This is a genomic window from Oribacterium sp. C9, from assembly GCF_002007235.1.
GTDB lineage: Bacteria > Bacillota > Clostridia > Lachnospirales > Lachnospiraceae > Oribacterium.
In genome coordinates, this window is the sequence record NZ_MUHW01000009.1 from 1 (window position 1) to 115,343 (window position 115,343).

General features: G+C 45.2%; 92 protein-coding genes, 3 tRNA genes, 1 pseudogene and 1 riboswitch (1 of these 97 running past the window's edge). Of the genes and pseudogenes, 87 read left to right on the forward strand and 9 right to left on the reverse strand.

What is annotated here, in order from left to right; genetic code table 11:
• Positions 1-26: 26 nt before the first annotated feature.
• The gene (locus BXO88_RS16305) at positions 27-212 is read right to left on the reverse strand and encodes a hypothetical protein (RefSeq protein WP_139355536.1); all 186 of its coding nucleotides are present in this window, start codon (positions 210-212) and stop codon (positions 27-29) included.
• Between the two features lie 227 nt (positions 213-439).
• Between BXO88_RS16305 and BXO88_RS06960 the strand changes: the two genes are divergently transcribed.
• The 9 genes from BXO88_RS06960 (at position 440) to BXO88_RS07000 (ending at position 13,809) form a co-directional block, all read left to right on the forward strand.
• The gene (locus BXO88_RS06960; protein ID WP_078037035.1) at positions 440-1,375 is read left to right on the forward strand and encodes a transporter substrate-binding domain-containing protein; all 936 of its coding nucleotides are present in this window, start codon (positions 440-442) and stop codon (positions 1,373-1,375) included.
• Positions 1,376-1,608: 233 nt separating this feature from the next.
• The gene (locus BXO88_RS06965; RefSeq protein ID WP_049932364.1) at positions 1,609-2,388 is read left to right on the forward strand and encodes an amino acid ABC transporter permease; all 780 of its coding nucleotides are present in this window, start codon (positions 1,609-1,611) and stop codon (positions 2,386-2,388) included.
• Positions 2,375-3,130, forward strand: a complete 756-nt coding sequence (locus BXO88_RS06970; RefSeq protein ID WP_078037036.1) for an amino acid ABC transporter ATP-binding protein — start codon at positions 2,375-2,377, stop codon at positions 3,128-3,130. Before BXO88_RS06965 ends, BXO88_RS06970 begins: the two co-directional genes overlap by 14 nt.
• A 110-nt stretch (positions 3,131-3,240) precedes the next feature.
• On the forward strand, positions 3,241-4,677 hold the full coding sequence (locus tag BXO88_RS06975; RefSeq protein WP_078037123.1) for a M20 family metallopeptidase: 1,437 nt from the start codon (positions 3,241-3,243) through the stop codon (positions 4,675-4,677).
• Positions 4,678-4,758: 81 nt separating this feature from the next.
• On the forward strand, positions 4,759-6,684 hold the full coding sequence (locus BXO88_RS06980; protein WP_078037037.1) for a YgiQ family radical SAM protein: 1,926 nt from the start codon (positions 4,759-4,761) through the stop codon (positions 6,682-6,684).
• Positions 6,685-7,013: 329 nt separating this feature from the next.
• Positions 7,014-8,186, forward strand: coding sequence for a D-alanyl-D-alanine carboxypeptidase family protein (locus BXO88_RS06985; RefSeq protein WP_078037038.1), 1,173 nt, complete (start codon positions 7,014-7,016; stop codon positions 8,184-8,186).
• Between the two features lie 146 nt (positions 8,187-8,332).
• The gene (locus BXO88_RS16850; protein ID WP_078037039.1) at positions 8,333-10,063 is read left to right on the forward strand and encodes an ATP-binding cassette domain-containing protein; all 1,731 of its coding nucleotides are present in this window, start codon (positions 8,333-8,335) and stop codon (positions 10,061-10,063) included.
• 113 nt (positions 10,064-10,176) lie between these two features.
• Positions 10,177-11,112 carry an ABC transporter permease gene (locus tag BXO88_RS06995; protein ID WP_078037040.1) on the forward strand — a complete coding sequence of 312 codons (936 nt, stop codon included), beginning with the start codon at positions 10,177-10,179 and terminating at the stop codon, positions 11,110-11,112.
• 138 nt (positions 11,113-11,250) lie between these two features.
• On the forward strand, positions 11,251-13,809 hold the full coding sequence (locus tag BXO88_RS07000) for a response regulator (protein WP_078037041.1): 2,559 nt from the start codon (positions 11,251-11,253) through the stop codon (positions 13,807-13,809).
• A gap of 291 nt (positions 13,810-14,100) precedes the next feature.
• On the opposite strand, the gene BXO88_RS07005 is transcribed toward BXO88_RS07000, so the two are convergent.
• Positions 14,101-15,111, reverse strand: coding sequence for a LacI family DNA-binding transcriptional regulator (locus tag BXO88_RS07005; RefSeq protein WP_078037042.1), 1,011 nt, complete (start codon positions 15,109-15,111; stop codon positions 14,101-14,103).
• A 334-nt stretch (positions 15,112-15,445) separates the two neighbouring features.
• Between BXO88_RS07005 and BXO88_RS07010 the strand changes: the two genes are divergently transcribed.
• Complete coding sequence (locus BXO88_RS07010) at positions 15,446-16,081, forward strand: Maf family protein (protein ID WP_078037043.1); 636 nt, start codon at positions 15,446-15,448, stop codon at positions 16,079-16,081.
• Positions 16,082-16,201: 120 nt separating this feature from the next.
• Complete coding sequence (locus BXO88_RS07015; RefSeq protein WP_242945171.1) at positions 16,202-17,590, forward strand: MATE family efflux transporter; 1,389 nt, start codon at positions 16,202-16,204, stop codon at positions 17,588-17,590.
• Positions 17,591-17,757: 167 nt separating this feature from the next.
• On the opposite strand, the gene BXO88_RS07020 is transcribed toward BXO88_RS07015, so the two are convergent.
• Both BXO88_RS07020 and BXO88_RS07025 read right to left on the reverse strand, forming a co-directional pair.
• Complete coding sequence (locus BXO88_RS07020) at positions 17,758-19,218, reverse strand: sensor histidine kinase (RefSeq protein ID WP_078037044.1); 1,461 nt, start codon at positions 19,216-19,218, stop codon at positions 17,758-17,760.
• A 6-nt stretch (positions 19,219-19,224) separates the two neighbouring features.
• A complete protein-coding gene (locus tag BXO88_RS07025; protein ID WP_078037045.1) occupies positions 19,225-19,896 on the reverse strand; it encodes a response regulator transcription factor in 672 nt (223 codons plus the stop codon).
• Between the two features lie 317 nt (positions 19,897-20,213).
• Here BXO88_RS07025 and BXO88_RS07030 point away from each other — a divergent pair, with 317 nt between their 5' ends.
• The 27 genes from BXO88_RS07030 to BXO88_RS07160 all read left to right on the forward strand — a co-directional run bounded on the left by BXO88_RS07030 (position 20,214) and on the right by BXO88_RS07160 (position 53,158).
• Positions 20,214-21,314 carry an S-layer homology domain-containing protein gene (locus BXO88_RS07030; protein ID WP_078037046.1) on the forward strand — a complete coding sequence of 367 codons (1,101 nt, stop codon included), beginning with the start codon at positions 20,214-20,216 and terminating at the stop codon, positions 21,312-21,314.
• Positions 21,315-21,338: 24 nt separating this feature from the next.
• Complete coding sequence (locus BXO88_RS07035; RefSeq protein ID WP_078037047.1) at positions 21,339-23,141, forward strand: efflux RND transporter periplasmic adaptor subunit; 1,803 nt, start codon at positions 21,339-21,341, stop codon at positions 23,139-23,141.
• Between the two features lie 491 nt (positions 23,142-23,632).
• Positions 23,633-24,292, forward strand: coding sequence for an ABC transporter ATP-binding protein (locus BXO88_RS07040; protein WP_078037125.1), 660 nt, complete (start codon positions 23,633-23,635; stop codon positions 24,290-24,292).
• Complete coding sequence (locus BXO88_RS07045) at positions 24,276-25,466, forward strand: ABC transporter permease (RefSeq protein ID WP_168171643.1); 1,191 nt, start codon at positions 24,276-24,278, stop codon at positions 25,464-25,466. Before BXO88_RS07040 ends, BXO88_RS07045 begins: the two co-directional genes overlap by 17 nt.
• A gap of 282 nt (positions 25,467-25,748) precedes the next feature.
• Entirely contained in the window at positions 25,749-27,344 is a 1,596-nt protein-coding gene (locus BXO88_RS07050; RefSeq protein WP_078037048.1) for a CTP synthase, read from the forward strand.
• Between the two features lie 211 nt (positions 27,345-27,555).
• Complete coding sequence (locus tag BXO88_RS16495; protein ID WP_168171644.1) at positions 27,556-28,680, forward strand: putative manganese transporter; 1,125 nt, start codon at positions 27,556-27,558, stop codon at positions 28,678-28,680.
• Between the two features lie 324 nt (positions 28,681-29,004).
• Positions 29,005-30,276 (forward strand): bacterial transcriptional activator domain-containing protein, encoded by a 1,272-nt coding sequence (locus BXO88_RS07060; protein WP_078037049.1) that lies wholly within the window; start codon positions 29,005-29,007, stop codon positions 30,274-30,276.
• A 124-nt stretch (positions 30,277-30,400) separates the two neighbouring features.
• Positions 30,401-31,780, forward strand: coding sequence for a sodium-dependent transporter (locus BXO88_RS07065; protein WP_078037050.1), 1,380 nt, complete (start codon positions 30,401-30,403; stop codon positions 31,778-31,780).
• A 158-nt stretch (positions 31,781-31,938) separates the two neighbouring features.
• Positions 31,939-32,307 carry a ribosome maturation factor RimP gene (gene rimP / locus BXO88_RS07070; RefSeq protein ID WP_078037051.1) on the forward strand — a complete coding sequence of 123 codons (369 nt, stop codon included), beginning with the start codon at positions 31,939-31,941 and terminating at the stop codon, positions 32,305-32,307.
• A 5-nt stretch (positions 32,308-32,312) separates the two neighbouring features.
• On the forward strand, positions 32,313-33,497 hold the full coding sequence (gene nusA, locus BXO88_RS07075) for a transcription termination factor NusA (RefSeq protein ID WP_078037052.1): 1,185 nt from the start codon (positions 32,313-32,315) through the stop codon (positions 33,495-33,497).
• Between the two features lie 5 nt (positions 33,498-33,502).
• Positions 33,503-33,769 (forward strand): RNase P modulator RnpM, encoded by a 267-nt coding sequence (rnpM, locus tag BXO88_RS07080; protein ID WP_036607642.1) that lies wholly within the window; start codon positions 33,503-33,505, stop codon positions 33,767-33,769.
• A complete protein-coding gene (locus tag BXO88_RS07085) occupies positions 33,759-34,082 on the forward strand; it encodes a L7Ae/L30e/S12e/Gadd45 family ribosomal protein (protein ID WP_078037053.1) in 324 nt (107 codons plus the stop codon). The genes rnpM and BXO88_RS07085 overlap by 11 nt, the downstream gene beginning before the upstream one ends.
• Positions 34,072-36,816 (forward strand): translation initiation factor IF-2, encoded by a 2,745-nt coding sequence (gene infB / locus BXO88_RS07090; RefSeq protein ID WP_078037054.1) that lies wholly within the window; start codon positions 34,072-34,074, stop codon positions 36,814-36,816. The genes BXO88_RS07085 and infB overlap by 11 nt, the downstream gene beginning before the upstream one ends.
• Complete coding sequence (rbfA, locus tag BXO88_RS07095; RefSeq protein WP_078037055.1) at positions 36,813-37,229, forward strand: 30S ribosome-binding factor RbfA; 417 nt, start codon at positions 36,813-36,815, stop codon at positions 37,227-37,229. The genes infB and rbfA overlap by 4 nt, the downstream gene beginning before the upstream one ends.
• Positions 37,230-37,301: 72 nt before the next feature.
• Positions 37,302-38,285, forward strand: coding sequence for a DHH family phosphoesterase (locus tag BXO88_RS07100; RefSeq protein ID WP_078037127.1), 984 nt, complete (start codon positions 37,302-37,304; stop codon positions 38,283-38,285).
• 8 nt (positions 38,286-38,293) lie between these two features.
• Positions 38,294-39,886 carry a bifunctional riboflavin kinase/FAD synthetase gene (locus BXO88_RS07105; protein ID WP_078037056.1) on the forward strand — a complete coding sequence of 531 codons (1,593 nt, stop codon included), beginning with the start codon at positions 38,294-38,296 and terminating at the stop codon, positions 39,884-39,886.
• 158 nt (positions 39,887-40,044) lie between these two features.
• A complete protein-coding gene (gene rpsO, locus BXO88_RS07110; RefSeq protein ID WP_031550722.1) occupies positions 40,045-40,311 on the forward strand; it encodes a 30S ribosomal protein S15 in 267 nt (88 codons plus the stop codon).
• A gap of 385 nt (positions 40,312-40,696) precedes the next feature.
• Positions 40,697-42,790: a polyribonucleotide nucleotidyltransferase gene (locus BXO88_RS07115; RefSeq protein ID WP_078037057.1), complete on the forward strand. Its 2,094-nt coding sequence runs from the start codon at positions 40,697-40,699 to the stop codon at positions 42,788-42,790.
• A 159-nt stretch (positions 42,791-42,949) separates the two neighbouring features.
• Positions 42,950-44,398: a glutamate--tRNA ligase gene (gltX, locus tag BXO88_RS07120; RefSeq protein WP_078037058.1), complete on the forward strand. Its 1,449-nt coding sequence runs from the start codon at positions 42,950-42,952 to the stop codon at positions 44,396-44,398.
• Between the two features lie 175 nt (positions 44,399-44,573).
• Positions 44,574-44,798 (forward strand): hypothetical protein, encoded by a 225-nt coding sequence (locus BXO88_RS07125; protein WP_078037059.1) that lies wholly within the window; start codon positions 44,574-44,576, stop codon positions 44,796-44,798.
• Between the two features lie 310 nt (positions 44,799-45,108).
• The gene (gene hflK / locus BXO88_RS07130; protein WP_242945172.1) at positions 45,109-46,203 is read left to right on the forward strand and encodes an FtsH protease activity modulator HflK; all 1,095 of its coding nucleotides are present in this window, start codon (positions 45,109-45,111) and stop codon (positions 46,201-46,203) included.
• Positions 46,203-47,093 (forward strand): protease modulator HflC, encoded by an 891-nt coding sequence (hflC, locus tag BXO88_RS07135; RefSeq protein ID WP_078037060.1) that lies wholly within the window; start codon positions 46,203-46,205, stop codon positions 47,091-47,093. The genes hflK and hflC overlap by 1 nt, the downstream gene beginning before the upstream one ends.
• A gap of 58 nt (positions 47,094-47,151) precedes the next feature.
• Positions 47,152-48,966, forward strand: coding sequence for an ATP-dependent helicase (locus tag BXO88_RS07140; protein ID WP_078037061.1), 1,815 nt, complete (start codon positions 47,152-47,154; stop codon positions 48,964-48,966).
• 26 nt (positions 48,967-48,992) lie between these two features.
• The gene (locus tag BXO88_RS07145; protein WP_078037062.1) at positions 48,993-49,664 is read left to right on the forward strand and encodes a response regulator transcription factor; all 672 of its coding nucleotides are present in this window, start codon (positions 48,993-48,995) and stop codon (positions 49,662-49,664) included.
• Positions 49,665-49,668: 4 nt separating this feature from the next.
• Positions 49,669-51,252 carry a sensor histidine kinase gene (locus BXO88_RS07150; protein ID WP_242945173.1) on the forward strand — a complete coding sequence of 528 codons (1,584 nt, stop codon included), beginning with the start codon at positions 49,669-49,671 and terminating at the stop codon, positions 51,250-51,252.
• A gap of 200 nt (positions 51,253-51,452) precedes the next feature.
• Positions 51,453-51,683 (forward strand): hypothetical protein, encoded by a 231-nt coding sequence (locus BXO88_RS07155; protein WP_206099972.1) that lies wholly within the window; start codon positions 51,453-51,455, stop codon positions 51,681-51,683.
• A gap of 5 nt (positions 51,684-51,688) precedes the next feature.
• Positions 51,689-53,158 carry a hypothetical protein gene (locus BXO88_RS07160; protein WP_139355539.1) on the forward strand — a complete coding sequence of 490 codons (1,470 nt, stop codon included), beginning with the start codon at positions 51,689-51,691 and terminating at the stop codon, positions 53,156-53,158.
• 87 nt (positions 53,159-53,245) lie between these two features.
• Here the strand turns inward: BXO88_RS07160 and BXO88_RS07165 are convergent, their stop codons facing one another.
• A complete protein-coding gene (locus BXO88_RS07165; RefSeq protein ID WP_078037064.1) occupies positions 53,246-53,893 on the reverse strand; it encodes a hypothetical protein in 648 nt (215 codons plus the stop codon).
• A 273-nt stretch (positions 53,894-54,166) separates the two neighbouring features.
• Positions 54,167-54,281, forward strand: a riboswitch (FMN riboswitch).
• Between the two features lie 211 nt (positions 54,282-54,492).
• On the opposite strand from BXO88_RS07165, the gene BXO88_RS07170 reads away from it, so the two are divergent.
• The 7 genes from BXO88_RS07170 to BXO88_RS07200 all read left to right on the forward strand — a co-directional run bounded on the left by BXO88_RS07170 (position 54,493) and on the right by BXO88_RS07200 (position 61,248).
• Positions 54,493-55,116 (forward strand): ECF transporter S component, encoded by a 624-nt coding sequence (locus BXO88_RS07170; protein ID WP_078037065.1) that lies wholly within the window; start codon positions 54,493-54,495, stop codon positions 55,114-55,116.
• Positions 55,117-55,179: 63 nt separating this feature from the next.
• Complete coding sequence (locus tag BXO88_RS07175) at positions 55,180-55,980, forward strand: creatininase family protein (protein WP_078037066.1); 801 nt, start codon at positions 55,180-55,182, stop codon at positions 55,978-55,980.
• 99 nt (positions 55,981-56,079) lie between these two features.
• Positions 56,080-56,154, forward strand: a tRNA-Pro gene (locus BXO88_RS07180).
• Positions 56,155-56,295: 141 nt separating this feature from the next.
• Positions 56,296-56,370, forward strand: a tRNA-Pro gene (locus BXO88_RS07185).
• A gap of 185 nt (positions 56,371-56,555) precedes the next feature.
• A tRNA-Pro gene (locus BXO88_RS07190) sits at positions 56,556-56,630 on the forward strand.
• 269 nt (positions 56,631-56,899) lie between these two features.
• The gene (locus tag BXO88_RS07195) at positions 56,900-58,057 is read left to right on the forward strand and encodes an exonuclease SbcCD subunit D (RefSeq protein WP_078037067.1); all 1,158 of its coding nucleotides are present in this window, start codon (positions 56,900-56,902) and stop codon (positions 58,055-58,057) included.
• Entirely contained in the window at positions 58,054-61,248 is a 3,195-nt protein-coding gene (locus BXO88_RS07200; protein ID WP_139355540.1) for an AAA family ATPase, read from the forward strand. The genes BXO88_RS07195 and BXO88_RS07200 overlap by 4 nt, the downstream gene beginning before the upstream one ends.
• Positions 61,249-61,333: 85 nt before the next feature.
• Here BXO88_RS07200 and BXO88_RS07205 read toward each other — a convergent pair whose 3' ends face one another.
• On the reverse strand, positions 61,334-61,819 hold the full coding sequence (locus BXO88_RS07205) for a hypothetical protein (RefSeq protein WP_078037069.1): 486 nt from the start codon (positions 61,817-61,819) through the stop codon (positions 61,334-61,336).
• 317 nt (positions 61,820-62,136) lie between these two features.
• Between BXO88_RS07205 and BXO88_RS16500 the strand changes: the two genes are divergently transcribed.
• Positions 62,137-62,307 (forward strand): hypothetical protein, encoded by a 171-nt coding sequence (locus BXO88_RS16500; RefSeq protein ID WP_168171645.1) that lies wholly within the window; start codon positions 62,137-62,139, stop codon positions 62,305-62,307.
• A 91-nt stretch (positions 62,308-62,398) separates the two neighbouring features.
• Here BXO88_RS16500 and deoC read toward each other — a convergent pair whose 3' ends face one another.
• On the reverse strand, positions 62,399-63,037 hold the full coding sequence (gene deoC / locus BXO88_RS07210; RefSeq protein WP_078037070.1) for a deoxyribose-phosphate aldolase: 639 nt from the start codon (positions 63,035-63,037) through the stop codon (positions 62,399-62,401).
• 205 nt (positions 63,038-63,242) lie between these two features.
• On the opposite strand from deoC, the gene BXO88_RS07215 reads away from it, so the two are divergent.
• From BXO88_RS07215 to BXO88_RS07295, 17 genes are all read left to right on the forward strand, one after another.
• The gene (locus BXO88_RS07215) at positions 63,243-63,926 is read left to right on the forward strand and encodes a TIGR00266 family protein (RefSeq protein WP_078037071.1); all 684 of its coding nucleotides are present in this window, start codon (positions 63,243-63,245) and stop codon (positions 63,924-63,926) included.
• Between the two features lie 112 nt (positions 63,927-64,038).
• Positions 64,039-64,227 carry a putative motility protein gene (locus BXO88_RS07220; RefSeq protein WP_078037072.1) on the forward strand — a complete coding sequence of 63 codons (189 nt, stop codon included), beginning with the start codon at positions 64,039-64,041 and terminating at the stop codon, positions 64,225-64,227.
• A 344-nt stretch (positions 64,228-64,571) separates the two neighbouring features.
• A complete protein-coding gene (locus BXO88_RS07225) occupies positions 64,572-65,666 on the forward strand; it encodes an FIST N-terminal domain-containing protein (RefSeq protein WP_078037073.1) in 1,095 nt (364 codons plus the stop codon).
• Between the two features lie 15 nt (positions 65,667-65,681).
• Positions 65,682-66,641: a methyl-accepting chemotaxis protein gene (locus BXO88_RS07230; RefSeq protein WP_078037074.1), complete on the forward strand. Its 960-nt coding sequence runs from the start codon at positions 65,682-65,684 to the stop codon at positions 66,639-66,641.
• 194 nt (positions 66,642-66,835) lie between these two features.
• Entirely contained in the window at positions 66,836-68,494 is a 1,659-nt protein-coding gene (locus tag BXO88_RS07235; RefSeq protein WP_078037075.1) for an RsiV family protein, read from the forward strand.
• A 189-nt stretch (positions 68,495-68,683) separates the two neighbouring features.
• Entirely contained in the window at positions 68,684-69,493 is an 810-nt protein-coding gene (locus tag BXO88_RS07240) for a DUF7402 domain-containing protein (RefSeq protein WP_078037076.1), read from the forward strand.
• A complete protein-coding gene (locus BXO88_RS07245) occupies positions 69,477-71,612 on the forward strand; it encodes a heparinase II/III domain-containing protein (RefSeq protein ID WP_078037077.1) in 2,136 nt (711 codons plus the stop codon). Before BXO88_RS07240 ends, BXO88_RS07245 begins: the two co-directional genes overlap by 17 nt.
• Before the next feature lie 111 nt (positions 71,613-71,723).
• The gene (locus tag BXO88_RS07250; protein ID WP_078037078.1) at positions 71,724-73,226 is read left to right on the forward strand and encodes a hypothetical protein; all 1,503 of its coding nucleotides are present in this window, start codon (positions 71,724-71,726) and stop codon (positions 73,224-73,226) included.
• Positions 73,227-73,486: 260 nt separating this feature from the next.
• Positions 73,487-75,304: a glycoside hydrolase family 13 protein gene (locus BXO88_RS07255; RefSeq protein WP_206099973.1), complete on the forward strand. Its 1,818-nt coding sequence runs from the start codon at positions 73,487-73,489 to the stop codon at positions 75,302-75,304.
• A gap of 747 nt (positions 75,305-76,051) precedes the next feature.
• Positions 76,052-76,789: a sensor histidine kinase gene (locus BXO88_RS16505; protein ID WP_168171646.1), complete on the forward strand. Its 738-nt coding sequence runs from the start codon at positions 76,052-76,054 to the stop codon at positions 76,787-76,789.
• Positions 76,790-76,812: 23 nt separating this feature from the next.
• Positions 76,813-77,595, forward strand: a complete 783-nt coding sequence (locus BXO88_RS07265; RefSeq protein ID WP_078037081.1) for a LytR/AlgR family response regulator transcription factor — start codon at positions 76,813-76,815, stop codon at positions 77,593-77,595.
• A gap of 305 nt (positions 77,596-77,900) precedes the next feature.
• Positions 77,901-79,556 (forward strand): amidohydrolase, encoded by a 1,656-nt coding sequence (locus BXO88_RS07270; RefSeq protein WP_168171647.1) that lies wholly within the window; start codon positions 77,901-77,903, stop codon positions 79,554-79,556.
• 82 nt (positions 79,557-79,638) lie between these two features.
• The gene (locus BXO88_RS07275) at positions 79,639-81,273 is read left to right on the forward strand and encodes an amidohydrolase (protein WP_168171648.1); all 1,635 of its coding nucleotides are present in this window, start codon (positions 79,639-79,641) and stop codon (positions 81,271-81,273) included.
• A 61-nt stretch (positions 81,274-81,334) separates the two neighbouring features.
• Positions 81,335-83,002, forward strand: coding sequence for an amidohydrolase (locus tag BXO88_RS07280; RefSeq protein ID WP_078037084.1), 1,668 nt, complete (start codon positions 81,335-81,337; stop codon positions 83,000-83,002).
• Positions 83,003-83,122: 120 nt separating this feature from the next.
• Positions 83,123-84,103, forward strand: a complete 981-nt coding sequence (locus BXO88_RS07285; protein WP_078037085.1) for a DUF3089 domain-containing protein — start codon at positions 83,123-83,125, stop codon at positions 84,101-84,103.
• 25 nt (positions 84,104-84,128) lie between these two features.
• A complete protein-coding gene (locus tag BXO88_RS07290; protein WP_078037086.1) occupies positions 84,129-84,752 on the forward strand; it encodes a histidine phosphatase family protein in 624 nt (207 codons plus the stop codon).
• Positions 84,753-84,772: 20 nt separating this feature from the next.
• Complete coding sequence (locus tag BXO88_RS07295) at positions 84,773-85,843, forward strand: DUF3089 domain-containing protein (protein WP_078037087.1); 1,071 nt, start codon at positions 84,773-84,775, stop codon at positions 85,841-85,843.
• Between the two features lie 117 nt (positions 85,844-85,960).
• Here the strand turns inward: BXO88_RS07295 and BXO88_RS07300 are convergent, their stop codons facing one another.
• Both BXO88_RS07300 and BXO88_RS07305 read right to left on the reverse strand, forming a co-directional pair.
• Positions 85,961-87,250, reverse strand: coding sequence for a response regulator (locus tag BXO88_RS07300; protein ID WP_078037088.1), 1,290 nt, complete (start codon positions 87,248-87,250; stop codon positions 85,961-85,963).
• Between the two features lie 85 nt (positions 87,251-87,335).
• Entirely contained in the window at positions 87,336-89,210 is a 1,875-nt protein-coding gene (locus BXO88_RS07305; protein WP_078037089.1) for a sensor histidine kinase, read from the reverse strand.
• 326 nt (positions 89,211-89,536) lie between these two features.
• Here BXO88_RS07305 and BXO88_RS07310 point away from each other — a divergent pair, with 326 nt between their 5' ends.
• The 24 genes and pseudogenes from BXO88_RS07310 to BXO88_RS07420 form a co-directional block, all read left to right on the forward strand.
• On the forward strand, positions 89,537-90,901 hold the full coding sequence (locus tag BXO88_RS07310) for an ABC transporter substrate-binding protein (RefSeq protein ID WP_078037090.1): 1,365 nt from the start codon (positions 89,537-89,539) through the stop codon (positions 90,899-90,901).
• Between the two features lie 171 nt (positions 90,902-91,072).
• Positions 91,073-92,005, forward strand: coding sequence for a carbohydrate ABC transporter permease (locus BXO88_RS07315; protein WP_078037091.1), 933 nt, complete (start codon positions 91,073-91,075; stop codon positions 92,003-92,005).
• A gap of 267 nt (positions 92,006-92,272) precedes the next feature.
• On the forward strand, positions 92,273-93,109 hold the full coding sequence (locus BXO88_RS07320) for a carbohydrate ABC transporter permease (RefSeq protein ID WP_078037092.1): 837 nt from the start codon (positions 92,273-92,275) through the stop codon (positions 93,107-93,109).
• Positions 93,110-93,191: 82 nt separating this feature from the next.
• Positions 93,192-94,394 carry a glycoside hydrolase family 88 protein gene (locus BXO88_RS07325; RefSeq protein ID WP_078037131.1) on the forward strand — a complete coding sequence of 401 codons (1,203 nt, stop codon included), beginning with the start codon at positions 93,192-93,194 and terminating at the stop codon, positions 94,392-94,394.
• Between the two features lie 30 nt (positions 94,395-94,424).
• The gene (gene uidA / locus BXO88_RS07330) at positions 94,425-96,227 is read left to right on the forward strand and encodes a beta-glucuronidase (RefSeq protein WP_078037093.1); all 1,803 of its coding nucleotides are present in this window, start codon (positions 94,425-94,427) and stop codon (positions 96,225-96,227) included.
• A gap of 20 nt (positions 96,228-96,247) precedes the next feature.
• A complete protein-coding gene (locus BXO88_RS07335; RefSeq protein WP_078037094.1) occupies positions 96,248-98,134 on the forward strand; it encodes a DUF2264 domain-containing protein in 1,887 nt (628 codons plus the stop codon).
• Positions 98,135-98,157: 23 nt separating this feature from the next.
• A complete protein-coding gene (locus BXO88_RS07340; RefSeq protein ID WP_078037095.1) occupies positions 98,158-98,646 on the forward strand; it encodes a DNA-deoxyinosine glycosylase in 489 nt (162 codons plus the stop codon).
• Positions 98,647-98,819: 173 nt separating this feature from the next.
• Entirely contained in the window at positions 98,820-98,957 is a 138-nt protein-coding gene (locus BXO88_RS16310) for an amino acid ABC transporter substrate-binding protein (protein ID WP_139355541.1), read from the forward strand.
• Positions 98,954-99,670, forward strand: a pseudogene (locus BXO88_RS17145) (amino acid ABC transporter ATP-binding protein); the annotation flags it as partial. The gene BXO88_RS16310 and the pseudogene BXO88_RS17145, both read left to right, overlap by 4 nt.
• Before the next feature lie 389 nt (positions 99,671-100,059).
• Entirely contained in the window at positions 100,060-100,965 is a 906-nt protein-coding gene (locus BXO88_RS07350) for a hypothetical protein (protein ID WP_078037097.1), read from the forward strand.
• Positions 100,966-101,182: 217 nt separating this feature from the next.
• The gene (locus BXO88_RS07355) at positions 101,183-102,022 is read left to right on the forward strand and encodes an amino acid ABC transporter permease (RefSeq protein ID WP_078037098.1); all 840 of its coding nucleotides are present in this window, start codon (positions 101,183-101,185) and stop codon (positions 102,020-102,022) included.
• A 4-nt stretch (positions 102,023-102,026) separates the two neighbouring features.
• Positions 102,027-102,785: an amino acid ABC transporter ATP-binding protein gene (locus BXO88_RS07360; protein WP_078037099.1), complete on the forward strand. Its 759-nt coding sequence runs from the start codon at positions 102,027-102,029 to the stop codon at positions 102,783-102,785.
• Positions 102,786-102,878: 93 nt separating this feature from the next.
• On the forward strand, positions 102,879-104,150 hold the full coding sequence (locus BXO88_RS07365) for a glutathione S-transferase C-terminal domain-containing protein (protein ID WP_078037100.1): 1,272 nt from the start codon (positions 102,879-102,881) through the stop codon (positions 104,148-104,150).
• The gene (locus BXO88_RS07370; RefSeq protein ID WP_078037101.1) at positions 104,140-105,282 is read left to right on the forward strand and encodes a M20/M25/M40 family metallo-hydrolase; all 1,143 of its coding nucleotides are present in this window, start codon (positions 104,140-104,142) and stop codon (positions 105,280-105,282) included. Before BXO88_RS07365 ends, BXO88_RS07370 begins: the two co-directional genes overlap by 11 nt.
• A gap of 16 nt (positions 105,283-105,298) precedes the next feature.
• Positions 105,299-105,799 carry a GNAT family N-acetyltransferase gene (locus tag BXO88_RS07375; RefSeq protein ID WP_242945174.1) on the forward strand — a complete coding sequence of 167 codons (501 nt, stop codon included), beginning with the start codon at positions 105,299-105,301 and terminating at the stop codon, positions 105,797-105,799.
• A gap of 218 nt (positions 105,800-106,017) precedes the next feature.
• Positions 106,018-106,911: a transporter substrate-binding domain-containing protein gene (locus tag BXO88_RS07380; protein ID WP_078037102.1), complete on the forward strand. Its 894-nt coding sequence runs from the start codon at positions 106,018-106,020 to the stop codon at positions 106,909-106,911.
• Between the two features lie 170 nt (positions 106,912-107,081).
• A complete protein-coding gene (cysK, locus tag BXO88_RS07385; RefSeq protein ID WP_078037103.1) occupies positions 107,082-108,011 on the forward strand; it encodes a cysteine synthase A in 930 nt (309 codons plus the stop codon).
• 104 nt (positions 108,012-108,115) lie between these two features.
• A complete protein-coding gene (locus BXO88_RS07390) occupies positions 108,116-109,030 on the forward strand; it encodes a transporter substrate-binding domain-containing protein (protein WP_078037104.1) in 915 nt (304 codons plus the stop codon).
• A gap of 187 nt (positions 109,031-109,217) precedes the next feature.
• Complete coding sequence (locus BXO88_RS07395) at positions 109,218-110,255, forward strand: glutathione S-transferase family protein (RefSeq protein ID WP_078037105.1); 1,038 nt, start codon at positions 109,218-109,220, stop codon at positions 110,253-110,255.
• Positions 110,256-110,373: 118 nt separating this feature from the next.
• Positions 110,374-111,366, forward strand: a complete 993-nt coding sequence (locus BXO88_RS07400) for a glutathione S-transferase family protein (RefSeq protein ID WP_078037106.1) — start codon at positions 110,374-110,376, stop codon at positions 111,364-111,366.
• A gap of 205 nt (positions 111,367-111,571) precedes the next feature.
• Positions 111,572-112,507 carry a cysteine synthase A gene (cysK, locus tag BXO88_RS07405; protein WP_078037107.1) on the forward strand — a complete coding sequence of 312 codons (936 nt, stop codon included), beginning with the start codon at positions 111,572-111,574 and terminating at the stop codon, positions 112,505-112,507.
• Between the two features lie 49 nt (positions 112,508-112,556).
• Positions 112,557-113,732 (forward strand): MalY/PatB family protein, encoded by a 1,176-nt coding sequence (locus BXO88_RS07410; protein WP_078037108.1) that lies wholly within the window; start codon positions 112,557-112,559, stop codon positions 113,730-113,732.
• Entirely contained in the window at positions 113,713-114,876 is a 1,164-nt protein-coding gene (locus BXO88_RS07415) for a trans-sulfuration enzyme family protein (RefSeq protein WP_078037109.1), read from the forward strand. Before BXO88_RS07410 ends, BXO88_RS07415 begins: the two co-directional genes overlap by 20 nt.
• Before the next feature lie 125 nt (positions 114,877-115,001).
• Positions 115,002-115,343, forward strand: the beginning of a protein-coding gene (locus tag BXO88_RS07420; RefSeq protein ID WP_078037110.1) for a LysR family transcriptional regulator. 564 nt of this gene lie beyond the right edge of the window; 342 of the gene's 906 nt are visible here — the first part of the coding sequence; its start codon is at positions 115,002-115,004; the stop codon falls past the right edge of the window.

The following is a 115,343-nucleotide window of genomic DNA, read 5'->3' on the forward strand; positions in this document are numbered from 1 at the left end:
CTGGCGGTAGGGAACTTTTTGATTTTTTACTGTCCGCTTGACGGGTAGCATACCACATTCTCTCTGGCAGCTGCACTTTTTTTCGCGATAAAGTCATCAAGTGACTCCATGAACGCCGGGCTTGCACGGGCGGACATGGAGGCATTTGATGACCAACGCGGAATCGACCATCTCCGATGGGAGATTACGATAAAGCCATCAAGTGACTCCATGAACACCGGGCTTGCACGAGCGGGTCAATTTGCATAAATCTACACTATAAATCTGATTTTATGCATCCGAATTTGCATATTATTCAATATTTTTGAATTTTCTGTATAAAAATACTTGATTTATCCGGAATAAGGTATATAATCTAAAAACATAGTAAACAAGTGAAGTTATACAACTTTTTTTCACCATAACTATATCGAATGTATCTCGATTGGAGGAGGATATTATGAAGAAGACTTTCAGCGTACTTATGGCAACAGTACTTGCCGCTGCTACACTTGCAGCATGCGGTTCATCAAAGGCTCCTGAGACAGCAGCTGCTACAACAGCCGCAGCAGCAACAGAAGCAGGAGACGCAGCAAAGGACACTACAGCAGCTGCTGAAAATAAAGAGGCAGCAGCAGAGTTCACAACCATCACACCTGGTAAGCTCACTATCGGAACATCACCTGACTTCGCACCATACGAGTTCTATCACATCAACAACGGAAATCCTGAGCTCGTTGGTTTCGATATCTCACTTGCCCAGAAGATCGCTGACGAACTTGGTCTCGAGCTTCAGGTAGTTCCTATCGATTTCGACGGTATCCTCATGGAGCTTCAGAACGGAAACATTGACCTCGGTATCTCTGGTTTCTCACCAAGCCCTGAGCGTGCACAGACCTTTGACTTTTCTGATATCTACTACACAGGCGGACAGGCTTTCGTGATCCGTAAGGCTGATGCAGACAAGTACAAGGATTATGCAGCATTTGACAAGCTTCCTGTAGGTGCACAGACAGGCTCTATCCAGATGGGTCTTGCAGAGAAGAACACTCCTAACGCCAACATCATCGGACTTGCAAAGGTTACTGATATCGTTTCAGAGATGGTTTCAGGAAAGCTTGAAGGCGCATTCATCGAGAAGGCAGTAGCAGAGCAGTACATCAAGAACTATCCTGAGCTTCAGATCGCATGGGATGTTGAGTACGATACAGAGGGTTCAGCCATCGCTCTTAAGAAGGGCAGTGACCTTGCTCCAGCAGTAAACAAGGTCATCAGTGAAGTTCTTGCAGACGGTACTATGGATGAGTACATCGCAACTGCACAGGAGCTTGCATCTGATTCCGAGAATGTCTTCGAGGGTCAGCTTGATGCAAACGGTCAGGTAGCTGCAAACTAATTCTGAGCATTCTTAATTAAATCTTTTTCTCCGGGCTTTGACCCGGAGATTTTTTGAGTTTATTGTTGCATCTGTTTTTCTGTAAATCCTGCAATATCACAGTTTTTTCTATCTTGCGTTTACAGGAGGCTTATAATAAACTCTGTGTAGCCGAAAAATGACTTCGGACCATCCTTTTACACCTGAAGTTATATGGCTTTATATTTGTAATTTGAAAGGCAGGAATATTTTTTATGACCATCAGTTGGGGTAATATTGAAAAGATACTCACCTATGGCAACATGTTCCAGCAGGGTCTCATAGTTACTGTCCTGTTGGCACTTTGCACAGTTTTCTTCGGTTTCTTCTTGGCTTTCGGACTTGCACTCATGCTTCTGTCCGATGTGAGACCCTTCAGATATCTCGAGAAGGTAAAGACCGATGACATTAACAAAAAGAAGAGAAACGACTTTATCGCGAAGTTCAACCCGGTGAAGCTCATCGCCAACTGCTACGTGCAGTTCGTAAGATGTACTCCTATGCTGGTTCAGATATTCCTTGTCTACTATATAGTATTCGGATTTATCACACTTCCCAAGTTCACATTCTTCGGCTTCATTCAGTTCGAAAGATTCTTCCCGGCAGCTGTTGCCCTCGCACTTAATTCCGGCGGATACATGAGTGCAGTCATCAGAGGCGGTATCGAAGGTGTCGACAACGGGCAGACCGAGGCAGCAAGATCTCTTGGTATGAGCAAGGCACAGACTATGTACCACATCATCCTTCCGCAGGCTATCAAGAACATCCTTCCTGCAGTTGCCAACGAATTCGTTACCATCATCAAGGAGTCTTCAATCTGCTATACCATCGGTGTACAGGACATCATGTTCAATGTTAAGAGCGTTCAGTCAGCGACCTTCATCATCGCAGAGCCTCTCCTCATGGCAACATTCCTTTACTTCTGCCTGTGCTTCCCGACATCAAAGATCATCGAGTATGTAGAGAGGAGGATGCGTCAAAGTGACAACAGATAATACAGCACTTATCAAGGTAAGAGACCTTAAGAAACATTATAATTACGGAGCCATCAAGGCCCTCGACGGTATAAACATTGACATCAACAAGGGAGACGTTATGGTAGTCATCGGACCATCAGGTTCCGGTAAGTCTACCTTCCTCCGCAGCTTAAACCTTTTGGAGGAGCCTACAGACGGAAGTATCGTTTTCGATGGCAGAGACATCGTAAATGAAAAGATCAATCTGGATGAGTTCCGTGAGAGAATGGGAATGGTATTCCAGCACTTCAATCTTTTCCCTCACAAGACCATACTTGAAAACCTGACCCTTGCCCCTCAGATCGTAAAGGGAAAAAGCAAGGAAGAGGCAGAGAAGAAGGCACTTGAGCTTCTCGACAGAGTAGGCCTCAAGGACAGAGCTTCCGCTTATCCTGTTCAGCTTTCAGGCGGACAGAAGCAGAGAGTTGCCATCGTAAGAGCACTCTGCATGGATCCTGAAGTCATGCTTTTTGATGAGCCTACTTCAGCTCTTGACCCTGAAATGGTAGGAGAGGTTCTGGAAGTTATGAAGGAGCTCGCCAAAGATGGTATGACCATGGTATGCGTTACCCATGAGATGGGCTTTGCCCGTGAAGTCGGAAACCGTGTAGTATTCATGGCTGACGGAAACATCATCGAAGAGGGTACACCCGAAAAGATATTCGATCATCCTGAAAGTCCGAGACTCAAGGACTTCCTCGGCAAGGTTCTCGAAGCATAAATAGACAAAGAGGCTGAGGCCTCCGTAAACCCGAGATGCATCATAAATGTATCTCGGGTTTTGTTAAAAATACATTAAAAGGTCAAACTATGACCGGAAAGAAGGACATCATGACTGAACTTAAAAAGCAGGTAGTAAACTTCATTGATCAGAACAAAGGGATCTTCACTGAATTATCAGACAAGATCTGGGCGAATCCCGAACTCAGCCTCAAGGAATATAAATCTGCAGCTCTTTATGAAAAGGTTCTGGAGGAGAACGGTTTTAAGGTAGAGAAAAATTTCGACAACATTGAGACAGCATTCACCGGCACCTACGGTTCAGGTCATCCTGTAATCGGAATTCTCGGAGAGTACGATGCTCTTTCCGGTTTAAGCCAGGAACGCAATGCTCTTTCACATACACCTCTTGTAGAAGGCGGAGCAGGTCACGGCTGCGGTCACAACATGCTGGGCACAGGAGCTCTCGCGGCTGCCTTCGGAATCAAGCATTATCTGGAAACAAGCGGTCATGAAGGAACAGTCATCTTCTATGGATGTCCGGGAGAAGAGGGCGGCGCCGCAAAGGCCTTTATGGCGAGAGACGGTGTCTGGAAGGACCTTGATGCAGCTCTTACATGGCATCCTGAAGATGTCAATGAGATAAAGACCGGAACCAATAACTCCACAATTCAGATACTCTATGATTTCCACGGTGTATCAGCTCATGCAGCCGGAGATCCCGAACACGGAAGATCAGCCCTCGATGCTGTAGAACTCATGAATACAGGTGTCCAGTACCTGAGAGAGCACATGACTTCTGACTGCCGTGTGCATTATGCCATAACAAATGCAGGAGGAGTTTCGCCTAACGTGGTTCAGGATCATGCCTCTGTTCTTTATATGGTACGTGCAGGAAAAGTGAAAAATTGTGTTGAACTTTTAAAACGTGTCGATAAAATAGCTGAGGGCGCTTCCCTTATGACTGAGACCAGCTTCGACAGGACCTTTATCGACGGAACTGCGGATCTTGTTCCAAACTTTACACTGGAAAAGGTTCTCTATGAAAACTTCAGCGAGCTTGGTGTTCCTGAATACACAGAAGAGGAGTTCGAGTTCGCAAAGAAGCTAAGCGCAACCTGTCCTGAGAATCCCGCACCGGGCTTTGCATCAAAATATGATGATGAGATAAGGGAATATACCGAAAAAGAGAGCCAGCACGGAACAACAGGAATCAACAACTTCCTGATTCCGCTCTATCACAGTACTGCTTTTCAGGCAGGCTCAACAGATGTGGGTGACGTTTCATGGGAGACTCCTACAGGACAGATTCATGTGGCAGGTTTCGTAAACGGTGCACCGGGTCACAGCTGGCAGAATGTTTCCTGCGGAGGATCGAGCATCGGCCACAAGGCACTTATTCATGCGGGAAAGGTGCTGGCATGTGCTGCATTGGACCTCTATGAGGATCCTGATATACTGAAGGAAGCAAGAGAAGAATTTGAAAAACGAACCGCTTCAGGCTATGTCTGTCCTATAGAGAAGGATGCGAAGCCCATAGCGCTGTAAATCTGAATTGAGGATAAAAGACCAGCCTCGCCTATGTGGGATGCTGGGCGGCATCCTCAATTCCAAAGAATTGAGGATCATATGTACGAAGGTTTTTTACCAATTAATAAAGAGGATATGCTGGAGAGAGGCTGGACACAGCCTGATTTTGTCTATGTCTCCGGTGACGCATACGTGGATCATTCAAGCTTCGGTCCGGCCATCATTTCGAGAGTGCTGGAGGCTCACGGCTACAAGGTAGCCATGCTGCCGCAGCCTGACTGGAACAATCCTGAATCCGTAACGGAATTCGGAGAGCCACGCCTTGGTTTCCTTGTTTCTTCGGGAAACATGGACTCCATGGTGAACCACTATACGGTTGCGAAAAAGCATCGTAAGACCGATGCTTATACTCCGGGAGGAGTCATGGGAAAACGTCCAGACAGAGCCACAACCGTATACTGCAATCTCATTCGAAAGACTTATAAGCATACACCCATCATCATAGGAGGTATCGAAGCCAGTCTAAGAAGACTTTCTCACTATGATTACTGGTCCGACAGCATTCGCCGCTCTGTACTTTTGGACAGTGGTGCAGATCTCATTTCCTATGGAATGGGAGAGCACAGTATCGTAGAGATCGCCGACGCCCTGAACTCGGGACTTGCAGTCAAGGACATCACCTGGATCCCTGGAACTGTTTATAAGACCCGTTCTGAGGCAGACATCTATGACGCGGTGAGACTTCCGGATTTTGAAGAGATAAAGGCAAGTAAGAAAAAGTATGCTGAAAGCTTCGCCATCCAATACAGAAACACCGACCCTATAAGCGCGAAGCGGGTCTATGAGTGTTATGACGGAGCCATGTTCGTGGTTCAGAACCCGCCTTCACTTCCCCTCACCGAGATGGAAATGGATGATGTCTATTCCCTGCCTTTCATGAGGGCATGGCATCCGATTTACGATAAGGACGGAGGCATCCCTGCCTTTGGTGAGATAAAGGAAAGTATCACTCAGGCAAGAGGCTGCTTCGGAGAATGTAATTTCTGCGCCATCACCATGCATCAGGGACGTATAGTCCAGGCCCGTTCCCATGAAAGCGTACTGAAGGAGGCAAAGGACATAACTCAGGATCCTGAATTCAAGGGCTACATCTTTGACGTGGGTGGTCCTACTGCGGAATTCAGAGGTCCTGCCTGCGGTAAGCAGCTGACTCACGGTGCCTGCATTAACAAAAAATGTCTCTGGCCGGAGCCATGCAAGAACCTGAAGGTTGATCACTCCGACTATGTAAAGCTGCTTCGTGAAGTACGATCGCTGCCGGGAGTAAAGAAGGTATTTGTACGTTCAGGCTTCCGTTTTGACTACCTTATGGCGGATTCCAACAAGGAATTCCTGAGAGAGATCTGCAAATATCACGTTTCAGGACAGATGCGAGTGGCACCGGAGCATGTTTCCGACAATGTTCTGAAGGAGATGGGTAAACCCGGAGTTTCTGTCTATAACTCCTTCGTAAAGGAATTTGAGAAGATAAACAAGGAGATGGGACTTAACCAGTACATCGTTCCTTACCTTATGTCCAGCCATCCGGGTTCAAGACTCAAGGATGCCATCACTCTTGCAGAGTACATAAGAGATATGGGATACATTCCCGATCAGGTACAGGATTTCTATCCAACCCCTGGTACAGTGTCCACAGCCATGTACTATACAGGTTTAAATCCTCTCACCATGGAAGAGGTGTATGTTCCGAAAAATCCTCATGAGAAGGCGATGCAACGTGCCCTTATCCAGTATCGTAGACCTGAGAACTATGAGCTTGTCAAAGAGGCGCTTCTCAAGGAACATCGTGAGGACCTTATAGGCTTCGGACCTGAATGTCTCATTCGCCCGAGAAAACCTCAGGAGGAATCATCCGGCGGAAAGCGTACTGAAAGGAGCCGTAATATCAGCGGTAAACCTTCTAAAGGAAGACATGAAGACCGAAAAACTTCACGAGGCGGCAACAGGAAAAAAATCATAAGGTAAAAACACCTTAGGAGAGCATGACACAGTCGTGCTCTCTTTTTTTGACCAAAACATCAAATGAACCGTGGGCTTTCACGGGATGATGTTTGACATTCAGTACATCAATCCGATATACCGCAGGATGTTTGTATCACTGATTAATTTTGACCTTTAAATCGAAATGATTTGTTAAGGTATGAAGCGTCATTCCCATGCTAAAATGTAGACACTTATGATGGGATGAGTATGGAGTTTATGTGCATCAATGTACTATCCATGGCATCCGGATATTTTTAGAGAGGATCAGAGCTCAACCCGGAGCATTTCCCCGGGAAAAGCTTATTTACATTATGAAAAATCATTCCAAGTTCATCAAACGAACAGCCGCTGAAATTCTTATAGCCGTTATGGCAACTGTCAATGTCTCCACCATTACACTTGCAGATACCAGATCAATCACTGTAGAAATCTCGGATTACGGTCCTGTTGGCGCCCCGGCAAATTCAGGCGAGAGCAGTTCTCAGCTCATACCGGAAACCAAGGCCGATGATAAAGCGGACTCTACTGTAAGTTCAAACACGGCGTCAGATACAGCTTCATCTGCCGAAAGCTCTGCCGCTTCAACAGAAGCTGCAGAAGCCTCACAGTCTGCCTCCACATCGTCTGAATCTGCCGCTTCAACTGATACTACATCCTCTGCCGTATCGGCAGTTCAGAATTCCGTTAAGAACTTCCTGAAAACAAATCTTACAGCCACACCGGAGGTAAATGCCAACTTTGCTATCCTTGTTGATTCTGATTCAAATCTCATAGTTGCTGATAAAAACGGGGAGACCAGGATGAATCCAGCATCCATGACAAAGGTCATGACTCTTCTCGTTGCATGCGAGCATCTCACAGACCTCTCTGAAAAAGTTGAGATCACTCAGGATATCGTAGATTACGTTCAGAAAGAGGGCGCTTCAAACTGTGGTTTCAAGGCCGGAGAGAAGGTTACCGTTCAGGATCTTCTCTATGGTCTCATACTTCCTTCCGGAGCCGATGCAGCCCTTGCCCTTGTACGTCACATAGCAGGTTCAGAGGAACAATTTGTAAATCTTATGAACCAAAAGGCACAGGAGCTTGGTATTTCCGCAACAACACATTATACTAATTGTACAGGGCTTTATGGTGCCGATCATTACACCACCGCAAAGGACATGGCGCTGGTTATGAAGTATGCTGCCGCTGACCCATATGCAAGTGCAGTTCTTGCAACGAGAAATTACACGACGAAAGCCAGCAACAAGCACAGCAACGGCATAACATTTTCAAATCTTTTCCTGAAACGTATAGACGGACAGGAATCCGGCGGTGAAGCATTGATGGCAAAGACCGGTTACATTTCGAAAGCAGGCAACTGTGCGGTTTCTTATTTCACAGCTCCGAGCGGACATCATTATATCTGTGTGACCGGAAAGACTCAGGGTGCATGGAATGTAGTATATGCACATGCCGAGCTTTACAAGAAATACGGAAAATAAATGATACTGATGCTTTATGTAGTGACAGCTTTTAAGATAAGCTGCCAATGCTTAAGGCGCATCACTTAATAAAAATGTATTCCAACCTAAGAACCCTTTGCAAATAATGATAAAATGGGATGTCATTCCCATTTATGGAGGAAAAGATGGCTGGGATTTTGGGCGAGCTTGTTGGTCCTGCAAAACTAGTTGCTATAACTATAGGGGAGATTCCCGAACAGTTTAAGGTTGATGGCGAACTAAATATAGGCCGGCGGCGTTTCTTTAAATTCAAGAATGAAACCAAAATATATCTGGAATACCCTCTCCTTGCAAAAGATCAGGCAAAACTGATTCATTTACTGGGAGAGTGGCACTATATAAATCTGACTGACCAGAACACAACCACTATAGATGATGAAGAACTCCCTTTTAAGGGTGACAGGATCCTGAAAAACGGAGATATCATCAGGATAAAGCGAGGGGAAGATACTCTGATCTTTGTCTTTCTCATCAGGTTCTCCGGTGAACTTGAATGGAAACGTGTATATCTTGACAGAGATCAAAAGATCTATCACATCTACAGTCATGCGAGTGAATATAAAAAGAAACCGGAAAACTCAGCTGAGAACGATTCTGAATCCTCTGAGGAAACTCAGGAAAACGCCGAAGGAGAAGAAAGTGCAGACTCTGATCCTGGCGCTCATCATGCGATACTCAGATATACAGACGGTTACTGGCAGGTAGAGGACACCAACACCACAAGGGGTGTCTACGTAAACCAGAACAAAATAGACGGGTTTAAACTTCTGAACCTGTTTGACGTTATAAACATTGGCAGCACCCACTTCGTTTTCTACGGAGACTATATAGCTTATAATCTGGAAACCTTCAGAGACAATGATCTGGAGATACACATCCGGGAAAGATCTGTACGTGGATTTTTTAAACGTCAGATCCTGCTGAAGGATATCAATCTACGGATAGAGCCAGGAAATATGGTGCTTATCCTGGGTGGCTCCGGAGCCGGTAAGACAACCTTTATCAATGCCGTGACCGGCTATGAAAAGGCCGATGCCGCCATCCGTCAGGGCGATGTGGACGTTTATGGTGACTACGAAAAAATGAAATACAGGATAGGTATGGTGCCTCAGCAGGATCTGCTTCGCGGCGATGATACCGTGATCATGACTCTTTCCAATGCTGCAGAGATGCGTATGCCTACTAGTGCTGACAGTGCCGAGAGAAAAGAAAGGGTGAATGAGCTTCTCCGTCTTTTCGGTCTGGAAAATGTGAGAAGTGAGCTTGTTGACAAGCTTTCCGGAGGTCAGAGAAAACGTCTGTCCATCGCTACAGAGTTTGTAGCGAATCCAAGTATATTTATTCTGGATGAGCCTGATTCAGGTCTTGACGGTGTTATGGCGAGAGATCTGATGAAGCAGCTTAGAGACATCGCCGATCAGAACAAGATAGTTATGGTCATCACACATACCCCGGACAGAGTCATTGACCTGTTCGATAAGGTCATCGTTCTCGCAAAGGACAGCAATCAGACAGGACAGCTGGCTTTTTACGGTACCGTTGAAGAAGCAAAAAAATTCTTCAACAGAGAGACCATGGAGGATATCATCCTTACTGTAAACAGCGAAGGTGAGGGCGGCGAAGGTCAGGCAGATATTTATATACGAAAATTCGCCAGATTACGGGAAGAGGTACCTTTTACTCCTCCTGATACGATAGAAAACGGAGTCGGAGTTAAAACCTCCGATGGAAAGCCCCTTGAAGCAGAGGATGTGACCTCCGAAGCAGAGGTTGAAAATGAACCGGCTATCTCTAAAGAAGATATACTGAACGGGGATCTCCTTTCCGATGAGACCGTAGAGATAGATCTGGGCTGAGAAGCAGTCACAGCTCTTTCCGGAAGAGCACATTGCGATACACTTAACAGAGGATTACCCAGAAACACAGACTTTATCCCCTTAATCATACGAAGCAGTGAGGCAGCAGAAATATGGGAGACCTACGTAACAATCTTCATACAGGGCGATGGATCCAATCCAAAATATACTTCGGTAAGCTCTGGCGTATATTTATGAACGAGCGTGACTGGAAAGGGCTGCCTTTGTCCGCCGCCATCGCTTTACTTGTGGCCTCTGTCATGGGAACCAGTCTCTTCACCAATATGGAGAGACTCAAGGCAGGATCCTTTGCCATGGTGTGCGTATGCATATGGAACGGCTTTTTCAATTCCATCCAGATGGTGTGCCGCGAAAGAGCCATCATTAAAAGAGAGCACAGGGCAGGACTCCACATAACGGCATATATCGGAGCCCACATGATGTATCAGGCTATAATGTGCCTTCTGCAAGTGGTCATATCCATCTCCATATACAAATGGTACGGGATCACCTTTCCGGCGGAGAGCGTTGTTACCGGAAACTTCGTACTGGATTTCGGCATCACACTCTGGGTCATAACCTATTCCGCCGACATGATGGCACTTATGATATCCTGCATAGTTAAGACCACAACTGCAGCCATGACGGTGATGCCTTTTATGCTCATCATACAACTTATTTTTGCAGGTATCATTTTTACCTTTTCTTCCGGTCCTGCAGTCATTCTTGAAAAAATGACCATTAGCCATTGGGGAACAGTAGCCATTTGTTCTATCGCAGATTACAACGATCTCACTTCCCACGCACTGTTCTCTGCTCTTTATCAGTTCAGAAGTGTTCCTGAGATACAGTCGATAGTCGACTACATCCAGAGAACTGAAATCCGCTACAAAATGGATGTACTGGCTGCCAGATCCATGCAGAACTCTCTGTACGAAGGCAGTGTATCCAACGTCCTTCAATGCTGGGGAGTCATACTTCTCATAGGTGCTGTCAGCATAACTATCGGAACTCTCTGTCTTGAACTGATAGACCTCGATAAAAGATAAACAACTATACAGCTCAGTATCAGTTCTTAAATCACAGACTGATACTGAGTTTTTTACATAAAACAATAATTTTTTCTTGTCACTTTATTCCTTATATGATATAAATTTTTCCCCGATATGATATAAGAGGGCATAAGTATGTCCCATACAAGCTGTCCTGTATCTGAAATAATAAGATCAATGAACGGAATATATATGACGAACTTTATAAATGCGCTGAAAAGATTTAACCATTACGGCTATGATCAGGCAGATTATGACATAAGCCGCTACAAAATGCTGTGCCAGGCCTATGATAAATGTGTACTTTTTACCAATGTATTTCACATCATCATGGGTGTTTTCACAGTGCTCAGCTGCTTCAGACTCATACGGATCGAGATGCTCCCCGAGTACCTTGGTTTCTTTACCATACTTTCCATGATAAGAGTCTATTATCATTTCTGTCATGACACTTCTGCCCGTCATTATGCCGGAGTATGCCGCCTGTCCATTTCATTACTTCTGTTTTTCGGTTTAGTGGAATCGCTGTCAGACACCAGAGTTGTGGCCACTGCCATGCTGGCTCTTTTCATCGTAACAGCAACCGTCTTTGCAGACTCCATGCTGACATACATTGTATTATGCTTTATAAACGTGGGCTTACTGATTTTTTCATCCGCAATGTTTAAATCCGAATTTCTGGCTGCCGGAGATATGGTAAACGGCATAACTTTCGGAGTAGTCGCCGTAGCCATACATTATATAGTGCAGAGAGAGCGTCTGGAGTATCATGTCACCTCGGCACAGCTTCAGAAGCTCAGGGAAGAACAGCTTGAAAATGAGCTTTCTGTTATCAAAGCCTCAAACGATGCAAAATCCCTGTTCCTGTCCAAGATGTCTCATGAGATACGTACTCCCATAAATGCCATCCTCGGTATGAATGAGATGATCATGCGCGAGTACGACGAAGATCAGTTAAACGAATACACCGCCAATATCCAGAGCTCTGGAGAAACACTTCTCACCATAATCAACGATATCCTGGACTTCTCAAAGATAGAAGCAAAGAAGATGGAGATAATACCTGTGCGGTATGAGCTCAGTACTCTCGTCAATGACATTGTCACTATGATAAAGGTCCGTGCCCAGAAAAAGGATATAGATATAATCGTCCATGTTTCACCGGACATACCGAATTATCTCTACGGTGACGATATCAGGATAAAGCAGTGTATACTTAATATCCTCACAAATGCCGTTAAGTATACAGACAGAGGGTCTGTAACTCTGGAAATAACCGGTAGAAAGACTTCTCCCGAAGAGGTCTATATTCGCTTTAAGTCCATAGACACAGGAATAGGCATGAAGAAGGAGGATCTTCAGAAGCTCTATTCACCTTTTGAACGCATAGAAGAGAACAGAAACCGTACTATAGAGGGTACCGGTCTCGGCATGAATATCGTCAAGAACCTTCTCTCACTTATGGATGCCGGTCTTGAAGTAAGCAGCGTTTACGGAGAGGGAAGCACTGTCGAATTCGAGATAAGACAGGTGATAGTGAAAGACGTGCCTATCGGTGATTTCACAGCCACCTACAAGGAAAGTCTCAAAAACAAAGACATCCGGCACACCAGCTTTATTTCCCCAAATGGAAGAATACTGGTGATCGATGACAATTCTCTAAACCTTACAGTTATCACAGGTCTCCTTAAGGAAACAAGACTTCAGGTGGATACTGCCAGCAGCGGACTCGACGGTCTCAAAAAGGTCTGCGAGAACAATTATGACTGTGTATTCGTAGACCACCTTATGCCTCACATGGACGGCATCGAAACTCTTCAAAAAATGAGGGAAAGTGCGGAGAACAAAAATCAGGCTATCCCGTATATCGCTCTTACTGCCAATGCTATAAACGGAGCAAGAGAGGAGTACCTGGCAGCCGGTTTCGACGATTATCTTTCGAAGCCTGTTAACTCTGAGCTCTTAGAAAAGATGCTCATAAAGTATCTGCCTGAAGATAAGGTCATACTGCCTGGTAATGCGGGTTTTGATGAATCTCTGTCCAAACCGAGAAAGCTGCAGGGCCGCAGGATAGAATCAGATGGTTCGGAGCAGCCACAGCTTGTGGGGAACCTCAATTCTCTTAAGGGGATCGACCTGAAGGCTGCACTCGACAACACCGGCAGCACAGAGCTTTTGCGTACCGTGATCACAGAATACAGGGAACATATTCCTGAAAATGCCGATAAGATCGAGAGTTTATTCAGGGAACAGAACTGGAGCGACTATACCATAACGGTTCACGCTCTAAAAAGCACCTCCAGAGTCATCGGCGCCATGGAGCTTTCAGAGCTTTGTCAGAAGCTGGAGACCGCCGGAAAAACTCAGGACACAGATACCATTAATTCTCTCACAGAAACTATGCTGAAACTGTACAGAAGTTATATTGAGAATCTGAGTTTTCCTGAGGAACTTGAGACGGAGGGTGATGGAACGGCAGAAAGTACGCTGAAAACAAAGGATCTTTCCGATGTACTGAAGAGAGCCAGAGCATGCCTGGAGGATTATGATTATGATGCTGCAGAATCTGTGCTGAAGGAGCTGGATGACTCAGAGCTTACAGAGGATATAAAAGAGAAATTACAGAATATCCGGGATGCTCTTTCGAATCTTGATGCCGAAATAGGGATAGAGATAATCGATTCGATACTGTGATTATCTCTATATTTTAAAAAATATTAAATTCCGCGGGACAGCACCGGCCCACTCGATTGAAAGTACATCCTGCTTGCCATGTTCGTACCTTGCACACTTCGTGTGCCCGGATACGTACACGTCTTCGCAGTCTGTTCTTTCAACTCGCAAGCCTTGGTGCATATCCTCGCGGAATTTTCTATAATTTACTGACTGATCCTTAGATACAGGCTATATTTTTACCTCTTTTCTAATTATTAAAATACCTCCGTCTGAAAATTCTCTTCTCAGACGGAGGTATTTTTATCAGATTTACAATGTTGACTCCGACCAGTTCACTGAACACTTCAGGGTCTGGTGAATCATTTCCTCATTGGTTTCTTCGATCTGATCGATGAGTATCTCAGCAGCCTTTTGTCCCTCTTCATATGCAGGCTGAATTATGGTGCTGATCTTCGGATAGGAGAACTCCGCCCACTCGACATTATCGAAGCCTATGATCCCGAGCTTCTCCGGTATCTTGTCCTTTAGCGGCTGTAAGGCTCTGTAAACCTCGGGAAGCGCCCAACAGTTCGGTACGTATACCAGTGTCGGCCGCTCTGAATCCATATGAGCTCTGACAAATCTCTCAACCTCTTCTTTATCTATAGCGCCTTCTTTTATTTCAAGATTTTCGAAACTCAGCCCATTCTTACTTATACAATCCGTGAATCCGGAAGAACGCTCGATACGGGTACTCAGCCTTGACGGGTCCGCACCGATCATCAGGAAATTTTTGTATCCCTTTTGTATCAGGTTCTCTATGGCCCGATAGGTGGCAGAATAGTTGTCTGTCTTAACCCAGTAGGCATCGTCCTCATACACCTTACTGTCAAAATAAACGAAGGGCTTGTTCTCACCCAGAATTATCTGCGAAGTCTCATGAAAGCCTGTAGTGGGCTGTATGATAAATCCGTCTGCACCGAGAGTCAGCATGCGGCTTACATAGCTTGACTCCATCTCCGGATCATATGCTGAATTTCCTATCAGCGTCTGATACCCGCGCTTTCTGGCTGTATCCTCTATTCCTTTGACTATCTTATTGGAGAAGGTATTGGTGATGTCACCGATGATAACACCTACAAGATTCGTCTTTTTCTGATTCAGTGTTCTGGCGGCAATGTTCGGACGATAATTTGTCTTCTGAATTATCTCCTGAATTTTTCCTCTGGTCTCAGGAGACATCTTGTCAGTCTTCCCGTTCAGAAAAAACGATACTGTGGTCTTCGATACCCCCGCCATCTCCGCTATATCTTTAATAGTGATCTTTCCGTCACGTCCCATATAACTCTCCGAATTTTTGATATAAGTGTCATAAGTCTATCTATCCCTTATGCTTGCACAAAAGTGGCAGAGCAGTTCCCATGCAGACTCATTAACCGGTTAACCCGTTGATTTTCCTGGTCGTGATAATTTTAATTTTCCTGCATGTTCTTGTCAATAATACCGTCAATAAGCATATGGAATAAACTGTTCGCTTTATATATAATTATCTCTGTATCCACTGAAAGCACTTACATTTTACACAAAAACAGGATTGTACTCAGATATATACACATATTTTTTTAAGAAAAGAATATAATGCCAAACTATGCGTTAAATTTCGAAAGGATACTTTATGAACATAGATCGTTTTATTCTGGCATCTGGTTCTCCCAGAAGAAAGGAACTTCTTCAGCAGATCGGCATAACACCGGAGATCATTCCAAGCAGCATAGAAGAAGTAGTAACTTCTACCGTACCGGAAGAGGTGGTAATGTCTCTCTCGAAGCAGAAGGCTTCTGATATTGCAGAAAAGATCGCGATAGAAGAGGGAACCTCAGCTGTCATCCTTGGGGCTGACACTGTGGTCTCCATAGATGGGAAGATACTGGGAAAGCCTCATTCGCATGAAGAAGCTGCAGATATGATCAGAAACCTTCAGGGACGCACTCATCAGGTCTACACAGGTGTAACTGTCATCATAGTCTCAGCAGAAGCCTCAAACAAAAAGGAGCAGGACAAAGATAAACATCCTGAATCCTTCGGAACTATAGTTGAGAACTTTTCGATTCAGACGGATGTTCATGTATACCCTATGACCGAATCAGAGATACTTGCCTATGCAGATTCCGAGGAACCTATGGATAAAGCCGGTGCCTACGGTATCCAGGGAAGCTTCGCAAAATACGTAAAGGGCATTGACGGAGACTACAACAATGTTGTGGGACTTCCGGTAGCTGAGGTCTATCAGCGGATCAAAAACTATATTTGAATCAATCCGGCTTATTAATATCGCAAGATGTGCATCGGTATACTAATCCGCACCGATGATGAAACTTTTCACCTGGGCAGGGTATAGTCTTTGTCCTCATCAAAACAAGGAGAATAACCGGTGTATCACTATCTTTTTCGATTAAACCGTTTATATGATAAAGCAAAAATCAAATGGGACGATCTGGAATTTTCGGATATTGACCTGAAAAAGCTGCTCATCCCTCTCATGATCGAGAACCTCCTTACCGCTTTTATGGGTATGGCAGATTCCATGATGGTCACAAGAGTCGGCAGTGAGGCCATTTCCGCGGTTTCCCTGACGGATTCTATCAACACTCTGGTCATCCAGATGTTTTCCGCCATCGCAGCCGGAGGCACCATCATATGCTCTCAGTATATCGGCTCCGGAAACACTAAAAAGGCTAACAGCGCGGCTCAGCAGATCATTCTTTCTGTCATGACCATTTCTCTTTCGGTAATGCTTATCTCCGAAGTCTTCAACGCAGGCATACTTCGTCTGGTATTCGGACAGGTGGCAGATGGCGTTATGGAAAACTCCAAGGTATATTTCCGATATACTGCCGCATCCTTCCCTTTCATAGCACTTTATCAGGTGGGCGCAGCATTTTACAGAGCAGGTGGAAACAGTAAATTTCCTATGAAGGTTTCTATCATCTCAAACATAATGAACATAATAGGAAACTTCGTATTTATATTCATTTTTAACTGGAGCGTTTTCGGAGCGGCACTGTCAACTCTTATATCCCGTATGTTCTCGGCCATCGTACTGATGATCGCACTGAGACGTCCGGAACAGCCCATAGTTCTCAGACATTATTTTATAAAGCCTGACTTCGAAATGATAAAACGTATACTCTTCATCGGTATACCGTCAGGAATCGAGAACAGTATGTTCCAGTTCGGAAAGCTGGCTATCCAGTCCTCTGTGTCAACTCTGGGAACCACAGCCATAGCTGCTCAGGCAATGACCATCATTTTCGAGAACCTGAACGGTATAGCCGCTATCGCTGTTGGAACCGGTCTCATGACAGTGACGGGACAGACTCTTGGTGCCGGAAAGAGAGAAGAGGCAAAGTACTACATAGTAAAGCACGTCAGAATAGGAGATTATGTCATCGTAGCTTCGTGTCTCCTTACATTTGCACTTTGTAAGCCTGTCATGTGGCTCGCAGGCATGGAACCCGCCAGTGCCGACATGTGTTTCGATATGATGATTTATGTCACCATACTCAAATGTCTAATCTGGGTCCCGAGCTTCATCATTCCTTACGGACTGAGAGCCGCAGGCGATGTAAGCTACACCATGGTGGTCTCCTCCATGTCCATGTGGTGCACAAGAGTAGCCCTTACCACCTTCCTCATCCGCGTCATGGGCTTCGGTCCCATCGCAGTATGGTACGGCATGTCGCTTGACTGGCTGGTACGAGGACTTTTCTACATTCACAGATTCAAAGGAAAGAAGTGGATGAAACATCAGCTCATTTGATTTACATAGATAAGTGTGAAAATACGAAACGAGAAACTATCAGATACAGACTTTTGACACTAAGTTAATGATATATGATCTTCAGAACTGCACATATAAAGCAGCTTAAAATAAGACCCGGCATCGGAGTAAAATCTCCTTTGCCGGGTCTTATTTTATAAATGTCATCAAGCCAGCGGCAGCTCAACCTTGAAGGTATTGATACCGTTTTTGGATTCCGCCCATATACGTCCCTTATGGTCCTTTACTATATTCTCAGCTATGGAAAGTCCGAGACCATAGGAATGATTCATGGCTCTGGCCTCGTCTATGCGGTAGAATCGCTTGAAAATATTCTTCAGATCATCATCAGAGATCTGCTCACCGGGATCCGCAACACTCAGGAGGCACTTGTGAGAGCCTGACTTTTTAAGCGTCACCTCAACAGTTCCATTAGGAAAACTGTATTTCTGAGCATTATCCAGAAGTATCTCTATGACCTGTTTTATATACTGGGGAGCACCCTTTATGCTGATTCCTTCCTCAACATCCTCTGTGAGCATCAGCCCCTTTTCAAAGAACATGACTTCAAAGGTCATGACCTCGTTTGATACCATACGGGACATGTCGATGATCTGCTCAGGAGCCTTCTGTATAGCTCCGTTATCTACTCTCGCAAGCTGCAGAAGACTTTCCACCAGTCCCCTCATCTGATGGGACATGGTAAGGATATTGTCGGCGAACTGCATTTTTTTCTCCTCACTGAAATCCCTGGACTTAAGCATTTCCGCATCTGTGAGTATAACAGCGAGCGGTGTCTTCAGTTCATGGGACGCATCGGAAACGAACTGTCTCTGCCGGATCCATGCATCCTCTACAGGCTTTACGGACCACCTGGCAAAAAACATGGCGATCACCAGGAATACCGTGAAGCTCAGAAGTCCGCTGAAAAAGCAGTTACGGGTCAGGTTTTTTATGGTCGCAACCTCTGAAGAAACGTCCGCAAAAACGATTATACGATTGCTTTTTCCGTCCCAGTCTTCTTCCTTAATGTTGGACGGGTCGAAATCCTCTTTACCCCCGGGTCTGTCATCTGCGGCACTTTCCGATACCGTACCCGCTTCCTCAGATTCAGCCTTTTCTGCACTCGCGTCCGTATCGGTCTTAGCCTCTGGGTCAGGATTTACCGGAAGTTTTTTTTCAGGTATTATACCCGGAATGTTTATCCCGGGAGCATTACGGACAGGGGCCGGAACCGCACGATAATATCTGAGATTATACTCTGTGAGATCCCCGAGCCTTTCCTTTCGGGAAAGAACTTCACTCACCAGAGAATTGATGGTCTCTTCATCTGTAAGATCATAAAAATCACCATCGGTTGCAATGATGTTCCCATCCGTATCTACCTCAACTCTGAAAAACGGAAGCTGAACATCGGTGGTTTCATTCATTCCCCGCCTTTCGGGACGGCGATTCTGATTCATGCCGAGAGGCATACCTGATACCCCGACTATCATTTTGACGCTATCCGAATATATACGTCGATGAGTAAGACTTATCAAAAGTCCAAATATCGCCACCAGCATGATGGTAACTATGACCATGGTTATGATAACGAAACGTATCCTCAGTTTTCTTATCATCTCCATATGAGATCAGCCCTCCAGCTCCAGATGATATCCGAGACGCCTTGCAGCAACGATGTTGACATCAGACCCGATGGACTTCAGCTTCTTTCTGAGGAAACCCACGTACACCTCCACATGATTCTCCACCGCATCCGAGTCGTAACCCCAGACCTTACTGAGTATGGTTTCCTTGGACAGATTCTTGTCCTTTGACTGCATGAGCATCCTCATGACTTCAAATTCCTTTGCGCTCAATCTTAATTCAGATTCGCCGCATATCAGACTTCCCGATCCGAGCTCCAGTGAAGTGTTACCGAATTTCAGTTCATCCACCTCTGTGCCCTGACGTCTCAAGAGAGCCGTAACACATGCAAGAAGCTCACGGCTGTCAAAAGGCTTGGTGAGATAGTAGTCCGCTCCCGAATTCAGCCCCTCAACTCTGTCCATGAGTTCAGACTTCGCAGTAAGCATAAGTATAGGGGTACTGAGATGAAGCTGACGGAGCTTTTTTGCCACCTGATAGCCATTCATCTTCGGCATCATGACATCCAGGATCAGAAGGTCATAGACACCGGTCTCTGCGTAATCAACACCTGACTCCCCGTCATATACGGCATCCGCCTCATAGCCCTTTTCCTCAAGAAGGGTCTTTATAGAATCAGCCAAAAGCTTTTCATCTTCAACAATAAGTATTTTCATTCCTGCCTCCATTTTCTCTTTTCAGTATAACTGAATACAATAAAAAATGATAACGCAGAAAGTTGAAAAGATGCTGAAAAGCCTCCATAATTGTATCAATACCGTGGTTTCCGGTTCCCGACAGTTCTGCGAGTCCCAGGTTATGTGAACATTTTGTGAAAACTTGTTTTCTGAAAGTTTCCTGAAAACTTTTTCAGCTTCGTTTCAGTTTTCATGGTTACAATGCCTCTAGTTCAGTTTTACGAGGCAGGGTGTCTCGTTTTAATCCCATGTTTATGGGGACTCATGGAAACATTCCCAACCGAAAAGGAGTAAAAATGAATAGAAGATTTATGTACGGCACACTTGCTGCGGTAACCGGCATAGTTAGTATCGTTTCATATACACCGTTAACAGCATTTGCCTCTACAACTTTGAATCAGAGGAAAAACGCACTTATAAGCGCAAAGATCATAGAGAACTTTGATGTGGTTTTAAACGAACAGACTGTCACCAGGGCAGAATTCGCAAAGATGCTCGTCATGGCATCCACATATCACACCATGGTGGCTTCGGAGTCCAATGTCTCCGTATTTTCAGATGTGCTTTCAAACTCCCAGTATGCTTCATATATACGTATAGCAGCAGAACAGGGCTGGCTCAGCGCATACCTGGGCGGTCTGTTCAAACCCGAGCAGGGCATCAAGATGGCAGAAGCCGAGAAAGCCTGCCTCTCACTGCTGGGATATACAAATGAGGTTTTTTCAGGAAATCTCGTCAACAACCGTCATGCCAAATCAACAGCCATCGGTCTCATTGAGAATGTACCAAAGGGTGTCAATGAATACCTTACTTATGAGGATTGCGTGAACCTTCTCTATAACCTCATGAAGACGAACACCTATGCCAATGAAACCGCCATTAAGACAGACAACACAATCTATGGAAAGATTTTCGGATATGAGCTTACTGACAACGACGATCTGAATCTTCTCAGTACTCTGGAGGCAAATCTCAAAGGTCCATATCTTCTTAAGCAGGATAACAGCATTTCCACTATCATTCCTTTCAATAAGAAGGCAGGAAGCTACACCCTTAACGGTGAATCTTCAACATATGATGCCATCGAGGATGCTGCGTCCAACTCGGATCCGGTAGTTGTTTACTACAACTCATCAACGAAGTCCGTTTATGCATATTCATCTTCAGGAACCAAAATGGGAACCATCACCGGCACTATCGACAATATTTACTATAGTTCAACAAACCTTATGACACCTACCTCTGTTGAGATCGGCGGTGTTGAATATCCTATCGGAAATGATGATGTTGCTTATGCATTCTCAGTTTACGGAAGTCTGGGCAAGAACGAAAAGGTAACTGTAGTCTGGTCTCTCGATTCCGAAGGAAAACAGGAAATCACAGCAGTAGCAAAATAAACTAAAAGGATTTGGGAACATCATATGAAACTTAAATTACCATCAAAAAAGCTGGTTATCGGTGCTTTAGTCCTGATAGCAGTTGCGGGAGGAGCTTACTTTTATCTGAATAAGAAAAAGGCTGTAGTGAGTTCAGATTCAGACCTGAAAACCGGAACCGTTACGAGACAGACCATCCAGTCCTCATTATCAAGCTCCGGTACCATATCCCCGAAGGACAGCTACAAGATCACTTCCATGGTAGACGGAACCATCATTTCAGCAGACTTCAAGGAAGGTGATGTGGTGGAAGAGGGGCAGGTACTCTATCAGATAGATTCATCCTCTATCAATTCAAAGCTCAACTCTGCCAACAGTACACTTGAGCGTTCGGAGAGCAGCTATTCAAGAGCTGTGAACAATTATGACAAAGCTTCCTCCGACTTCAGCGGCAACACCGTAAAGTCGAAGTACACCGGACATATAAAGACTCTCAATATCTCCATCGGAGATCAGGTAAGTGCAAACACTGAAATCGCTGAGATATATGATGATTCATCCATGAAGCTGGATGTTCCTTTTCTTTCAGTGGAAGCTTCTCTGATTCCTGTTGGAACTGCAGCCACTGTTGTTATAGAAGATACTCTCGAAGAGATAATAGGTATCGTTACCTCAGTTGATTCCATGGAAACAACTCTTTCCGGCGGACAGCTCGTGAGATATGTGACTATAGAGGTCTCAAATCCCGGTGGTCTCACCACCGATATGTCTGCAACAGCCAGCATTAACGGCATGAATTCATCAGGCGACGGTATCTTTAAGGCCGCACGAGACTTCACCATAAAGGCAGACAACCTCACCTCCTCTGTAACAGTAGAGCAGCTCCTGGTAAGCGAAGGCGATTATGTCACAGCAGGACAGCCGCTTTTCCTGGCTGATGCCGATGACATAGAGGATATCCTATACAACTACAAGGACAAGGTAGACAGCGCGAAATCCTCAGTTGAAAGTGCCAGGTCAAGTCTTGATTCCACTACGGAAACCTTTGACCACTATACAATTACAGCTCCTATTTCAGGTACTGTAGTCACAAAGAGCGTAAATGTAGGTGAGAATGTCCAGAACGGTTCTTCCGCCACATCTCTCGCAGTTATTTATGATCTTACTGAAGTCACCTTCGACATGAACATAGATGAGCTTGATATATCCAATGTCAAGGTCGGTCAGTCTGTTGACGTCACCGCTGATGCCTTCGAAGGCGAAACATTTAAGGGAACAGTCACAAAGATCTCCATGGAGGGAACCTCCTCAAATGGTGTCACATATTATCCTGTCACCGTCACCATGTCAGAGTTCGGCGGACTTCTTCCCGGCATGAATGTTGAAGGAGTTATCATTCTCGATCAAACAGAAAATGCACTTGCTATCCCTGTAGATGCCCTTCAGCGAGGAAACAAGGTTTATGTAAAGAACAAGGCAGGAGAGACCTACGATGATGCCTCATCAGTTAAGTCCTCAGACAAATCCGGAATGACGGGTTCCTTCTCCAACGTACCTGACGGCTTCCATGCGGTTTCTGTAGAAACAGGTCTAACATCCGATGATTATGTAGAGATCCTTTCTGGAGACCTGGAAGAGGGAGATGAGGTTTATGTTTCCCAGTCTACAGTAAGTTCAGGCGAATTCGGCATGATGATGGGCGGTCCCGGCGGTGGATTCGGCGGATCAGGTGCTCCGGGTGGAGCAGGCGGTGGATTCGGCGGATCCGGAGGCGGCAACAGAAGTGGCGGATACAGTGGAGGAAATCGTAGCAGCGGTGGAAGCCGAAGCGGAGGACCTCCAATGTAGATCCTGAGGAAACCACCTCAAGAGAGGCAAGTGCCTGTCATTACCGATTAGTCAAACAACCAGCATCTCACAGCATCGCTGTGAGATGTTTTAAAAAAGACAGCTTTTTAGAGATTAGTTTGAAATCAAACTTTCAAGCTAAATTGATGGGTGATATACGAACTCGGGTGATCCCGATTCGTACATGATTCATGGAGGTAATAATGAAAAAACAAATGGCTGAACAGTCCGAGTCTCAAAGCCATGAGGACACAATTGCAAAGGTTTCATCCGACGATTCTTCCGCTTCGGTCAATGCTTTTCAGGATTCTGATTCCGAAGAGGAAGAGCCTGATGAATATGCCGAAAACCACGATGAGATAGCGAAGCTTAAGGCAGCTCAAAAAGCCTCCCGGAACAGCGGAGAAAAAAGTCAGACTCTGTACATCCCCAAGGAGCATATAGGTGAACTGCCACTTCTGGAGCTTCATGACATATATAAGATATACAAGATGGGTTCCGAAGAGGTTCATGCCAACGACGGAATCTCCATCAATATATATACCGGCGAGTTCGTCGCTATAGTGGGAAAGTCCGGTTCCGGTAAATCAACTCTCATGAACATAATCGGAGCTCTGGACGTTCCAACCAGCGGAAAATATCTCATCCATGGTCAGGATACTTCCTCCATGAGTGATGATGAGCTGGCAACCATCAGAAATAAAAAGATAGGATTTATTTTCCAGCAATATAATCTGCTTCCGAGGGACAATCTTCTGGATAATGTCTGTCTCCCGCTTCTCTATGCGGGTGTACCAAAGGCAGAGCAGAAGGAGCGTGCCATGAGGCAGCTCGAGCGTGTAGGACTCGCAGACAAATGGATGCAGAAGCCAGCTCAGCTTTCCGGAGGTCAGCAGCAGAGAGTATCCATCGCAAGAGCACTTGCAGGAGATCCTGAGCTCATACTTGCGGATGAACCTACAGGAGCTCTGGATTCGAAAACTTCAAGACAGGTGCTGGGCTTCCTGAAAGACATTAACAAAGACGGCAATACCGTCGTCATGATCACACACGATAACTCCATCGCTCTTGAGGCAAAGAGAATAGTGCGTATCTCCGACGGTAAAGTAGTATATGACGGAACAGCGGAGGACTATGCTAAACTCATTTAATCTGGCTCTAAAGAGCATATGGTCAAATAAGATGCGTTCGTTCCTGACGATGCTGGGAATTATCATCGGTGTGGCTGCCGTTATCATCCTTGTAGGCATCGTCAACGGTGAAATGTCCTACATGACATCCAGCTTTGCATCCATGGGAACAAACCGTATTACCGTAAATGTAACAAACTTAAGCTCTCGTTCAGTATCGGTGGATCAGATGTACGATTTTTATTCCGATAACGAAGAGTATTTCACCTATCTTTCCCCTACTGTTTCAGTAAATGCAACAGTTAAGGTCGGAAATGAGAATTCTGATCAGACGTCCATAACAGGAGTCTCCGAGGACTATCTGGATATCATGGACTATGATCTGGAAAAGGGAAGATTCATCCAGTATGCAGACATCGCTGCGAGACAGAAGGTGGCAGTCATCGGTCTTTATGTGGCTCAGACCTATTACGAGACTGCTGAAAAAGCCATAGGTCAGCGTATCAGCGTAAATGGAACCAAATATCAGATCGTCGGCGTCGTGGAGCGTCAGACCTCCTCAAGCGATGAGATGAGTGAGGGCGGAAGCGATGACTTCCTCTATATTCCTTACACAGCAGCTGTTAAGCTGACACGTAACGGAACAATCAACAACTACACCTTTACTCTTAGAGACAGCTACGTCGAAAAGGCATCCACTGTCACCTCTGTTATCGAGGATTTCCTCTACAGCATCTTTAAAAATGATGATCTTTACAGAGTAACGGCCATGAGTGAGCTCCTCGACTCCATGAATGATATGATAGCCCAGATGTCACTTATGCTCGGTGGTATAGCAGGAATCTCACTTCTCGTAGCCGGTGTCGGTGTTATGAACATAATGCTGGTATCCGTAACAGAGCGAACCAGAGAAATAGGTATCAGAAAGGCACTTGGGGCGAAGAAATCCACTATTCTTATGCAGTTCGTGATCGAGGCAGCCGTAACCAGTTCCATGGGCGGTGTGATAGGCATCGTTATAGGCTGTATAGGGACCACCATGGCAGGAAAGATAATGAATATCGATGCACAGCCATCCTTCGGCTGGATCATCGCATCCTTCACCATCTCCATGAGTATAGGTCTGATTTTCGGATACATGCCTGCGAGAAGCGCGGCGACACTCAATCCTATCGATGCCCTTCGTTCGGATTGATATAACGATCTTTTATGTGACAGGTAATTAAATTCAACTGAGTTATTCTGTGAAATATGATAAAATCACTACATACATTTTTGTGAATTTTCTGTTTGCATATTTCATGGGGCAGTGTTATCATTCCTTTTGTTTTTTTAAAGTCAGGAATATGAGGTGACGAAGGAGTCACAAGGACAATTCAAAGTGTCCTTGCCTTCGTCACCTTTTTTTTATTGTATAAAGCCCGACGCGCGAATCAATCCGTAAGGCTTTATACAATTACTCAAGAAAGGGGAGTATATGATCAAGTACGTATTTGTAACAGGTGGAGTAGTTTCCGGTCTCGGAAAGGGAATCACAGCCGCATCTCTGGGAAGACTTCTGAAGGCAAGAGGTTACAAGGTAACCATGCAGAAGTTCGATCCATACATAAACATTGACCCGGGCACCATGAACCCTATACAGCATGGTGAGGTTTTTGTAACAGATGACGGAACTGAGACAGACCTTGATCTCGGACACTATGAGCGATTCATCGACGAATCTCTGGACCGCCGTTCCAATGTTACATCCGGAAAAGTGTACTGGTCAGTACTCAACAAGGAACGTCACGGAGAATATGAAGGTCACACTGTTCAGGTCATCCCCCACATCACAAACGAGATAAAGTCTGATTTCTACAGATCAGATGATCCGGATGAGGACCGTATCGCAATCATCGAAGTGGGCGGAACAGTAGGAGATATCGAGTCACAGCCATTCCTTGAGGCTATCCGTCAGTTCCAGCATGAAGTAGGTCATGAAAATGCCATCATGATCCACGTAACTCTGATCCCTTATCTCCATGCTTCCGAGGAGCTGAAGACAAAGCCGACTCAGATGAGTGTAAGAGAGCTTCAGCGTCTGGGACTTCAGACAGACATCCTGGTTTGCCGTACAGAGCGTCCCATCCCTCAGGATATCAAGGACAAGATAGCCATGTTCTGTAACCTGCCTGCAAACCATGTTCTTCAGAACACAAACGCCGAGTTCATTTATGAGGTACCTCTTCTTATGGAGCACGAGCACCTCGCTCAGTCAGTATGCGAATGTCTCCACCTCCCATGTCCTGAGCCGGACCTTACCGAGTGGAAGTCCATGGTAGAAAATCTCCGCCATCCGGAAAAGGAAGTTGTCATTGCCCTCGTAGGTAAGTACACACAGCTTCATGATGCATATTTAAGTGTTGCGGAGTCACTGAAGCATGGCGGAGTGGCAAACCACGCAAAGGTAAACATTCGCTGGGTTGACTCAGAGGAGGTAGAAAAGGTTGGTGCCGCCACACTTCTTCAGGGAGTAGACGGAATCCTTGTTCCGGGCGGATTCGGTCAGCGCGGAATCGAAGGCATGATCATGGCTGCACAGTACGCAAGAGAGAACAGGATCCCGTACCTCGGAATCTGTCTCGGAATGCAGATCTCCATCATCGAATTCTCAAGAAATGTTCTCGGATGGAAGGATGCAAATTCAACCGAATTCGATCCTAACACAACACATCCTGTTATCGACCTTATGCCGGAGCAGAAGACTGTAACAGATCTCGGCGGAACCATGCGTCTCGGAGCTTATCCATGTGAGCTTCGTGAAGGTACAAAGGCACATGCAGTTTACGGAAAGACTTCCATCTCTGAGCGTCACAGACACAGATATGAGGTTAACAACGACTTCCGTAAGGATCTGGAAGAGGCAGGCATGGAGCTTGTAGGACAGTCACCGGACGGTCATATCGTTGAGATAGTAGAGCTTAAGGATCATCCTTATTTCCTCGCTACCCAGGCTCATCCTGAGTTCAAGTCCAGGCCTAACAACGCACATCCACTGTTCAAGGGATTGATCGAGGCTGCGCTTAAGAAATAAACCGGTCATTTCACCACTTTTGTGCACGCACAAGTGGAGGACAGACTTATGACACTTATATCATATTAATACATGTTCATGTGATTATGTACGTGTTGACAGGTATGGTATTCTATAATACGACTCACGAAACGTTTAGAAGAGGCTCCTGAGGAACCTCTTCTTTTCATTTGCATTTTGATATAAATTTATAGTAAGGAGGACTTTACTCATGGAAATGATTACAGATGCATTTATGGATGCGTTGATCGATACCATAAAGCTCGTTCCGTTCCTGCTTGTGACCTACATGGCGATGGAATATCTGGAACATAAGACCGAAAAAAGCACCACATCCATGCTTGAAAAGGCAGGACGTTTCGGCCCGCTCATCGGAGGCGCTGCAGGTGTGCTTCCTCAATGCGGTTTCTCAGCTGCCGCTTCAAGTCTCTTCGCCGGAGGTGTCATCTCTGTAGGAACCCTCATCGCAGTATTTCTTTCAACTTCAGATGAGATGCTTCCTATATTCATATCCGAGCAGGTGGCCCCAAAGACCATCATCGCCATACTGGCAACCAAGATGATACTTGGCATCATCAGCGGTTTCACTCTGGATATCTTCATGCATCACGGAAAGCATACTCCTGCACCGGAAAAGCATATTCACGATCTCTGTGAGCACGACCACTGTGCATGCGACGATGATGAAGATGAGGATGAGTATGATGACAATGCTGATGACCACGACCACGATGAACATCATGCACAGTTCGAAGCCGAAGATAAGCATACTCATCACTCCGAGGCGCACCATGAAGCCACAGAAGAAATTCATAAGGCTCATCACATAGAATCGGAAGAGATGGAACATCATGATCATAAACATGAGCACCATGATCATCATGGGCATGAACATTCCCATGAGCATCACGGACATCACCACCATCACAAGGGCGGCATAGCAGGAATCCTTCAGCCTGCATTCCATCATACCTTCCAGATAACTGTATTTATTTTCCTCATCACCTTTGTGATAACACTGCTTGTTGAGGGAATAGGACGTGAAGCCATAGGTGCATTCCTTTCAGGAAAGCCTGTTGTCGGTGTTTTCCTTTCCGGAATCATAGGTCTCATCCCTAACTGTGCGGCTTCAGTAAGTATCACCGAGCTTTATCTCATGGGTATGCTCGATGCAGGTCAGATGATGGCCGGTCTGATGGTTGGTGCAGGAGTCGGTCTTCTCGTTCTTTTCCGTACAAACTATCATCCTAATGAGAATCTCCGTATCGCCGTTATGCTTTATGCTATCGGAGTTTTCTGGGGACTCGTCATCCAGTTCCTGGGAGTGACATTCTGAAAAATCAAAAAAGACCTGTGTATGTGAGTCGTTGATCACATACAGAAACCCGGTCATCAATATATGCTTACAAACCTTAAAAACCTGTAATCCACGTTGTGAAACCGCATGTGGATTACAGGCTTTTACTATTATGTTATTTAATTAGAATTGTGCTTAAATTTTTTTGATTTTTGTTTACTTTTCACCCGATTGCGTCTAAGATAAAATAAATAAATGTCTCGAGGTTATGGCAGGTTTTCTGTATAAATTTGCCATGTAGCATCAGCCCTTTGCGAAGCAAAATATAAATGGGCTGAAATTCCCAAAGGCAAGGGGTTAAAAATGAGTGAGAGTGAAAATCGTATTGAAGTTCGTATGCTGGGCGGTTTTTCCATTACGGTAAACGGTCAGTATATGGGGCTCGGTCAGAACAACAAGGCAAACTTTCTCAAACTGATCCAGATCATCCTTTTAAATCACAAAAAAGGCATATCCAAAAGAGAGCTTATCGATGGAGTATTTGGATACAAGGATCTCCTTGATGAAAACAACAGTTTGAACAACCTTCTTCATCAGGCCAGAACCCAGCTTAAGAAGAGCGGAGTACCCGGAAAGCGTTATATCGAAGGAAAGAAAGGTATATATTTCCCGGAAAAACCCGAAGGCTATGAATTAAGTCTCGACGTAAAGACCTACATGGATGATTGCCGAAAGGCCGGAGAGACCGAGGATCCGGCATCAAAAGCAGCTTTATATGAGCATGCATTTGAATTGTATCGCGGCGAGCTTCTTCCCGAGTTCTCTACAGACAACTGGGTCATCGTTGAATCAGTGAAGCTTAAACACCTCTATGATGAACTGGTGATGTTCCTCGGAGAGTATTATCGCAACAAGGGCGATTATGACAGTCTCTACAAGTTATATAATCGTGCCAGCCAGATATATCCTGATGCAGGATGGCAGATAAACGTGATTGATGCTCTGATCCTCCGTAAGGAATACAAGGAGGCATATGAGCTCTATAACAAGACTGCACGTTATTACCTTGATGATCTCGAAGTACCTCTTCCTGATGATCTCATCAGATGCTACGAACGCATCTATGACGATATCAAGGTAGTATCCGATGATATCGAAGAGATTCAGGCAGGAATCCTCGAAAGAGACGCAGCCTTAAAGAATAACAAGGGCGACAGCAGAAGCCTCGGATCCTACTATTGTGCATTCTCGAGCTTTATCGATGTCTACAACGTACTCCGCAGAAACCTTGTACGACGTGGAAATTCCATTTTCATGATGCTCTGCACACTCGTAGACTACGAAGGAAAGCCTATTCAGAATCAGGAGAAGCTCGCAGCCCGCTCAGAAGCTTTGAAGAACGCTCTTTATGAAGAGCTTCGTCAGGGTGATGTTTACACCAAGTACAGCTCCAGCCAGTACCTTCTTCTTCTTATCGGAACAAAGAAGGAAGACTGTGGAATCATCTACCACAGAATTTCGAAAAAGCTGAAGGAGCTTGCAGGTTCAAGAGCTGAATTAAAGTACAGGATCGTTTCTCTGGCAGAGATCCCATCCATTCTTGAGAGCGGCACCGGCTCACACAAGGCAGACTGATAAATTTACTATTAAAATATTTAAGAGCTTGCAGTTTTTTGCAAGCTCTTTTATCATTGTGGAGACTGTAATAGTGCAAAGCGTTAAAAAGTCAAATTAATTAAATTCTCACTTAAGGAGTCTTATGAGTAACAAACGTGAAAGCTTTAAATCCAGAATAGGATTCATTCTGGTAAGCGCAGGCTGCGCCATAGGTATAGGAAACGTATGGAAGTTCCCTTACCTTGTCGGTCAGAACGGAGGAGGAATCTTCGTACTGTTCTACCTTATTTTCCTGATCATCATGGGTGTACCGGTTCTCACCATGGAACTTGCAGTAGGCCGTGCATCACGGAAGAGTGCGGTACTTGCATATAAAAAACTTGAGCCCAAGGGCAGTAAATGGCATATACACGGCTGGTTTGCCGTAGCCGGTGCCTACCTTCTCATGATGTACTACACCACAGTATCCGGATGGATGATATCGTACTTTTTTAAATTCGCCTCCGGAACCTTTGATAAAGTATCCATGGATAATGTTGATTCCGTTTTCTTCGATATGCTTGCTAACCCGGCTGAGATGATGATATGTATGGCAGTCACTGTTATCGTAGGATTTCTGGTATGTTCCTTCGGTATACAGAGAGGACTCGAAAAGGTCACAACTACTATGATGAGCGCACTTCTGGTACTTATAGTAGTCCTTGCAGTGCGAAGCGTTTCACTTCCAAATGCTAAAGCCGGAGTTGAGTTCTATCTGATCCCAAGCTTGGACAGAGTATACGAAGCGGGAAGCGGCAACCTCCTTAAGGGCTTCGGTTCAGTCATTTCCGCAGCCATGAATCAGGCATTCTTTACATTGAGCCTCGGAGTAGCCTGCATGGAGATCTTCGGATCCTACATGTCTGAGAATTTTTCACTTGTGGGAGAGTCAGTAAGAATTTGTGCACTCGATACATTTGTAGCCATCATATCAGGTCTTATCATTTTCCCTGCATGCTTTAGCTTCAATGTACAGCCGGATTCAGGTCCAAGCCTCATCTTCATGACCCTTCCGAAGGTTTTCATGAGCATGCCTGCGGGAAGACTCTGGGGAACTCTTTTCTTCATGTTTATGTCCTTCGCGAGCTTCAGTACAGTCATAACTGTTTTTGAAAACCTTCTCGCAACCTCCATCGACAACTTCGGAGTCACACGAAAGAAAGCGGTACTTGTGAACTGTATCTACATCCTCATCGCCAGCATTCCATGTGTACTCGGTTACAATATCTGGTCACATGTTCACCTTATCGGTGCAAGAGACATTCTGGACTCAGAGGACTTTATAGTCTCAAACATACTTCTTCCTGCAGGTTCACTCACATACCTTCTGTTCTGTGTCACTAAATGGGGCTGGGGCTTCGACAGGTACATGGAAGAGTGTAACAAGGGTGAAGGTATGAAACTGCGACCTTCAGTGAAGCCATACCTCCTGTATGTACTTCCTGTACTTATCTTCATTATCCTGATACAGGGACTGGTATAAACATTCATATGCATTGGCATATGGATTCCAACAGCAAATCTGAAAAAAGTCTTGATTTTACTATATTCCTATGTTATTGTTATTCAGTATTTATTGACTAGTTGAAAGGAGCAGGCGAAAACGCCCGCTCCTTTTGCTTAGGTTTAGAGGAAATTTTTATGCAGACAAATGGCTATACCGAAAGAGTTAAAAAGTATCTCGACGAAATATGTCCGAAGGACGGATACGAAGTAGACAGTGTGACTTTCACACAGGAAAACAATGAATGGTACTTAAGAGCATTCATATATCGAGCAGATGGTGTCGATATGACTGTAGACGACTGTGCAAAGGTTTCCCGAAAGCTGTCTAAATGGCTTGACAAGGAAGATTTTATTCCAGAGCAATATATGTTAGAGGTATGTTCACTCGGCTTTAAGGATCATCCCGGAAACGCCGATGTAGAACCTTACGATGTGGATGCAGAGGCCTCGGCAGAAGAGTCCACAGACAATGAATCAGAAGATATTATCACCGGGAGGGGTTAAAACAAATGAATACAGAACTTAGCGAAGCACTCGATCTACTGGAGAAGGAAAAAGGAATTTCAAAGCAGTCTTTGATCGAAGCGATAGAGCTTTCACTCCAGACAGCCTGCAAGAACCACTTTGGTTCTTCCGACAACATAAGAGTAAGTGTTGATCCTGTCACATGTGAGTTCTCAGTAATCGCTGACAAGACAGTAGTTGAAGAAGTACTTGATAAGAACACCGAGATCTCTCTTGCAGATGCAAGAATGATCGACCCGGGATATACGCTCGGTTCCATCGTGCCTGTAAAGGTTGATTCCAAGACCTTCGGACGTATCGCTACACAGAACGCAAAGGGCGTTATCGTTCAGCGTATCCGTGAGGAAGAGCGTAAGGTACTTTACAACGAGTACTACTCCATGGAAAAGGAAGTTGTCACAGGTACTATCGACAGAAACACAGGCAGATCCATCATCGTTAATCTCGGCAAGGTAGACGGTTACCTTTCAGAGAACGAACAGATCAAGGATGAGAAGCTTGAGACCAACGACAGAGTAAAGATTTATGTAGTTGAAGTAAGAGATACTCCTCGCGGACCACGTGTTATGGTATCCAGAACTCATCCTGAGCTTGTAAAGCGTCTCTTCGAAGAGGAAGTATCCGAGGTAAGAGACGGCATCGTAGAGATCAAGGCTATCTCTCGTGAGGCCGGTTCCAGAACCAAGATGGCAGTTATGTCAAACGATCCTAACGTTGATCCTGTAGGTGCATGCGTAGGTCTCAACGGGTCACGTGTAAACACTGTGGTCGAGGAGCTTCGCGGAGAAAAGATCGATATCATCAACTACGATGAGAATCCTGCATACCTTATCGAGAATGCACTTTCACCTGCAAAGGTTATCGCAGTTATCGCAGATCAGGATAACAAGGAGGCCATGGTCATCGTACCTGATGCCCAGCTCAGCCTCGCCATCGGTAAGGAAGGTCAGAATGCACGTCTTGCTGCAAAGCTCACAAGCTACAAGATCGATATCAAGTCTGAGTCACAGGCTCAGGAGCAGGGCATCTTCGATGAGATGGGTATCGACTATCAGAGTGAAGAGTCAGAGGATATGGATGACTCGGAGCTTATGGAGACAGCAGAGGACATGGAAGATACAACCGGTGAGACATTTGCAGATGCAGATGACGAAAACGGAGAGATGTGAACGGTATGAAAAAGATACCGGAGAGAACGTGCATTGGCTGCGGTCAGAAAAAGGAAAAACCAAACCTGATACGTATCGTTCATGCACTTGACGATACCTTCAGCATAGATCCAACCGGACGAAAAAACGGTCGCGGCGCTTACATTTGCAATGACATTTCATGCCTTGACAAAGCTATAAAGCGTAAGGCCCTGGATCGAGCTTTCAAGGTTTCCGTTTCTGAAGAGACCGCACAGGCACTCAGAGAGGAACTGATACAGCTTGGTAGATGAAAGAATATACGGTCTGCTCGGATTATGCCAGAGAGCAGGCAAACTGAAAAGCGGCGAGTTCTCAGTTGAGAAATCACTGAAAGGACATAAATCCTTTCTAGTGATCGTTCCGGAGGACGCGTCCGATAACACAAAAAAGAAATTCAGAAACATGACGACATACCGTGATGTTCCATATTTCGAATTAGGCACAAAAGAGAAGCTGGGGATGCAGCTCGGGAAATCCGAAAGGTCTTCACTCAGCATAGAAGATGAAGGATTCGCTAAGGCGATGATCAAATATATTGACGGAGGTAATGTGAATGTCAGATGAGAATCAGAGAGAAAATGGAATAAACAGCAAGGATGAAAAGAAGGGTGAAGCTCCTAAGAAAAAGAAGCTTGCTGTAGTTTTCCATTCGCAGAACTCCGCAAATCATAAAAATCATCCTCTTGGAGGAAAGCTTTCAACCGCTAAGGAGCAGGGTGCGAGAAAGACTCAGCAGTCTTCCGAGCAGAAGGCTCAGAGCGAGAAGCCAAAGAAGACCAGCCCTAACGGAAGACCACTTCCACCGGGAACAGCCCGTGTAACTCCACTCCGCGAGCTTAACGAACTCCAGAAGCGTCAGGCTGAGGAGGAAGCAAAGAGAGAGGCTGAGCGCAAGGCTCAGGAGGAAGAGCAGAGAAGAAAGGCCGCTGAGGAAGCAAAGAGAGAGGCTGAGCGCAAGGCTCAGGAAGAAGAGCAAAGAAGAAAGGCCGCTGAAGAAGCAAAGCCTGCTTCAGCAAGTTCTGATCGTCCTCAGAGAACCGGAGACAGACCTCGTTTCGACAGAAGCGGAGACAGAAACGATCATCAGTCAAAGCCTGCATTCGCTCAGAGAAACGACCGTAACGGGGACCGTCCTCAGGGCGGATTCCGTAAGGATGGTGCTCGTCCTCAGGCAGGAACAGGTCGTCCTGCTGACAGAAACGGTACTCAGAGACCGGGTCAGAGAGGCACAGGCTTCGGCGGACAGAGACGTCCTCAGGAGAGCTCTGCAGTTGCCGCTGTAGACATTTCCTCAAAGCCATCAACTGCAAGAAACGCCCACAAGCCTGGTGACAAGAATTTCGGAAACAAGAATTTCGATAACGAGAAGGCTGAGGCAGCAAAGAGAAATCGTAACAATCGTAAGCAGAACAAGTACACTGCAGAGCAGTCTTACGAGAGAGACGATGAGATGGCAGCACGCAAGAAGAAGACCGGTAAGGGCGCATTCATCAAGCCTGAAGTAGTTAAACCGGTTGAAGAGGAGATCAAGTCCATCACTATCCCTGAGGTTATCACCATCAAGGATCTGGCTGACAAGATGAAGATCAAGCCTGCAGACATCATCAAGAAGCTCTTCATGAAGGGTCAGATGGTAACACTCAACACTGAGCTTTCATATGAGGAAGCAGAAAACATCGCTGTTGATTACGATATCCTCTGTGAGCAGGAAGAGAAGATCGACGTTATAGCAGAGCTCGTTAAGGATGACATCGAAGATACAGATGAGGACATGGTTTCAAGACCTCCTGTTGTCTGCGTAATGGGTCACGTTGACCACGGTAAAACATCTATCCTTGACGCTATCAGAAATACAAACGTAACCGCAAAGGAAGCCGGCGGTATCACACAGTCTATCGGTGCCTACCAGGTATCTGTAAAGGTTAACGATGAAGATCGTGTCATCACCTTCCTTGATACACCGGGACACGAGGCATTCACAGCCATGCGTATGCGTGGTGCACAGTCAACTGATATCGCAGTTCTCGTAGTTGCTGCAGATGACGGTGTCATGCCTCAGACAGTAGAAGCCATCAACCATGCAAAGGCTGCCAACACTCCTATCATTGTTGCTATCAACAAGATCGATAAGGAGGGTGCTAACCCTGACCGTGTTAAGCAGGAGCTCATGAAGTATGATCTCGTTCCTGAGGATTACGGCGGAGACACAATCTGCGTACCTGTATCAGCAAAGAAGAACATCGGTATCGAAGATCTTCTCGAGAACGTAGTTCTCGAAGCTGACGTTATGGAGCTCAAGGCTAACCAGAACCGTTCAGCTTACGGTGTAGTTATCGAGGCCGAGCTTGATAAGGGACGTGGTTCCGTAGCGAGACTTCTCATCCAGAAGGGTACTCTTCATCAGGGTGATGTAGTTGCTGTAGGTTCAGCTTACGGTAAGGTACGTGCCATGACAGATGACAAGGGCAGACGTATCAAGAAGGCAGGTCCTTCACAGCCATGTGAGATCCTCGGACTTAATGCAGTTCCTAATGCCGGCGAGATCTTCCAGGTTAAGGACAGCGAGAAGGAAGCTAAGGCTTACGCTGCAGCTTTCGTAACAGAGAGCAAGCAGAAGAAGGTAGAGGAGTCCAAGAAGAAGGTTTCTCTCGATGCTCTCTTTGATCAGATCAAGGCAGGCGAGATCAAGGAACTTCCTATCGTCATCAAGGCTGATGTACAGGGTTCAGTTGAGGCCGTTAAGGATTCTCTTGAGAAGATCAAGAACGACGAGGTTGCCGTTAAGGTCATCCACGCCGGTGTTGGTGCAATCAGTGAGTCTGATGTTGTTCTCGCAAGTGCTTCCAATGCTATCGTTATCGGTTTCGATGTTAAGCCGGACGCAACAGCAAAGGAGATCGCAGAGCGTGAGAACGTTGACGTAAGACTTTACAATATTATCTATAAGGCTATCGAAGATATCGAAGATGCTATGAAGGGCATGCTCGCTCCTGTATATGAGGAGAAGGTTATCGGTCATGCCGAGATCCGTCAGATCTTCAAGGCATCAGGTGTCGGAAATATCGCCGGATGTATGGTCAAGGATGGTCTCGTACAGAGAGGTGCAAAGGCACGTATCATGCGCGGACTTAAGCAGGATCAGATTTTCGAAGGCGAGATTGCTTCCGTAAAGCGTTTCAAGGACGATGTAAAGGAAGTAAAGGCAGGCTACGAGTGTGGTCTTGTATTTGACGGCTTCAACGAAATCGAAGTAGATGATTATGTTGAAGTATATGTAATGGAAGAGGTTAAGCGTTGAAAAAAAATTCTGTAAAAAACACCAGGATAAATGCTGAGGTCATGCGTGAGCTTTCGGTGGCTATACGCAACCTCAAGGATCCTCGTATTTCACCTATGGTATCTGTTACAGGTGCGGAGGTTACTCCGGACCTCCAGTACTGTAAGGTATATATCTCAGTTCTGGGAAGCGAGGAATCTCTCGCAAAGACTATGGCAGGACTTAAGGCAGCCAGCGGATTTCTGAGAAGAGAACTGGCTCAGACCGTAAATCTTCGTCACACACCTGAGCTTCAGTTTGTTGAAGATCATTCCATCGAGTATGGCGCCCGTATGGATGCTCTCATCAACAAGGTGGCAAAGGAAGATGCTGAAAAGCATGTGAACACTGAGGAGGATTCTCAGGCCGAGAACGACTCCGAAGAAGAGAATTAAGCAGTTTCTTTTACAGGCAGAGATGCGAGTTTGCGTCTTCTGCCTGTAATGTGTATAGAGAAAGGATTTTTCATGAACGAATTTCAGCAGTTGATCGAGGCTGCGGACAGTATCTGTATAGTGGGACATACCAATCCCGACGGAGACTGTCTGGGCTCGACTCTCGGAACTAAAAACTATATAAAGAACCGTTATCCGGATAAAAAGGTCAATGTTTATCTCCAGGCGGCCAATGAAAAATTCCGTTTCATGCCCGGATTCTCAGACATCATCCATGTTCCTTCAGACAGGAAGTATGACCTCTGCATAATGTGTGACTGCAATGGTTATGACAGACTGGGGGACTACAAGACATTAGCCGAAAATGCTTCTGTTCTTTATGTTGCAGATCATCACATACCCGGAAACCAGAAATTCGAGCATGGAACCATCATACCGGAAGCCTCCAGTGCATGTGAGGTAGTATTCGATCTTCTGGACAGAGACTATATTACGAAGGAAGTGGCAGAATGTCTCTACCTCGGCATAGTACATGATACAGGAGTCTTCAAGTACACCTGTACATCTCCGCATACCATGGAGATTGCCGGTTTCCTCATGTCAAAGGGTATCGATTTCAGTTACATCATCGATGATACCTTCTTCACAAAAACATATCCTCAGCAGCAGGTTCTGGGTCGTGTTCTCATGGAGAGCCTCATGGTCATGGATCGTCGCTGTCTCGCCGGATGGCTCACCTGTAAGGAAATGAAGTTCTACAATGTGACATCAAAGGACATCGACGGTATAGTCAGCGTGATGAGAGAAACAAGAGGTATCGACTGTGCGGTCTTCATCTACGAAATGACCAACCAGAACTTCAAGGTAAGTCTCCGAAGCAACAACTATATGCTTGATGTGGCAAGGGTTGCCGCTCATTTCGGCGGCGGCGGTCACAAGATGGCTGCGGGCTGCACATTACAGGGATCATATCACGATGTAATCAACAACATCACAAAGGAGCTGGCACTTCAGATGGATGCTCCTGACTTCATATCAAACAGGACAGACTCTTAAGGTAATCAATGGACGGAATTATAGTAGTTAAGAAGGAAAAGGATTGGACAAGCTTTGATGTCACAAAGAAGCTCCGTTCGATCCTTCATGAGAAAAAAATAGGCCATACAGGTACTCTGGATCCTATGGCCGAAGGCGTTTTGGTAGTCTGCGCAGGTATGGCCACAAAACTCGTTGATGCCATAGCAGGCACCATCAAGGTCTACGAAGCAGAGATGAAGCTCGGCGTAACCACTGACACAGAAGACACTACAGGCACCATACTTTCAGAGAAGCCTGTAGACGTTTCAGAGGCGGAAGTACGTGCCGCCATCGAAAGCTTCATCGGAACCTACGATCAGATCCCTCCTATGTACAGCGCAAAAAAGATCAACGGACAAAAGCTCTATGATCTGGCGAGACAGGGAAAGACAGTTGAACGTAAGCCAAACCGCATCACCATACACAATATAAAGATAAATGAAATAAAGCTTCCATATGTAAAGATGGAGGTGACCTGCTCCAAGGGAACCTATATCAGAACACTTTGCAAGGATATCGGAGAAAAGCTCGGCACAGGCGCAGCCATGTCAGCACTTCTTCGCACCAGAGTCGGTCAGTACGGAATAGAAGAGAGCTTCACTCTCGGTGAGATAGCGGAAGTGGCAGAGAAGGGTGAGCTTTTCTCCATTATGAAGCCGCCTATCTTCATACCGGAACCTACAGTGGTCTCCTTCGGAAAGTTCGACGGAAGCCACAGAGGTCATCAGCTCATATTCGAGAACATGTTCAGAATAGCAGAAGAAAAGCATCTCAAAACAGCAGTGCTGACGTTCTCACAGAATCCTGAAAATCTTTTCACAGGTATCAAGAAAACAGCCATATCATCCAGTGACGAACATCTCACCAGACTTCGTAATCTCGGTTTTGACTATGTTTTCTCATATCCCGTGAACAGCGACACCATGAAGGTTCCGGCTGAAAATTTCCTGCGAGACGTGCTTATCGAGGGTATGCATGCCGAGGATATCGTTGTGGGAACCGACTGCAGTTTCGGTCACAAGGCACAGGGTAATGCTGAGATGCTCACATCCCTTCAGGGTAAATACGGCTACACGGCACATATCATAAAGAAGCGGGAAGTATTGGACGAAAACGGAAACCCCCGCGAGATCTCAAGCACCTATATCCGAGAGGAGATTCAGAAGGGCAATGTCAAGCTCGCAGCGGAACTTCTGGGACGACACGTTTCTTTAAGCGGAACAGTCGTATATGGAAAGCAGATAGGTTCAACCATTCTCGGCTTCCCGACAGCAAATCTTCTTCCGAAGGAAGGAAAGACCATTCCTAAGGCAGGCGTTTACGTAAGCCGTGTACTGGTAGGACAGGACCTCTACAGAGGCATGACCAATGTAGGCACAAATCCTACCGTATCTGATGGCAATCCTGTGGACGTCGAAACCTTTATCATAGGTTTCAACGGTGATATCTACGGAAAGAAGATAAGAGTAGAGTTCATGGACAGACTCAGGGATCAGGAAAAATTCCCATCCCTTGAGGAGCTGAAAAAGCAGCTCGAAAAGGATGTGGAGAGGGCTGCACATTATCCTATGGAGCTTTGATTTTATCAAATATTTATTCTTATACATTGACAAGAATATAGGTTTTTGTTAAATTACATGAGTATGCGCGTTGGCGTGGTTTTACGGAACTCCTTCCGGGAACTCCGTTAACGTAAGTTTATCGCGATTTTCGCGACAGTTTTTTAGGAGGAATTAACATGATTTCAAAAGAGAAGAAGGCAGAGCTCATCGCACAGTACGGTCGTAAGCCAGGAGACACAGGTTCACCAGAGGTTCAGGTTGCTATCCTTACAACAAGAATCAACGAGCTTACTGAGCACCTTAAGAAGAACCCTAAGGATCACCACTCAAGAAGAGGACTTCTTATGATGGTTGGTCAGAGAAGAGGACTTCTTCAGTACCTTGCTAAGACAGACCTTGAGGGATACAGATCACTCATCGAGAAGCTCGGTATCAGAAAGTAATTTTGATAGTAGAGGGCGGAGATATCATCTCTGCCCTTTCTTTTAATTTTATAAAAAAAGCTGTCGACCTCCCTTAAAGAATTTGTTAAAATCTCTATGGTTAGGCAATGACTGGTATCGAAGAAATTCATATCGGCTTTTGTCCGATCGACATGCTATATAAATATTCATATATGACAGGAGAGAAATCCGAGATCACTGATGAGATCCCGGTCGAAGGATACCGGACATCCAAGTAAAGATCAGAGCTATCCTATGCTGTATTCCTTTGCTGATGGTCAGACGGAAGCATTAAAAGCAACTGTACTTTCAGCAGAAGATAGCTAAACGGGCAGGATCCTATCAGTGCTTTTGGACCTCCCTGTTCATATATCAGGAGGTAAAAATGTATAAGAGTTATTCTATGGAACTCGCCGGCAGAACACTCACCGTTGATATCGGTCGTGTTTGTGCTCAGGCAAACGGTGCAGCACTCATGCACTACGGCGATACAACTGTTCTTTCAACATGTACCGCTTCAGCCGCTCCAAGAGACGGCATCGATTTCTTCCCACTCCAGATCGAGTACGAGGAAAAGATGTACGCCGTTGGTAAATTCCCGGGCGGATTCAAGAAGAGAGAGGGACGTGCAAGCGATAGCGCCATACTTACATCACGTGTTATCGATCGTCCTATGAGACCTCTTTTCCCTAAGGATTTCCGTAACGACTGTCTCGTAGACAACCTCGTTATGTCAGTAGATCAGGATTGTTCACCAGAGCTTCTCGCTATGCTCGGTTCTTCCCTTGCTACAGCTATTTCTGATGTACCTTGGGATGGTCCATGTGCTTCTACACAGGTTGGTATGATCGACGGAGAGCTGATCATCAACCCTACAAATGCAGAGAAGGCTGTTTCTGACCTTGCTCTTACAGTTGCTTCAACTCGTGATAAGGTTATCATGATCGAGGCAGGTGCAAACTGCATTTCAGACGAAAAGATGATCGAGGCCATCTACAAGGCTGACGAAGTAAACAAGCAGATCATCGGATTCTTCGATTCCATCATCGCAGAGTGCGGAAAGCAGAAGATGGAGTACGTAAGTGCTGCAGTTCCTGAGGAGCTCTTCGAGAAGATCAAGACTATCGTTACTCCTGAAGAGATGGAGAACGCAGTATTTACAGATGACAAGCAGCAGAGAGACGCAAACATCGCTGAGGTTACAAAAAAGCTTGAAGAGGCTCTCGCAGAGGATGAGGAAGCACTCGCTATCCTTCCTGATGCTGTTTATCAGTATGAAAAGAAAACTGTACGTAAGATGATCCTCAAGGATCACAAGAGACCGGACGGACGTAAGATCGATGAGATCAGACCTCTCGAGGCTGAAGTTGATCTCATCCCGAGAGTTCATGGTTCTGCCATGTTCAAGCGTGGACAGACACAGATCCTCGATATCGTAACACTTGCTCCTCTTTCCGAGGTTCAGAAGGTTGAGGAGCTCAACGAGTACATCACAGAGAAGCGTTATTTACATCAGTACAACTTCCCTGGCTACTCAGTAGGTGAGGCCAAGGCAAGCCGTGGACCGGGACGTCGTGAGATCGGTCACGGAGCTCTTGCAGAGAGAGCACTTCTCCCTGTACTTCCTTCAGTAGAGGAGTTCCCATACGCTATTCGTGCCGTATCCGAGACTATGGAGTCTAACGGATCAACATCCATGGGTTCAACCTGTGCATCATGCCTTTCACTTATGGCAGCCGGCGTACCTATCAAGGAGCCTGTAGCAGGTATCAGCTGTGGTCTCGTAACAGGTGACACAGATGATGATTACCTCGTACTTACGGATATCCAGGGTCTCGAGGACTTCTTCGGAGATATGGATTTCAAGGTAACCGGAACTCACGAGGGTATCACTGCTATCCAGATGGATATCAAGATCCACGGTCTTACAAAGGAGATCGTAACAGAGGCTATCAAGAGAGCTCACGAAGCACGTCTCTTCATCATGGATGGCGTTATGCATGACGCTATCGCAGAGCCTCGTAAGGAGCTTTCACCATACGCTCCTAAGATCATCACCATCCAGATCGATCCTGAGAAGATCGGTGATGTTATCGGTAAGCAGGGCAAGACAATCAACGGCATCATCGATGAGACCGGTGCCAAGATCGACATCGACGATTCAGGTATGGTTTCTATTTCAGGAATCGACCTTGCAGCTCTTGAGAAGGCTAAGAAGATCATTGAGTCTATCGTCAATGATATCGAGCCGGGTCAGGTCCTCACAGGTAAGGTTGTACGCATCATGAACTTCGGTGCATTCGTGCAGTTAAGCCCTAACAAGGACGGTATGGTTCACATCTCAAAGCTTGCCGACGGAAGAGTAGAGAAGGTTGAGGATGTTGTAAACATCGGTGACGAGGTTACTGTAAAGGTACAGGAAATCGACAAGATGGGCAGAATCAATCTTACTATGAGACCTCAGGATCTCAAGGACTGATCTTCGGAACACTTTGCTGTTCAGGCTAAGCTTGGCTGAAGTTTTTTCCACAAAAGGATTTTTGAACCTGACATAATCTGATCAGGTTCGTACTAAATGTCGAAATCATTCGCGAAGGGACTGGCGACAGTCCCTTCTTTACATAGATAGGAGAACAAAATGAAAATAAGAACACGATACGCTCCGTCACCAACCGGAAGAATGCATGTTGGTAATCTCAGAACCGCTTTATATGCTTATCTTATTTCAAAGCATGAGGACGGAGATTTTCTTTTAAGAATCGAAGACACAGATCAGGAGCGTCTTGTGGAGGGTGCCGTAGATCTCATTAACAGAACTCTCGATGATACAGGTCTCATTCCTGATGAGTCTCCAGACAAGCCGGGCAACTGCGGACCATATGTTCAGTCTGAGCGAGTTAACTCAGGTGTGTACATGCAGTACGCAAAGCAGCTCGTTGAGGAAGGAAAGGCATATTACTGCTTCTGTACAAAGGAGCGCCTCGAGACTCTCAAGACAACTGTGAACGGCGAAGAGATCATGCACTACGATAAGCATTGTCTCGGCCTTTCAAAGGAAGAGATCGAAGAGAACTTAAAGGCCGGAAAGCCATACGTTATCCGTCAGAACAACCCTACAGAGGGAACCACAACTTTCCATGACGAGCTTTACGGAGATGTAACAGTAGACAACTCTGAGCTTGATGACATGGTACTTATCAAGTCAGACGGATTCCCGACCTACAATTTTGCCAATGTTATAGACGATCATCTCATGGGCATCACCCATGTTGTCCGCGGAAACGAGTATCTGAGCTCCAGCCCTAAGTACAATCGTCTCTATGACGCTTACGGATGGGAGATTCCTAAGTATGTACATTGTCCGCTCATCACAGATGAAAACCATAAGAAGCTTTCAAAGCGTTCAGGTCATTCATCATTTGAGGATCTCATCGATCAGGGCTTTGTAGCCGAAGCTGTTGTTAACTTCGTAGCTCTTCTCGGATGGTCACCTGACGACAACGAAGAGATCATGTCTCTTTCTGATCTTATCCGTAAGTTCGATTACACACGTATCTCAAAGAGCCCTGCTGTTTTCGATATGGGCAAGCTTCGCTGGATGAACGGCGAGTATATCAAGGCTATGGACTTCGACAAGTTCTATGAGAGAGCACTCCCTTTCATAAAGGAGACAATCAGTAAGCCTCTTGACTATAAGCACATCGCCAACATGGTCAAGACCCGTATCGAGATCTTCCCTGATATCAATGATATGATCTCATTCTTCGAGGAAGTTCCTGAGTATGACAACTCACTCTATGTTAACAAGAAGTCAAAGACAAACCTTGAGAACTCCCTTGAGCTCTTAAAGGATGTACTTCCACTCCTCAAGGAGCAGGAGGACTACTCAAATGACGCACTTTTCGCACTCCTTTCAGAGTACGGCACAAAGAAGGAGCTTAAGACAGGCTTCGTAATGTGGCCTATCCGTATCGCACTTTCAGGTCGTCAGATGACACCTGCCGGTGCAACAGAGATCATGGAGGTTCTCGGCAAGGAAGAGTCCATCAAGAGACTTGAAGCCGGAATCGCAAAGCTGGAAGGCTAAATAATCAAAGCAATCAGTTGTTTAAATGATATGATCAAAAGCAGCTGATTGCTTTTTCTTTTTTTATAAAATTTCATTATTTTTTATCATATTTTTAGAAAACAACTGATATTTTTACGTTAATTCTTTAACAGGCCGCGTTTGGATGGTAAAATGTACCAAGGAAGTAATTTTCATGAGAAAGGAAGTGTACATTATGCCTATCACAACCGGAAGTTTTATGGAGTATCTGATCATCCTAATAGGTCCATTCGGAATATTAACTCTGTTTGCAACCCTTATGATGTACAACTTCACCCAGAGTAAGGGCATAGTTGTACATGCGGTATATTCTCTGTTTATGGTCATAGACATCTTTACCATAGCAAGTGCCGCCCGTTTCTTTTTCAATCTGCACTAGAGCGACCTTCTGCAAAATAGATCTTCCCATCCCCCGGGGAAGATAAATACGACGATATCCGAAGCCACACCGAACAGGTGTGGCTTTAATCATATGTACAATCGTGAAAAAGAAGTAATTTAAGAGCTTCCCCGACATCGCAGAATTAATTATTTTTTTACGAAAATCTTGTGTTTAAATTACCGCTATTCTTAATAGATTTTAAGTATGCTATCATGTCATAAATGGAATAAGTCTGGCTGTGACTTATGCTCACGTAAAAGGGAGACAGACTACATTACATATTTTATAGCTATAGAAGGAGTAGTTAATGAGAAATAAAAAAGATATGAACGGGCCTCAGCCTGATATGCCTCATTTTGAGATGCCCGATCCTGAAAAAGCCAAAGCCCGTTTTGGAAAAGTCATTAAGGTCATAGTAGCCGGCGGCGTTCTGGCAGCCGGATTGTTCGTAGTAAATTCAGGACTCTACAGGGTATCGGAGCAGGAACAGGCCGTAGTTACACGCCTTGGTAAAGTACAGGATGTAAAAACCGCCGGCATGTACTTTAAAGTTCCTCTTATCGACACAGTTCAGAAGGTCAGAACCACAACCTATGGTATCCCTATCGGTTATGTGGCAAATGAGAGCTACGGAGAAAACGGCTATGCAGAGAATATCCCCGAGCAGTCACTCATGATCACTTCTGATTTCAATTTCGTTAATACGGATTTCTATATCGAGTACAGGGTCTCAGATCCTGTCAGCTATCTTTATAATTCAAGAAATCCTGAGGATATACTCGAGAACCTTGCACAGGCAGCCATCAGAACAGTAGTATCCAACTACAACGTAGACGATGTCATGACCACCAGCAAGAACAAGGTTCAGTCAGACGTACGTGACTCTCTGATAAGTGCCCTTACAAAGGCGGATATAGGTCTGGAGGTTGTCAATGTCTCCATCCAGGACGTTGAGCCGCCAACCAAGGAAGTCATGTCAGCATTCAAGGCTGTTGAAAATGCAAAGCAGGGATCAGAGACCTCCATAAACAATGCAAACAAATATAAGTCAGAGCAGCTTCCGGCCGCAGAAGCAAACGCAGACAAGATCGTAAAAGCCGCAGAGGCGACAAAGGAAGCCCGTATAGCTGAAGCTCAGGGTCAGGTGGCACGTTTTAATGCCATGTACGACCAGTACAGGATAAACCCGCTCATCACTAAGCAGCGTATGTTCTATGAGGCTATGGAGGATATACTTCCTGATCTTAAGGTCATCATCGATGACGGAGGAACTCAGACCATGCTTCCTCTTGAGAGCTTCGTAAGCGAGCGTACAAGCTACAATGCAGCCGGTATACCGGTGCCTTCCTCAATTACCGGAAACGAAGAGGACTATGAAACAACCGAGGAGGACGCAAACTAATGAAAAAGACATTTACACTGATCAGAGTTGTAGCTGTTGTTGCATTGATCTTTTTACTGATGATCTCCAGTTCATTTTTTTACACCGTGGCTCCAAACGAGTACGGTGTAGTCATGCATCTCGGACGTATCACCAGAGTCTCATCTGAGGCAGGATTTTACAGCAAGCTTCCTTTCTTCGAGACTGTGAGATTTATACCTAAGGATCTTCAGATCTATGATATACAGCCTTCTGACGTTATAACAAAGGACAAAAAGTCCATGATCGCAGATGATTTCATCCTCTGGAAGGTAACTGATCCTGTAAAGTTCACACAGACACTGAATGCTTCCACCAGAAGTGCCGAGGATCGTGTCGGAGTAGCCGTTTACAATGCCACAAAGAACATCCTTTCATCCATGTCTCAGGACGAAGTCATTGCCGCAAGAGGCGAGCAGCTCACCAAGCTCATCACAGAGGATTCAAACTCCGATATAGGAGGATACGGGATCACCATCTATGAGGCAAAGATAAAGGCTCTGGACCTCCCGGACGACAACAAGGATGCCGTATATGAGCGTATGATCTCCGAGCGACAGAACATCGCCGCATCCTACAAGGCTCAGGGTGACAGCCAGGCGCAGAAGATAAGGAACGACACAAACCGTCAGGTCACCATCATGGAGGCAGAAGCGAAGAAGCAGGCTGCCATCACAGAGGCGGAGGGTGAAGCCGAGTACATGAAGACTCTTTCCGAGGCTTATAACACAACAGATAAGGCGGATTTCTACAACTACATCCGCTCTCTCGACGCCCTGAAGAATTCCATGAAGGGAAGAGGCGACAAGACCATCATCCTCGACAAGGATTCCGAGATAGCAAAGATACTGTACGGAACAGGACTTCACTGATATATGGTCTGAATTCAGACTATATGAAACTGACAAAGCTCATGGTACACTTAGTGCCATGAGCTTTTCTAATGAACAAATAACAGCAATAAATCATATCTACGGTCCGGCTTTGGTGCTTGCCGGCCCCGGTTCAGGAAAGACCACAGTCATAACTCACAGGATAATGCACCTTCTTTCTATAGGTGTCCCCCCGGACAAGATTCTCGTCATAACATTTACCAGAGATGCCGCCATGGAGATGGAGGCAAGATTCAAAAAACTTCTGCCTGAATCCGTAAATCAGGTCAGCTTCGGCACATTTCATTCCATATTTTTCTATATACTGCGTCTACGCTATGATCTTTCCTTCAAAAATATAATCACAGACAGGAATAAGACCTTACTGCTTCGGGAACTGACAGCAAGAGAACACATAGACAGTTCCTACGATACAGACTTCTTCAGACTGCTTCTTTCCGAGATCTCAAAATACAAATCCATGGGTGAGAACGGCTCCTCCTTTAAATCAAAGCTTATCGACAATGATAAATTCCATCGCATCATAGCCTCCTATCAAAGTGAGCTGAAAGAGCAGAGACTGCTTGATTTCGACGATATGCTGCTTCTGTGTCATGAGCTTTTTCTGAAAGAGCCTGATGAACTGAAGCTTTGGCAGAATAAGTACAGCTTTATACTGGTAGACGAGTTTCAGGATATAAATCCGGTACAGTACAGCATAGTCCGTATGCTGGCAGAGCCGGAGAACAACCTCTTTATAGTAGGAGATGATGACCAGTCCATATACCGTTTCAGAGGGGCTGAGCCCTCCATCATGCTGGGCTTTGAAAAGGATTATCCTGCCACAAGGCGAATACTTCTCTCCAACAACTATCGCTCAAGATCAGAGATCGTTAATTTCGCAAAGAAAATGATAGCCCATAACCGTGAGCGATTTCCAAAGGATATCAAAGCAATAAACGGTCATGGAGGAACAACTCTCTATTACAAAGCAGGAACTCCGAAGGCGGAATATGCCCAGGTCATAAGAAATATCCTTAAGGAACTGAGCTCAGGAATCCCTTTTAGTGAGATCGCAATCCTGTTCAGAACAGAAATGATGGTTCAGCCCCTTGCGGCGGAGCTCACCAGACATCAGATTCCCTTCTGTTTAAAGAACAAAGTCAAAAATATCTATGAATGCAGTCAGGCACTTGACATTATCTCTTATCTGAAGCTATCGGAGAATATGGGCACAAGGGCGGATTTTCTCCGAATCATGAACAAGCCACTTCGATACATTTCCAGAAAGGCTTTAGATGGAAGAGAGATGAGCTTTGATAAACTGAAAAGCTACTATAGCCGCTCAACCGGGATGCAGCGGATCATAGACACCATGCTGCATGACCTTAAGACTTTAAAAAAGCTGCCGACCTACGCCGCCATCATTTACATCAGAAAAAAGATCGGTTATGAGGATCATCTTTATGCCTGTCAGAAAGAAAACCATGTAAACCCCGAAAAGCTGCGTGATATAATGGACGAAATAGAAGAAAGTTCCAGGGCCTTTCCCGACAAGAAAAAGTGGCTTCAATATGTGGCTTCCTACGGCAATGAACTTAGGAATACAAGACAGGAGCAACATGACGGGATACGACTTATGACTTTCCACGGCAGTAAAGGGCTTGAGTTTGATATCGTGCATCTGATTGATATAAACGAAGGCATCGTTCCAAGCAGCAGAGCCATCTCTCCTGCGGATCTGGAGGAGGAGCGGCGTGCCTTTTATGTGGCATTAACAAGAGCCCGGAGAGAATTTCACATTTACTTCACAGAACAAAGATATAGTAAGCATTGTAGTCCAAGCAGATTCATTTACGAAGGGCTGAAGTGAATACAACAGAAATAAGAGGTACAGTTATGGAACGATTAAAAGTACTCGTTGTTGATGATGAAGAACGTATGCGGAAGCTTATTTCCGATTTTTTAAAAATAAAAGATTTTGATGTAATAGAAGCCGGTGACGGTGACGAAGCCGTGGACAAATTCTTCTCGGACAAAGACATCGCACTCATCATCCTTGACGTAATGATGCCGAAGATGAACGGCTGGGATGTGCTGAAGACCATACGAGAGCACAGTAAGGTACCTGTCATCATGCTCACCGCCCGCTCCGAGGAGCAGGACGAGCTCAAGGGCTTTGAGTACGGCGCTGATGAATACATTTCCAAGCCTTTCTCGCCAAAGATCCTTGTAGCGAGAGTTGAAGCCATACTTCGCCGTTCGGGAATGAACCAGGAGGATGTCGTAAACATCGGAGGCATAGAGGTGGATAAATCTGCCCACTCTGTAAAGATCGACGGGGCAGAGGTGGAGCTCAGTTTCAAGGAATACGAGCTTCTTGTATATTTCATAGAGAACAAGGGCATAGCACTTTCCCGTGAGAAGATCCTGAATAATGTCTGGAACTATGACTATTTCGGTGATGCCAGAACCATTGACACCCATGTGAAGAAGCTCAGAGCAAAGATGGGCTCAAAGGGAGACTACATAAAGACAGTCTGGGGCATGGGCTACAAATTTGAAGCATAAAGATATGAAAAACCCACACATGAAGCAACCTTCGATACTGAAAAAAAGCATAAAATGGCGATATACCTGTATCTTTATCTGTATCATCGCCGCCATACTTGCAGCCATACTTCTGGTGAACACATTTCTTTTAGAGCGATATTATACGAAAGAGAAAATAGCTACACTGGAGATCGCGTACGAGACATTGGACCATATGATAGATACCGCCTCCAAAAATGATCAGTCTGTGTCAACACTTTTTCCGCTGAACTACGATACAGCGGATCCCAGCACTGAGACCCAGGGAACCAGCTACCTGAAGACCCTGTCAGAGACCTACAATATCAATGTTCTGATCCTCGATACCAGAACCGACACTATTTTCTCCACCTTCGGAGACCTGAACTTTCAGTCCAGGAAGCTGAACCAGTATATATTCGGAAACAGAACTCACTCAACAGCAGAAATAGTGAAATGCTTTAACAACTATTCCATAGAGAAGACCTCCGATAACATTTCCAAGAATACCTATCTGGAAAGCTGGGGATACTTCTCGGACAACACTACCTGCTTCATCATGTCCATGCCGGTTTCCAGCCTTCGTGAGTCTGTGAGCTTCTTTAACAGATTCCTCCTGTTCATAGGCATCTTCGCCATGATGGGAGGCTCCATCATCGTTTATTTCATGAGCCGTGAGATAACAAAGCCCATAAACCAGCTTGCGAGACTCAGTGAGAAGATATCCGCGCAGGACTTCAGTGCCAGATATACCGGTGATTCCGTCGACGAGATAGGCGTCCTCGGCAATTCCATGAACACACTGTCAGAACGTCTGCAAAATTCCATTGCCGAACTGAAGACCGCAAACAACGAACTGCAATCGGATATAGAGAATAAAACTAAATATGCGGAACGTCAGCAGGAATTCGTTGCCAATGTTTCCCACGAACTTAAGACCCCCATCGCTCTGATACAGGGATATGCGGAAGGTCTCAATGAAGGTCTAGCGGACGATCCTGAATCGAGAGCCTATTACTGCGGTGTCATCGTGGATGAGGCAAAAAGAATGAATACTCTCGTACACGAGCTCATGAACCTTAGCTCCATAGAGCAGGGCAAGGATCTTCCTGATTTTGCACTCTTCGATATCTCAAATGTAGTAAAGGGCGTCATCACTAAATCCGACATACTCATTAGACAGCAGGATGCCCATGTGGAGGTCGATATCCCCGAGGGCACCATGGTGTGGGCAGATGAGTTCAAGATAGAGCAGATCATCACGAATTATCTGAACAACGCCCTGCATCATCTTGAGGAGCCGAATAATATCAGTATCTACTCACAGAGAGAGCCCAACAACATCGTCTCCATACATGTGACGAACACAGGAAAACCTATCCCTGAGGAGGATCTCCAGAAGATATGGGAGAAGTTCTTCAAGGTGGACAAGGCTCACACCAGAAGCTATGGCGGAAGCGGATTAGGGCTCAGTATAGTAAAGGCCATCGTTTCAGCACATCATCAGAAATGTGGTGCGAAAAACACCCGTACCGGAGTGGATTTCTGGTTCACACTGGAGAGGGAGAACAAGCAGCGAATACGATAATCTTTTATGGGTCATAATTTATACCGTTATCCTTTGTAAGGCATGGCAATTGACTTTCCGGATATGGTGTTTTAGATTATTATAATTGAGTGCAGACTCGAGATGTCCTTTCATACCATATTCCTGATAGAGACGGTCTTGCTTTCTGCCCATATTGCGAGGGCTAAACATTGTCCCTCAACTTAATTTTGGAGGTAATTATGATCAATCCGGCAGACATGCTCAAAATCGGGGGCATACTTAGAAAATTCCAGAATAACCACCCGAAGGTAGTGGCATTTTTAAATCACGAGCTCTCTTCAAACATTCCTGTAGGTTCTGTTATCGAAATGACTGTTACAAAACCTGACGAGGCTCCTGTCACAACAAATTTCAGGGTTTTGCAGGATGACTTAGACATGGTTGACACACTTAAGAAGATGCAGAAATAAAACACATGAATTTATCCAATTTATTAAAAGATCCCATCGACATCCCTTTACTGTTTATATACGTAGTCGGGGTGCTCATCATGGTTTACAGTGCCATGCAGTTCGTGCATGGCTTTTTGTATAAGAAAAAGCCTTACATCCGTTCCGGTGTGAAAACCTTCATCATCGCGGTCGTTCTGCTGGCTCCGAGACTTCTGTACCAGCACATCCGAATAGACGGCTCGGACTACCTGAAGGAGGTCAGGTCCTCTCTCAAATCCGTTTCATCAGTCTTCGATACTGCAGGTGCGGCAGACAACTCCAATCTGCAGGCTCAGCTCGAAGCACTTTCAGAGCGGCTTTCAGATGCCGGATACTCTGTGGAGCTCACTTCCTCTGTGGGAAATGATAAAGACGGCAGTTTCACTGTACGAAATCTCAGTGCGGCAAAATCGGCATCCGATGCCGATTCTGACATCATTCTTATCAGCACTTCACTCGATTCAGACGGAACTGAAGCAGGCTTTACGGATGATGCCGCCAATATCTCCGTGCTGGAATCAGTGGCGAAGAAATCACAGAAAACAAACACCGCTGCCGAGATCAGATTTCTTGTCCTCACTGATGGAAGAGGCGGGCAGGATGGCGCATATACCTATATTGACTCTCTTACAGAATCTGAAAAAGAACGGTTAATAGGAAATATTTCCTTTGATCTTACCGGACTTTCCGATTACACCGGTTTTGAAACATCTACTTCAAACGGAGTTGACAATCCACTTTCTGTTATTATCGGTTCTTCATTGAAACGTATGACCGGTCAGAAGGCAAACATAATGCAGAATAAGGAAAGCTTAGATACAGCCTTTCAAGTGAAGGGGGTATCTGGAGTACTTCTCAAACAGGCATATGTGGAAAAGGCGGATGCCGCCAAAGCTCTTGATAAACTGAATGAGGATGAGATAGCAGATGCTGCCGCCATCATCTCTGATGCTGTTAATGAGCTTATAAGATCACAGAATTCAGGAGCTGCAGCTTCCCTGAGAACACTTAGTTCTGATGAAAAGGTCCGTTACAGCTCCGGTTCATTCCGAAAGGACAGGGATTCCTTCATGTGCGGCGCTTCCTTAAAGGAAATCTCCGAGAACTTCGGAACACCCCTTAAGGCCACGGGCATTACGGATGCCTACGGAAATGAAACCTATGAAGGGCATCTCTATTTACTGACCTTTGATTCACCTGTACCGGTTATTTTCCATGTCAGTGCTTCCGGTCTCGAAAGAGTGACTATCGATACCGGCTCCATCTCTTCAACAAAGGATGAACTGACTCAGATTCTGAAAAATCTGTTCGGTGAGCCTGAAGATACGTCCGGTATTATCCTCTGGAAGGACGAGAAGGCGAATGCTTCATACTGTATCGGAGATTCCGGAAGCCCGGATGCTGTAAGCAGCATGACAACCGGAGGATACAGTTTTTATATCACTTCAAACTGATTCCATGAATTGAAAACTCCTGACAGTTGGTCAGGCAACTTAGCCTAAACCAACTGACAGGAGTTATTTTTAACCGTATTTTCAGATTTAACCAAAAATCCCTGTAGGAGAGGAGCCCAGCAATACGCAAAAGCCCACCTCAGAGCTTGTGTAATCCTGAGAAACAGTATATGCACTGCTCGAACCTGCTTCAACAACTGGTGTTGTCAAGCTCTGAGCGGCAGTTGCCGATGAAGATGCTGCCACAGCCTGAGCGGTGACATACGCGGATGCTGAACTGCCGGATGACTGTATATAGGTATCGATAGTTCCAACAGCATCTATCACAGGTGCTGATGTCGTATTTACTGAACCGACTGTCACATCAGCCGCATTACCTGCATCAATAGCAGATGCAGCAGTGATAACAGGAGCCGAAACTGTACTTACTGTGATGGATGAGACATTTACAGCATTAGAGCCGGCATCGGCAGCTGATGAGCCCTGACCGCCATCTGGAAGAACATTCACAGCTGTCACCACCGGTGTTGCAGCAGTACTCACGTTGTTGTATGACGACGCAGTGGCATTTACATAGTTCCCCGCTGCTGAAGTCTGCGAAACCAAGGTGGTCTCTGATGTTCCCGGTAATGTGGAAACCTCTACTACCGACGCTAAAGAAACGGTACCTGATGCAAGGACCATAAATCCGCTCATCAGCATGATTCTCAAAACTTTATTTATATCTTTTCTCATGGTAATCCTTTATTTCCTGATTCATCATCCGATAAAAACACGGATCCTCCGGCTAAAAGTTGTCTTAGGATCGTCAAATACCGGAAAGTTATGTGCTTCGCACCTCTACGATTATTATATTCCATAAATTCCCCCGTAAAATTTACATTTATTCTACGATTGGTGTCGATTTATGAGGTATCTGTCACCCGTCATGACACTTATCTCAAAAAATGGATATGGAGTCATTGACAGTCTCTCTGCCACGTGATAGTCTAGGCTTAGAAAAAGAAATAAGTTCTTCGGGGCAGGGTGCGATTCCCTACCGGCGGTATAGTCCGCGAGCCTTTGTGCATGAACCGGTGTGATTCCGGTACCGACAGTAAAGTCTGGATGAGAGAAGAAACGTGACGACGCGATCATTTATCTCAGTACCCGAACAGGTACTGAGATTTTTTATTTTATATAAATGCCGACGCATAATCGAAAAGGTAACCTTTCACGATAAGTCATCTATCTCTAAGAGCTTGTTTCCTCAGATCAATACCGGAAATGTCAGCCTTGGCCTTTGGAGTCTTTCGGGTCCATGCAGACATTTCAATTAAAAGGAGGACAACATCATGTCAAATAAGTTAAATGTTCAGAAACTGGTTTACACAGGACTTCTTACAGCCCTTGCGGGAGTGCTCATGTCTTTCGAGTTCAGCATTCCTTTCTTCCCGCCTTTTTACAAGATAGACTTCAGTGATGTTCCCAGTGTGATCGCACTTTTCACCATGGGACCTTTATCCGGTCTTTTCGTTGAGATCGCAAAGCTTGTAATCAAGCTCATCACCGTCGGAACAAACAGCATGTATGTTGGTGAGGTTTCCAACATTCTCGGCGCATTCCTTTTCATCTTCCCATTATGGTTCCTTTACAGGAAGACCGGTAAGACAGATAAGGGCATCGCTATCGCACTGATCGCCAACATTTTCATCCGTACAGCATGGATGTGCTTCTGCAATGCTTTCATCACACTTCCTATGTATGCAGCGGCTATGGGCTTAAGCGTTGATGATGTTGTGGTTATGGTAGCTAATGTGAATCCGTTCATCAAGAACCTCCCAACATTCATCATTCTCGCGACTATTCCTTTCAACCTTATCAAGTTAAGCCTTGTTTATACTCTTTCATATATTCTTTTCACAAGACTCAGAGTTTCTGTTCCGGGCTTTCGATCAATGAAGACAACTAACGCATAAATAACAGTTTTTAAAAGGCGAATGTTTCCATCAGTGAGACATTCGCCTTATTCAGGAGTAGCTATGATCAAAAATTACAGAGATTTAACAAGAAAAGAAATGGAGGCTGTCGATAAGGAGAGTACCATCGTTATGATTCCTCTTGGAGCTATCGAACAGCATGGTTCGCAGGCTCCCCTCGGCACCGACGCCATGATAGCAGAAGCCATGCCGGGATATGTTAAGAGGGAACTTGAAGCAATGGATCCCGATTTTCCAATGCTTGTTTTCCCTGCCATTCCTATCGGTCTGTCCATAGAGCACCTAAGTTTCACAGGCTCCATATCCTTTAAGCCTGACACCTACTACCATATGCTCTATGACATTGCAGAATCTATACACAATCACGGTTTTAAAAAGCTTGTTTTCCTGATCTGTCATGGAGGAAACCGTCCTATGGCGGATATCCTGTCAAGGCAGCTCCGACACGATTTCGGGATGTTCGTATTTGTACTTGCTTCAGGCGCCTTCCTTGATCCGGAGGTTCAGGCAACCATAAGTCCTGATAATCACTGGGACTTCCATGGGGGAGAGATGGAAACATCCATGATCATGGCCATCCATCCTGAAACCGTTAAGCTAGAGCTTTCTGAAACAGGTTATAAGGACGGAGGATACAAGGGAAAGAAGATACTGAACTTCTCCGGTGATGCCGCCATAAGCTGGATGGGCTCGGATCTCAGAACAAAGGATGGAAAGCCTATAGGAATAGGCGGTGATCCAAGAGGTGCTACAGCAGAGAAGGGTGAGATTATCTTCAAACGATCTGCTGAAAAGCTTGCAGCTGCTCTGATAGAGGTGAGAGACTGGGATATAAATGCTTAATGCAGAATCCTAAAAATCAAAAAAGTATAAAAAACCATTGCCAATAGACATATATTTTTGTATTATTACTAGGTCGCTTGTTATGAGCGACTTAGATATCGGGGTGTGGCTCAGTTTGGCTAGAGCGCTTGGTTAGGGACCAAGAGATCGTGGGTTCAAATCCCGTCACTCCGATGATTTAAAAAGGCGAAGATTCATGTTTCCGTCGATACGGCATGGATTTTCGTCTTTTCTCTTATTTTTCAAAAAAGTGTTGACAATACCTATTAATTTTTGTAATATACAACGGTCGCTTGAAGCGAGCGACAAAAAGCTCGGGGTGTGGCTCAGTTTGGCTAGAGCACCTGGTTTGGGACCAGGGGGTCGCAGGTTCGAATCCTGTCACCCCGACGATTTGTAAAGAACAGGAATCCTTGTTTTTCAAGGGTTCCTGTTTTTTTATTTTTCGTTATAGTGGTGCCAGGTGATGCCAGACTTTTTCATACAATGCCGACAAAAAAGCAAATTTGTTGTTGACAAATACCGATATCGAATTATATAATATCAAAGCTGTCTGAAACGGGCAGCAAAAAGCTCGGGGTGTGGCTCAGTTTGGCTAGAGCACCTGGTTTGGGACCAGGGGGTCGCAGGTTCGAATCCTGTCACCCCGACGATTTGTAAAGAACGGGAATCCTTGTTTTTCAAGGTTTCCCGCTTTTTTTATTTCTAATTTTGGTGGTGCCGGGTGGTGCCAAACTTTTTTACATAACTCCAACAAAATAACATTTATAGTTTTAGATGCACCGATTCAGAATAAAATCAAAAGTCAAAAGTCAAAGCGCGTATTTCCTCATGCTATAATGGTAAAAGCGTGACCCTGATAAGCCGATCATTCGGCACCGGTTTTAGGATGCCGGCTAACGGGCACAGAAGGAGTACCATGACTTTTTACCATTTATCAGACCTGCATCTCGGGCTCAAGCTCATCAATCACTCTCTGCAGGAAGATCAGAAATATATCCTCGACAAGATAATCGAATATGCAAAAAAGGATAAGCCGGATGCAATAGTCATCGCAGGAGACATTTACGACAAGGCCATCCCTTCGGCAGAAGCAGTGGAGCTGTTTGACGACTTTATCTCAGGTCTGACAGCCGCAGCGCCTCAGTCGGAAATCATGCTCATCAGCGGAAATCACGACAGCGCTCCACGTCTCGATGTTTTCAGGAATATCCTGAAACGCCAGAAGATACATATGATAGGAAACCCGCCTGAGAAGCCGGAGGATCACATAGAAAAAGTGACTCTGCAGGACAGCTACGGTCCGGTCAATTTCTACCTTCTTCCCTTCGTAAAGCCCTCCATGGTGAAGGCCATAGTCGGTACAGACAAGAACGGAAACAACCTTTCCTATAACGATACGCTTCACAAGCTTTTGGAAAGAGAGGATGTCAATGTCAATGAGCGCAACATCCTCGTGAGCCACCAGTTCTATCTGCCCACAGGGAAGGATGCGTCTGAGATAGAACGTATGGGCTCAGAGATATGCACCGTCGGAAACATTGACCAGATCTACTCTGATGTTCTCGAACCCTTTGATTACGCAGCTCTCGGACATATTCATAAGCCAATGAAGGTGGGAAGCGAATTCTACCGTTACTGCGGAACACCTCTTGCATGCTCTGTTCAGGAAGCAGGACAGGAAAAGGGCATCATCAGGGTGCGTCTCGATGAAAAGGGGCAAAGAAGCACTGAAGTTCTGCCTCTGGTACCGATACGCCAGGTGATGGTCATAAAGGGCAGTCTCACCGAAGTTCTGTCAAAGGGCTGCGATGATTTCGTAACCGTCATACTAACTGACAAGGTGGATCTGGATGTTCTCGATATGCAGGACAGACTTCGCTACGCCTTTCCAAATCTTCTGGAGATACGCAGAGAGACTCTTAGAAAAAGTGATTACAAGCTTCATTTCAGCGAAGAGAAAGCCCTCGATCCATATGAGCTGTGCTGTTCGTTTCTGGATGACATGGATTCGGATGAGCAGTCACTCTTACGAGATGTCATAAATACTGTCAAGGAAGGAGGAGATGCACTTTGAGACCTATATCTTTAACAATGCAGGCCTTCGGTTCATACGGACATAAAACCACTGTGGATTTCACCGTGACCAGACAGAATCTTTTCCTCGTAACGGGAGACACTGGTGCCGGAAAGACCACCATTTTCGACGCAATAGTCTTTGCACTTTATGGAGAGGCCAGCTCCGTCAGCAACAAAAAGGACGGAACGGAGCTACAGAGTCAGTATGTGGATTTCGATGTGGAGCCCTTCGTGGAGCTCACCTTCACAGAATCGGAGGGCGGAGAAGAAGCGAGCTATACCGTGCGTCGTGTGCCCAGACATTTGCGTCCGGCGAAAAGGAAAGGCGCAAAGGATCAGAGCATCAGCGAGTCTGTTTCCCTCATCATGCCTGACGGTACGGAATACCCGCAGAAGGAAACGGATTCAAAGCTAGAAGAGGTAGTAGGTCTCACCAAGGGGCAGTTCATGCAGGTTGCCATGATTGCCCAAGGAGAATTCATGGAACTACTTCGGGCCAGATCCGATGAAAAAAAGATAATATTCCGAAAGCTCTTTGCCACTGAGTTGTATCAGAAAATAGTGGATGAGCTTTTCACCAGAAGAAAGGGAAAGCTCGAAGAGATTTCAAGGATACGCACAACATGTCAGGCAAATGCAAAGCTCGTTAGTGTTCCTGACTCTTTGCCTGTATCCGCAGAGCTCTCCGAACTGAAGGAAGGTATCACTTCATCCGAAAGATTAAATGTTTCTGAAATGGAAAGGTTCCTTGAGCTTTTGAAGGAGCTTTGTGAGCTTCTCGCAGAAAAGCATGAAGCCATTCAGAAATCCTATGATGTTCTTTCTTCCGAACGCGATAAAATACGAGATGCCCTGACAGAGGGACAGACCGTTTCCGTATCGTTCTCACAGCTTGAGGAAGCTTCGGCAGCTCTTTTGGAGTGCGAGGCTGAGAAAGCTCAGATCGAAGAGTCAAAAAATCTTATTTCTCTCATAAAAGGAGCCTACGAAATAAAGGCGGAATTTACCCGCGTATGTGATCAGGAAAGAGTTATTTCAGATACAGAAAAGACTCTGGCGGAGCTTGATGCCAAACTGCCGAAGCTTGATGAAGCAGTGGCTGCTTCATCAAAGGCAGAAGCGGAGGCTCTGGAGAAGGCTTCAAAAGAGACCAGGAATCATGCCAAGGTCGATGAGAAGGTCAAAAAGGCTCTGGAGTTATTTCACAATATAGCCCTGGCAGAGGAGGCTCTGACGGAAGCCGGGAAGACCTGCACGGAAGCTGAAAAATCCCACGAACAGGCAAAGAAAGCCCTGGCAGAGCTCGAGCAGAAGGAATCCTCATGGCGCACAGCAGAAACCCTTCTTTCTGACACACCTCAGAAAAAAGCCATATGGGAAAGTAAAAACAGGGAGCTTCAGGCTCTTCACTCAGATCATGAAGAGCTTATAAAAACTTCCTCAGAGGTTGATGCGCAGCGCTCAAATGTGGAAGCTGCAAGGATAAACTACGGAAAAGCCAGAGAGAAATATAATCTGCATAACGAGGAATATATCACGAAGCAGAACAGTTTTCTCGATGCTCAGGCGGGATTTATCGCGAGAGAAAAGCTTAAACCCGGAAGTCCCTGTCCTGTCTGCGGTTCTCTAGAGCACCCTTCTCCATGCCGCCTGTCGGATGAGCACAGGGAGCTCACCAGAGAAATCATCGATGCTCTCTCAAGGGACAATGACAAACTGAGAGAAGCCATGGAAAAGGCATCCACAGAAGCAGCCACAGCAGAAAACTCCCTTAAGGAAAAGAATGTAATATTTGAAGCCGCAAAGGAAAAGCTTCTTAAAAAGATAAAGGAGCTTTTTCCTGAGATTTCCGTTGAGACTTCCGTTGAGGCTGCCATGGAAAAGCTGGAGCTTTGGGAGCAGGATTTCAGCAGAGAAGGGGAGGAGCTTTCCACTCAGCTTAAAACTCTGGAAGAAACCAGAAAAAATCTTTCTGATGCTTCCGCTTTGAAGCCCCGACTGCAGGCAAAAGCAGATGATGCTTTAAATATGCTGACAGAAAGTAAAACTGATATCGCCGCAAAGAAGCAGGCACTTGATAGTTTTACATCACAAAAGGAGTTTGATACAGAGGATGCCGCAAAGGAAACTCTTTCTGCGGCAGAGCTCACAAAAGACAGGGCAGAAGCATTGGCAAAAGAAGCAAAAACAGCAGCAGAAAATGCCCGTGCCGAAAAAGAAGGTACCTCAGCTCGTATAGAGCAGCTGCGTGAAGACCTTCCAAAGCAGCAGACTGAGCTAAGCACACGTATCGAAGGATATCGAAAGCTCATGGCAGAAAAAAAGCTCAGTGAGGAAGAGTGGAAGTCAACGACAGAAAGCCACCCTCAGTCCGAGGCAGAACGGCTTCAAACCGTGATCGACGCCTTCAACAGGAAAAGGGCGGCGGCAGAGGCTCAGATAAAAAACGCCAGGGCTGCCATCGGTGATAAGGTAAAGCCGGATCTCGAAGCATTGAAGCTTGCATACGACCAACAGGAAGAAAAGCTCAAGGCAGAAAAGACATCTCTTGATGCACTGAATGACGATCTCAAGATAAACAGAAAAGCCTATGATGCTCTGGCTCCGAAAATGGAAGAGAGATCATCAGTCATGAAGGAATTCAACCGAATCGACAGCCTCTATAATCGTCTGGGAGGAAAGGTTACCGGGGGACGCATGGATATCGAGACATTCGTCCAGAGATATTATCTCGAAAGAATACTTTACGCTGCCAATGCAAGATTTCAGGATATGTCCGCAGGTCAGTACGAGCTTCGTATGACTGACGATGAGCAGGCAGGAGCCGGAAAGAACCGCGGTCTCGACCTCATGGTATATTCAACAGTTACCGGAAAGGTTCGTGAGATCAGGACTCTCTCAGGTGGGGAATCCTTTATGGCGGCGCTTTCCCTTGCACTCGGCATGGCAGATCAGATACAGGAAAGCTCTGCGGCCATAAATCTGGATGTGATGTTCATAGATGAAGGTTTTGGTTCACTGGATGATCATTCCAGGGATCAGGCCATCAAGGTTCTTCAACAGATGGCAAGCGGCTCCAAACTGATCGGTATCATTTCCCATGTCTCAGAACTCAAGCAGGAGATAGATGACCAGCTGCAGGTTTCAAAGGACGAAAACGGAAGCCACATCAGGTGGCAGATAAGCTGAGAGTTTAATTTCAAAAAAGCTGTACCATCCGGCAAAACCGGACAGTACAGCTTTTTATATATAACTCCCCCTATAAGTTTAAAAGCTAATTGTAACCAACACCCATTATGAATTCCCGGACTGTTTCCACATTTTCATTGCCTGTTCTTCCATAAAGGAGGGTGTTGTCAACAGCACATAGATGGTGATAATCCTTTCTTCCTGTCAGCTTATATATCAGGAAGTTGTCGCCGGAATAGTTTACATTGGCTGAGCTGACATAGGTATCTTCAAGTGTCTTTCTAAATATATCGAACTCATTGTCAGCAGTATAAGTATCATCAAATACGTAGAACTGACAGACCATTCTTCCGTCACTGCTGCTGGCACGAAGTGCACTGATAAGCCCATGAACTCCGGTATACTCCGCAGTATCATCCTTCACATCAAATCCCGCAGACTCAGCTGCCGAGATGAATTTCTGATTATCTATAACGTTTTTTCTGAATTCGATCTGACTTACTACTCCGCATCCGACTGCAATCAGAACGGCAAACAAGTATACACAAATAAAAGCCCCTCTAAATCTCATAACACCCTTTTCCTCCTTGAAAAACCCTACCTCCTAGAACACGACAGGTTATGGTTAAAAGACTTTACTTTCCCTAAGATTTTTTTCAATAAAACAAAGCATCCATTCTTTAAATGTCTACATCTAATATACGCTTTTTTTTATCACAAAAGTGTCACAATTCGTAAGAATTATTATAAAATCACATAAATTTTTGCACTATTTTGTTTCGCAAATTAGACATAATGCGTTATAATATCTTTAAAGAGGGGAATGCCGATATATGTGGAGATCTGTCCGATAATCCATATCGATCAGCAGGAAAGAGTTGGAATAGTATGAATATAATAAGTAACAGAACACTTCATCAGAAAATATTTGAAAAGGATCAAAAAAGCAGAAACGGAACCGTATCCTGTAAGAGACCTGTTTTTGACACAGCTATCATAATTAATTTCGATGATCACACCAGGAAAAAACTTTTCTATGTAAAGGTGGAAGCTCTTTAAAAATGATTTAACTGAAAAAGCCGGCGTTGTTTAACGTCGGCTTTTTCATATAACAGCTATTCACGGTCTGTATCTTATTTTTATATCATCTTCATTTCACTATTCTTACACCGCTTGAAGCGCCGAGCCTGTCTGCACCGGCTGCGATAAGCTCCTCTGCGAACTTCTTTGTATGAATTCCACCGCTTGCCTTTATCTTCAGGCGGTCACCCACAGTCTTTTTCATGAGACTCACGTCGGAAACATTGGCACCTGCTGTTGAAAAGCCTGTAGAAGTCTTTACAAAATGAGCTCCTGCCTCCTCGGCAAGCTCACACGCCTTCACCTTTTCCTCGTCCGTAAGGAGACAGGTCTCGATGATAACCTTCACTATAGCAGGCTTAGAAGCCTCGACCACGGCTCTTATATCATCTCTCACCAGATCATAGTTTCCATCCTTTATACCGCCTACATTGATGACCATATCAACTTCACCGGCGCCTCTTTTGACAGCTTCTGATGCTTCAAATGCCTTTGCCGAAGTGATCATGGCTCCCAGCGGAAAGCCTACCACAACGCAGGCGGTAACATCTGAACCCTTCAGCTCCGAAACGACCGTATCGATATGACAGGTATTGACACAAACCGAATGAAATCCGTATTCCTTTGCCTCTTTGCAAAGAGTTTTTACCTGCTCGGTTGTGGCATCCGCCTTTAATATAGTGTGATCTATCATCTTTGCTAAATCCATGTTAAACCTCCAAAAAAACTATCGTCTGCAAGTATCTGATAACTGTACCGGATCCTTCTCACTGTACATCAGTTTAAACTTATCCCGAAAAGCATAATTTTAAGACACAATACCCCATTTGTAATGTTCATTTTCAGGGGCGTCCTGTATAATTGTATTTGATATTTTTTGTTCGTTCAATCTAATCATGAAAGGAGTAAAAAAAATGAGATATTCTATCGAAGGAGAACCTTTTCCAGTCGTTATATGCGACCTTGAAGCCGGAGAGGAGATGATCACCGAATCCGGAGCCATGTCATGGATGAGCAACAACATGAATATGGCAACTCAGGGTGGCGGACTCGGAAAGATGTTTGGTCGTATGGTTTCAGGAGAGACCATCTTCCTGAACCGCTACACTGCAACCGGAGGACCCGGCATGATCGCATTTGCTTCCAGCTTTCCGGGTTCCATCAGAGCCTATGAGATAGGTGGCGGCAAGGAGATCATCGCTCAGAAGCGTGCTTTTCTCGCTGCCACAAGCGGAGTTGAGCTTTCAATAGCTTTCCAGAAGAAGGTGGGCAGTGGATTCTTCGGAGGTGAAGGTTTCATCATGCAGAAGCTCTCCGGAAACGGAATGGCATTCCTTGAGTTCGACGGATATGTAAAGGAATACACTCTTCAGCCGGGACAGCAGATGATCATAGATACAGGTTACCTTGCAGCCATGGAAAACACCTGCTCCATCGATATCCAAATGATCAAGGGTGTAAAGAACGTGCTCTTCGGCGGCGAAGGACTTTTCAATACCGTGCTCACAGGTCCGGGCAGGATCTGGATCCAGTCAATGCCTATCCCTCAGCTGGCATCAACACTGGTACCATACCTTCCGATCGGTAAAAATAATTAACTGCCATAAGTGGTCAGTTTCAACCCGCGAATCATAACATGATATAAATTTGCAAATCGGCTTATATTTTTAATTTTCCCGCCGATAGAAGCGTCACAAGGAGGTGACTGCGATGGACATTATTTCAAATATTTCTACGGTTGCGTCCAATTTTTCCATGCATAAAGTGGCCACTGCCATCGGTACCGCCATACTCGGAAAGGTATTGGATCAGGCCGAAGAAGGAGGAGAGGATATGCTGAAGCTTTTAGAGCAGTCCGCGAATCCTGATTTAGGAGCAAACTTTGATGCCATTGCATAGGAGATTTGTTGTTTCGGGGATTATTTTTATGAGGCAGAGTTCACTGCCTTAACGAGAAATATTCTACCGAAAAGGGGCAGGCGTTCACAGGGATCGTGAGCGCCTGTCTTTTTTATTTCCAACCGACAATTTTTCCTTATTTTTGGAGATTTTCGTGAATTTTTTTCAAAATAGGTATTATTTTTATTTGAATCTGCCGATAGAACATATGTGATTTACAGTGAGAGTGTCGTCAAAACTCCTTGTATAACATATTATTTGACGACCTGATGCGTGAAGATAATTAATGAATGACGCCATGAGGTCTTTTGCCCATCCCGTCATTCATTTCTCAGGAGGTTTCTATGCAAAGTAAAGTAGGCTACAGTTCACATCATGATGCCAGGTCCGCAGTTGATGAAGCAACTCGTGAAATTAGTAATCCTATCGGTCTTATCATCATGACTGATCATGATCGCCTTGCCGAGATTTCGACACTCCTAAAGAGAAAGTATCCCAAAGCACAGTCCATCGGTGTCAGCGGGATCAACTATTTCAATACACAGTACTCCGATCATAACCTCGTAGTAGCAGCTATCACCGGAGATGCCGTTCTGGACGTTGGAGTCATGAGAAATCTTTCAACCTGCCCGGCAGCAGACATTTCCATCCTCAAGGACAGTATACGTGTCGTTAACGGAAACAGGGATAACACTGTTCTCATCGAATACTGTACCAATGACGAGGAACGTCTCACCACGACGCTCAATATAGCATTGGGCGAGACCGGGATCCATGTAGTCGGAGGAACGGAATTTGGTTATCCTGCTGATGCAACTCCGGCTGTCACAGTAAACGGACAGCTATATCCTGACGCCTGTGCCTATATGCTCCTTAAGAATACAAACGGCGGAGTAAGGGTTTATTCCGAGATAGCATATGGTGCCATGGATGGTCATCCTATGCACAAGGTAACCAGGGTAAACCTCAAGGATAAGCAGGTTTACGAGGTAGATCACAGACCTGTTGCCAATGTCTACAGCAACGAAATGCAGGTACCTGTTGATAAGGTTGTAGACAGCGTTCTCGAACACCCCTTCGGTCGTATCGTAGGAGATCAGGTATTTATCGCATCCCAAAAGGAATTGAAGGACGGAAACTCACTTACATTCTTTAAGAGACTTAACGTGAACGATGCCGTATCCATTCTCAAGTTAAATGATTATGACACCATCAACAAGGAGACAGTAAGAGAGATTCTTTCTGAGGTTCACAAACCTTCACTGCTTATATCTGTTAACTGTATCTACAGATATCTTCTTTATACCGGCAATGGCTTCTTCGGCACGCTCCTTCAGAATATGGCTTCTTTGGGACCGCATATCGGCAATATAGGCGGCGGCGAACAGATAGATAATCAGCACGTAAATCAGACCATGGTCGTTGCTGTATTTGATTGATAAGGAGGATGTACGATGTTTGCTTTAGGAAAAAATAATCAGAGCTCAAACTATACGGTTTCTTCAAACACATCCTTCAAAACAGACGAGCTGGAGGGATTGAGATCCATAGGTGATTACGCACTTAAGCAGAAGATTCTTCTTCAGAACGAAGAAACAAAAACCTCTGATGATCTTTTGGGTATTCAGAATTCTTTCGACATAGTACGGCAGAAATCCGATGAGATCTCCGAATCCGTGAACTCTTTCCAGACACAGTTTTCGAGAGTACAGGAAATCGTTGACCGCTTCGACAGTATCATCAACAAGATGGCGGAGACAGTCAAGGAATCTCACAGCAGTATGGACATGGTCAGAGAGAAGTCCAACGACGTTTATGAGACCATTTCTGCAGTTGAACAGGTATTCGAAGAATTCCAGAAGAGCTTCGCAGAAATCTCCAAGAACGTAGGCGCCATCAACAGGATCGCCAGCCAGACAAACCTCCTCGCTATCAATGCTTCCATCGAGGCTGCAAGAGCGGGACAGGCCGGAAAGGGCTTCGCTGTAGTTGCTACGGAAGTCAACAAGCTCTCGAAAAACATTCAGGAGATCGTCGGTTCCATCGACAGGAGTATGAACGATCTTAATTCCAACAACTTGAAGCTGAAGGATGCCATCATTAACACAAGGGCTGCGATCGACGAATCTCAGACTCAGGTAAATGAAACTGATGCGGTTGTAGACAGTATCAATGCTGTTTCCGATGACATCGCAAACGGAAACAAGGAAATGCTTCAGGTATTTGATGATTGTAACCAGAATATAGACATCGTCGCAAACAACGTTCGTGATTCCGGTGTTTATTACGACAAGGTTGAAGCTGACATTCAGACCATGATGACCAACATCACCAAGAAGGGCTTCGTCTTTGAGGATCTGAACAATGCTCTCGAACAGATCGAGCCTTTGGTTGACAGAATGCAAGGCAGATGATAAAGCGGATGCACCCTAACATCCACTCTTTCATAAATATTTATACCCCTTCTTTAATAGCCCGTAGCTAAGCTGCGGGCTATGTCCTCGTAGAGGATTTTTCTTCTTTTGTAAACATTTCTAAAGTAATTTCTAAATCACTTCAAGTTCTTTTGATGATATAGTTTTATCGTTAGTATAGGAGGATGGAAAATATGAGAAAACATTTGAGAAGGATGGCAATCGCCTCGTGTATAGCCCTGCTTATTTCCGGATGCGGAGTTCAGAACATACCGGGGATACCGGAGACTACACAGTCAGGAACCGAGGCCGAAGAATCGACTGCTGCAGAGACAGAATCTTCGGAAGAAAACAAAACTCCCGTTTCTTCCGAAAAAATCGAGCAGCTGAGCTTTGAATGTAAACCAAATTACGATTATGTGTACAAGGATCCGAAAGCAGAGTCAGACTCAAAGCTTATCGCTATAGGACATTATCCTTCGATCAGACTGGGATTCTACGAAGATGGTGATTTCAAGGAATATGATGATATATATGAAAAACTGTCTGCCAGTCTTTTGGACTATACGAGAGCTAAGGAAAAAGAGTTCAAATCCTTTGTGACAGAATGCCGTGAGGTCGCTGAGGAAGATGAGCGGTTTAAAGATAACTCGGAGAACTCCTATGATCACTATTACGCTGTAGATATGGATGCGACCGTTACCCGTTCAGATTCTGTAGTCTTCAGTATATTTGACACTACATACCTCGAGATGAACGGTCCTCATCCAAACACAACATTTGACAGTTATAACATCGATTCCCAGACAGGAAAGCTCCTTAAGATATCTGATGTTGTAACTGACAAGGATGCTTTCATCGATGCCGTTGACAAAAAGCTTCACGAAGATTATCCGGATCTGGATAATGAACTGTTCGATCCTGATCTGAAGGGTACTCTCAGTGACATGTATGATGAAAAGGACGGTCTCACCCTCACCTTCAATCTGACATACGACTCACTTGTTGTATCATTTGCAGCATACGAGCTGGCATCTTATGCTGTAGGTCCCAAGGAGTCTGTGCTCAGCTTCAAGGAATATGGAGACCTGATAGACGAGAGATTCACGAAAACAGCAGATAACTTTGCATTTGCAGTAAGCACCAGAACACCTTACAGCTTTGAAGCAGATGATGGTTCTGTAAAGACACTTACTGTTGACTACGAACCTTCTCAGGGCGAGTACATGGATGACTGCTATGACATCACCATAACTCTCGATGGAAAAGAATTTACCGATACTATCCAGTACACCTATGGTATCTATCCTTACCTCATGTATCAGGACAAAAAGCTCTTCCTCTTTGTTCGAAGCAAATCGGATAATGACTATGAGTTTACCAGCATCTATGATCTGAACGGCGATAAAGCCTTTAAGGTAGAGGATAGCATGGATGGTTCATTCTATTCCACGATTCCTGTCGATCCGGACGATTTCATCATGTACACAAGGTCGGCTCTTTTAAGCACCTACACCATTTTCCGTCATTATGAGCTTGATTCAGACGGAAGACCTCTGCCAAAGACCGAGGAGTGGTGGATACAGACTGACATCGAGCTTAAGCTCAAGAAGCCTCTGACACTTAGTATCATGGATGATCTCACAAGAGACGGAATCGATAACGGTAAGGATGAAAAGCTTCCTGAAGGAGCTGTCCTTAAGCCAAAGCGCACCAACGGCTACAGCTGGGTAGACGCAGAAACAGAAGACGGCAGATTCGCCCGTATCTATGTAGAAAATTCCGACTGGCCACAGACTGTGGACGGAACTGATATAGAGCAGATTTTTGACGGAATAATCTTTGCCGGTTAAAATACTGCATAATTCTATCCATGACTTCCGGCTCTGAACAAAGCCTTCCCATCAGAGCAACATAATAATTAACATTATTTAGAAAAAATTTTACATGGTATAAAAAAACTGCCCATTTTATGATGATATAAGTGTCATATAACAGGGCAGTTTTTTTGCCCTGTATTTCTATATATTCTGGAGGTTGCTTTGAAGATTTCGATATACAACGACTGGGACCATATACCTAAATATGCAGAGGAAGGAGCCGAAGAGGTGACTCTTTCTTTTGATGGTGAATACAGAAAGGGAGATGTGATCCATATTTCAGATCTTGAACCTGACAGGTTCTATGTTTTTAAACTCGATGCCGTACTGGCTCCTTCTGTGGTATATGTCACAAAAGACGAGTTGCTTTATCCTGTTCCGTTTTATGAAAAGAGGGAGAATCTGAATCCTCTTACTTTCTTCGGAAACCGCCATGTGGTAAGCATCCGAAGAGCAGAGTCTTATGAAGTCATGACATACAGAAATCTCTCGGAGAACAGCTTCGATCCCCATGATGATATAGGTGTATATCCTCATGCCAGTGCAAACATCGAAACCCGAGGTGAATCAGTCTTTGCTGCCGCCAATGCTATTAACGGAAACATTGCCCACGGTTCCCACGGAGAGTGGCCCTATGAGTCCTGGGGTATCAACTGCCGTGCGGATGCAGAATTCCGTCTTGATTTCGGGCGTCCCGTAAATATCAGGGAGATATGGATCTATGAACGCTGTGATTTCCCTCACGACAACTGGTGGACAGAGGGAACCCTCAGCTTCTCAACCGGAGAAAGGAAGATACTTCATCTGGAAAAGCGAGAGGATGGAAGTGCACAGAAATACATGCTCTCGGAGGATAATGTGACCTGGCTCACTCTGGGCGAGCTTATAAAGGCTCAGGATCCGAGTCCTTTCCCGGCACTTACACAGATAAAGGTTTTTGGAACTGAGGCAAATTATGAGATCTTTAAATGAAACTTTAAATTCAGGCGATAAAGGAGCTTTTTCCGGATTTAACCCTTTAAATCTTCCTGATATCAATGACCGTTCCTTCTGGGATGGGCTGCCTGATGATTACCGTAAGGAACGATTGAAGCTGGCGGAAGAAGCCGCAGAAAAAAGCTGGCCCGAGATACTGATGTCTGACTACCTGAGATTTTCTCATGATGGTAACAGAACCTATTTTGAGGATAAGTTCTTTACACGCAGAAGGATACTTACTGCTCTCGTTATGGGGGAGTGCATAGAAAATAAAGGCAGATTCCTGACAAAAATAATAGACGGAATCTATCTGATACTTGGTGAGACAACCTGGTGTCTTCCCGCCCACAACAGCTATATAAGAGATACCAGGCAGTTCACTATACCTGACACCTCAAGACCTGTGGTTGACCTCTTTGCCGGGGAAACATCAGCTATTCTTTCCGTGGCAGAGTCTCTGCTTCGCCCGGTACTCTTATCCGAGAGCCCTTTTATATGTACTGCTATAGATAACGCTCTTCACGAAAGAGTTATATCTCCATATCTCAGATTTCATTTCTGGTGGATGGGTAACGGTCTCGAGCCTATGTGTAACTGGACTCCCTGGATAACACAGAATGTGCTGTTAACGGCTTTTACAAGACCTGCAGCAGTATCTTCTTTAAAACAAATCATCCCGAAGGATGAAAGTGCATCTATAAACGAACAGTTTGATGAGACATCGTCCAATCCATCTTTTTACAGCAACCTAAGGATGTCATCCGGGGAAATAGCTGTGAAGCTACGGGATAGAAACGGAAGAGTCGAGCCACCTGACTGGCGGACAGAGCATTGGCATCCAAGTCATGAAGAACTGTCACAAATTTATGAATCAGCCGTGAAATCAGTTCATCATTTCCTTTCGGAATATGCGGAGGACGGATGCTGTGATGAAGGAGCCCAGTATTACAGTCACGCGGGGCTCTGTCTTTTCGGATGCCTAAGCATACTGAAAAGTATTTCACAAAAGTCGAAGATGCTTCATGCAACGGAAAGTGAATCTCCTTTAGAGTATAGCTCTTTGGAAAAAGACGAGACTTTGATCCATAATATCGCCACGTACATCATGAAGGTTCATGTGGGCGGTGAACTTTATATAAATTTTGCAGACTGTTCGCCCAAAGCAGGAAGACGGGGTGCAAGAGAATATCTCTTTGGAGCATTTGTTCATGATACTGCTATGATGGATTTTGCTGCAACGGATTACAGATCTGAATCCTGGGAGGAACGTCTGAATCCTTCGGAAGAGAACCTCTGGTATCACGTTCTGAACGCTCAGTGCCATGGAGCGATGATGGCGCAGGATAAAGACTGTTTGGAGCATAACGATGCCTGGTTTCCAAGCACCGGACTCATGGTGACCCGTGACTCCCATTATGTCCTTGCGGTAAAGGCCGGTGACAACGGAGACTCCCACAATCACAACGATGTAGGAAGCTTTATACTTTATAAAGACAATAAGCCATTCATCATAGATCTCGGTGTAGGAAGTTATACTCAGAAAACCTTTTCCAAGGATCGTTATGATATATGGACCATGCAGTCACAATACCACAATCTTCCAAGCTTTTATGACAGCGAGGGGACACTCCTGATGGAGCATGCGGGAGAGGAGTATGCTGCTGTAAATGTTGTATGTCAGCAGAATGAATCTGAGGCGTCGATTTCCATGGAGCTTCAGGAGGCATATCCGGGGCTTGATGGAAAACTTGAGCGTTCTGTGATTTTTAATAAGGACTCCTGTGGCAAAAACCATCCGTCTACTGATGAAGAATATGAATGCAGTACAGTGGTGCTGAGAGATCATTACGATGGAAAACTGAATTTCGTGGAAAATTTAATTTGCTACGAAAAGCCGGTAGTAGAGAATATTTGTGAAAAAATCGTCGATAATAAACATGTAATACATATCGGTAACATCGGGAAGATCTGTGCCTTTGGCTTTTCTGATATCTCAATAGAAGAACTGCCAATAACTGATCCTCGTCTCGGTGAAACCTGGAAACATTCCTGCTACAGGATAAGGCTCATGGCATCAGAAAAAAACATATGCCTGTATTTTCAGGATATATAATTTGGTGTTGTTGAAAAAAGTCGAAAAAATCGTATAATTAAATTTATAATATGCTGCACATTAGACTTTTTTAGCCTTAGGCAAACCTTTCAAATTAAAAAAGAGAATATGATGAGTTTTTTTGATAAAAAGAACAGTGATAATACAACCACCAAAACCAGCGGAGGCAAAGCCGTAAGCGGAAATAATCAGGAGTACACCATGGAGCTCTGTTCATTGGAGCGCCGACTTTTATGTTCACTTGGCCCTAATTCATCTATAAGCACAAAAGATAATGAGCCTAACAAAACATTGATCATGTCTGTCACCTCAATGAACGGAAAAGATGCCACGGTGACAGATTTCTTATCTTGTGAATACACCTCACCTGATAATAAAAAAGAAATCGAAAAGATGATGGCAATTTTGTCAAGTGATCTTCAGAAGTCCAGAAATAAAGGGACAAAGTATTTTGTTGTTCCCGAGACAGGGCTTGACCTGTACGCCTACATCAAGAGCAGGCCTGACATCGAGATCGACATGGATGATCTTGCAAATGAGATTCTGAACAGTAATGACAAAAAGCTTAGAACAGACTTTGTCAAGCACATTCAGGAGGGTAAAAAGGTCAATATTTTCATTGCCTTAAATAACCTATACAACAAGGTTGCATACGATATGCTTAAGAATGCTTACTCGATGTATTCCAGTGTGCATTTTTATGAGATCGATCCGGACACCACCGGAGGTGATATTACCTGGCAGAACAGTACCATTGAATCCTATCTTTCACTTTACCGAAATGTCATGAATATCGGTGTCGGCATCGTAGGTCAGGAACCATCCTATACTCTTTCTTTGTTGCAGACCGAAGATAAGAGTGTTATTTCTCAGGTTGCATCTCTTACCATGTCTCCGCTAAATGCCAGAGAAGAACTATTGAATGCTCAGGCTATAGGACATGCCCGTGATATGCTAAAAGTAGGTCAGAGGAGATCACTCAGTACTGAAGTTATTGAAAAAGCCATTAAGGATATGGCCAAGGAAGCTGCTCTATATAAATATGATGAATACAGATATCATGAGTTTGAAACCATGGCCATAAATTCAAAGCATATCGAGAATGGATTATGCATAGTAAAGCTTCCTTTTAATGATTCTAATTTGATACAGAATTACTTCATAGAAGCTCATACAGGACTTTTAACTATCATTCAGGATAAGGAACTGTACTACTACGGAAAATCGGAAACAATTTTCCTGTTAACAGATGAATATGGCTGGTCATTAACTCAAGATGGATTTGCTCATAAGGATTTTGATAATCGAAAAGCAATTTATGAACTGTCTGATATGACAACAAAGAGAGAGTTCATAAAAGCCCTCAATGCTACGATTGAAAACAGAAGCAGCCTGAGACAGGCCTATGACTCCATAAGTAATATTTCAAAGAGATACAATGATAGCATGGGAATAGACATGGAAGGTCAGTTCAAGCTCCTTAAATATGTGGAAGCATTAAAGGATGATGAAGCCAAGTTGAAATCCGTGCGAAGAATCATAACAGAAACACTTACTCCACGTTCACCATTTAACCCGTTTGGCGAACTTTTCAATCATAATTTCTTTAATTAATAATATATCTCGTCTGATTTATGGCAAAAGCGTCAAACGTCAGGCGAGATGTTTATATGTCAACAATTCGCACATATAAGAACAGCGCCGGTGTAGTTCAAACTGCACCGGCTATTTTGTCATTTTTTGTGATCCCTTCCCGGTACAACTATATGTTTTCTTTTTGACGAATACGGAAAGCTTTTTTCAAAAGTGCTTCCGATATCGGAATTTAGAATTTAAAATAAATATGAAAATGCTCTATACAAGAGGTATTTGATATGAAGCATAGAACAACAGCTATCTTGACTACTTTGGCTTTGACCCTTTCTCCTATTTTAGGCGCCTGCGGAAGCCTTTCGGTTCCCGTGGCTGAAAGCCGGTCAGACATCAGCACGGGGGATAGACCAATGACTAATGAGGATCTTAAGTGGTGGCAGGATACCATCGCCTATGAAATCTATGTAAAAAGCTTTAAGGACTCTGATGGTGACGGCTATGGAGATATCAACGGGATCATCTCTGAGCTTGACCATCTGAAGAGATTGGGAGTCGGCGCCATCTGGCTTACTCCCTGTTATGTATCGCCACAGGCCGATAACGGATATGATATCGCCGACTACTACAATATAGACCCTTCCTATGGAACAATGGAGGATATGGATCGACTGATTGAAGAAGCAGGAAAGCTGAACATTCGCATCATCATGGATCTGGTCTTCAATCATACCTCGGATCAGAATGAATGGTTTCTGGAATCCGCTTCCAGTAAGGATAACTCAAAGAGCGACTGGTACGTATGGGCAGATCCGAGGGAAGACGGAAGTGCTCCAACCAACTGGAGAAGCTTCTTCGGAGGTTCCTCATGGGAATACTGTGAGTCCCGCGGTCAGTATTATCTTCACACCTTCCTGAAGGAACAGCCGGATCTCAACTGGGAGAACCCCGAAGTTCGAAAAGCTCTTTGTGACGTGGCAAACTTCTGGGTCAAAAAGGGAGTCGGGGGCTTCCGCATGGATGCCATCACCTATATAAAGAAACCCGCAGAATTTAAGGATGGTACACCGGATGCCGGTGACGGTCTCGTAGGCATCCACTCCATGACTGCAAACACAGCCGGAATTCTCGATTATCTTAACGAATTTAAGCATACCGTACAGGACGGCACCGATATCTTCACGGTAGGAGAGGCCAACGGTGTTTCCTCAAAGGATCTTCCAGACTGGGTAGGTGAAAACGGTGTGTTTGATATGGTATTTGAGTTTGGGTTTGTAGACATCGATCTGCCTGATGAAAGTAACTGGTGCGCCACCAGGGCCTGGACTCTTCCTGATTTTAAATCCATCTTCACCGCCAGCGAAAAAACCACCTCTCAGCCGGAGATCAATGGCTGGTACCCCATGTTTCTGGAGAACCATGACCAGCCAAGGTCCATAAGCCACTTCCTCCCCGAAGGAGCTGACCGTGTTTCCGGTGGCAAAGCATTGGGCACACTTCTCCTGACCATGCGCGGCACTCCGTTTTTGATGGAAGGAGAGGAGCTTGGGTATGTCAATGTTTCCTGGCCGTCCATTGATGACTACAACGATATATCTACAAAGAACCACTATAAGTTTGCTATCGAGGAAGGCTATTCCGAAGAAGAGGCTCTGGCCGGAGTTCATCGTTTCGCCAGAGACAGTGCAAGAACTCCCATGCAGTGGGACAGTTCAGAAAACGCCGGCTTCACCGAAGGTAAGCCATGGCTTCCGGTTTATGATGACTATAAAACAGTGAATGTAGACTCAGAGATGGCAGATCCTGATTCAGTGCTTAACTGGTATATAAAGCTTTCGGAATTACGCAGTGCTCACAGAGAACTTGTTGACGGACGCTATGAGGAGCTCTTTCACGATGACGAAAAGATCTTTGCCTACATAAGAGAGAACGCTTCCCGAAAAGCCATCGTACTGATCAACTTCTCCACGGAATCTGCATCCTTCGACACCTCTGTGGTGGAAAACGCAGAGCTTCTTATCAGTACCAACGATAAAAGTCAGAAAGGAACGCTGGCTCCGCTTGAAGCTGTGATATATGAAGAAGTGATAGTCAGTTTATGATGTAATGAATTATATGGCAGGGAAAAAATGATTGGAAATAACACCTTCGATAAGTTAAGGGTTCAAACACATAATAGTTTGTCAGCAGATCATAAAACGTCTCTTAGGTGGACGTTTGTAATCATGTGCCTATCATCACTGTTTTGTATAGGTTTGCTGATAAAAAGCGGTATTTTCAGGGATAGTTCTTCCAGCACGTTCAGAATCGCTTCTATATTCTGCATCATTTTTTTAACATTGCTATCAGGATATCTGATTGAAAAAAAAGATACTTCAGGAGTGATGCGTTATTATATGCTGTTTCTCCTTAATTTGTATGTCGCAGTATTCTTTAATGCTCTTGTGGGCTGTGTCTACGGGATTCCATACCATACACACCTTATATCCATATTAACAGCCGCGTCTTACTTTTTTTCGATACTTCTTTTTATGACAATATGGCTCTATCAAAAACAGTTTATAGAGGATTCAGTCATTACACGCGTTGTTACAGTATTCATTTTCACGGGAGTTTTAATCTATACCGGAGCCATAATCCTGAATTTTTATACACCGGTTCTTTATTATGTCACGGAGTCCGGTATTTATTCCGACAGATTAGAGGAGCATTTAAGTATCATCATAGATTTATTCTGTCTAACGTCATTGTGTGCGGCTACGCTTCTTTCTAAATTAAGCAGAACTCAAAAACTTTCATTTTTATGCTGCATTTTATCCCCTGTTCTTTTTTCTGTAATGTCTTTGAATATGGAGAATTCAATCGGTAATTACACAATTTTGGGTATGATGATACTCGTCGTGATGCTGCCTATCTGTCTTTTATTTTTCAATGCCAATGATGAACTTGAAAAGGAGGTTTTAAGGCGTGAAAAAGAACAGATAGAACTTCAGGTTTCTGCCATGATCTCACAAATGCAGCCTCATTTCCTTTATAATTCCCTGTCAGTGATCTCGGCACTATGCGAAAAGGATCCTGCCCTTGCATCGAAGGCTACTGATGCATTTTCTGATTATCTTCGTGAAAACATCAATTTCGCAAATAAAAGCGATCCCATTTCGTTTTCCGAAGAATTAAGCCACATAAAAGTCTATGTATGGCTGGAGAAGCTACGCTTTCCAAACAAGCTGAATATTGAATATGACATAAAAGCCACATCATTTCCTGTTCCGGCACTGTCGGTACAGCCACTGGTAGAAAACGCCATAAAACATGGAATCTGTAAAACCAGAAGTGGCGGAACGGTCAAGATCAGTTCGTTTGAAACGGATGAAAATTATAATGTTACGGTTTCTGACAATGGTGCAGGATTTGATGTTACTAAAACTGCTGATGACGGCAGGCATCATTTAGGTATAGAGAATACACGGTACCGAATAAGTGAAATGGTGGATGGTCATCTCGATATCATAAGCTCCCCGGGTAATGGAACCACTGTAACCATAAGAATCCCTAAACGAAAGCAGAATAGTAATAGATGTAAATAAAACGCTTAAGAAAGAGGAAAGATATGAGAGTGTTGGCTGTAGAAGATGAAGTCATACTACTGGGGCAATTGACTAACAGACTTCATGAGGTATTACCGGAATCGGAAATCGTGGCTTTTGATAATCCCGATGATGCTCTTGCCGCTATAAATCAGTCTGCGATCAATATCGCTTTTTTGGATATTGCCATCGGGTATATGACTGGAGTGGATCTGGCGAAACGTATCAAAACCGTATATCCTCAATGCGATATAGTATTTTGCACCGGGTACAGCGATTATGCTCCTCAGGCTTTTGAACTTGGCGCAAGCGACTATCTTATGAAGCCTGTCACGGTGGAAAAAATAGAACATGCTTTATCACAGCTTCGTCATACTCCCATATACAAAATGGCGAAGCAGGGATTATACATTCAATGCTTCGGTGATTTTGAAGTCTTTTATGACGGAGAGCCTGTGACTACTTTTACAAAACGTGCAAAAGAATTATTCGCGTATCTGGTAAACAAAGAAGGTATTCTCTGTCCCACTTCTGAGATCTGTAACATTATATTCCGTGGGAGCTCCGATTCTTATCTTCGTGTTGCGAAGAAGGACCTTAAGACGACCCTTCGCGAAATCGGTAAGGAAACTGTTCTGGTCAGCGGCTGGGGTGTAATGGGAATAAACAGAAAACAAGTACAGTGCGACTACTTTGATTATCTGGATGGAAAACCGGGAGCCTTAAATCTGTATAAGGGATCTTATATGTCCCAATATGACTGGGCCCGGAAGAAAAAACTGACAGATAAGGTTAATTTAAAATAATACAATGTATTTATGGCTGCACTGCGAAAGAAATTCAAATACTGATATTGGTGCTTTGCGCGTTAAATGAGGCACGATGGTGCAAAGTAGAATAAATAATTAAACATTTTTATAATGACTTTCAGGAAGGGATCGGAATAAAATCCGGCCCTTTTTAATTGTCGAAAATTTCCTGTTTTAACGGACTTTTAACGCTTTTTTTAAGTAGAATGATGAAAACAATTATAGATCCTAATGGTCGGATATATTTTCCGGCCCAAAACTATGTATCTGATAGTTTAGTCTTTGTATTTAAGGAGAGAAACATGAAAGCAGATAAGATCATAAGGAACGCGAAAATCTTCACATCTGACAAGGATAATCCTAAGGCAACCGCCCTTGTGGTAAAGGACGGAAAATTCGTCTATGTGGGTTCGGAATCAGGTCTTTCAGAGTATGAAGGCGATGTTACAGATCTCGAAGGCAGATTCATCATGCCCGGAATCATTGACAGCCATGTTCATATAACCATTCCTGTGGGTTTTGAGTACGCAGAAATCGATGAACGTCTTGAACCAAACGGCAAGCAGGAGGCATTTGACCTGATGGCGAAATATATCAAAGAGAATCCCGGTCAGAAACGTTACAGATTCCTCATGGAGAAAAGATTCCTGAATGGAGAGGATATCGTAAAAGAAGAGCTGGATGCTATATGTCCGGATGCCGAGCTTCAGATTCAGGAAGGAGAGGGACACAGCATCTGGGTCAACTCAAAGATCCTTGAGAGACACGGTATTACAGACGATACTCCTGATCCCATACCGGGACTTGCCTTTTATGTGCGTAAGGATGGACATGTTACCGGAAATATGTATGAAGGCGCAACAGAAGTCCGCATCATTCTCGACAACGGAATGGAACTTAGCGATGAACAGGTCGACGCAGCTCTTCAACGCTGGATAGATTTCTCAGTCGAATTCGGAGTTTCCGCAGTATTTGATGCGGGACTTCCGGGAGATATGAAATTCCATGAGAAGGTCTATAAGCGACTGTGTGAGCTGGACAAGCAGGGAAAACTGCCAGTTTATGTTGACGGAAGCCTTGTAGTCAATGCTGAAAAGGATGCTGAGGAAGGTCTCAGGGAACTTAAGCGCATACAGCGTGAGTACAACACTGAACACCTTAAGGTTCATACCATGAAGATATTTATGGATGGTACCCAGAAGATCCATACCGCGGCTATGGTTACACCTTATGCGGATATCCACACCCTGGGCTCAACAGCCTTCACTGCTGAGGGAATAGCGAAGCTTTTAAAGGAGCTTAATGAGGCAGATCTGGATCTTCACCTTCACACAGTCGGAGAGCGTGCATCACGCACAGTTCTTGATGGCGTGGAGCTGGCAAGAAAAGAGATGGGAGATGACCTGCATGTGAGAGTCACCTGTGCTCATCTTGAGATTCAGGATGATGCGGATCTTGATCGTTTTGCGAAACTCGGCGTATTCGCAAACTTCACTCCGCATTGGCATGCCGGAGATACCAGTGTCAGTGCTACCTGGCTCGGTGAGGAACGTTCCAGAAAGCAGTTCCGCTGCAAAACGCTCTGGGACAGCGGTGCGCTGGTGGCATGGTCAAGCGACAACATCACCTTCGGAGACTTTATGACCTGGAACCCGTATCTTGGCATGGAAGTCGGAATGACGCGTTTAATCACTGAAAAGACCAGAAATTACGAGTATACCAGATTCCCTGAGGTATTCCCTCCTGAGAACCAGAAGATGAATATCGAAGAGATGCTGCTTGGATTTACCATAAACGGAGCAAAACAGCTTGGTATCGAAGCTAAAAAAGGCTCGATAACCGTCGGCAAGGATGCAGACTTCCTTGTATTTGACAAGGATCTGCTTACAGCTGAAAAAGAAGGTTTCAGCTATAACAAGCCGAAGGACGTATATTTTGGAGGTAAGAAGGTAAATTAATAATAGTTTTTTCAGTCGGGCAGCCGTAGTGCCGGTTGCCCGACTTATTCAAAAAAGTAATAGCGGAAGGATGGTTATTCTAATGAAACATACTCTTATTCTTGGCAACATTATCACCATGGACGAAAAGAGACCCTTTGCCAAAGCGGCACTCGTCAAGAATGGTGTGTTTGCTTATATCGGCGATTCGGAGGAGGCAAAGCGGCTGGCAGTCCCGGATACGCAGGTACTGGATTACGGTGATAACTACATCTACCCGGGCTTCCTTGAATCCCACTGTCACAGCTATCTGGCCGGTGACCGCGCGATCGGTCAGGCAAACCTCTCGCAGGTTGTACCGACTGACTATACGAAATATCGCGAGATCATTAGAGATTTCATCGAAAAGAACCCGCAGCGCACGTTTTACCAGGCTGCGGGCTGGGTCGAGAATGATGAATATGTCACTAAGGCGTATCTGGATGAGATATGTGCCGATAAGATACTGCTCATGCAGACCGGTGGCGGACACTCCATGCTGCTTAACTCCATGGCGTTGAAATGGGCCGGCATTGATGCAGCCTACGCGAAGAAAATGGGCTATGACCTGGTGCATGTGGACGAAAGCGGCGAACCGGACGGTTACATCTGTGAGGCACCTGTGTTTGAACTGTACCCCAAGCTTCCCACCACCCTCGAGAATGCCAAGGACTATCTGCTTGCCTGGCAGGACATGGCCCTTGCAAGCGGCTACACCGCAGTGGCCGACGCCGGCGTGGAGGTCACCAATCCCATCGCTGTCAGGGCTTTCTACGAGTTGGAACAGGAAAATAAGCTGAAGCTGCGTACCTATGCTTACCTGATGGTTCCGGACAATCCCGAAGACCCGAAGGCGGAGGTGGCCCGCATAGCCAAAGACCGGGCTATGTACAGCGGCGAATACTTCCATGTCATTGGCGTCAAGACATTTCTTGACGGCGTGACCGAAGCGCATACGGGCTGGCAGAATCAGGATTATGCCGATCAGCCCGGTTATCACGGCAACGAGAGATTCAACAATCATGACAAGATGGTGGAACTGATAGCTGAAGCAGACAAGGAGGGACTGTCTGTTCACGTCCATTCCGAAGGAGGCGGCGCGACGCACTTCATGCTGGACTGCATCGAGGACGCAGAAAAAATCACCGGCGACATGGATCAGCGAAACGTTTTGGCCCATCTGCACTTTGTGACGGATGAGGATATCCGCCGCATGGCTGGAACAGGGTCTGTTCCGGCAGTCCCGCCGCTCTGGACGGCGGCGATTCCGGGCTTCTATGACATCGAAGTCAAGTATGTCGGTGCGGAATTAGCCAGCCAATCCTATCCGATCAAATCCTTCTTTGATGCGGGCGCATATCCGGTCTTTCATTCTGACTACCCGGTTTCTCCGTCATTCAGCATTCCAAACAGCATTTACATGGCGGAAACCCGCGCACTTCCTAAGGGGATGTTCGATGGCGCTGACACCCGGAACAATATAAAGGAAGCGATCACCCGTGAGCAGTCTCTTCGCGCCCTGACCATCAATGTTGCTCATGCATGGCACCAGGAGCATCGCCTGGGTTCAATCGAGTTCGGCAAGATCGCCAACATGACGGTATATGACTGTGACTTCCTGCATGATGACATTGAAAAAGTAGCCCAGGCAAATCTTATCGCTACCATTGTTGACGGTGAGGAAGTCTATAAAGCGTAAGTTTAGCTTGCGAATCTATTTCCGGCATATCAAATCAATAACGAAAGGAAAGAGAGCATCCATGAAAGCAGACAAGATCATCAAAAATGCAAAAATATTCACCTCGGACAACAACAATCCACAAGCTTCTGTCCTTGTGGTGAAGGATGGACAATTCGTCTATGTAGGAGATGAGACCGGGCTTTCGGAGTTTGAAGGTGAAGTCACAGACCTCGGCGGAAAGTTCATCATGCCCGGCATTATTGACAGCCATGTCCATGTGACCACCGGCGTCGGGTTTGAATACACAGATCTGGGTGTTCCCGTAATGTGTTCCACTAAAAAGAATTGTCTTGAATATATGGCAGACTATATCAGGAACAATCCGGGACTAAAGCGTTACAGATTCATGATGGAGCGTTCTTGTCTTAATGGAGAGGAGCTCTCAAAGGAAGATCTCGATGCTATATGCCCGGACGCAGAGATCGTGGTCCTGGAGGGTGAAGTACACAGCAACTGGGTGAACTCCAAAGTCCTTGAGGCCCATGGTATCACAGATGACACGCCGGATCCTGTGCCGGGACTCGCTTATTTTGTGCGAAAGGACGGGCATGTGACCGGAAACTCATATGAAACCGCGAGTTGGCCAATTCTCTTCGATGGCGTAAATGACCTGACTGATGAGCAGATAAGCGCAGCTATCTCACGCTGGCTTGACTCCTCCGTAAAGTATGGTGTGAGCTGTGTATTTGATGCCGGTTTTCCGGAGCATAACGAGGTCAATGAGCGAATCTACAAATATCTTCGTGAGCTGGACAAACAAGGATTGCTGCCTGTATATGTCGACGGATGTTATGTGCTCACCCAGCCGCGGAAAATGAAGGAGGCTCTGGAGGGCGTGAAGCGTTTCAGGGATGAGTTTGACACAGAACACATGAAGGTTCACACTCTGAAGATTTTTATGGACGGCACACTGAAAATCGAGACCGCAGCTATGGTCACTCCTTACGTGGATACCGGCGCACTGGGAGCTTCAGCGTTTAATGCTGAGCAAGTCGCCGGGATTCTTAAAGAGCTTAATGATGCCGGTCTGGAGCTTCATGTACATACCGTTGGAGAGGCTTCATCCCGCGTTGTATTGGACGGTGTGGAGCTTGCAAAAAAGGAGCTGGGAGACAAGTATCGTGTGAAAGTCACCTGTGCCCATCTGTGGGTTCAGGATGACGCAGATCTTTCCCGCTTTGCAAAACTGGGTGTAACTGCCAATTTTACGCCATGGTGGCACAGCGGCAACGTAGGCGGCAATCCTGCCGGGTACTGGCCTGAGTTTATCGGAGAAAAGCGCGGACATTCCATGTTCCGCTGCAAGACTATCTGGGACACCGGAGCGTTAGTGACATGGTCAAGCGATGAGGTTTTTTACGGAGATTTCAGGAACTGGAGCCCCTACCTTGCAATGGAAGTCGGAATGACACGCTGGATAAATGAGAAGACCAGATTTGAAGAGGAAAGCAGAACCGTTACGGCGTTTCCACCATTAAGTGAGAGAATGAACATTGAAGAAATGCTCCTTGGTTATACCATCAACGGAGCTAAACAGCTTGGCATCGAGGCAAAAAAGGGCTCTATCGAGGCCGGCAAAGATGCTGATTTCCTTGTATTCGACAAAGATCTCCTTACAGCGGAACATGAGGGATTCAGCTACAACAACCCGAGTGAAGTTTACTTCGAAGGTAAAAGCATGGCTTAAAAATCAACACATCTTCCGGCAGAAGGGTAAAGAAGAATACGGATAGCTCTGAACGTTTTTCAGGAACAGATATCACGAAATAAATGGATTCATGAAAACATTGATAAGAGAGGAGTAAAAATGAACAACATGTCATCAGAAACAACAGGTGCTGCACCCGACTATTCCAAGGCGGAATGCTGGTACAAGATTCCGGAAATCACCAGGGAAGTTGACACCTTCTACATTTATGCGACGGAGTACATCATGGGAAGCTTTGAGGAAGGCGCTCCCGATTATGCGACCCTCGACAATGCTGAGATGCGGCTTGGGGTAAAGAATGAGTACAGGGATCACGCATCAACCTTCGCAGATGCTACCAACGTGTTTGTGCCCTACTATCGCCAGTCCGGCTTACGATTCGCTGGGGAAGTATTTAAGAATACCGGAACCGCAGATGGGGCTTTTATCGGCATGCCCATGGACGATATAATCGCTGCTCTCGACTACTACTTCGAGCACTTTAACAGTGGCCGGCCCTTCATAATCGCGGGTCACAGTCAGGGCTCGGCAATGCTTTTAATGCTTCTTCAGACATACTTTAAAGAGCATTCCGATTACTATGCACGCATGGTGGCATCCTACGCCATCGGCTACTCCGTCACAGACGAATACCTTGCAGCCAACCCGCACCTTAAGTTTGCCACAGGCGAGAGTGATACGGGGGTCATCATCGCCTATAACACCGAGGGTCCCAAGAACGTGGAGACCAACGCCCATAACATCGTCGTACTGCCCAACACGAGGAGCATTAACCCCCTCAACTGGAAGCTTGATGAAACCTATGCCCCTGCCAGCATGAACCTGGGTTCTATCATGGAGAATGAGAAAACAGGCGAGTCAGAGATCATGAATATCGGTGCGGATGCACAGATAAACCTGTCCCGGGGTGTAGTCGTGACAAATGCTCAGCTTACACCTACCTCCGCGGAAATCGCCAAAGCCGGTGCCGAGTTCTTCGGTCCGGATGGCCGCCACGCCTACGACTACATGTACTACTACAACAATATAAAGGACAATGTAGCAAAACGTGTCACAGCGTACCTGAATAACAGAACCTGAATTGATGATTCAAGGGTGTAAAAGAATGCGTATTTATATTGTTCGTCATGGAGAAACGGATGCAAATAAAAAAGGTTATGCCCAGGGATGGACTGATGACCCGTTAAATGAAAACGGGCATATTCTTGCCGAAATCACGGGGCGTGGCATGAAAGGCATCCATTTTGATTTTTGCATATCAAGTCCCTTGCAAAGAGCAAGGGAAACAGCGGAGATCATACTCAGAGAATCCGAAAACAGAGTTTCTGTTTCATTTGATGACCGTATTAAAGAAATGAACTTTGGAAGCTTTGAGGGAATGAGTATCAGAAAAGAAAATGTGGTCAGCTTTCTGAGGAAACCGGTCCTTGATTACAGGTTTCCTGATGGCGAAAGCATCAAAGATGTAATGGAAAGAACACAGGCGTTTCTAAAAGACCTTATATCTAAAGATGATGATAAGACTTATCTGGTATCGACACATGGATGCGCACTGAGAGCCATGCTCAATTTCCTGTATGAAGATCCATATGATTTTTGGCATGGACATGTACCGTTTAATTGCTGTGTGAATATCCTTGATGTTAAGGATGGCGCTGCAACGCTTATTGCGGAAGACAAACTCTACTACGATCGAGAGCTGGCAATCGATCGTTATACTGGCAGCTAAGGAATGAAAGGAGACGATAGATGAAAAAGAAGATTATAGCATTGGTAAGCTCCGGTCTTATGGCTTTATGTCTGGCGGGCTGTAACTCTCAGTTATCAGTGCCAGAAATTACGATACCGGCAACGGAAACTGAAACTGACTCCGGTGAGAGCAATACTGATGCGCCGGACTATTCTCAGGAGGATTATTGGGTACAGATTCCGGAGATCACCAAGGATGTCGATACGTTCTATATTTACTCGACGGTGTACGTTGAGTCGAGTTTTGAAGAGGGTGCACCTGATTATGCTTCCCTCGACAACCCCGAGATGATCGTTGGTGCATTAGGCGAATACGTGACAAATGCAAGTGTGTACGAAGATTCCACAAATGTTTTTGTGCCATTTTATCGTCAGGCCGGTATGCGCTACGCAGGGGAAGTCTCCAAGAAGACCGGAAACATTGACGCAGCACTCTCCGGTATATCCTACGATGATATAAAGGCAGCTCTCGATTACTACTTTGAGAATTATAATGCCGGCCGTCCATTCATAATCGCAGGGCATAGTCAGGGTTCATCAATGGTCAAGTATGTACTGACGCACTACTTCACGGAACATCCCGAGTACTACGAGCGCATGGTCACAGCCTACGTCATCGGATTCTCTGTCACACAGGACGACCTCGATACCTATCCTCACCTGAAGTTTGCCACCGGAGAAACCGACACGGGTGTCATCGTGAGCTGGAATACCGAGGGACCGAAGAACGTGGAGGAGAATGCCCATAATGTAGTTGTTCTGCCGGGTGCCATCAGCATAAACCCTTTGAACTGGAAGCTGGATGATACTTATGCTCCGGCCAGCGAGAACCTGGGCTCATTAATGCTGAACGAAGAAACCGGAGAATATGAGATTACCGACATAGGCGCTGACGCACAGATAGTTCTCGACCGCGGTGTCGTAGTAACGAACACCAAATATGATCAGTATGCGGCAGCAGAATTCTTCGGGCCTCAAAGCTTCCATGAAGACGACTACACAATCTATTACAACAACATCAAGGACAACGTGGCAAAACGTATTGCATCTTATAAGGCTGACCATAAGTAAGAATTCGTAAGAAAGGAGAATAGGCCAATGAAAGAAGATATGCAAAAAAGTGCTCCTGACATAATCAGGAGCACACAACTTGCCATAAAGTTTCTTTTTTTTCGGAAAATCGACTTTTTATCCTTCACTTTTTGCCTGTATAAATTCTCTCGGTGAAACCCCTGCCACCTTTTTGAATACCTTGGAGAAGTAGTAGGCTGACTCGAATCCGAGGGCATCGGCTACCTCGTAGACCTTCATATCATCGGAGAGGAGCATCTTCTTTGCGTGCTCTATCTTTCTGGTGTAGACATACTCGGAAAAACCGATATCTGTGTTCTTTTTGAAGAGAACTGAAAGGTAGGCAGGAGAGAGTCCGAAGGCATCGGCTATCTCGTTCAGCTGCAGCTTTCCGTTCAAGTTATGGTCAATGTAATCCTGTATGGTGGATATGAGCTTATCCTTACCTGAACGACGATTGGCGCCTACTATATGGCTGAAAAGTCTTATGGGGGCATCATGATCCGCCTCTTTTTCAGCAGCTTCAGCCTCTTCAAAGGTAGTATGGATCTCCATAGGTGCGGATACGGCGGTACCGATACCTAATCGAAGAGAAACATTGAAATAATTGTTTATCATGGTGTGGGCATTTTCCACCGCTTCCTGAATATGAGTCATACTTTCCGCCACAGGAGTGTTCTCTGTAAAGAAGAACAGGATAGTAAAATGTTCGGTATCGTTTGAAACTATATAACATGGAGCATAACGCTCAACTATTTCCCTCGTCATTGAGAGGCAGGAGCGATACAAAGTAATCATATGTGAAGACTCTGTATTAGTGCTTTCGTTAACGATCTCTGCAAACGCGGCTATATATCTGTTGTATTTGAAATCCATCTGAACATTGATAGCTTCATGCTTAAGAGCTGTTTCCTCTTCAAACTCTCCATGGAGAAGCTTCATCATGAAGTGCTGTCTCAGTTCTTCAAGCTGAACAGTATCTGCATTCTGCGAAAGTTCCGGGTCCTTTTGAACAGCAGGTTTTTTCACCTGATTTACACGGGCTATAGCTTTCTTTATCGCATCGCTAAGCTGTTCTTTATCAAGCTCTATCTTCACGAGATAGTCCACAGCCTGATAGGAGAGTGCCTTCCGCACCATATCGAACTCTTCATAGGCTGTCAGCATGATAAATGCCGGAACCGGTCCATAATGTTTATTTGATTCTGCCAAAAGCTCAAGTCCTGTCATGACCGGCATCTTGATATCAGCGATAACTATGTCCGGGCTCTGTGTCCCGATGATATCAAGAGCATCCTTTCCATTGGAGGCAGAACCTATGACCTCAACATTTTCAAATCCCTGAAGCATGGATTTGAGCCCCACCTGAACAAGAGGCTCATCGTCAACAATTAAAACTCTATACATTATCCTTTACCATAAATCAGCATCGATATGTGCTGTTTTTCTCTTTCCTGAATTTCATGCCGTACAAAGATACATCCTGCGTTCATCATTCATCCTTAATTACATACGGCAGAGTAAATCTCATGATAGTATACTTCGAAACCTCCGAAATAATGGAAAGCCCGTACTCTTCGCCGAAGGTGTACTTAATGCGCTGTGAGACATTGGCAACTCCTATATGGCGGAAGAAATCATCAGCCCCTTCAAGCTCACCTGAAAGGGTCTTTTCGATCTGCTCCTGAGTCATGCCGACACCGTTATCCCTGACCTCGATGATGAGAAGTTTTCCTTCAGATACTGTGTCTGAAGCCTCCCTTTCATGGGATTCGCTGCCCAAAGCATCAATTTCCTTCACGGCACCCCTTTCCCTGCAGTAAACCGAAAGTACTATCTTCCCTGCGCCGCCCTTTGGCTCGATGCCGTGGAAGATGGCATTCTCGATGATAGGCTGCAGCGAAAATCTGTTCACGGAGGCCTTAAGAAGTGTCTCATCCTTTATGTCATATTCAAGCTCGATGGTGCCGCCGTAACGGTACTTCATGATGGTGAAATAGTCCTTCACCAGCTGTAGCTCCTTTTCGAGGCTGATGACATTCTCCTTGCTCTTTGAGATATTCCTGAGAAGTCGTGAAAGAGCGGTAGACATGTCAGCGATGCCGTCTGAGCCCTGAATGGTGGCCATCCACTTGATGGTATTCAGTGTGTTGTAAAGGAAGTGCGGATTTATCTGGGACTGAAGTATCTGATACTCCAGCTCCTGCTTTTTCTTCTCGTCCTGCACCTTCTTGTCCATCAGATTCTGAACGTTTAAAGACAGAGTGTTAATGCCTGCTCCGATAGCTCCCAGCTCCGAATCCCATTCTATAGACTCGTCACGGGTAAAATCTCCCTTGCCTATCCTGTCAAGCTTTCTGAGCAGCCTGGTAATAGGCACTGTGATCACATGATTCATGCGATACCACAGAAGCATTCCTATACATATAATGAAAAATCCCATGAGTCCTATAACTGCTATGTAAAAGTTCATCCTGATGTTCATGCTTCGTTGCGATGGAAGAAGATAAAGGCTGAATGCCTTATTCTTGAGCCTGTAACTCACAGTACCGTCAGGCACTGTGCATTCCATCAGTTTGCCATCCTTATACTCGTATATATGCCCTTCACCTATAGAAACAAATACCCTTTCATCCTTTTCCAGTCTGTAATCACTGAAGATTGATGTAATGATGGATGGCGAAAGCTCCATGTATACGAAGCCTACTATGGCTGAAGAGGACGATGACTGTATGGGTCTCACCATAGGGATAATGCTGTCTTCAGAATGCGTATTCACCGGGCTCTGCTTTAAGCCGGAATACTGAAAGTCATCTGCATCGAGAAGCTGATAAAAGTAATTGGTAGACATTATCTTTCCCGTGACACCGGTAGAAGAGGTGATGGCTGCATTCTTTATTGATTGCAGATAATGTCTTCCATCCATGGTGCTGACGAGAACTCTCTGAATGTGTCTCGTACGTCCCATGGCATTGTATTCATCATTAAAATGCTCCCATGTGGAAAGCGCAAGGCGTCTTTCCACTCTGTTTTTTTCCTGCAGTTCCTCAGTGGTCAACGGCTCGTTTCTGTATGATACGGCACTTCCCGCTGTCATTCTGTTAAGGTAGGTGTTGATGGTACTGTCTATGGTGGTCCAAAGTGCGAAATTAGTGGCATTGTCCAGAGATTTATCCATCTCGGAGCCCAGAAGCTGCAGGCTGCTCATGGCGGTCTGGCGCACATTTCGTCTCAGATTATCTCTTATATAAAGAAAGCTGATGGCTGTGATCATGAGCGATATCAGTATGGCAAAGCCCATGGAATACACGACTATCTGAAATCGTATTGAACTGAGTCTTTTATTAATATCCGGACCTTTTTTCATATGATCTATGTCCTTTATAAGTTCTTTTTAGTCTTTTATACCTAAAAAATGCCATTAAAAGAACTGATTCGAAATTTTCTACATCTTTTTTAAATAAAAATACATCTTTTCAAAACCTGCTAAAAAAAAGCAAAATTGCTCTGAAAAATTTGTATTCCGTTAAAAACAGAGAAATTCTACAATAAATTCAAGCTTAAGGCAATGTGCCGGAAACACTCGAAAAGGAGTGTAGACATTGACCCAACGAAAACAATCGGATCAAGAACCCGTTGAGGGTTCCGGCAAAAATCAACCGGGTAATAAACCCCGAAAACAGGAGGACAAACATGAAGAAGATCGTTAGTTCATTGCTGGTTGCATCAATGGCAGCAACATCTCTTGCAGCTTGCGGCGGAAGCTCAACAACTGCAACAACAGCTGCGGCAACAACAGCTGCAGCAGCCGAGACAAAGGCTCAGGAAGAAAAGGCAACTGAAGCTGCAACTGAGGCAGCAACAGGAGATGCCGTAACACTGAAGTGGGCACTCTGGGATGCATCATCCATCACTTATTATCAGCCGCTTATCGATGCATACAAGGCTGATCACCCAAATGTAAACATTGAAATGATAGACCTCGGTTCAACAGACTACTCAACTGTTCTCGGAACACAGCTTTCCGGCTCAGGCTCAGATTTCGATGTTGTTACTATCAAGGATGTTCCGGGTTACATGACACTCGTAAACAAGGGGGTTCTGGAGCCACTGAATGACAAGATCAAAGAGGCAGGAATCGACCTTCAGCAGTACGGCGGAATCACAGATCAGGTAACTATCAACGATAATCTCTATGAGCTTCCATTCCGTTCAGATATCTGGGTTCTTTACTACAACAAGGACGTATTTGACAAGGCCGGCGTTGCTTATCCTACAAATGATATGACATGGGAGCAGTACGATGAGCTGGCTCGCAAGGTAACAGACACAACACCTGGTTCAGAGGTTTACGGTGCTCACTATCACACATGGAGATCAACTATCCAGCTTGACGGTATCCTCGATGGAAAGAACACCATCGTTGGCGGCAACTACGATTTCACAAAGCCATACTATGAGATGGTTCTCAAGCAGCAGCAGGACGGTGTGTGCATGGATTATGCAACACTTAAGACTCAGGGTCTTCACTACAGCGATGCATTCGCTCAGGGCAATGTTGCTATGATGAATATGGGTTCATGGTTCATCGCTACACTCATCAACAAGATCAAGTCAGGTGAGTACACAGACTGCACAAACTGGGGCATGGTAAAGTATCCTCACGCTGAAGGTGTTGAGGCTGGTTCAACTCTTGCAACTATCACAGCTCTTGCACTTCCTACATCAGCTCCTCACAAGGACGAGGCCTGGGACTTCATCAAGTTCGTAACAGGAGAGAATGGTGCACAGGTTCTTGCCGAGACAGGTAACATCCCTGCAATGACAAACGAGAACATCGTTTCTGCAATCGCTTCTATGGATGGTTTCCCACAGGATGATACTTCTAAGGATGCTCTCATCACATCTCACACATACCTTGAGATGCCTGCAAACGACAAGTCATCAGAGATCGAGACAGTTCTCAACGAGCAGCATGACCTCATCATGACAGAGTCTTCAACTATCGATGAGGCAGTTCAGGCTATGAACGAAGGTGTTCAGGCTATCATCGGCTAATGCTCACATTTGTTTGACAGAAATATACTTACTTGAATAAAAAAAGATCAGGGGCTGTCGCACGACAGTGCGGCGGCCCTTATTCTAAGAATGATCATCAAAACCGGATCCATTCACCGGATAATTCCGATTTATGAATGCAGTTTTGATACAAAAAGCAGGAGGCACTATATGACAGCAGCTACAACAGTTAAATCAGTAAGCGTAGAGGAAGCGAATCGCAGAAAGCTTAAGCAGGCACTGGTTGCTTATTCCTTCATAGCTCCGAATTTCATCGGCTTCGCCATATTTACTCTTGGTCCCATCATCCTCGCCATGATCATGGCCTTTATGGAGTGGGACGGAAGTAACCCGTGGAAATTCGTAGGCATTCAGAACTTCGTGACCATCTTTTCTGATGATCGTTTTATGGCATCTCTGAAAAACACTGTTATCTACAGTATCTTTACAGTTCCTCTTACACTGATCATAGCTCTCGGTCTCGCCATCCTTCTCAATCAGAAGATAAAGGGCAGAAACTTCTTCAGAACAGTGACCTTCTTCCCCTATGTAGCTTCACTGGTTGCGGTAGCCGCTGTATGGAACATGCTTTTCACACCGGCGAAGGGCGGAGTCATTAACCAGCTCTTAATTAACATATTCCATGTACCTGCTCTCAAGTGGGCAGCCTCTCCAAAGACTGTTCTCATGACTATCATCATGTTTTCGATCTGGAAGAACATGGGCTACTACATGGTTATCTACCTTGCAGGCCTTCAGAACATAAACACAGAGCTTTATGAGGCGGCCGGACTCGATGGTGCCAATGTATGGCAGAAGTTCAAGTATGTTACCGTTCCTCAGTTAAAACCTACAACATTTTTCGTTATCATCATGCTCACCATCAACTGCTTCAAGGTTTACGACATCGTATATATGCTCGCAGGAGGCAGCAACGGAGTCATTAACAAATCAGCCATCGTTCTTGTCTACTACATCTACGAGGAGGCATTCAGAAACTGGAATCTCGGTATCGCCAGCGCAGGCTCTCTGGTACTTTTCGCCATCGTTCTTGCCATCACCATAATCCAGTTCAGCGGCGAGAAGAATTACGCTAATGACTAATGTGGCTGATTCCGAAGGAATCTGGCACCCAACGCCGACCCCTCGCGATAGCGAGCCTTGAATGGGCCGGCTTTCCCAGATAATGTGGCTGATTCCGAAGGAATCTGGCACCCAACGCCGGCCCTTCGCGAAGCGAATTCCATTGGCCGGCTTTCCCAGATAATGTGGCTGATTCCGGAGGAATCTGGCACCCAACGCCGGCCCCTCGCGATAGCGAGCCTTGAATGGGCCGGCTTTCCCAGATAATATGGCAGGAGGATACTTGAAATGAAAAGCAAATCAACAAATGAAACAATAGGAAAGACTCTGGTATATACAGTACTTATAGTGTTCGCAGCGATCATGCTCATTCCTTTCATATGGATGATCACAGCTTCACTCAAGTTCAACAAGGACATCTTCGTTATACCTTATCAGTGGTTCGGATATGAGCCGCAGTGGAGAAACTATCTTGACATCTGGACAAAGATACCGCTCCTTACATTCACAAAAAACACAGTAAAGCTCACTCTTATCGTGACTTTCTTCCAGCTTCTTACATCGAGCTTCGCAGCATATGCATTTGCAAAACTCAGATTCAGAGGAAGAGACTTCCTTTTTCTCGCATATGTTGCCACAATTGCGATTCCATGGCAGTCCTACATGGTTCCTCAGTTCCTCTTCATGAGAAAGCTTGGACTTGCTGACACCCACCTGTCCATCATCATACTTCAGGCATTCACAGCCTTCGGTGTTTTCATGATGCGTCAGTTCTATGAGGGCATCCCTGATTCTCTCTGTGAAGCCGCGAGAATCGACGGAATGAGCGAGTATCAGATCTATCTGAGCATCATGCTTCCTCTTTCGAAGCCTGCTCTTTCTACACTGACTATTTTCACATTTGTAAATACCTGGAATGACTTCCTCGGACCACTCATTTACCTCACATCTGAGAGCAAGAAAACTCTTCAGATCGGTCTCAAGATGTTCATATCACAGTATTCCGCAGAGTACGGTCTCATCATGGCCGCTTCCTGCATCAGCCTTATTCCTGTAGTTATCGTATTCCTGATGCTCCAGAAGTATTTCGTTGCAGGAATCGCAAGCTCCGGCGTAAAGGGATAATGTTAAACGAGTAGAAACCGAAGTCATATTTGAACTTCGGTTTCTCTTTAATCTAAAGAATATTCAGAAAGGGCTATACATGATGGCAACTTGGATAAAGGAGCAGGACATCGCTCAATATAAAGAAATTTCAGAAGAAGAGGTAACCACCGCTCTCGATTTTGCAGTCACTCAGGTGGAAAGAAACCTTCCGGATTTTACAGACAGTTTCCCGGGACCTGCAAGTTTTTCAGGTTTCTATAAGCCGGGAGAGAACAGAAACTGGACCACCGGCTTCTGGACCGGAGAGCTATGGCTTTCCTACGAAAGAGCCAACGATAAAAAGAAAGAAAGGCTTTTAAATGCCGGTCTCACTCAGGTTTCATCCTTCCATAAAAGAATCGAAGATAAGTTCGATGTAGACAATCATGACATGGGTTTTCTTTTCAGTCCGTCCTGTGTTGCAGCCTACAAGCTTACAGGAAACGAAAAAGCAAAAGAAGCCGCCATACTTGCGGCAGATCAGCTCATAAAAAGATTCCATCCTGTAGGAGAATTTCTGCAGGCCTGGGGTTCCATGGATGATCCTGGAAACTACCGTTTCATCATTGACTGCCTTCTGAACCTCCCGCTTCTTTACTGGGCATCAGAGGTAAGCGGTGATGTGAAATACAGAGACATTGCCGAAAAACATATCCACACAACAATGAAATATATACTGAGAGAGGATGACTCCACATGGCATACGGTTTTCCTTGATCCAAAAACAGGAGAATTCTCACATGGTTCCACCTGTCAGGGCTACAGGGACGGTTCCGCATGGGCGAGGGGCCAGGCATGGGGCATTTACGGCACAGCAGTGGCATACAAGTACACAAAGAGAGAAGAGTACATCGCATATTTCAAGCGTATAGCCACCTATTTCCTGAACCATCTCCCCAAGGATCTCATTCCTTTCTGGGACCTTACCTTCGGTGATGAGTCGGAGGGAACAGAGCCGAGAGACTCAAGCTCCGCTGCCATTGCGGCCTGCGGAATGCTTGAAATGTCGAAGTACCTGGAGCCTGCCGATGCTGAATACTACAGTTCTGTAGCAAAGAAACTCATGAAGGCACTTTTCGACGATTACCGCGTGAAGAGCAGTGACAGTTCAAACGGTCAGATACTTCACGGGACCTACAGCAAGAAGACACCATTCAACACCTGCACAGAAGAGGGTGTGGACGAATGTATAATCTGGGGAGATTACTACTACATGGAAGCCCTCACAAGGCTCTGTAACCCGGATTGGAATATTTACTGGTAAGTGTTAAAAATATGTTTACGGAGGACAACGATGTTATTTCCAATAGAAAACAAAGCCCGGGCCGTTATGAAGCTTGACGGTCTCTGGAAGTTTAAAATAGATAAAGGTGAAGCTAAGACGGAGCAGTGGGAGAAGCATTTTCCAAAGGATGCGGAAGAGCTTTATGTTCCGGCCTCCTACAACGATCAGCGTGAAGATCCGGTCTACAGAAATCATACAGGTGAAGCCTATTATGAAAAGACCTGTGTGATCCCGAACTTTTTCAGAGGGCAGCGTTTATTCCTAAGATTCGATGCCGTTGCCCACGACAGTACAGTATGGCTGAACAGCGAAATGCTCATGACCCATAGAGGCGGTTTCCTTCCTTTTGAAACTGAGATAACCGATCTTGTAAAGCCCGGTGAAGAAATAAAGCTCACTGTTTCCTGCAACAACCGTGTGGATCACCACACCCTTCCTATGGGAAATGAAGAGGGTACCGCCTTCTTCGGTTCTGACAATGCTCAGGTCCCTGCGGTTCAGAAAGCAAAGGAACACCGAGGCATCGTTAATCTTCCGAATTTCGATTTCTTTAACTACGCAGGAATCAACCGACATGTTTCCATCTACACGACTCCTGTTGACTACATAAAGGATGTGACCATCATACCTGATGTCGATGGAAATGACGGAGTGGTGAACTACTGTGTTGAGGCTTTTGGTGAAGAAGAAATTTATGTAGAAGTTATGGACCGTGATGGCGAAGTCATTGCCGAAGCAACAGGCGCTTCCGGCGCCATCCGTATCCCCGATGCTCATCTCTGGAATCCATGGCCGGAGGATCCATACCTCTACAGCCTGCGTGTTCATTTCGGAGAAGACGAATACACAGAGGAATTCGGTATCCGCACTGTTAAAGTCGAAGGAACAAAGTTCCTTATCAACGGAAAGCCCTTCTACTTCAAGGGCTTCGGAAAGCATGAAGACTTCTACGTTTCCGGCAGAGGCATTAACGAAGGACTCAATGTAAAGGACGTGAGTCTTCTCCACTGGATAGGCGCAAACAGCTTCAGAACCAGTCATTATCCTTATGCGGAGGAGATGTACAGGCTCTGTGACAGAGAAGGTATCGTTATCATTGACGAAACACCGGCTGTGGGTATCGCCGGCGGCGGAGTAGTGGATCCCTATACCTTCCCTATAAAGGACTATCATAAGAGCATCCTTAAAGACCTTGTGGCAAGAGACAAGAACCATCCTTCAGTTGTCATGTGGTCCCTCGGAAACGAACCGGACACTGAGAACTTCCCGGAATCTGCCTACAGATACTGGCATGAGCTTTACGAGTACACCCATGAGCTGGATCCTCAGAACAGACCTGTCACCCTTGTCTGCTGTCAGAATGACTACACAAGGGACATCACCACGAGAACAATGGATGTGGTCTGCATTAACCGATATTACGGCTGGTACAACCTCTGCGGCGACATGGACAGCGCCATCTATGCATGGAATCTGGAGCTTGACTTTTGGGCAGAGCAGGGTAAGCCTGTGATGGTCACAGAGTACGGCTGTGATACTTTGCCGGGACTTCACGGAACAGTTGCCGAGATGTGGACGGAGGAATTTCAGGCGGAGTACTATCGCCGTATAGATGCGGAGTTCGACAAGCGGGACTTCTTTATGGGAGAACAATGCTGGGCCTTCGCAGATTTCGGCACCATCCAGGGTGTGTACAGGGCGGATGGCAATCGTAAGGGTGTCTTCACCAAGGAGCGTCGTCCGAAAATGGCTGCACATTTCCTTAGGAGCCGCTGGGAGAAGCTTCCGAATTTCGGATATAAGGCTAAATAAAAACCATCAAGGAGACAATTATGACATTATCCGGAATCACTTCATCGGATTTCACTGATAAAAAAAAGGCTCAGGACATCCTTCTCCGCATTCTGAAACCGCTCATTCCATTCTTTTCTGAATCAAGAGCCAGGCTTCGAATAGGAGATACCCGGACCCACTACGAACTTTCTTCACAGGAGATGGAGGCATTTGCACGTCCTCTCTGGGGGCTGGTTCCTCTTGCTGCCGGATTAAGTCCAAAAGAGAAAAAATGGATAAAAGATGCTATAGCCACATCTGAAAAAACCACCTTAATAATCGAAGACCACCTAACCATAACAGCTGAACTTATCAGAATTTATCAGAGAGGTATCACTGTGGGAACCGATCCTGAGTCTCCGGATTATTGGGGACTTTGTCATGACTTCGATCAGAAATTCTGTGAGATGCCGGCTATCGGCTTTGCCATGCTTTATGCTCCTGAATTTTTCTTTGATACACTTTCAGAACCTGCAAAGAAAAATCTTTCGAACTGGCTCAATGAATGTAACCGGCACGATCTCTGCGCCTGCAACTGGCAATTCTTCCAGATCATCACGAACCTTGCGCTGAAGGTCCGGGGGCTTCCATACAGTAAAGAGAATATGGAAAACGGTCTCATAATGATCGATGATTACTACGCAGAAGGCGGCTGGTACAACGACGGAAACGGCGGAGACAAAGACTACTACAATCCTTTTGTCATGCTGAGCTTCGGACTTATCTACAGAGAGTTTATGAAGGAGGAAGATCCTGAACGTTCAGAGAGATTTCTTGAAAGAGCCATGGAGTTCGGAAGGGATTATGAGCATTTCTTTGATGATAACGGAAGCTGCTTCCCATATGGACGATCCATGACCTATCGTTTTGCACAGAGTGCATTCTGGTCAACCTGCCTTATGACAGGAGTATATCCCATACCGGAATCAAGGATACTTAAGCTCATCAGCAGAAATCTATCATGGTGGCTTAGCCGCCCGATCTTTGACAATGCCGGAGTCCTCACCATAGGATACGGCTATGGAAACCTCCAGATGTCTGAGAGCTACAATGCTCCCGGTTCACCATACTGGGCGCTTCAGGCATTTTTCTATCTGGCTCTGCCATATGATGACAGGATTTGGGAAATTAAAGACAGGCTCAGTCCTGATCCAGGATCAAAAGAACCGATACATTTACAAAATGAGCAAGATGAAGTATCCGAATGCATTTTCCTGCCCCATGTACCCATGCTTCTTCAGCGTTCTGTACGGGATGGTCACTGTGATCAGGTCACAACACTGGTACCGGGAAAAACCTCTCACGAAGGCCACAGCCACAATATTGAAAAATATTCAAAGTTTGCATATAGCAGTAAATTCGGCTTCAGCATTGCCCGTTCAAATGTGAGCCTTGAGGAGAATGCTCCCGACTCCACTCTTGCATTTGTAATAGACGGATTCGTATACACAAAGAACAAGACAGAAGAGGGCTATATAATCGATGAAGATCATATCGAGATGCACTGGAGTCCCGTCAGAGGCATTGACGTGATCACCATACTACGTCCTACAGAAAAAGGGCATATAAGAGAGCATATGGTCGATGTTTCCGAAAAGCTCTATAATGATGTTGAGATAACCGCCTACGACTGCGGATTCGCTATTCCCGAACAGCCTGCATTTGTAAAAGGAGGCTCTGATTCACATTCATCAGGTGAGAGTACTCTTGTTTCAGTATCTGACTTCACATGCACCGTTCATTCTCTTGCAGGAGATGGCCGCGACGAAGTACTGATTCCTGAACCCAATACGAACCTTATTTATCCGAAGACAAGGATCCCAATGTCTGTTTACAGGATAACCCCGGGAAATAACAGACTAAAAACAGAATTTTTGTATCTTTAAGGAACTTTAGGAGCATATCACCCATGACACATGTTCAGCATCCGTTTCCACCACTTTATGACAGCGAGTCCAAAATACTGATCCTTGGAAGTTTTCCCTCAGTCAAATCGAGAGAGCAAATGTTCTTTTACGGACATCCCCAGAACAGATTCTGGAAGGTCATCGCCTCGGTTTTCGATGATGAGGTTCCGGTGAACATAGAAGATAAGAAACTGCTTTTGAAAAGGCATCATATCGCACTTTGGGACGTGATCAGTTCCTGTGACATCAAAGGCTCCTCAGATTCAAGCATAGCTAATGTTGTTCCCAATGATCTGTCTGAGATCCTTAATCATTCAGACATCCGCCTCATCATAGTAAACGGAAAAACTGCAGAAAAATATTTCAATAAATATATCAGGGACCAGATAAAACGGAATGCCGTATGTCTCCCCTCCACAAGCCCTGCAAATGCAGCCTGGGGACTCGAAAAACTTACAAACGAATGGAAAAAGACATTAATTACCTGTTGAATTACCGATTTACAAAGAGAAAAAGATGTCTAAAACCAATTGACTCATGACCAACTTACGCTCAGAATTAAGCTTAAGTATGGTCATGAGTTTTTTTGTAAAACTGTGATTAAACACTTTTTCCTGCCGATTCTTTAATATATACAAAATCATGAGCATGGAAGGATTTTATTATGAACGATGAGAAAAGCGCGGCACTGTGCCAGGAGCTGAATGAATTTTTAAAGAAGATCCGGGCTGACGGCACCCTTAAGGAAATAGACGATATCTGGATGGGCGTTGACGAAGAGAAAAAGGGTGAACACTCATGATTGAGATCAGAAACCTGACAAAAAAATACAGCTCTGTAACGCCGCTAAAGGACGTTTCCTTTACACTCAACAATGGTGATGTGATAGCTGTGATCGGTCCATCAGGCACAGGAAAATCGACTCTTATCCGATGCATGAATCTTCTGGAGAAGCCCACCTCCGGACAGATCATATTTGACGGCGAAGACATTACCAAAAAAGGCTATGACATCAAAAAAGCCAGACAGAAGATGGGCATGGTCTTTCAGTCCTTTAACCTCTTCGGACATCTCACTGTCATAGAAAACCTGATGCTGGCCCCCATGGATCTTCTGAAAAAGAGCAGACAGGAAGCCTATGATAATGGCATGGAACTGCTGAAAAGAGTCGGAATGGAGGACAAGGCCCTGAGCTATCCCGATGAACTTTCAGGCGGTCAGAAGCAGCGTGCCGCCATCGCGAGGACCCTCGCCATGGATCCGGAGGTCATTCTTCTCGACGAACCTACCAGCGCTCTGGATCCTACCATGGTCTCTGAAGTTCAGGCGGTGATCCGTGATCTCAGCAGAGGCGGAACCACCATGATGATCGTGACTCATGAGATGAATCTGGCAAAAAGTATATCCAACAGAGTTTTCTATATGGATGAAGGCGGTATCTATGAGGAGGGAACTCCTGAGGAAATCTTTGACTCCCCGAAGAAGGAGCTGACCCGAAGATTTATCCGAAAGCTGAAGATATTTGAAGCAGTCATCGACACAAAACGCTATGACTTCATCCGCCTCAACACAGAGCTTGACGCTTATCTTCTGAAAAACGATGTTTCTTCAGCAGATAAATATCGCATACGACTTGTTATAGAAGAACTCGTACAGCAGATTCTGCTCCCTGAAGGCGGACGACTTCCTGTAAATCTGACAGTAGAGTATTCGGAACAGGATGACAGATGCTGTATAACAGCTTCATATGGCGGAGACAAATTTGACATAAGACACTCTGATAACACACTGTCCCTTACCATGATAGAAAACTCCGCTGAGGAGATCGAATACTTCTATGACGAACATGCTGAACAGGTCAATATCATCAAAATAAAGATAAGAAAGAATGTATGGATGGATAAATGAAAAAAGATATAACGGTATACTATCACCTTCCGGGTCTGTTTGAATTTTATGAATTGTATAGAGTGTTTTTGCCTCTTTTTCGCGAACATAGAGAATATTTCTATGACTGGTGTGAGATAGGCTCCATATATGGAGCTCCTCAGGACTGCCTCTGGGCTGGAGGCCGGGTCGGTTTCGGAGAAGAAGATCCGAAAGATGTATATTCCCTAATGAGGGAATACGATATATCAGCCCGTCTGACTTTCAGTAATTCTCTTCTCGAAGAGAGGCATTTGGCAGACAGGAAATGTAATGACTTATGTGAGATGTTCGAACACTGCGGAAATGTAAAAAACGGAGTGATCATCCACTCTGATCTGCTGCTTGATCATATAAGATCAAACTATCCTGATTACTATTTTGTTTCTTCCACCACAAAGGTTCTGACAGACTTCAGTGAATTCGAAAAGGAACTTAATCGGGAAGAATTCAGCTTCGTGGTACCGGATTTCAGGCTTAACAAAGAGCATTTAAGGCTTGATGCCTTGCCCCTGGCACTAAAGCAAAAGGTGGAATTTCTATGCAATGAGTGCTGCTGGTATGGCTGCTACGACCGAAAAAGATGCTATGAAAATGTCAGCAGAAAGAATCTCGGCGAAGCCTGCGAGGACCACATCTGCGTATCCCCTGATGCACATAAGGGCTACAGATTTTCCGATGCCATGAAAAACCCCGGCTTTATCGGAATAAAGGATATACAGAATGTATATGTGCCGGAAGGTTTTTCAAATTTCAAAATCGAGGGACGCAGCCTCGGAAGTGCTGTGATCTTCGAATTCTTACTCTACTATATGACAAAGCCTGAGTATCAGCTCAAGGTAAGAGAAGAAACTTATCTCGACAGTATGCTGGATCTGTTTTAATCAAAATATATTCTCTGAAGACCGTTTCATGAAACGGTCTTTTTGTTAGGTAAAATTTATACCCACCTATAAAATAAGCGTCTTATACAAAAGCGGCTTCCTGCGCCATAATTACCAACAACAACGACGTCTTGTGTCAGGTTCTATCAGACACAATTGGTCAGCTCATACTGAAAATAACTTCAAAATGTTTATTTCACAGAAAAGAGGAAGCCCTATGACTAACATTTTCGACTTCAAACTGGTTTTCACCCAGATTCCGACACTTTTACAGTTTCTTCCCATAACTCTTGAGCTTGCCTTTATCTCCATGTTCATAGGAATCACCATAGGACTCCTTCTTGCCATTATAAAGATAAGAGAGGTTCCTGTTCTGAAACAGATAGCAGGCTTCTTCATATCCCTTATACGAGGAACTCCGATACTGGTACAGCTTTATATCGCCTATTTCGGGATCCCCATGTTCTTCAAATGGGTCAATTTTAAATACGGTACCGATTTTAAAGTGGCAGATGTTTCCGGTTTTGTATATGCAGTCATCGCCCTCGGGATCAATCAGTCCGCTTACAATGCCGAGTTCATAAGAGCAGCCCTTCTTTCAGTGGGAGACGGACAGATCGAAGCTGCAAGCGCTCTGGGCATGACCTACTTTCAGGCACTTAGAAGAATCATCCTCCCTGAAGCACTCACAGTAGCACTTCCATCTCTTGGCAATTCACTTATCTCAGTTATAAAAGGTACCTCCCTTGCTTTTACCTGTGCAGTAGTTGAAATGACTGCGGAAGGCAAGATTCTCGGAGGAAGAAATTACAGATATTTCGAAGTGTATGTAAGTTTAGCCATCATTTATTGGGTCATAACCATCATTATCGAGCAGGTTCTGAAGATAGCAGAAAAGAAACTTGCCATACCTGATCAGGTATCGAACTACATTCCGAAAGAAGAAAATGCAGATTCATCACCTGCTGCCAGAACAGGTTTCGGTGGCATCAGGAACTTAGGCAGAATTCAAGCTCCAAACAAAGGATCTGCTATCCGAATATTCAAGACGAGGTGACAGCATGATAAAGATCAAAGGACTTTCTAAAAAATATCATGACAACGTGGTTCTCGATGACGTAAGTCTCGATATAAAGGAGGGGGATGTCATCGGCATCATCGGTCCCTCCGGAACAGGTAAATCTACACTTTTACGATGCATCGACCAGCTGGAACTTCCGGAAAAAGGTTCCATTGATCTCGGAGATAAAGAGATAGACCTGTCAAAAAAGAACAAAAAAGAAATCAATGCACTCAGACAGCATACAGGTATGGTGTTCCAGAAGTTCAATCTCTTCGAGAAAAAAACAGCGCTTGAGAATGTCATGGAAGGCCTCGTGGTAGTAAAGAAGCTTCCCAAAGAAGACGCAAAAAAGATAGCGCTTCAGGAGCTTTCAAAGGTCGGTATGACCTCCTGGGCGAATCATTATCCCAAGCATCTGTCCGGAGGTCAGCAGCAGCGAGTTGCCATCGCAAGAGCTCTCGCCATGAAGCCCCAGCTTCTTCTTTTGGACGAGCCCACATCGGCACTTGATCCTGAGCTGGTTGGCGAAGTACTTGATGTCATAAAGGACATCGCCGGAAAGGGCTACACCATGCTGCTGGTTTCCCACGAGATGAGCTTCGTCAAGAATGTTTCCAACAGGGTCATTTTCCTTGATAAGGGACATATCGTTGAAGACGGAACCCCTGCGGAGGTTTTTGAGCATCCGAAGAATCAGCGTACCAAGGACTTCTTCGCGAAGATGAATCTCATGAATCAGCCGGACTACATCATCTGATTTTAGTTTTTCTTCACGAAATACGGCTCTGCATGGATATTTATGATTCATCCTTTAAACCGATTTTTTAAAACACCTCAGGAGGACACAGAAATGAGCAATGTATGCTGCATCGCAGATCACAGAGAAAGACTTCAGAACGTTATCACCAAAGATAGCTCTATCGGCTACTCAGACGAGCTGGCGGACAGATTTGCCGCGGAAAGAGGAGTACCCCCAAGACCTGTTGAGGTGAAGGATGAAATAGACGAGCACGGCGGCTTTGTAAGGCAGCCCAATGCTTTTACCGCGAAAGCAGGTGACGGTGAAGGACAGTGGAAACCTGAAAAAGACAGATATCAGATCTACTGGATGAAGGGCTGCAACTGGTCAAACAGACCGATCATCGTAAGAGACATTCTTGGGCTAACAGATGTGATCTCAGACCAGAGAACATCAAGAAGCGGCGAATCCAACAAGTACGGTCATGGCTTCAGTGATCAGGAGGGCTTCAAGGATCCGAAGACCGGTGCCTACTTCCTGTCAGAGTTCTATAAGAATGCAGATCCTGATTTCAAGGGTCGCGCCACCACACCTACCATCGTAGATCTCAGGGAAAAGAAGGCTGTAAACAATGACTACCACAGAATGACCAACTATCTGGAGGTCAATTTCAGAGCCTTCCAGCCTGAGGATGCACCTGACCTCTATCCTGTAAAGTACAGGGACGTGATCGACGAGTTCAATGACTGGCTCTTCCCGCACATCAACAACAGTCATTACAGAATGGCTTTCTGCCAGTCCGTGGAAGCCTATGACCTTGCATTTGACGACTTCTATGACTCCATGGATAAGCTTGAAAAGAGACTGTCAGAGAACAGATTCCTCTTCGGAGACTATATAACGGATTCCGATATCAGATTTTTCGTGACCATCGTTCGCTGGGATACGGGATACTTCAGAAATGTCGGTCCTGTAAAGCACAGGATCGCGGATTATCCAAATATCTATGCCTATATGAAGGAGCTTTACAGCATCCCTGCCTTCAGGAATGCCACATTCGTTCACGACCTGGTTCTCGGACCTGCCGGAGACAAGGACAAGCTCTTTGCTGACTGGAACGTGAGGATCGGAAGTCAGATCGACTACGACAAGCTCTGGGCTGACGACGGACAGCGCGCAGCACTTTCCTCTGATCCAAAGGGAGACATTTACCTCCGTCATCCAAAGGGAGAGACAGCAAAAGACTATCAGAGCGAGATTTCAGTTTCTCACTGGAATTTCGAATCACATGATGACAGATGCCCTGTGAATCCAAACAACAGCATCCTGAGAGAAGATGCAAGCATTAATCCTCTGAAGGGACTTTTAAAAAATGAGTATTGATAAAGACAGAATAGTTAACACCTTCGTAGAGCTTGCGGGAATCGACGGTATCAGCTACAAGGAGAGAAAGGTTGCGGATCACCTCATAAAAATATGGGGTGACCTTGGCGTCTCCTTAACCGAAGACTCAGCCGGAGAAAAGATAGGCGGTGATACCGGAAATCTCTACGGCTTTATCCCGGGAACCGGAGAAAGAAAGGACTCTGAACCACTTCTTTTCTGCGCACATATGGATACTGTATCTCCGGGGCTCGATAAAAAAGTGATACTTCATGAGGACGGCCGTATAACAAGCGACGGAACCACGGTTCTCGGTGCCGACGACAGAGCGGCACTTACAGTTATCTATGAAGCATACAGAAATATATATGAAGAAGGGCTCGATCATCCTCCAATCGAGCTTTTATTCACCCCCGCGGAAGAGACCTACGGATTGGGAGCAGATGCCTTTGATTATTCCATCATTAAATCAAAAAAGGCATTTGTTCCTGATTCCAGCGGAGATTTCGGAGTCTACTCATCCCAGGAACCGACCCTGATCTACTTTGAAATAACGGTTTCCGGACGTTCCGCCCATGCGGGCTTTGAGCCGGAGAACGGCATCAATGCATTGGCGATAGCAGCACATGCCATAAGCAAAATAAAGCAGGGCTGGACAAACGATCACACCACCCTGAATTTCGGAACCATCAAAGGCGGCACAGTCAGTAATGCAGTTCCTGCATCCGTCACCATCACAGGTGAGGTGAGAAGTTCTGTTCACGAAGATGCCCTATCAACAGTTGATCATATTAAAAATGTTTTTGAATCAGAAGCAATGGCTCTTGGCGGAAGCACCAGCATAAACCATGCTCCGAAGATCTATACCTACAGGATAGATGCAGAATCAGGGAGCCTGAAGCTTTACAAACAAGCTCTTGCAGCTCTTTCTGCCGGACCCATACCGAAAAAATCCTTCGGAGGAAGCGACAACAACATCCTCATCAGAAAGGGGATAGACGGTCTATGCATATTCAATGCCATGCACGATATACATACCGTCAACGAATATACCACGGTGGAGGAGCTGGTCAAAACAACTGAACTGATAAAAATACTTATGTTCGCGGGTCAAGCGAGCCTGTCCGCTTGACCTTTGGAGGCAAATTATGAATATCACTTACAAAATCACCAAAGACAATATCAACTGGGAGGAGGTAGCGGGAGTTCTCAAACGCTCCTCCCTTTCAGACCACAGCCCTAAGGAACAGCAGATAGCTTTTGAAAACAGCTACGCTGTTGTTTTTGTATATGACGATGACAGGATAGTGGGCGTCGCAAGAGCCCTTTCCGACGGTCTTTTTCAGGCCGCCATATACAACGTGGCACTGGACGAAGAGTATCAGGGGCACGGAATAGGCAGAGAGATGATAAACCGGCTCATAGCCCAGCTCAAAGGTCAGAACATCATACTCTACACCCATCCGAGAACCGTACTCATGTACGAAAAGTTCGGTTTTCGACGTGCAAAGACCGCCCTCGAACTTTTCCAGGCTGGTTCAGAACAGCTTGAATGGCTTGAAGACACAGGATTCTTCCTTCCGGAGGGTTTCAGATTTGCTGATGAATATAAACGGGAAGACATGAAAGGTCCCGCATGGAGGCATTAGCATTAGAGCATCAGATAAGCTTTGCGTCAGTTTATAATATTCTGTTTTTGTGCATTTCGTAATAAGCAAAATCTATATCTATCCATAGGAATATAGTCTTTTACAAGAATCGTTCGTCTATAGATAATCTCCATAAACATAAAAAAGAGAAAACGTCAGCGCCAATAGTACCATCCATTTGCTATGTTTTCTCAAAAACTATAAGAGGAGATAAAGCTATGAAAAAGAGAGTGATATCATCAGCACTCAGTGCATTACTTGCAGCAGGAGTACTTGCAGGCTGCGGAAACACAGTAAAGGTTCCTGAAGCTTCCGGAACCACCGAAGCTAACACACAGGAAACCACGGAAACTCAGACTTCGGATGAAAAAGCTGACGTAACAGTTATCCATGCGGCAACAAGCGCCCACCCGAGACCTTTTACCTACATCGATGAAGACGGAAACCTCACAGGTCAGAACATCGAGCTCATTAAGGCTGTCTTTGACAAGCTCCCGCAATATGAACTTGAAATTGAAGTCACCGAATTTTCTTCCATCTTCACCGGAATCGATGCCGGTACCTATGATCTCGGAGTCAACAACATCGCAAAAAATCCTGAAAGAGAAGCAAAATATCTCTACACAGACCCTGAGATGGTGAACCATTACATCGCTGTCGTGAACAAAGACATTGCCATAGACAGCATCAAGGATCTCACAGAGCTTGCAGGTAAAAAATATACAGGACCTGCCGGAAACGACAAGACAACAGTAGTTGAGAACTACAATGATGCTCATCCTGATAAAACGATCACCATTGACTACACAGATGCAGATCTCCTCACATTGCTCTATGACGTTGAATCCGGTAAGGAAGACTTCCTCATCATGGATGCGCCCATCTACAACGGATATTACGGCCCGGAATTCAATCTGGATGTCAATATCTTCGACCTTTCAGATGTGAAATCCGCAAGCTACAGCTACTTCATCGTTGCAAAGGACAACACAAAGCTTGCTGAGGATATAAACGGTGCTCTCAAGCAGGTAATTGATGAAGGTATCTCCACAGAAATCGATATCAAGTACCTGGGTGAGGACTTCAGTCCCCGCATCACAGAGAATAAATGAGTCCTGCCATGAAGATAACATCAGTAGATATCATAAAGCTACATGTACTTCCTATAGCAGGAAAGTATAGAGTATAAAACAATATAAATAAGTGCCAAAAATCGACGTACAGCCGGTCCGTGGTTTTCCCTGACCGGCCACATCATTAATACAGAAAAGGAGCAGAAAAAATGGCAAAAACATATGACAGTATTCTGGAACTTGTGGGACATACTCCCATAGTTCAGCTTCACAAGCTTGAAGAGCATGAGCACACGGCAGCACATATTTTTGCAAAGCTTGAGTTCTTTAATCCTACCTCCAGTGTAAAGGCACGCCCTGCACTCAATATGGTGGAGGAAGCAGAAAGGGACGGAAGGCTTAAGCCGGGCGGAACCATCATCGAGGGAACAAGCGGAAACACAGGAATAGGTCTTGCCGCCATTGCAGCAGCAAAGGGCTATAAATGTATCATCTGTATGCCTGATAACCTGTCTAAAGAGCGACTCCTTACACTAAAGAGCTATGGTGCAGAGGTGGTACTTACAGACGGAGCGCTCAATATGGCGGGTGCAGGTGCCAAGGCTGCCGAGATACTGGAAAAAACTCCCGGCGGAGTGATCATGGGACAGGGCGGAAATCCGGCAAATCCGGGATCTCATTACAAAACAACCGGTCCTGAGATATGGGAGGATCTTGATGGCAATGTAGACATTTTCCTTGCAGCCTCCGGAACCGGCGGAACCATCTCCGGAGCAGGTGAATTCCTTCGTGAAAAGAAACCTGATGTGGAGATCATCGCAGTGGAGCCTAAGGGAAGTCCGGTTCTTAATGGCGGCGAACCGGGACCTCACAAGATTCAGGGCATCGGAGGCGGTCTTACACCTCCTGTAACAAAGGCAGAACTTTTCAACGAAGTAATAGACGTAACAGATGAAGATGCCTATGCCTACGCAAGGCTCATTCCTAAGCTTGAGGGATTCTCTGTAGGTATTTCTTCAGGTGCTGCTCTCTATGCCGCTGTCCAGGTGGCAAAGCGCCCTGAAAATGCAGGAAAGAACATAGTGACCATCATTCCTGACAATGGTGACCGATACCTTTCCGGAGACCTGTATTTGTAATAGTTAAAACTTATATCCACCCATAAGGACCTAGTCTTATACAAATAGCAAAATTCTTTGCATAATGTCATCTATCAAAAGAAATTCACGCCGAGGAGGGTATTATGAAGAGAACAACATTTTCAAAAGTAATCACAGCAGGTCTTTTTGCATCATTCCTTACAGCTTCACTTACAGGTTGTGGTGGTTCCTCAGTTCCCGCTGCATCAGATACAGCCGCTTCCGAGACAACCAAAGCTCCTGAAGAAGCAGCAAAAGAAGTAAAGACCATCCATGCTGTAACGGGCGGCGGTCCAAAGCCATATGTATTTGTGGATGAGAACAACCAGCCTACAGGTTACGACATAGAAGTTCTGAAGGCAGCTTTCGACATCATCCCTGAATATGATCTTGATATCGAAGTTACAGATTTCTCATCAGTTTTTGCCGGACTCAGCGCAGGCAAGTACCAGATCGGTGTGAACAACTTCTCATACAACGAAGAGCGTTCCAAGTCCTATCTCTATTCACTTCCATATGACAAGGTAAGCTACGTGTTCGTTTACGGAAAGGATAAACAGCCTGTCACATCACTAAAGGATGCCGCAGGATTCTCCTTTGAGGGAGGTGCCGGTGTTTCCGTTACCAATGCCATTGAATCATGGAACGACCTTAACCCGGATGCGAAAATCGATATAACCTACACTGAGGCTGATACAACAGTAACTCTTCAGCACATTCAGGACGGAGAGACTGATTTCGGAATCATTGACGGCCCGATGTATACCGCCTACGTTGATGAATACGGTTTCGACATCAACAAGCACGAGATTCCGGATGAGGAAACAAAGCTCATCGCCGACAATCTTTACGCATATTTCCTTCTTCCAAAGGGAGAAGAGGAGCTCAGAGAAGTTCTTGACGAAGCTATCATCAAGTTAAAGGAAGACGGAACCCTGAAGAAGCTCTCAGAGCAGTTCTTCGGCGGAGTAGATCAGTCTCCCGAAAAGGAAAAGCTTGAAGCCGGAAAGACAAACTGAGACCTGATGATCAATGACACTATCTAACATCATAACTTTAAGCTGAATGCTTCTTCACAGGCGTTCTAATGCTTATATCATTCTATGCGTAATTTTCAATTCAACTATTTAAAATCCAAGTATTAACAAAAAATATAGCTCATGTCCGCCGTCCAAAAAACCGGCGGACATATTTAAAGGAGGATATATGTCACAGTACGAAGCATCAGCATGCTCTTTAGCCCGACACAGGCAGCGGATCACAGAACAGGATCTTTCTTTCGGAAAGGTTGCAACTTCAGAAAAAAAGGGTGAGATAGCATCAAATGGCGCCTTTGTGCGACAGAAAAACAGATTTGATACACCCTTTGGCAGCAAGGAAGGGGAGCTTCCTGTAGAAAAGGGAAGATACAGACTTATATGGACCCCACTCTGCCCCTGGGCCACAAGACAGGTCATAGCCTTTAAGCTTCTGGGAATAGGAGAAGATGTAATAAGCGTCGGAAAGGTAGCTCCTGTGAGAACCGACAAGGGATGGGAGTTCTCCCTTGATGAAGGAGGAGTGGATCCGGTTCTCGGAATCAGATACCTGCCAGAGATCTATGCAGCCACAGATCCCGAATATCAGGGCAGAGCCACTGTACCGACTATAGTGGATGTAAAGACAAAAAAAGTGGTGAATAACGACTACCACAGACTTACAAATTACTGGGAGACCGTCTGGAAGCCTTTCTGGAAGGAAGATGCGCCCGATCTTTATCCAAAGGAACTCAGGACCGGTATAGATGCCCTCAATGAAATACTCTTTAACGAAATCAACAATGGTGTTTACAAGGCAGGCTTTGCCGAGACCCAGGAACAGTATGAAGTCAATTACAATCTTGTATTCAACAGACTGGACTGGCTTGAAGATCATCTTTCAGAAAACAGATTCCTTTTCGGAGACAGACTGACAGACTCCGATATCCGTCTCTATGTGACTCTCGCAAGATTCGATACAGCTTACTATTTCGGATTCAGACTTAATAAAAAGCGTCTCAGAGACTATGACAATCTCTGGAACTATGCAAAGGAGCTTTATTCCATTCCGGCCTTCAGGGACGCAACGGATTTTGATGCCATAAAGAGAGGCTATCTTCTCGGAGCAGCCGAGAATCCTGACCAGATCCTCCCTGAGGGACCTGACAACAGTGTCTGGGATGAACCAAACAACAGAGCAGAGAAATTCGGTGTATTAAAATACTGAAATCTTCTAAAACGATGTGAGAGTCATCAGACCCACTTATATCATACATAGCCCCCGGCTTCTTTATTCATACATTTAGGCATGCTAACAGCCGGGGAAAAATTCGGAGGAATAAAAAATGGCGGTAGTTGATCATGTAACAAGTAATGAGGTAAAGGCTTCCGGAAAATTCGAACGTCAGCCTAACAGATTCGTGACTCCCTTTGGTGACGGAGAGGGGGAGCTCCCTGTAGAAAAGGGAAGATACAGACTCCTTTGGGCTCCGGTATGCCCATGGGCCAACAGATCCATCATAGTACGTGAGCTTTTAGGCCTTGAGGATGTGATATCCGTAGGGACTCTTGATCCCATAAGACCTGATGTTCCCTGGTCTGACTGGTCCTTCACTCTGGATGAGAATGACCGGGATCCAGTCCTTGGGATCAAACTTCTCAGTGAAGCCTACAAAAAGGCCGATCCCGACTATAGCGGAAGATTCACTGTTCCCGCAGTGGTTGATCTCGAGACCGGTGCCGTTGTAAATAACGATTATTTCAATCTGACCCTGTACTACGAAACAGCCTTCAGAAAATTCCATAAAAAAGATGCTCCAGATCTTTACCCTGTGGAACTCAGGGATGAGATAGACAGTCTTAATGCCTACATATTCCACGACATCAACAACGGTGTCTATAAGGCAGGCTTCGCCCAGAGTCAGGAAGCGTACTCCGCAGCATATAAGCTTGTTTTTGATGCCTTTGACACCCTTGAGGAGCGCCTTTCCGACAGAAGATTTTTATTCGGAGACTACATCACAGAATCTGATATCCGCCTTTATGTGACCCTTGCAAGGTTCGATGTTGCCTACTTCAACGGCTTCAGAGTAAATAAAAAGATGCTGAAGGACTATCCAAACCTCTGGGGCTATGCGAGAGACCTTTATGAAGAGCATGCCTTTGGTGGCAACACCGATTTCGATGCCATAAAGAAGCATTATCATCTCTGCTGCCTGAAGACAAATCCAAAAAACATACTACCTCTGGGGCCCGACCTTTCCATCTGGAAGGAGCCGCATGAAAGAGCCAGACTCAGTAAGGATCCTGAGCACAAATACAGAGTTTACAATGACTGAAATATGAGATCCCGGACTGCACGGCAATAAGTAAACACTATACCCACCTATAAACTTCAGGTAATATCCGATTCCACCATACCGTGCTAAGATTTATCCATCAAAACAAAAAGATCTGCCGGATCTAAAAACTTAGACATTGGCATACAGTCCATCGCAAAGCGAAATCAAAATGGACAAATAAACAGGAAAGGTCGGTATCATTATGTCAGACATCAGAGAAAGCGCACTGGAACTTATAGGTGGAACACCTCTTTTAAAGCTTAACGGCTACAGCAAAAAGGCGGGAGCAGAAAACGCAACCATCCTTGCAAAGCTTGAGTATCTCAATCCTGCAGGATCAGTAAAGGACAGAGTAGCCCTCAGCATGATCGAGGATGCTGAAAAGAGCGGCAAGCTTAAGCCGGGCGCTACCATCATCGAGCCCACAAGCGGAAATACAGGAATCGGTCTTGCGGCTGTTGCTGCTGCAAAGGGCTACAGAGCCATCCTTACACTTCCGGACACCATGAGCGTTGAGAGAAGAAATCTTCTCAAGGCTTACGGCGCAGAGATCGTTCTCACAGAGGGTGCAAAGGGCATGAAGGGTGCCATAGAGAAGGCTTCGGAGCTTGAGAAGGAGATCGATGGTGCCATCATACTCGGACAGTTCGTAAATCCTGCAAACCCTGCAGTACATAAGGCAACAACAGGTCCTGAGATCTGGAAACAGACTGACGGTAAAGTAGATATCTTCGTCGCAGGTGTAGGTACAGGCGGAACCATCACAGGTGTAGGCGAGTACTTAAAGGAGCAGAATCCTGATGTAAAGATAATCGCTGTTGAGCCTGCAACAAGCCCTGTTCTTTCCAAGGGTACAGCCGGTCCACACAAGATTCAGGGAATCGGTGCCGGTTTCGTTCCGGATACTCTCAACACAAAGGTATATGATGAAGTAATCGCCATCGAGAACGAGGATGCTTTCGCAGAGGGCAAGCGCTTCGCAATTTCAGAGGGTATCCTTGTGGGCATTTCATCAGGCGCAGCTCTGAAGGCCGCAACTATCGTTGCAAACCGTGAAGAGAACAAGGGTAAGACCATAGTGGTTCTTCTTCCTGATTCAGGCGACAGATACCTTTCAACACCGCTTTTTGCTGACTGAAGCACATACCGCTCCGGTGAAGATCTTGCACCGGCATAAGGGGGAGATTATGGGTAACTACGATTTCGACAGCATTCACAACAGAAAAAATACAGACAGCATCAAGTGGGACTTCGGTATGCAGCGAATGGGCAGAGATGATCTTCTTCCCCTTTGGGTCGCAGACATGGATTTCAGACTTCCCGATGAGGTTTTAAAAAATATCTCAAAGAGAGTGGAACATGGTATCTTTGGATACACAGATCCCGGAGATGAATATTTAAACGCAGTAAGCAACTGGTTTGAAAGAAGACATGGCTTTTCCGTAAAAGGAAAAGCCATAACTGTTACTCCGGGAGTTGTATATGCCATAGGGCTCTCCATAAGAGCCTTCACTAAGCCGGGAGACTCTGTAATAATTCAACAGCCGGTTTACTATCCCTTCAAGGATATCATAGAACTTAATGACCGGAAGGCAGTGAACAATCAGCTGATCTATAAGGATGGCCATTACGAGATAGACTTTGAGGATTTTGAGAAAAAAATCATTGAAAATGAAGTAAAACTCTTTATCCTCTGCAGTCCCCACAATCCCGTGGGAAGAGTATGGTCGAAAGCGGAGCTTACCAAACTTGGAGAAATCTGTGCCGCACATGATGTGTACGTTTTCTCAGATGAAATTCACTCTGATTTCGTTTACCCCGGGCATGAGCACATTCCTTTCATTACTCTGGATGAAAAGCTCACAAAGAAGCTCATAGTGGGAACCAGCGCCAGCAAGACCTTTAACCTGGCAGGCCTCCAGACCGCCAATATCTTCATCCCTGATGACAGAATGCACAGAGCCTTTAATCTGGAAAACGCAAGAAACGGTTACAGCCAGCCAAACACTCTTGGAATGACCGCAACCCTGTCGGCATATCAGAACGGAGAAGAGTGGCTCGAGGAGCTTCTTGTTTACCTCGAAGAAAATCTTCAGTTTGTGAGAGATTTCTTAAAGGAGAAGCTGCCTAAGGTAAAGCTCATTGAACCGGAGGGAACCTATCTTATCTGGCTTGATTTCTCCGAAGTCACAGATGACCATAAGCAGCTTGAAGACATCATAGTTAACAAAGCTAAGCTTTGGCTTGATCCTGGAGCCATTTTCGGACGGGAGACGGCTTTATTTGAAAGAATAAATATAGCCTGTCCACGAAGCATAATAAGGGAGGCATTAGAACGCTTATATGAAGGATTACAGTATTGAGACAGTCTGTCAACTCAACGATGAAAGTATCAGAGATCAGTGGGGAGCCCTGAGCTTCCCCATTTATCAAACTGCAACATTTGCTCACAGGGGCCTCGGTGAAAGCACCGGCTTTGACTACACAAGAATGCAGAACCCTACGAGACAACAGCTTGAATATGCGGTGGCCTCCCTCGAGCACGGCATCGATGCTCTGGCATTTTCCAGCGGAATGGCAGCCATCACTGCTGTAATGGAGCTTTTTTCCCCCGGGGATCACCTGATAGTTGATGCAGACCTCTACGGTGGAAGCGTACGTCTGTTCAATGAGATCAATAAAAAGAACGGTCTTAGCTTCACCACCTGCGACCTGAACAGGGATGATTACCGTTCCCTTTTCCGTGAGAACACCAGGGCAGTTTACCTCGAGACTCCTACGAATCCCATGATGAATGTTACGGATATTTCGGCTCTTGCGGAAGAAGTACATAGAAGAGGAGCTCTTCTCATCGTTGACAATACCTTCCTTTCACCTTATTTCCAGAATCCCCTTACCCTTGGTGCTGACATCGTGCTTCATTCCGGTACCAAGTTTCTGGGTGGTCATCATGACACCATCGGAGGCTTTGCCGTTGTAAAGGATAAAGCTCTCGATGAACGTCTTCGCTTCATATATAAGACCACCGGGGCAGGTCTTTCCCCCTTCGACAGCTTCCTTCTCCTTCGCGGAATCAGGACTCTTTCGGTAAGAATGGAAAGAGCTCAGGAAAATGCATTAAAACTGGCAGAATTCCTTAAAACTGACCCTCACGTCACAAAGGTCATTTACCCAGGATTATCGGAACACCCGGGATATGAGATCATGAAGAAGCAGTCCAGAGGGTTCGGGGCAATGCTTACATTTGAAGTCGAATCGGAGGAGCTTGTAAAGCATATTCTGAAAAATCTGAAGCTAATCTACTTTGCGGAAAGCCTGGGCGGTACAGAGACCCTCATCACTTACCCCATAACCCAGACCCACGCGGATGTTCCTTCAGATCTTCTCGAAAAGAACGGAATAAACCGTAGGCTTCTGCGGCTTTCCGTGGGGCTTGAAGGTGCAGAAGATCTCATCGAAGATATCAAATCCGCTTTTGAATCCTTTGATTCAGTAAACCCAAAATAATGTTTTCAAGCGCCTGCCGAGGCGCTTGTTTTTTTCTTTTTTTAAATCATTCCGTCTCTTTAAAACTTTAATGTCCGGAAGCGATATGGTATCATGTACAAAATAAATTCTGAAAGGTTTTTGTCATGACCATATTACAGTTAAAGTATGTTATCGCCATAGATGAAGAAAGCTCCATGCGAAAGGCCGCCGACAGGCTATATGTATCTCAGCCTGGCCTTTCAAGTGCTGTAAGAGAGCTTGAGAATGAGCTTGGAATACAGATATTTGAAAGAGTCCACAACGGTGTTGTTACCACATCGGCGGGGGCTTCTTTTATTGCCTACGCTAGAAATGCAGTAGAGCAGTTCGAAAAGGTGGAAGAGAAGTATCTGAATACAAAAAAAGAAAAACCAACCTTCTCTGTTTCCATGCAGCATTACACCATAGCTGTCAATGCCTTCATCGACACCATAAAGGAGTACGAT

Coding starts and splice junctions, on each gene's coding strand:
- BXO88_RS07140 (WP_078037061.1), top strand. CDS start 47,152: ATGAGCTTTTCTAATGAACAAATAACAGCAATAAATCATATCTACGGT.
- BXO88_RS07290 (WP_078037086.1), top strand. CDS start 84,129: ATGCGTATTTATATTGTTCGTCATGGAGAAACGGATGCAAATAAAAAA.
- BXO88_RS07265 (WP_078037081.1), top strand. CDS start 76,813: ATGAGAGTGTTGGCTGTAGAAGATGAAGTCATACTACTGGGGCAATTG.
- infB (WP_078037054.1), top strand. CDS start 34,072: ATGTCAGATGAGAATCAGAGAGAAAATGGAATAAACAGCAAGGATGAA.
- BXO88_RS07125 (WP_078037059.1), top strand. CDS start 44,574: ATGAGAAAGGAAGTGTACATTATGCCTATCACAACCGGAAGTTTTATG.
- uidA (WP_078037093.1), top strand. CDS start 94,425: ATGTTATTTCCAATAGAAAACAAAGCCCGGGCCGTTATGAAGCTTGAC.
- BXO88_RS07400 (WP_078037106.1), top strand. CDS start 110,374: ATGGCGGTAGTTGATCATGTAACAAGTAATGAGGTAAAGGCTTCCGGA.
- BXO88_RS07375 (WP_242945174.1), top strand. CDS start 105,299: ATGAATATCACTTACAAAATCACCAAAGACAATATCAACTGGGAGGAG.
- BXO88_RS07255 (WP_206099973.1), top strand. CDS start 73,487: ATGAAGCATAGAACAACAGCTATCTTGACTACTTTGGCTTTGACCCTT.
- BXO88_RS16310 (WP_139355541.1), top strand. CDS start 98,820: ATGAACGATGAGAAAAGCGCGGCACTGTGCCAGGAGCTGAATGAATTT.
- cysK (WP_078037103.1), top strand. CDS start 107,082: ATGGCAAAAACATATGACAGTATTCTGGAACTTGTGGGACATACTCCC.
- BXO88_RS07165 (WP_078037064.1), bottom strand. CDS start 53,893: ATGAGAAAAGATATAAATAAAGTTTTGAGAATCATGCTGATGAGCGGA.
- BXO88_RS07150 (WP_242945173.1), top strand. CDS start 49,669: ATGAAAAACCCACACATGAAGCAACCTTCGATACTGAAAAAAAGCATA.
- BXO88_RS07105 (WP_078037056.1), top strand. CDS start 38,294: ATGGACGGAATTATAGTAGTTAAGAAGGAAAAGGATTGGACAAGCTTT.
- BXO88_RS07030 (WP_078037046.1), top strand. CDS start 20,214: ATGAATAGAAGATTTATGTACGGCACACTTGCTGCGGTAACCGGCATA.
- BXO88_RS06995 (WP_078037040.1), top strand. CDS start 10,177: ATGGGAGACCTACGTAACAATCTTCATACAGGGCGATGGATCCAATCC.
- BXO88_RS07350 (WP_078037097.1), top strand. CDS start 100,060: ATGAAAAAAGATATAACGGTATACTATCACCTTCCGGGTCTGTTTGAA.
- cysK (WP_078037107.1), top strand. CDS start 111,572: ATGTCAGACATCAGAGAAAGCGCACTGGAACTTATAGGTGGAACACCT.
- BXO88_RS07225 (WP_078037073.1), top strand. CDS start 64,572: ATGCAAAGTAAAGTAGGCTACAGTTCACATCATGATGCCAGGTCCGCA.
- BXO88_RS07045 (WP_168171643.1), top strand. CDS start 24,276: ATGCTAAACTCATTTAATCTGGCTCTAAAGAGCATATGGTCAAATAAG.
- rnpM (WP_036607642.1), top strand. CDS start 33,503: ATGAAAAAGATACCGGAGAGAACGTGCATTGGCTGCGGTCAGAAAAAG.
- BXO88_RS07380 (WP_078037102.1), top strand. CDS start 106,018: ATGAAAAAGAGAGTGATATCATCAGCACTCAGTGCATTACTTGCAGCA.
- BXO88_RS16505 (WP_168171646.1), top strand. CDS start 76,052: ATGGAGAATTCAATCGGTAATTACACAATTTTGGGTATGATGATACTC.
- BXO88_RS07160 (WP_139355539.1), top strand. CDS start 51,689: ATGAATTTATCCAATTTATTAAAAGATCCCATCGACATCCCTTTACTG.
- BXO88_RS07145 (WP_078037062.1), top strand. CDS start 48,993: ATGGAACGATTAAAAGTACTCGTTGTTGATGATGAAGAACGTATGCGG.
- BXO88_RS06975 (WP_078037123.1), top strand. CDS start 3,241: ATGACTGAACTTAAAAAGCAGGTAGTAAACTTCATTGATCAGAACAAA.
- BXO88_RS07220 (WP_078037072.1), top strand. CDS start 64,039: ATGGACATTATTTCAAATATTTCTACGGTTGCGTCCAATTTTTCCATG.
- BXO88_RS07155 (WP_206099972.1), top strand. CDS start 51,453: ATGATCAATCCGGCAGACATGCTCAAAATCGGGGGCATACTTAGAAAA.
- BXO88_RS07305 (WP_078037089.1), bottom strand. CDS start 89,210: ATGAAAAAAGGTCCGGATATTAATAAAAGACTCAGTTCAATACGATTT.
- BXO88_RS07170 (WP_078037065.1), top strand. CDS start 54,493: ATGTCAAATAAGTTAAATGTTCAGAAACTGGTTTACACAGGACTTCTT.
- BXO88_RS07050 (WP_078037048.1), top strand. CDS start 25,749: ATGATCAAGTACGTATTTGTAACAGGTGGAGTAGTTTCCGGTCTCGGA.
- BXO88_RS07100 (WP_078037127.1), top strand. CDS start 37,302: ATGAACGAATTTCAGCAGTTGATCGAGGCTGCGGACAGTATCTGTATA.
- BXO88_RS16495 (WP_168171644.1), top strand. CDS start 27,556: ATGGAAATGATTACAGATGCATTTATGGATGCGTTGATCGATACCATA.
- BXO88_RS07355 (WP_078037098.1), top strand. CDS start 101,183: ATGACTAACATTTTCGACTTCAAACTGGTTTTCACCCAGATTCCGACA.
- BXO88_RS07315 (WP_078037091.1), top strand. CDS start 91,073: ATGACAGCAGCTACAACAGTTAAATCAGTAAGCGTAGAGGAAGCGAAT.
- BXO88_RS07340 (WP_078037095.1), top strand. CDS start 98,158: ATGACACATGTTCAGCATCCGTTTCCACCACTTTATGACAGCGAGTCC.
- BXO88_RS07370 (WP_078037101.1), top strand. CDS start 104,140: ATGAGTATTGATAAAGACAGAATAGTTAACACCTTCGTAGAGCTTGCG.
- BXO88_RS07025 (WP_078037045.1), bottom strand. CDS start 19,896: ATGAAAATACTTATTGTTGAAGATGAAAAGCTTTTGGCTGATTCTATA.
- BXO88_RS07065 (WP_078037050.1), top strand. CDS start 30,401: ATGAGTAACAAACGTGAAAGCTTTAAATCCAGAATAGGATTCATTCTG.
- BXO88_RS07300 (WP_078037088.1), bottom strand. CDS start 87,250: ATGTATAGAGTTTTAATTGTTGACGATGAGCCTCTTGTTCAGGTGGGG.
- rpsO (WP_031550722.1), top strand. CDS start 40,045: ATGATTTCAAAAGAGAAGAAGGCAGAGCTCATCGCACAGTACGGTCGT.
- hflK (WP_242945172.1), top strand. CDS start 45,109: ATGAGAAATAAAAAAGATATGAACGGGCCTCAGCCTGATATGCCTCAT.
- deoC (WP_078037070.1), bottom strand. CDS start 63,037: ATGGATTTAGCAAAGATGATAGATCACACTATATTAAAGGCGGATGCC.
- BXO88_RS07115 (WP_078037057.1), top strand. CDS start 40,697: ATGTATAAGAGTTATTCTATGGAACTCGCCGGCAGAACACTCACCGTT.
- BXO88_RS07245 (WP_078037077.1), top strand. CDS start 69,477: ATGAGATCTTTAAATGAAACTTTAAATTCAGGCGATAAAGGAGCTTTT.
- BXO88_RS07410 (WP_078037108.1), top strand. CDS start 112,557: ATGGGTAACTACGATTTCGACAGCATTCACAACAGAAAAAATACAGAC.
- BXO88_RS07320 (WP_078037092.1), top strand. CDS start 92,273: ATGAAAAGCAAATCAACAAATGAAACAATAGGAAAGACTCTGGTATAT.
- BXO88_RS07000 (WP_078037041.1), top strand. CDS start 11,251: ATGTCCCATACAAGCTGTCCTGTATCTGAAATAATAAGATCAATGAAC.
- BXO88_RS07310 (WP_078037090.1), top strand. CDS start 89,537: ATGAAGAAGATCGTTAGTTCATTGCTGGTTGCATCAATGGCAGCAACA.
- BXO88_RS07415 (WP_078037109.1), top strand. CDS start 113,713: ATGAAGGATTACAGTATTGAGACAGTCTGTCAACTCAACGATGAAAGT.
- BXO88_RS07020 (WP_078037044.1), bottom strand. CDS start 19,218: ATGGAGATGATAAGAAAACTGAGGATACGTTTCGTTATCATAACCATG.
- BXO88_RS07390 (WP_078037104.1), top strand. CDS start 108,116: ATGAAGAGAACAACATTTTCAAAAGTAATCACAGCAGGTCTTTTTGCA.
- BXO88_RS07205 (WP_078037069.1), bottom strand. CDS start 61,819: ATGAGATTTAGAGGGGCTTTTATTTGTGTATACTTGTTTGCCGTTCTG.
- BXO88_RS07230 (WP_078037074.1), top strand. CDS start 65,682: ATGTTTGCTTTAGGAAAAAATAATCAGAGCTCAAACTATACGGTTTCT.
- nusA (WP_078037052.1), top strand. CDS start 32,313: ATGAATACAGAACTTAGCGAAGCACTCGATCTACTGGAGAAGGAAAAA.
- BXO88_RS07335 (WP_078037094.1), top strand. CDS start 96,248: ATGACATTATCCGGAATCACTTCATCGGATTTCACTGATAAAAAAAAG.
- BXO88_RS06985 (WP_078037038.1), top strand. CDS start 7,014: ATGAAAAATCATTCCAAGTTCATCAAACGAACAGCCGCTGAAATTCTT.
- rimP (WP_078037051.1), top strand. CDS start 31,939: ATGCAGACAAATGGCTATACCGAAAGAGTTAAAAAGTATCTCGACGAA.
- BXO88_RS07270 (WP_168171647.1), top strand. CDS start 77,901: ATGAAAGCAGATAAGATCATAAGGAACGCGAAAATCTTCACATCTGAC.
- BXO88_RS07040 (WP_078037125.1), top strand. CDS start 23,633: ATGGGTTCCGAAGAGGTTCATGCCAACGACGGAATCTCCATCAATATA.
- BXO88_RS07250 (WP_078037078.1), top strand. CDS start 71,724: ATGAGTTTTTTTGATAAAAAGAACAGTGATAATACAACCACCAAAACC.
- BXO88_RS07365 (WP_078037100.1), top strand. CDS start 102,879: ATGAGCAATGTATGCTGCATCGCAGATCACAGAGAAAGACTTCAGAAC.
- BXO88_RS06960 (WP_078037035.1), top strand. CDS start 440: ATGAAGAAGACTTTCAGCGTACTTATGGCAACAGTACTTGCCGCTGCT.
- BXO88_RS07275 (WP_168171648.1), top strand. CDS start 79,639: ATGAAACATACTCTTATTCTTGGCAACATTATCACCATGGACGAAAAG.
- BXO88_RS07005 (WP_078037042.1), bottom strand. CDS start 15,111: ATGGGACGTGACGGAAAGATCACTATTAAAGATATAGCGGAGATGGCG.
- BXO88_RS07195 (WP_078037067.1), top strand. CDS start 56,900: ATGACTTTTTACCATTTATCAGACCTGCATCTCGGGCTCAAGCTCATC.
- BXO88_RS07235 (WP_078037075.1), top strand. CDS start 66,836: ATGAGAAAACATTTGAGAAGGATGGCAATCGCCTCGTGTATAGCCCTG.
- hflC (WP_078037060.1), top strand. CDS start 46,203: ATGAAAAAGACATTTACACTGATCAGAGTTGTAGCTGTTGTTGCATTG.
- BXO88_RS16305 (WP_139355536.1), bottom strand. CDS start 212: ATGGAGTCACTTGATGGCTTTATCGTAATCTCCCATCGGAGATGGTCG.
- BXO88_RS07280 (WP_078037084.1), top strand. CDS start 81,335: ATGAAAGCAGACAAGATCATCAAAAATGCAAAAATATTCACCTCGGAC.
- BXO88_RS07360 (WP_078037099.1), top strand. CDS start 102,027: ATGATAAAGATCAAAGGACTTTCTAAAAAATATCATGACAACGTGGTT.
- BXO88_RS07285 (WP_078037085.1), top strand. CDS start 83,123: ATGAACAACATGTCATCAGAAACAACAGGTGCTGCACCCGACTATTCC.
- BXO88_RS07325 (WP_078037131.1), top strand. CDS start 93,192: ATGGCAACTTGGATAAAGGAGCAGGACATCGCTCAATATAAAGAAATT.
- gltX (WP_078037058.1), top strand. CDS start 42,950: ATGAAAATAAGAACACGATACGCTCCGTCACCAACCGGAAGAATGCAT.
- BXO88_RS07215 (WP_078037071.1), top strand. CDS start 63,243: ATGAGATATTCTATCGAAGGAGAACCTTTTCCAGTCGTTATATGCGAC.
- BXO88_RS06980 (WP_078037037.1), top strand. CDS start 4,759: ATGTACGAAGGTTTTTTACCAATTAATAAAGAGGATATGCTGGAGAGA.
- BXO88_RS07010 (WP_078037043.1), top strand. CDS start 15,446: ATGAACATAGATCGTTTTATTCTGGCATCTGGTTCTCCCAGAAGAAAG.
- BXO88_RS07060 (WP_078037049.1), top strand. CDS start 29,005: ATGAGTGAGAGTGAAAATCGTATTGAAGTTCGTATGCTGGGCGGTTTT.
- BXO88_RS07035 (WP_078037047.1), top strand. CDS start 21,339: ATGAAACTTAAATTACCATCAAAAAAGCTGGTTATCGGTGCTTTAGTC.
- BXO88_RS16500 (WP_168171645.1), top strand. CDS start 62,137: ATGAATATAATAAGTAACAGAACACTTCATCAGAAAATATTTGAAAAG.
- BXO88_RS07295 (WP_078037087.1), top strand. CDS start 84,773: ATGAAAAAGAAGATTATAGCATTGGTAAGCTCCGGTCTTATGGCTTTA.
- BXO88_RS07175 (WP_078037066.1), top strand. CDS start 55,180: ATGATCAAAAATTACAGAGATTTAACAAGAAAAGAAATGGAGGCTGTC.
- BXO88_RS07395 (WP_078037105.1), top strand. CDS start 109,218: ATGTCACAGTACGAAGCATCAGCATGCTCTTTAGCCCGACACAGGCAG.
- BXO88_RS06965 (WP_049932364.1), top strand. CDS start 1,609: ATGACCATCAGTTGGGGTAATATTGAAAAGATACTCACCTATGGCAAC.
- BXO88_RS16850 (WP_078037039.1), top strand. CDS start 8,333: ATGGCTGGGATTTTGGGCGAGCTTGTTGGTCCTGCAAAACTAGTTGCT.